Genomic DNA, 112,388 nt, shown 5'->3' on the forward strand with positions numbered 1-112,388 from the left:
TACAACGAATGGCCCTGTTGGGCATTCATACTTGACCGTGACGACGGGTGGTGTGTACACCGGGTTGAATGTGACGCCTTTGTACGCATTGAGCACCACGGATCGGGCAGTACAACTGTCGGCCAATTGCTGATTGCCTGAATTGCAACTCACAGCGCCAACAATTTCAAACGTCAGTCGATAGTTGGTGTCATCCAATGGTTGATTGCAATCGTAAGGCGCAATGACCCCCTTCAGTTGAATTTCCTGATTGCTGGATGGCGCCTGTAGGGTTTTGATGGTGCGACTGGGTACCAGGACATCGGGCAATCGAACGCCTTCTTGGCAGGTTAATGTGACACTGGGGTCGCCTGCAAAGTAGTTGAACAATGCCCACAACTCGTTGGGTGCACTGAGTAGGTGGTTCCCGTAACGCAAGCCGGATTGCATCAATTGATTGGACACTTCGATGTTGACTTTGTTGGGTGCATGGTAAGCATCCATGTTGGCGCGCGTCGTGCTCTGTACTGCCAAGAGCAACAGTCCAATACTCAACAGGCCACTGATCAGAATTCCTGCCATTCCGGTTTCAAAGGGGCGTTGTCGGCAGTGTGTTGGGATAACTTGCATGGCTGACTCGTCCTACAACGTGGTGACTCGGGTGGTATTGAACAGCTGAATAACCCGGGTCTGTTCCACGGGTGTGGCACCCACCTGGCGCGGCTGGGCTTTGATAATCGCCATCCAGAACATATTGCCGTCCGGGTTGTTGCTCAACACCGATGGGCAATTGTTCATATAATCCCGTTTGATATCGCCCAAGGTGTCTGCACTGAATCGACACAAAGTCCACTGCGTGATGGTGAATTCATCTGGACTGTGGAGGTTTTCCCAACCACTGGGTATCGTGCAGAATGAGGCAATGTTGAATGCGTCCATGTTCACGTTAGCCTGCACTTTCTGCTGAAAAACGCCGTTGATGAGACGAAATCCGCGAACTTCGATCGAAGCAAGGGCGCCATTGCCCAATTGAATCGGTAGTGTCAGACAGTAGTTGGCTGGTGAGCCGTTAAACTTGGAGCAATTGTTCGCCGCGCTGTTCAATGTGCATAGCTGAACTCCCTTGGCTTCACCAGCACTGTCCAGGTATCCACCACCGCGATTCACCCGAGTTGAAAACAGTTCGCTGATGCGGGCAATTTGGTTGAGCAGTTCATCGTTTCCTGCCTGGGTAGGACCAGTTCGCAAATAAGACATCAACTGAAGATGGCTTGCAAGAAGAAGGCTCAACAGCCCCAGGGCAATCATGGTACTCACCAATGTAAAGCCGCCCTGCAAGCAGGCTTTGTCGGGGTGGTGTCTAATTGACATAGCTCAACACCCCGTTGCCAATGCCATCCAATGTGATTTGCGCGGTGTATCCCCGGCTGCTCAGTTGAAAAGTGCTTGATGTGGTTGAATCAAGGCTGCCGGAAACCCCCTGAAAACTGAGGCTCAAATTGCGGTCCAGTGTGACTTGCGGAATTTGAGCGCTGCGCAGGGAAACCTGATTTTGATACGGCAGCCCGTTGGCTTCGAACCAGCGCGCGCAGCCCTTCCACTGGCTGTCCCGTGTCAGCATGACCTGTACATTCAAGGTTCCATTTGCATTCAGCAAGTCAACGGTGGACCGGCATTCTGTGCTGGCAGACATGCTGCGTGCACTTTGCAGGTGGGCGGTGATTTGAGAGGCAATTTGCTTGAGCTGTTGGCGTGCCACGTAGCCGTCCATGGAAGGCAACGCAAAACCAATTGCCACCGCAGAGATGGCGAGCACAATCAACAATTCAAGGACGGTAAAGCCCCGGTTTTGGCGTGTGTTATCCATTGGGCATACACTCCGCCGTGGTGTCTTGCTGCTGCTGGTTCAATGCGCTGAATTTCAGATAGCCTTGCTGGCTGTTGACCTGCACGGTCCAGCACTGGGTGGGACCTTGAATATTTCGTTTGCTGGGCGTGACTTTTGCGGTGAAGTCCCGGAAGTTGGCTTGGCTGATGGTGATTTGGTAGTCCACCCCTTCAGACAGCACCAAGACATTGGCCGACGGTGTGCCGGTGGTTTGCACAGTGGATGCGTATTGGCCGAACTCTTGTCGGTGCTGCTGTTGGACCAAGGCGACTTTCTCTGCCACATCGCGGGTCAAGCGGAAATTGGCGTTGCGCAGGCTGTCTTGGTAGCCGCCAAAAGCAAACGTGGACAGCACGGCAACAATGCCCAGTGCAACCATCAGTTCTATCAGGGTGAAGCCTTTTGAAAGTTTCATGCTTATCGACAAGTCGATCAACGATGAAACACAGTATGAAAGCGAACAAGCCCGAGGGATCCCCCCGGTCAAGGGGGATCAATGGGCTAACTCAGAGGGCGTAAGAGTTTGACTGACCTTAAATGCGACGGGCCAACTCAGCGGCTTTGCCGATGTAGCTGGCTGGCGTCATGGCCAGCAGGCGCTGCTTTTCGGCCGCAGGCAGGTCCAGCGTTGCAATAAAGCCTTGCAGGGCTTCCTGGGTAATGCCCTTGCCGCGTGTCAGTTCTTTCAACTGCTCGTACGGGTTGGGCAGGCCATAGCGGCGCATCACGGTTTGCACGGGCTCTGCCAGCAGTTCCCAGGCGTTGTTGATGTCGTCGGCAATGGCGGCTTCATTCACTTCCAACTTGCCCAGGCCGCGCAGGCAGCTTTCGTAAGCCAGCACCGAGTAGCCAATGCCCACACCGAGGTTGCGCAGCACGGTGGAGTCAGTCAGGTCACGCTGCCAGCGTGAAATGGGCAGTTTTTCTGCCAGGTGCTTCAGCACAGCATTGGCCATGCCCAGGTTGCCTTCGGCATTTTCAAAGTCGATGGGGTTGACCTTGTGCGGCATGGTGGACGAGCCCACTTCGCCAGCCTTCAGTTTTTGTTTGAAGTAGCCCAGCGAAATGTAACCCCAGATGTCGCGGGACAGGTCAATCACGATGGTGTTGGCCCGGGCAATGGCGTCCATCAAAGCCGCGATGCCATCGTGCGGTTCAATCTGGATGGTGTAGGGGTTGAAGGTGAGGCCCAGGCCTTCAATCAGCCGTCGGCTCAGGGCTTCCCAATCGTGGTTGGGGTAGGCGGACAAATGGGCATTGTAGTTGCCCACGGCACCGTTCATTTTGGCGGGCAGTTCAACTGCCTCAATGGCCGCTATCGCGCGTTCCAGGCGGTGCACCACGTTGGCAAATTCTTTTCCCAGGGTGGACGGGCTGGCGGGCTGGCCATGGGTGCGGCACATCAGCGGAATGTCTGCAAACTGGTGTGCATAGCCGCGCAGGCTGGCCACCACGTTGCGCAGGGTGGGCACCAACACTTGTTCGCGGGTGGCTTTCAGCATGAGCGCGTGGCTCATGTTGTTGATGTCTTCCGAGGTGCAGGCAAAGTGCACAAACTCGGCGGCTTTTTTCAGTTCGTCATCAGACTGGAACTTTTCTTTAATAAAGTATTCCACTGCTTTGACGTCGTGATTCGTGGTAGCCTCAAATTCCTTGATGCGCTGGGCATCGGCTTCTGAAAAACCGGTTTTCAGGGCCTCCAGTTTGGCAAGGGCTTGTGTGGAAAACGCGGGCAGCTCGGCAAACCCTGCTTGAGCCAAGGCTTTCAGCCACTCAATTTCCACAATCACACGGTGATGCATGAAACCCGCTTCAGACAGCAGGGGGCGCAAGCTGCCCACTTTGGATTGGTAACGGCCGTCCAGAGGGCTCAGGGCGGTTAGCGCGTTCAAGGATTCAGAAGAAATCATTCTGGGCAGTAAACCTGTGGATTTTCAAAGCGTTGTATTGTAACCCCGCCTCGCTTTGCTTGCCATGCATGGGTGCTTGTCGCCCGCCTATTTGTGGATTTACCGGGTATGCACCCGGCCAAAATACCGATACAAACCAGTATTAACAACAAACAGTCTGCATTTCAGGACTGTGGAACTAGGAGAGCAGTGATGAAACTCGTTGGATCTTTAACCAGCCCCTTTGTGCGCAAAATCCGTGTGCAATTGCTCGAGAAGGAAATCCCCTTTGAGTTTGTGTTGGAAGACGTGTGGAGCCCCGACACCAAAATCACCGAGCACAACCCCTTGGGCAAAGTGCCCGCGTTGATTTTGAATGGTGGGCAGGTGCTGTTCGATTCCACGGTCATTTCAGGCCAGGTGGAGTACCTCATGCCCACCATCCCCCTGTTGCCCACCAAACCCGAATTGCGTGCCAAGGTGCGCACGCTGGAAGTGTGCGGGCAGGGCATTAGCGACGCGGCCGTGGCCATTTTGCTGGAAAAGCGCTTTCACCCGGCCGAGCATGTGAGCACCGCTTGGGTGGATCGCCAAACCCAGAAAATCCACAACGGGCTGGCCTACTTTGCCCACCATGTGGAGCACATGCCCGGGCATTACCTGACTGACCAGTTCAGCATTGCGGACATTGCAGCCGGTTGCGCGCTGTTTTACCTGGACTTCCGCATGCCAGAAATTGATTGGCGCAAGCAGTACCCGGCTTTGGTGGACTATGCTGAGCGCCTGGCCTGCCGCCCCAGCTTTGAGGCCACACGGCCGGTGGTGTAAGTCTGGGCGTTGACCACATGGTTGACGATTAAGCCAGCCTGAAGCTCGCCGCTTGTGCGGCATCCCAATATTGTTCAAACAAGCTGCCGGGGCGCCCGCCCCGCAGCAATTCCCCCGGTTTTGCAAAGGTGTAGCAGTCGGCCAGCAGGCTGACCTGCTGACCATTGATGCGCCGTGACATGTGTTGGGGTTTCAGGTTTTGCGGGTGGTCCAGGCCCGCCGCACCCAGCAGTTCGCCCAAGGCTTTCAAGGTGTTTTTGTGGAAGTTGTACACCCGCTCTGACTTGTTCTCCGGGTCGAGTGCGCGCTGGCGTTTTTTGTCCTGTGTGGTCACGCCGGTGGGGCAGTGCCCGGTGTGGCAGGCCTGCGCCATGATGCAGCCCAGCGCAAACATGAAGCCGCGCGCGCTGTTGCACAGGTCGGCACCCAGCGCACACATTTTGGCAATGTCAAACGCAGAAATGATTTTTCCGCTGGCAATCAGTTTGATGTCCTGCCGAATGTCCAGGCCCACCAAGGTATTGTGTACCAACATCAGGCCTTCAATCAGCGGGAAGCCCATGTGATCCGCAAATTCCACGGGGGCAGCACCAGTGCCGCCCTCGCTGCCGTCAATCACGATGAAGTCGGGCCGGGTGCCTGTGCTTTGCATGGCCTTGGCCATGGCAAACCATTCCCAGGGGTGGCCCACACACAGTTTGATGCCCACCGGTTTTCCGCCGCTCAGGCCGCGCAGTTCGCTGATGAATTGCATCAATTCCAGCGGGGTTGAAAACGCGCTGTGCGCGGCTGGCGACACGCAATCCACGCCCACCATCACCCCCCTGGTTTGCGCAATTTCCTCGGTCACCTTGGGGCCCGGCAATACCCCGCCATGGCCGGGCTTGGCACCTTGCGACAGTTTGATTTCAATCATTTTGACCTGTGGGTCGCAGGCTTGCTCTGCAAAGCGTTGTGGGTCGAATAGACCATCGGCTGTGCGACAGCCGAAGTAGCCGCTGCCGATTTCCCAAATCAGGTCCCCGCCATGTTCGCGGTGGTAGGGTGAAATGGAGCCCTCGCCCGTGTCGTGCGCAAAGTTGCCCTGTTTGGCCCCTTTGTTCAGCGCCAATATGGCGTTGGCCGAGAGGGCGCCAAAGCTCATGGCGGAAATGTTGAAAATGGAGGCTTCATAGGGTTGTGTGCAGGCTGGGCCGCCAATGCGCACCCGGAAGTCTGGGTTGCGCAGGTGCAGGGGCGCTGTGGAATGGTTGATCCATTCGGTGCCTTGTTTGTACAAGTCGGCCTGCGTGCCAAAGGCTTGCTTGTCCATGACCGACTTCGCACGTTGGTACACCAGTGAGCGCTGGTTGCGCGAGAAAGGCGCTGCCTCGGTGTTGGATTCAAAAAAGTACTGCCGAATTTCAGGCCGAATGAATTCCAGAAAAAAACGCAAATGCCCGAGGATGGGGTAATTGCGGCGAATGGACTGGTTGGTTTGAGTCAGGTCCACCACGCCAATCACACCCAGAACAAGGCAGAGCAGGGCCACCGGCCAGAGCATGAAGTGCTCAAGCATGCTGAGCACCACACACGCCACAAAACCACCCCATGCAGCATACAAGGCAAACATGCGGGCATGGAACGACACGGGCCAGGCATTGAAGGCGTACAGGCGGCGTTTGGGCGTGGGGGAGTGCGTGTGCGACGGAACTTCGGGATGTTGGGTGGTCATCGCCTAAGCCATGCAAGAATGGTTAAGCGTTTACTGTACTGCGAACTGGCACAAGGCACCACCCCGCGTAATGGGTGTCTGCTTATCCGGCAATAATGCCGCCGCCCAGGCAGACCTCACCGTCGTACAGCACGGCGCTTTGGCCCGGGGTGACTGCAAACTGGCTGTGGTCAAAGTGCAGGGTGAAGCGGTCTGCGTCGGCCTCAAAGTTGCAATGGGCGTCTTCCTGGCGGTAGCGGGCCTTGCAGGCCAAGCGCTCCAGGTCAGGTGTGTAGCCTGCAATGTAATGCGCTTGCTCGGCCTGTAACACCGTTTGGTGCAGCCAAGGGTGGTCATGACCTTGCACCACGTACAGTGTGTTGTTCTGCAGATTTTTGCGGGCCACAAACCAGGGCTCGCCGTTGCCATCCTTTTGCCCGCCAATGCCGATGCCCTTTCGCTGGCCCAAGGTGTAAAAGCTCAGGCCCACGTGCTCGCCAATCACCTCGCCCTGGTCATTCAGAATGGGCCCGGGCGCGGTGGGCAGGTAGCGGTTCAGGAACTCGCGAAATGGTCGCTCACCAATAAAGCAAATGCCTGTGGAGTCTTTTTTGGCAGCATTGGACAGGCCCAATTCATGGGCAATTTTGCGCACCTCGGTTTTGGGGATTTCGCCCAGCGGAAAGAGGGTTTTGCTCAGCTGGGCCTGGTTCAAGCGGTGCAAAAAATAAGACTGGTCTTTGCTGTGGTCAACCGCCTTGAGCAGTTGGAACTCGCCGTTGACCTCGCGAACACGGGCATAGTGGCCGGTGGCAATGTAGTCGGCCCCCAGGCTGTAGGCATGGTCCAGAAAGGCTTTGAACTTGATTTCGCTGTTGCAGAGAATGTCCGGGTTGGGTGTGCGGCCTGCAGCGTATTCGCTGAGAAACACCGAGAACACCCGGTCTTTGTATTCAGCGGCAAAATTCACCGCTTCAATGTCCACGCCCACCACGTCGGCCACGCTGGCCGCATCCAGCCAGTCTTGCCGGCTGGAGCAGTATTCAGAATCGTCGTCGTCTTCCCAGTTTTTCATGAACAGGCCGATGACCTTGTAGCCTTGTTGCTTCAGCAACCAGGCGGACACGGAGGAATCAACCCCACCGGACATTCCAATGACAACGGTTTTGCTCATGGGTGTTACGACAAGCCGGGTGGCATGGGCCCTTTCAGCACGCTTTCATGGGTGTACACGTGGTCCAGCGGCATGAGGGGGCGTTTGCCTGCTTTCCAGTCGAGGAAGTCTTCGACACACCGCATCACCAAAGGGCTGCGGTGCTCGCTTTGGCTGGCCCGCAGTTCCTCCGGGCTCATCCACAGGGTGCGGATAATGCCGTCATCCAGCGCGCGGTCGGCATGGTGTTTCACCACTTTGCCCGCAAATGCAAAGCGCAGGTAGGTCACGTCTTCGCCGGTGCGGGAGCTGGTATAGCGACTGAGGTAAATGCCCAACAAGCCAACGGGCTCCACTTCCCAGGCGGATTCTTCCAGAGCTTCGCGGGCAGCACCATGCGCCGGGGTTTCTCCGGGGTCGAGGTGGCCAGCGGGCTGATTGAGTTTCACGCCATCGGTGGTGTGCTCTTCCACAATCAGGAATTTGCCATCGTGCTCCACAATGGCCGCGACCGTGACGCTGGGTTTCCAGATGTCTGCCATGTCTGCTCTGTAAGCGCTGCTGCGCAGGGTTGTCCGATTTTGTGGGCCTTGGGGGCCATCGGCATTTTTGAAAACACGTTAGAATAGCAGGGTTAAGGTGCTCGTGCCTCAGTTTTGAGCACGGTTAAACGGGAAGCAGGTTGAATGCCTGCGCTGCCCCCGCAACGGTAAGAGAGTGCGGGTGTGTCATTTTGCCACTGGTAGTACAGGCCGCCAGGCCGACTGGGAAGGCGACACATCAAGACTTTCAAGCCCGGATACCGGCCTTGACCGTTTTGCCTGCATTCCCACGCAGGCCAAGCGCTGGTGCTGCGGGGAGGCAGCATGCAGACGGCTTCAACCGCATGTTCCATTCGGTTTATTCACAGGCCTGTGCCCTTGTTTCGGGTGCTAAGGCATGACGTTCTGTTGATGTGCTCCCCGTGGTGTTGACCACAAGCCGCACGGTGGGTGCGGCGCTCAACCTGACTGTCATGAACAAAACCTTGATTGCGCTCGCATGCGCGGCAGCATGCAATTCCGCTTGGTCCGACCAGGCAACTCAACCCCTTGAACTGGCGGCGACCAACGGCCGTGATCTTCCTGCTGTGACGGTGGAGTCCAGCCGACTCATCGACAACAAGGCGGATGCACCGCCTTCGGCCACATTGATCACCCAGGAAGACATTCGAAACTCCGGCTACACATCGATTGCCGAAGTGGTTCAAAAACTGGGCTTTGTGAATACCCGTCCGGGTTTGGTCGGCAAGCGGGACGCCACATTTGACCTGCGCGGTTTTGGTGGTTCCGATGCCTACACCAACGTGGCCATCATCGTGGATGGCATTCGCTACAGTGAAAAGGAGCTCGCCACAGCCCGAATTTCCAGTATTCCGGTCAGTAGCATTGAAAAAATTGAAATTGTGCGCGGCGGCGCCTCTGTGGCTTATGGCGATGGTGCTTCTGGTGGGGTGATTCGCATCACGACCACCCAACCCAAAGGGGATATGCCCCTGTCGGGCAATGCGTCGGTGTCGCTTGGCTCCTACAGCACACTGGAAACCACCGTGGGCCTGCGGGGTGGAGCCAACGGGTTTGGCTTGTCGGTGGATGCAACGAAGTCGAACACCGACGGGTACCGCGCCCAAAGTGCGGAGGATTTTGGCAGTGCGGCCGCCACCCTCACCTGGAGTGGTCAGTCCATTTACACCGGCGTGCGCGTGGGTACCGAAGGCAGCGATGCTCAGTTGCCCGGTGCGCTCAGCCCTGCCGAGTTCAAACAAAACCCCCGGCAGGCTGTGCCCACGGTGAGCAACCGGGGTGACTATTCTTTTTTTAAACGCGATGTGCTGAGTGCATTTTTGCGGACCAAAGGGCTGACCATGGATTATGGCCTGGATGTGTCGCACCGCGAGCAGCGCCGCTCATTCAAGGACGGTAACCCCACTGGCCAGCGGGAGACAGCCCAAGACCAGATCACCGGTTTTGTCAGTGACTCTGCGTTGTTTTACGGCATGAACCACCTGTGGACTGTGGGTATCAGTTCGGAGCGTGCGGACCTTGATTCCAAGTCGCAGTTCAGTTTTGGAAATTTTGCTGCGCGGGGTTTGCAAAGCTCTTATGCGGCCTATGTGACGGATGACGTGACGGTGAGCGACACGCTGCGGGTGAATGCTGGCTACAGGCTTGAGCGGTTTAACCAGTACCGCTATGACACTGGCCCCTTTGCGCCCACCGAGCAAAGTACCCAACGCAACTTGAACCTGGAGGCTTTTGAACTGGGTTTTTCGAAAGTACTCACGGACGATTACACCGCTTTCGGAAAAATCAACCGGGGCTACCGGGTGCCCAATATTGATGAAAATGATCCATCCTCTCGTCCGCCTTCCAATACTTTTTTGAATCCCCAGCGTTCAAAAGAATTGGAGGTGGGTGCGCGTCGACGTGTCGGTCAGCAAGAGCAGGTGGTGCGCCTGTTCAAAATCTGGCTGAGTGACGAAATTGCCAACGTCAATTTCAGCAACATCAACCTGGACAAAACCCAGCGACAGGGCATTGAGCTGGAACACCAGGCACCTTTGTTCGACAAAACCAGCCTTCGCGCAGCCTACACTTACACCGACTCGGAATTTCGTTCGGGCAACTTGGCTGGCACACGTGTACCGTTGGTACCTGCGCACCGGGTGTTGTTGGCCGTCAATCAGGCCATTACGTCAAAGTTGAATGCTGAGGTGCTGTTGCAGGCTCAATCTGATCAACGTTTGGGTGGTGATGTCGGCGGTTCGCAAGAAAACGGGAAAGTGCCCGGTTACGCTGTGGCCGATTTCAATGTGCGATACCAGTTGGACAAGGTCAAGCTCGTGTTATCGGTCAACAACCTGTTCGATCGCGACTACTACAGCCAAGGCTACTACAACGCATTCGCTACAAATCCGGTCGGTGTGTATCCCGACTTCGGTCGGAATGTTCGTCTAACAGCCCAGTTTGACTTTTAACTCAAGGCCCGGGGTGCTGTGAACCGAAATCAATTGACTCGCTGGTACGGCTGCGGAAGGCTTCTCCTTGGGTTGCTGCTCAACGCGTACGCGCTGGAATCGGTTCATGCACAGCCCATCTGCGTCCCCGACGACACTCAATACCCGGTGTGTGTGGCTCAACCCGCTCGCCGGGTGTTGTCGCTGTCACCCCACCTCACCGAGTCGGTGGCGTTTGTGCAGGGCCTGAAGGCGGTGGTGGCGGTGGATGCCTCCAGCGACTACCCACCTGAAGCGAACCGGCTGCCCAAGCTGGGCGCGCCTTGGTTGTTGGGTACCGAGACACTGCTTGCCCAAAAGCCAGACCTGGTGCTGGTGTGGAATTCGGGCATCAGCCCGGCGGTGGTGGAGCGTCTTCGGGCGCTCAAGGTGCCGGTGTACGTCAGCGAGCCCAAAACCCTGGCGGAGGTGGCCTCCACCTTGCGCCGTTTGTCGCGCCTGTTGGGCACCGAAAGCCAGGCCGAAAACGCCGTGCGCGCGTGGGAACTGGGCATTCGGGAGCTGCGCCAGCAACACCAGGGCGCAGTGGTGGTTCCGGTGTTCTACCAAGTGTGGCCCAAGCCGTTGATGACATTGGGTGGCAGCCACGTGGTGTCCGAAATTCTCTCGGTCTGTGGAGGGCACAATGTGTTCACGGACCATTCAAGCCTTGCATTCCAGGTGAGTGCCGAGGCCGTGTTGGCGCGAAAACCAGCACTGATTCTGGCCAGCGGCGATGACACGCAAGAGCAGAACCTGACCCGTCAATGGTCAAGCTGGCAGCAACTGCCTGCGGTACAAGCTGGCTGGGTAAAAACCTTCCCCAAGGACATCCTGGTGCGCAATGGACCGCGCTTGCTCGAGGCTGCCCAACGCATGTGCGCATTGCTGGATGGTGTTCGGCAGGGGCCTGCGCGTCCAAAGCCTGTCCCTTGATTGCCGTTTGTGGTGTCAGAGTCCACTGTGCAGGTTGTGGTAATCCCTAAGTTTGGGGGATACTGCCATGCTATAGTGCGGACCAGCCATTGCGGTGGTTGAATGCGGCCTCTGGTGCCAGTTTGGGCCATGAAACAGGCCCCGTGGCAGGGCCAACGACAGAATACTTAATACAACAAAGCGCTTTCCCACAAGGAGAAGTTCCATGAAAATCGGAATCCCGGCCGAGACAAGGTCCGGAGAAACGCGTGTAGCTGCAACACCTGAAACGGTGAAGAAGCTCATTGCCCAAAAGCACGAGGTGTTTGTGCAGGCGGGTGCTGGTGTGGCCAGCTCCATCACCGACCAGGCCTATGCCGAGGTGGGTGCAAAAATTGTTGACCGCGCCATGGACGTGATTGCCCAGTGCGACATGATCCTCAAAGTGCGGGCACCAGCCGAAAACGAAATTTCAGCCTACCGCGCCGGCCAAGTGGTGGTGGGCATGTTGAACCCGTTCGACAATGCGGGCCTGGAAGCCATGAACAAGGCTGGTCTCACCGCCTTTGCACTGGAAGCCGCCCCACGGACCACCCGTGCGCAGAGCATGGACGTGTTGTCTTCCCAGGCCAACATCGCAGGCTACAAAGCCGTGATGATTGCTGCCAACGTGTATCAGCGCTTCATGCCCATGTTGATGACAGCGGCCGGTACGGTGAAAGCCGCCCGCGTGCTCATTCTGGGTGTGGGTGTCGCCGGTTTGCAGGCCATTGCCACAGCCAAGCGCTTGGGCGCGGTGATCGAGGCTTCTGATGTGCGCCCTGCCACCAAAGAGCAAGTGGAGTCGCTGGGTGCCAAGTTTGTGGATGTTCCGTTCGAGACCGACGAGGAGCGCGAAATCGCCAAAGGTGTGGGGGGCTATGCCCGCCCCATGCCCGAAAGCTGGATGAAGCGCCAAGCCGCGGCTGTGCATGAAAAGGCCATCAAGAGCGACATCGTCATCACCACCGCGCTGATTCCCGGCCGCAAGGCGCCCACGCTGCTGCACGAAGACACTGTGCGCGCCATGAAGCCCGGTTCAGTGGTCATCGACCTGGCGGTGGAGCAGGGCGGCAACTGCCCCCTGTCCAAGCTGAATGAAATTGTGGATGTGAATGGCGTGAAGATTGTGGGTTATGCCAACCTGGCCACCATGGTTGCTGCCGATGCATCAGCCCTGTATGCCCGCAACGTGATTGATTTCCTGAAACTGGTGTTCGACAAAGAAGGCCAGTTCAAGATTGATCTCGAAGACGACATTGTTGCCGCCTGCCTGATGTGCACCGGCGGTGAACTGAAACGCAAGAACGCCTGAAGGGAGCCCTGAACAATGGACATCATCAGTCACACCACGATCAACCTGATCATTTTCGTTCTGGCCATCTATGTGGGTTACCACGTGGTCTGGAACGTGACCCCAGCGCTGCACACACCATTGATGGCGGTTACAAACGCCATTTCGGCGATTGTGATTGTGGGGGCCATGTTGGCCGCTGCACTCACCGTCACCCCGGTGGGCAAGTTCATGGGCACGCTGGCGGTCGCATTGGCCGCAGTCAACGTGTTTGGCGGGTTTTTGGTGACGCGCCGCATGCTTGAAATGTTCAAGAAGAAAAAATAACCCCACAGCGAACTGGAGAACTCCATGCAATTGAGTATGAACACAGTGACGCTGTTGTACCTAGTGGCGTCAGTCTGCTTTATCCAGGCCTTGAAGGGCCTGTCCCACCCCACCACCTCGCGGTTGGGGAATACGTTTGGCATGGCCGGTATGACCATCGCCGTGCTGACCACCATCGCCCTCATTTCCAAATTGGCGGGCGAGTCCACTGCTGCAGGCATGGCCTATGTGCTGGCCGGTTTGGTGGTGGGTGGCGGTGCCGGTGCCATCATGGCCAAGCGCGTTGAAATGACCAAAATGCCCGAGCTGGTGGCCTTCATGCACAGCATGATTGGTTTGGCAGCGGTGGCGATTGCCGTGGCAGCGGTGGCCGAGCCTGCGGCGTTTGGCATTGTGGCGGCTGGCGAAACCAGCATCCCCTATGGCAACCGCATTGAACTCTTCATCGGAACCTTCGTGGGTGCCATCACCTTCTCGGGCTCGGTGATTGCGTTTGGCAAGCTGAGTGGCAAGTACAAGTTCCGCCTGTTCCAGGGCGCACCTGTGCGCTTCAAAGGCCAGCATGCACTGAATGCCATCCTGGGTATTGTGATGATCGGCGCGGGTATCAGCTTCTTCATTACCCAAAGCTGGACGCCCTTCATCGTGATGACGGCGGTGGCCTTTGTGTTGGGCGTCACGCTGATCATTCCGATTGGCGGTGCCGACATGCCGGTGGTGGTGTCCATGCTCAACAGCTACTCTGGCTGGGCCGCTGCGGGCATTGGCTTCTCGCTGAACAACAGCATGCTGATCATCGCCGGTTCGCTGGTGGGTTCGTCTGGTGCCATTCTGTCCTACATCATGTGCAAGGCGATGAATCGCTCGTTCTTCAACGTGATTCTGGGTGGGTTTGGTGGAGAAGCCGACACCGGTAGTGGTGGCTCACAGCAACAGCGCACGGTCAAAAGTGGTTCGTCCGATGACGTAGCCTTTCTGCTGACCAATGCCGAAACCGTGGTGATTGTGCCCGGCTATGGCTTGGCGGTTGCGCGTGCCCAGCACGCCTTGAAAGAACTGTCGGAAAAGCTGACCCACCTGGGCGTGAACGTGAAGTACGCCATTCACCCCGTGGCAGGCCGCATGCCTGGCCACATGAACGTGCTGTTGGCCGAAGCAGAAGTGCCCTATGACCAAGTGTTTGAGATGGAAGACATCAACAGCGAGTTTGGTCAGACCGACGTGGTGCTGGTGCTGGGTGCGAACGACGTGGTGAACCCCGCTGCAAAGAACGACCCCAAGAGCCCGATTGCTGGCATGCCGATTCTGGAGGCCTACAAGGCCAAAACCATTATTGTGAACAAGCGGTCCATGAACGCCGGTTACGCCGGTTTGGACAACGAATTGTTCTACATGGACAAAACCATGATGGTGTTTGGTGACGCCAAGAAAGTGATTGAAGACATGGTTAAAGCGGTGGAGTAAGCTCACCGAGTGAGCTTCTGCTGTGTGGAAACGCCTCGGCTTGCCGGGGCGTTTTGTTTTGGTGGTACCTCGTTGGTCGTCGTCAGGCTCGCTGATGTTTGCAGCTCTGCGCAGTTACATCGCCCTTGGCGACTTTTTAAATTGCGTCACTGCGCGTTTACGCCCCCTCGCGACGGTCCATTGGTCTTTCCCTCGCTGAGCCTCACGATCGCTGAGGTCGCCCCTCCAAACAGCGAGCCCCCAGCAATGCCGGTATGCCCGGGGCCGAACAGTCAGCACCCCGATCGGTTTGACCCGCACAGCATTCGAACACACGGACCGAGATGTTTGAGCCACGCAGTGGCGAGTTCTCGGGATGGTTCGCGATTTTGTCCAATGAGCGCGGGGCAACCTTGACCTTCGGGGGGCGTTCGGCACGGGCTGCCGGTGTTGCTGGGGGCTATAAACAGCACGGGCTACCGGCATTGCTTGGGGGCAAATAAACCGGCACGGGCAATTCACCCCACCGTGCGTTCCAACCACATCGCATCGCCATAGCTGAAAAACCGGTACTGCTGCGCCACCGCATGGGCATAGGCTTCAAAAATCCGGTCCTTGCCTGCAAAAGCCGACACCAGCATCAGCAAGGTGCTTTTGGGCAAATGGAAGTTGGTGATCAGGCAGTCGGCCGTGTGGAACACGTAACCTGGCTTGATGAAAATATCGGTGTCTCCGGCATGCCCGGTTTCTGCATAGCGCATTGCTTTGCCCAACCCGTCGTCCGTGTTCAAGTTGCAGCCAGTCTCGGTGCCCCAGGCTTCCAGCGCACGCAGGCTGGTGGTGCCCACGGCCACAATGCGGCCACCGTTTTGTTTGGTGCGCACCAATTCGGCAATCAGGTTGGCAGACAGGCTGTAACGCTCCCGGTGCATCACGTGTTCGTCCACGTTGTCGGTTTTCACCGGCAAAAACGTGCCAGCGCCCACGTGCAAGGTGAGGTCCATCACACGCGTGCCCTGCGCTTTCAAGCTGTCCAGCAACGCGTCTGTGAAGTGCAAGCCTGCGGTTGGGGCAGCCACGGCCCCCGGCTCTTTGGCAAACACCGTTTGGTAACGGTCTTCATCGGTCTGGTCGGCATCGTGGGTGATGTAAGGCGGCAAGGGCAGGGCACCATGTGCATCCAGAATGAGGTCAATCGAAGTCGAACCCTCGGCCAGTTGTACCTCGTACATCATGTCGTGCTTGCCCAGCACGGTGGCCTTGGCCACGCCGGCCAGCACAATCTCACTGCCAGGTTTGGGCGCTTTGCTGGCGCGAATCATGGCTGTGAAGCGGCGGTCGTCCAGAATGCGCTCCAGCATGACCTCGATTTTTCCGCCCGTGGCCTTTTCACCAAACAGCCGCGCTTTCAACACCTTGGTGTTGTTCAGCACCAGCACATCATTGGGGCGTATGCATTCAAGAATGTCAGCAAAAGCCTTGTCTTTCAGCGGTGCTTGGGCGGGGCAAACCAATAGCCGAGATGCACCGCGCACTTCAGGGGGGTGCTGCGCAATCAGTTCTTCGGGAAGGTCAAAATCGAATTCGGACAGTTTCATGGAAACCCACATGGTGTCCTGGGGGGCTGGTGCCGAGGGCGGGAATCGAACCCGCACGATATCACTACCACCGGATTTTGAGTCCGGCGCGTCTACCAATTCCGCCACCTCGGCAAGGAGGCGAATTATGACAAAAAACAAGGGGTGCGGCAATGCCGAATGCACAAATTGCTGAAATTTCTTGTTTTGTGCATCATTTCTGCCCCTCTCGCGGGATAGGTAACCCGTGAGCGCACGCGCATACTCGGTGCATCGCCTGTTGAGACCGGGTTTGTCATGTCATTCAAATGGAAATGGTTGCTGACCACTTTTGTCGCCCAGTTGTTCATGGGCGCATTGTTCGCGTCCATCCAATACATGCATTTGAGCAAGGTGGCCCTGCAGGACGTGGACCGTTTCAACTTTGAGTTGCGCCAAGAATTAAACCGGGTGCAAAACGGCCGAAACAGCTATTCCAGGGATGCACTGACCTCGGTGGTTCGCAATTTCCACAGCAAACATCGTCCAGCCGGGGTGTGGATTGAATACCAAGGCAAACGTTTGTTCGAGTTTGGCGACCTTTTTCAGACTGCGAATCCCGTTCCACAAGCGGAGTCCGCCCTGCAGGAGGCCTTTTCCCTGCCAACGCCTGGCCATGTGCTGTGGGTTCGTTACGACCCAGACGAGGTTTACCGGGCCCGCAACGACATGGTGGTGTTTGTGTTGGGTGTGTTCGCGCTGAGTGCCGTGGCGTGTGGCTTGATGCTGTTGAGCTTGAGTCGGGCTTTGTCAGCCCGCTTGGAAGACCTCCGCGTCAAAGCCCTTGAGCTCCAATCCGGGCTTATTCATTCCCGCATTGAAATCACCGGACGAGACGAAATATCCGATTTGGGGGTGGCGTTCAACCGCATGGCCCAGGCGATCGAAGAGCAAATGTTGGCGATGGAGGCCAGCCATGCCAAGTCCGAAGCCGAGCGCAACAGGCTGGACTTGTTGTTGTCGTCGCTGGGCAGTGGCGTGGCCTACCTGGATGAACATTTCAATGTGCTGTATGTCAACAAAGCACTGGCCCACATGCTGCGTTTGCCGTTTCCATACACCGAGACCCCCCGTCTTGAGACGCTGTTGTTGAAGGCAGGTTTGGAGAAGGACCAAGCGCCGCTGTTGAATGATTTGGTGACCGATTACTTTGGCCATCACAAAGTGCCCATCGAGCTGGATTTTGAAGAGGGGCGCGTGCTGCAATTCCGGTTTGTGATTTACAGCGACCAGGTACAAGGCCCGCAAGCGGTGCTGATTGTGGAAGACGTCAGCATTCAGAAAAACGTGGAGGATTTGCGCCACGAGGTTGAGCGAGACCCCTTGACGGATGTCCTCAACCGCCGTGGTTTCGACCTCAGCCTTCAGTCCCGCGTCAGCCGATTGCTGCCGGGCGAAACCTTTGGGTTGCTGTTTTTGGACCTGGATGGTTTTAAGGCGGTGAACGACACGCTGGGCCACAAGGCCGGCGACCAAGTGCTGAAAACCACAGCGCTGCTGCTGAAAGGCGCCACCCGCAATGTGGACCAGATTGCGCGGTTGGGTGGCGATGAGTTTGCGGTGATTGTGGCGCGCTGCAGCCCGCAGTTGCTGGTCAATATTGCCAACCGCATCATCGACTCGTTTGCAACCGACAAACACCTCAACCGCATTCGACAAAACCACGGCTTGTCCGTGTCGTGCAGCATTGGCGGGGCGTTGTACCCCACGCATTCAGATTCCATTCAAGGCATGTTGGACATGGCAGACAGCCTCATGTACCAAGCCAAAAAAGCCGGAAAGAATTGTCACCGGCTTGCGCAGGCTCAAGGTTTGAGCCTGCCGATGCCAGGTTGACGGCGGCTGTGCCCAAGGTCTTCAGGGCTTGATCCGTTTGTGCAAATGGATCAGGGCTTTTTCCAGTTTACCCCCGGCCTCCCGAACACTCTGCTGAGCAAGCGTGTTGGCTTTGTCGAAGCTGGCGTTGATTTCCTTCACCAGCACATCACGGCCTTTCAGGCTTTGCTTCAAGGCCTCTTTCGATGCACCGCGTACCACCGCTTTGGCACCCTCGGTTGCATCTTGGGTTACGCCTTTGATTTTTTGATACTGACCGTCCCGCTCCAAAGCCTTGTTGCCTGTCAGGGCACCCACCTTTTGCTTGGCCGTGCCCATCACCATATTGATTTTGCCTTCATATTTTTTAATCATCCGCAGTGTCTCCATGGGTTGTTTTCAGGCTGTGCCCCAGTGTAACCAAGGCTGCCCGGTTTTTGCATCTTCATGGAAAACACCACTGGCTGGAATGCACCGGTGCCGTTAGCCTAAGGCTCTTGATAAAACACGCACCAGTGCCGGAACACGCATGAACATTGTTTGGTTGGAGAAAGACAGCATGCGGGTGCCTTTGCCCCGCCCAAACCTGCCCCATCAGTGGGTGGAATATGCCTACACTGCGCCCCATGAGGTGCTGGAGCGGGTTCGGGATGCCGACATTTTGCTGATCAACAAGGTGAAGGTGGACGACGCCGTGATGGCAGCAGCCCCCCGCCTGAAAATGATCCAGCTCATGGCCACCGGCATGGACAATGTGGATGCCAAAGCGGCCGCAGCCCGGGGCATCACCGTGCGCAATGTGGTCAATTACGGTCCCGAGTCGGTGGCCGAGCATGTGTTGGCGTGCATTCTGCAACTGACCCGGCGTGTACCCGAGTGGCAAGGCCTGGTGAATGCGGGACAATGGAGCCAGTCCAAGTTTTTTTGCATGCACAACTTCCCGATGCGCAGCTTGAAAGTCATGACGCTGGGCATTTTGGGCAACGGGGCCATCGGTGACCATGTGGCCCATTTTGCCAAGGCGTTTGGCATGACGGTGGTGAAAGTGGAGCGCCGTGGTGTGACCGATGTTCGCCCGGGCTATGTGAGTTTTGATGAGGCCCTGGCCACTTGTGATGTCATCAGCTTGCATTGCCCCTTGAACGACCAGACCCGGGGCCTGATGGGCGAGGCGGAGTTTGCCCGCATGAAGCCGGGCGCCATTTTGGTGAACACAGCGCGGGGCGCATTGGTGCAGTTTGAGCCCTTAAAGAAAGCGCTGGACAGTGGCCACTTGGGTGGCGCAGCGCTGGACGTACTGGAGGTGGAGCCGCCACCCGCCAGCCACCCCATGCTGACCTGGCAGCACCCCTGTTGCATTGTGACGCCCCACATTGCCTGGGCCACTGAACAGGCCCAAACCAACCTGGCTAGCATTGCCATGCGACAGGTGAGCGAATTCATGGCGGGTTTGCCTCGCTGAACGTTGCGATAAAAGAACACCGGGTGCCCCAGCGGGGCGGGCGCTCGGTTTTTTTGTAGTCATGCCCAAAAAATAAGCACCGGATGGGTTTACAATGCGCGCATGACTCAAGAAACCCCCTCGAATACTCCTTTTGCGCCCACTGCAGAAGAAGACGCCGCACTGGCGCAAGTAACCTTCGCCGACTTCGGCCTTCACCCCGACATCCAGAAAGCAATCGATGCCCAGGGGTACACCCAGCCCACGCCCATTCAGGCCAAAGCCATCCCGGTGGTGCTGACAGGGGTTGATGTGATGGGTGCGGCGCAAACCGGTACTGGTAAAACGGCGGGTTTCTCCTTGCCCATTTTGAACCGGCTGATGCCGCTGGCCACGTCCAGCCCGTCACCGGCACGCCACCCGGTGCGTGCGCTGATGTTGGCGCCCACCCGCGAGTTGGCAGACCAAGTGGCCAACAACGTCGAGACCTACGCCAAATTCACGCCCATTCGCTCCACCGTCATTTACGGCGGGGTGGACATGAACCCGCAAACCCAGGCCCTTCGTCGGGGCGTTGAAATCGTGATTGCCACGCCAGGGCGCTTGCTGGACCATGTGCAGCAAAAAACCATCAACCTGAGCCAGGTGCAAGTGCTGGTGCTGGACGAAGCGGACCGCATGCTGGACATGGGCTTTTTGCCCGATTTGCAGCGCATCATCAACTTGTTGCCTGCCAATCGGCAAAACCTGTTGTTCTCGGCCACCTTCTCGCCGGAAATCCAGAAGCTTGCCAAAAGCTTCATGGTCAAGCCAACCTTGATTGAAGTGGCTCGTCGCAATGCAACCTCCGAGAACATCAAGCAGGTGATGTTCGCCTTGGACAGTGAGGAGGACAAGCGCGCCGCCGTGTGCCACCTCATTCGCAGCAAAAACCTGCAGCAGGTGATCGTGTTTTCCAACACCAAGCTGGGCACGGCCCGCTTGGCCCGCCATCTGGAAAAAGAGGGTGTGTCCGCCACAGCCATTCATGGTGACAAAAGCCAGATTGAGCGCATGAAGGCGCTGGACGCCTTCAAGGCTGGCGAGGTGGCTGTGCTGGTGGCCACCGATGTGGCCGCCCGCGGTTTGGACATTGCCGATTTGCCCTGCGTGATCAACTACGACCTGCCCACCACGCCGGAAGATTACGTGCACCGCATTGGTCGAACCGGCCGTGCAGGCGCCAAGGGCACCGCCTATTCGTTTGTGGTCAAGGCCAACGAACGGGCCTTGAAAGACATTGAAAAGCTGGTGAGCATCACCTTTGTTCGAGAAGAACTGGAAGGTTTTGTTCCCCACGCGCGTGAGTTTCATCACGGTGACCGTGACGGTAGCGCGCGCGAAGGTCGCGAGGCACGTCGGGGCCGCTCGGATGAAGGGCGCAATGAGGTCAGAGCGTCACGCCGCTCCCCACGGGAAGATCGACCCGCAGGCCGTGACCGTTCTTACCAGCAAGGTGCCCGTTACAACGACAATGCGCCCATCCACCGCGATGCCGAATATGAGCGTCTGCGTTCAAAACTGGCGTCCACCCGCATTCAGGATTCGCTGTTCAACAAGCCGTATGTTGAAAAGGCCGATGAAAAGTCGGCGTCCCCTTCGGCTTCGTCCACCGTTGCAGACGGTGTGCCAACAGCCGGCAACACCCGCGACAAATCCAAAAATGCCGCGCCGGTTGCCTTTTTGTTGGGTGGCCAGCGCCGCCCTGGTTAAAACCTTACGGGTCTGCGCACTGGTCTCATTTGTAGGCCAGGTGTTGCATCACGGCAGGCCATTGTTGGATGGCCTTTGCCAGCCAGTCTTTAACATCGTCTACGCCCTTCATCGGCTCTTGCCCAAAGTGCATCCATACCCTGTTCAGGTTCTCGATCGGGTTTGAACAATCCAGGGCTTGCGCCCCAGTCTGTTTGGACAGTTTTTGTCCGTCCTCAGCCAAAATCACCGGCAAATGCACATAACTGGGCGGTTGTGCACCCAGCGCCTTGTACATCGCGATTTGTCGGGCGGTGGTTTCAGCCAGGTCCTCACCCCGCACAATGTGGGTCACACCGCTGGCCAGGTCATCGACCACCACCACCAGGTGGTAGGCCCAATGCCCGTCCCCGCGCTTCAGCACAAAGTCACCACTGGTTTCGCAAAGCCTGTCTGTTTGAGGGCCCAAGCGCCAGTCTGTCCAGTGTGTGGCCTCCTCGGGAACGCAAAACCGTATGGCCCGGGGTGTTTTGCCGGGGGGCAGCCCATGCCGGCAAGTGCCCGGGTACACCCGGTTGGCACCAAAAGGGCGGTGGGCATTGGCCTCATCAATGTCGCGCCGCGTGCAGCCACAGGGGTAAACACGCCCCGCGCGTAGCAGTTGGTCCAACGCCCGCTGGTATTGTGCATGGCGAGTGCTCTGAATCCACACCTCGCCATCGGGCTGCAGCCCATGGGATTGCAGCGCATGCAAAATGGCGTGGGTGTGTTCGGGCTTGCAGCGCTCCGTGTCAATGTCTTCAATGCGAACCAGCCAGCGGCCCTTGTTCACCCGGGCATCCAGCCAACTGCCCAGTGCCGTGGCCAGCGACCCCAGGTGCAAGGGCCCTGTCGGCGAGGGTGCAAAGCGGCCAACGTAAGGTTCAGGCATGTCAGGCTGGCCCCAGCAATTGCGGGGGAGGGCTGTAATCCAGCTTCACGCGGGCCAGGTGTTCGGTCCACCAGGTGAGGGCATTGCCCGTGTTGCCCCGGTGCCAGGCGCAGCACAAGGTGCCCTGGCGTATGGGGTCCTCAGTGGGCTTGATCACCAGTTTCCCGGCTTCAACATGGTCTGCAATCAAATTCCAGGGCAACCAGCCGCAACCCAACCCTGCCAAATGGGCTTGTACCTTGGCTCGCAAGGTGGGCACGGTCAACACGGCTTGCCCGGTTTGAAGACCAAACGTCATGGGTTTGAAGGTGCGGGATGTGTCGCCCACGGCCACAGCGCGGTGCTGGGCAATGTCCTCACTGCACAAAGGGCCCTCCGCCTTGGCCAGCGGGTGGTGGGGTGCCACGGCAAACACAAACGTGGAATGTCCGATGTTCTGGATGTTGAGCCCTGTGGTGGTTGCAAACTGGCCTTGGTCCAGGCGGCTGCCAATCAGCAGGTCGGCCCGGCCGGAGTAAAGTGCCTCCCAGCTGCCCGACAGCACCTCGGTGGAAATGCGCAAACGGGTTGGGCTGTTCAATTGGTCGAAGGCCTCAATCCACGGGATGGCATCTTCAAACGGCACAATCGAATCCAGCACAATGCGCAGCTCGGCCTCCCAGCCCGTGGCCACTGCTTTCACCCGCTTCTCAACCGATTCACTCAGTTGCAGCAGCTTTCGCCCTTCTTCGAGCAAAGCGCGCCCTGCTGGGGTGAGTTTGGCCTTGTGCCCGGAGCGGTCGTAAATCAGCACATCGAGTTGCTCTTCCAGCTGGCGAAGTTGGTAGGTGATGGCCGACGGGGCTTTGTTCAAGGCGGTGGCGGCCGCCGCAAAGCTGCCGCGGGTCTCGATCAGTTCAATCAGGGCAAGGCTGTCCAGCGGTAGCGTCATAATTCAAATTTTTTGAACAAGAGCCTCAAATTCTACCCGTTGTTGGGGGTAAATCAAGCGCCTACACTGGCCTCATCGATTCACAAGGAGGTTCATCATGCTGCAAGTCAGACGGTCCAAAGAACGTGGTTATGCCCACCATGGTTGGCTCGAGAGCTATCACAGCTTCTCCTTTTCTGAATATTACGACCCCCGCTTCATGGGCTTTGGCCCCTTGCGGGTCATCAATGAAGACTGGGTGGACCCCCAGAATGGCTTTGGAACCCATGGTCACCGGGACATGGAAATCATCACCTACATGCTGGACGGTGAGCTGAGCCACCGCGACAGCTTGGGCGGCGGTTCAACCATCAAGCCCAACCAGATTCAGCGCATGAGCGCCGGCACCGGGATTCGTCACTCGGAAATCAACGCTCACAAAACAGAAGTGGCCCATTTGTTGCAAATCTGGATTGAGCCCGCTGTCATGGGTGTGGCCCCCGGTTACAAAGACCATGATCTGGATGTGGCCAGCGTGACCGGTCAATTGGGGCTGATTGTGACCGGCAATGCCGACGAAGCGGCGCAGCACAACATTGCCCACATTCACCAGGATGCCAAGGTGTATGCAGGCCGCTTGAAGGAACAGGTGGTGGTGAAGGCACTGAACCCTGCCCGCAAGGCCTACCTGCATGTGGCTCGTGGTGAGTTGGCCGTGGGCGACATCACCTTGGGCACTGGCGATGCGCTGATGATTGAAGGCGAAGAAGAGTTGAAGCTGACCGTGGCCACACAGGCCGAGGTGTTGTTGTTTGATTTGCCAGCCTAATTCCAACGGCGTGCAACTGAGCACACCTGTTTTTGGGTTGGTTAACAAGGAGAAGCAAAATGACGCAAGTTGCAGTGGTTTATCACAGTGGTTACGGCCACACCGCCCGCGTGGCCCAGTTTGTTCAGCAAGGCGCGCAAAGCGTTCACGGTGTTGAGGCACACCTCATTTCGGTAAACGACGTGAACGACGCCACTTGGGAATTGCTGGCCAAGGCCGATGCCATTATTTTTGGTTCGCCCACCTACATGGGCGGTGCTTCAGCCGACTTCAAAAAGTTTGCCGATGCCTCCAGCAAGGTGTGGTTTAGCCAAGGCTGGAAAAACAAGGTGGCCGGTGGCTTTACCAACTCCATGTCCATGAGCGGCGACAAGCTGAGCACACTTCAGTACTTTGTAACCTTTGCCATGCAACACGGCATGGTGTGGGTGGGCAGCGCCACCCCGGGTGCCCAAAAGCCGGGTGACCCCACGCAGTTAAACCGCGTGGGCTCGTGGGTGGGGGTGATGACGCAGGCCGACAATGCACCCGCTGAGGTAACCCCACCCCAAGCGGACCTGGACACTGCCAGCCTGTATGGCGCGCGTGTGGCAGAGTTTGCGAAAAAGCTCGGGAAGTAATGGCCAGAAGGGGGTTACACCCCTTTCCGGTGCACAACGTTAATGTAAAACCGGTGTTGCGCAAGAATCGAGCAACTGGTCCGGCGAGTAGATGCAGCGAAATTCTTTGGTGTGCGCATCCCATCGAAACACGGCAAGTAAGGGAGTCTGCCTCAGCACCACAGATGTTTTTTCATCGGTTTCATTCACAATGCCTGTGACCACAAATGTCGGTTGCTCAATCGGTAAAACATCCAAGTTCAGCAAGCCAGCATTGGCATACACCAAGCCATCATCATGAATATCCATGAGTCGAATGCTGAGTACACCAATCGTTAGTGTGCCGTTGCCTTGTGACGTTGTTTCAACGCGTGCAGGCATTTTGCCTAAGGTGGGCAGATCAATCTCTATATCAATCGGCGCATGGCCATTCATGGCCTGTTCAAATGCCCCAGACAAATCAATCCGCTGAGCAAAACTGCTGCCGGGCAAACATCCAGCGCACAGCAGAACAACAGTGATCAGATTTAAGCCGAGTATTTTTAATTTGATTTGCATCGGAAACCTTTCGAAATGCGAGACTTGTTTATGTTAGTCAGGAACAACCACCATGTGCTTAGGGCAGTTCGATGGGGACATGGTCATCCGTTGATTGACTTCTGAGGATGATCGTGTCTGAATAGTTTTGGCTGTAAGTTTTTCCGTTTTTACGCTGATCTGTCCGGCCGTTATAACGCTGCAGAGCGGTTGCCCAGCCATCGAATGTTCCATCAGGGCGGTTGCTTGGAGGCTGTCCTGATTTGCCAAAACCCTTGCGGCAAAGCAGTCCTATGCCAGCCTTCAGGTTCGTTTGTACATCGCCCTCGTTCCGAATCAGCGGTTTTTTCAGTCCGAGTTCCAGTTTTCTATCATCCCAGTCGCCAGGCACGTTCGCTTGCACTGGGTCCACTTCCCATGCTGCAAGAGATCGGGCATCCCCGCCGCCACTTTCTTGAATCATCCAGGCTTTCACCAATACATCTTCCAAAATGGGAATTTGTGCAGCTTGGTCCTCTGTGCAGCCGCACCGGGCTGCTTTGTTCTGGTTAAAGTCGAGCACAATATTTCGAATGATGGTGTCGTGCTTTTGATATCGACTATTCTCAAAGCCTTTCAATGTTTTCATGCATTACCGTTCATAAAGTACTAAGTGTTGTTTGTCATTTGAAAGGTTCGGTTTGAACGCAGTGTTTAATCGGTATTGCGCATTGGGGAATCCCCCCGCCCTTGGTAGTAAAATGCCCAGATGACCGAGCCCAACCACACCCTGCCTTCCACCTTTGTCCACCTGCGCATGCACACCGAGTTTTCGGTGATTGATGGCATGGTGCGCGTGGGTGATGCCGTCAAGGCCGCGGTGAAAGCCAACATGCCAGCGCTCGCCATGTCCGACCTGGCCAACCTGTTCGGGTTGGTCAAGTTCTATAAAAAAGCGCGGGGTGCGGGCGTTAAGCCGATTGCGGCAGTCGATGCCTGGGTTGAAAGCGAACGGGACGACGAAGCCCCAGCCCGCGTGCTGCTGTTGGTGATGAACCACCGGGGCTACTTGCAGTTGTGCGAAATTCTGTCCCGGGCGTTTTTACAGAACCAGGTACGGGGCAAGGCTGTCATTCGCCATGCGTGGTTCGATGAAGTGGGTTGTGATGGCCTCATCGCCATCTCGGGCTTTCAGCAAGGCGATATTGGCCAGTATTTGCTGGCCGGCCGTATGGAGCAAGCACAAGCCTGTGCACGCCAGTGGGCCCATCGCTTCCAGGGGCGTTTTTACCTCGAATTGCAGCGGGATGGCCGAGATGAAAGCGAAACCCTGACCCAACTCACCTGCCAGTTGGCCGCTCAGGTTCAGTTGCCCGTGGTGGCCACCCACCCCATCCAGTTTTTAAAACCAGAAGATTTCCGCGCGCATGAAGCGCGGGTGTGCATTGCGCAAGGCGAAATTCTGTCGAATCCGCGCAGGCCCCGGCACTTTACGCCAGAGCAATATTTTAAAAACACCGACGAGATGTTGGCCATGTTTGCCGACATTCCCAGTGCGGTGCGCAACACCCTCCGCATTGCACAGCGTTGCAACCTTGAACTGGAGTTGGGCAAGCCGAAGCTGCCCGACTTCCCCACGCCCGATGGCATGACGTTGGACGATTACCTGGTGCACTTGTCCAAAGAGGGCCTGGAAAAGCGCTTGGTGCATTTGTACCCCAACCCGGCCGAGCGGGAGAAGCAACGCCCCGAGTACGAAGCCCGCCTGAAAATTGAATGCGACACCATCATTTCGATGGGCTTTCCCGGTTACTTTCTCATTGTTCAGGACTTCATCAACTGGGGCAAAAACAATGGCGTACCCGTGGGGCCAGGCCGTGGGTCTGGAGCGGGTTCACTGGTGGCCTATGCCTTGGGCATTACCGACCTCGACCCGCTGCGTTACGACCTGCTGTTTGAGCGCTTCCTGAACCCGGAACGGGTGTCCATGCCCGACTTCGACATCGACTTCTGCCAGGACAACCGCGACCGCGTGATCGACTATGTGAAGCGCACCTATGGCCGCGACGCAGTGAGCCAAATTGCCACCTTCGGTACGCTGGGCGCCAAGGCGGTGATTCGGGATGCTGGCCGCGTGTTGGACATGCCATACAACTATTGCGATGGCTTGTCCAAGCTGATTCCCCAAACCCCCACCGACCCCTGGGACCTGGAGCGTGCGCTCAATGAAGAGCCCACCTTCAAGCAGCGCGTGGAAGAGGAAGACGAGGCCAAGGAAATCATCGCGGTGGCCCGTCCGCTGGAAGGCCTCACCCGAAACATCGGCATGCACGCGGGGGGTGTGTTGATCGCCCCGGGCAAACTCACCGATTTCTGCCCCTTGTATTGCGCCGAAGGCACCGATTCGGTGGTGTCACAGTACGACAAAGACGACGTCGAAGCCGTCGGCCTGGTGAAGTTCGACTTTTTGGGTTTGCGAAACCTAACCATTCTGGACTGGGCCGTGCGCTGGATTCGCGAGGGCTACGAAGACCAGAAAGACTTCCGCTTGGAAGACTTGCCGCTGGACGACCCCGCGGTGTACCACCTGTTCTCCGAGGGCAACACCACGGCGGTGTTCCAGTCTGAATCACGCTCTGCGAAAGACCTGGAAAAAAAGCTCAAGCCCGACAACTTCGAAGACATCATCGCGCTGATGGCGTTGAACCGTCCGGGCCCGCTGGGCTCCGGCATGGTGGACGACTTCATTGCGCGGAAAAAGGAACAAAGCAAAACAGGTCGTGGTCGCTCCGAATGGTATTTCCACCCCAACCTGGAAAACACGCTGAAGTCTACCTACGGCGTGATTGTGTACCAGGAGCAGGTGATGCTGGTGGCCCAGCTGCTGGCGGGCTACAGCCTGGGCGGCGCCGACCTGTTGCGGCGCGCCATGGGCAAAAAGAAGCCGGAAGAAATGGCCAAGCAGCGGGAAATTTTTACCACCGGCGCCACCGAGCGCGGCGTGGACCCCGCGCTGGCCAAGCAGTTGTTTGACTTGATGGAAAAGTTTGCGGAATACGGCTTCAACAAGTCGCACTCTGCTGCGTACGCGCTGGTGGCCTATCACACCGCGTGGTTGAAGGCGCATTACCCGGCCGAGTTCATGGCCGCGTCCATGAGTTCCGACATGGACGACACCGACAAGGTGAAGGTGTTTGTGGAAGACGCACTCACCATGTGCCAGGTACCGGGCAAAAAGCCTGGCACCTTGCTCACCATGCTGGGGCCCGATGTCAACGCCTCCAACTACCGCTTTGCAGCAGTGAAGCTGCCTGGCGACGTGAAGGCCAGCGCCATTCGCTATGGCCTGGGTGCCATCAAGGGAACTGGTCAAGCTGCTTGCGAAGCCATTGTGGCCGAGCGGCAGGCCAATGGTCCGTTCAAAGACTTGTTTGATTTCGTCAAGCGCGTGGACGGCAAACAAATCAACCGCCGCGTGATGGAAGCGCTGATTCGCGCGGGTGCATTTGATTCACTCAACCCAGACCGTGCCAAGTTATTGGCCAGTGCAGGCCAGGCCATGGAGTGGGCCGCACAGCAAGCGGCCACCGCCTCACAGGTCAGCCTGTTTGGTGAAGACCTCGGCGGCGATGCGCCGCCCCCGCTCGTGCAAGTGCCCACCTGGAGCGACCGCGAAAAACTGCAGCAGGAAAAAATTGCCCTGGGCTATTACTTCAGCGGGCATCTGTTCAAAGCCGATGAAGACAAGGTGCGCCAGTTCATCCGCTTGAAGCTCAAAGACCTGTCGCCCTCGCGCGAGCCGGTGTGGATGGCCGGTGTGATTGCGGGCCTGCGCACCATGATGACCCGCCGAGGCAAGATGGCGGTGGTACTGCTCGACGATGCAACTGCGCAAATTGAATTGTCGATTTTCAATGAGCAGTTTGAAGCCAACCGCAACCTGTTGAAAGAGGATTCGCTGCTGGTATTGCAGGGCCGGGTGTCCGAGGACAGCTACACCGGCGGATTGCGTGTATCGGCGGATAACCTGTACAGTCTCGGTGCAGCCCGGGCTCATTTTGTGAGCCGGCTGCGCTTGAAAATGAATGGCCAGTCCGATGTGCACAAATTGATGGGTATATTGGAACCGTACCGCGACCCCGAACAAGGTTGCCTGGTTGAAATTGATTACCACAATGGCGATGCTGCCTGCGTGGCCCAACTGGGCACCGACTGGAAAGTGCGGGCCGAAGAAGACCTGCTGGAGGAAATGAGCGGTTGGCTCGGGCAGGGCAACGCCAAATGGATCTTTTCATGACCGAACCGCAATACACACCAGCAGGCCTGTACAAACGACTGCTGGCGTACAGCCTGAAGCACTGGCCCCTGTTGGCCACTTCCATCGTCACCTTGTTGATTGCGGCATCCACCGAGCCTTTGTTTGCAGGGCTGATGAAGCCACTCATCGACGAAAATTTTTCACACCAAAAAACATCCACTGCGCAATGGTTGCCGCTCATGATCATGGGTCTGTTTTTGGTGCGTGGCCTGTCCACTTACATCAATGAGTATTGCAGTGCCAAGTTGTCTGGCCTGGTGGTGCAAAACCTGCGCGGCGACATGGTGAGCCGCATTCTGCGGTTTCCCAGTGCTTACTTTGTGGAGCAGCCTGCTGGTAAGGTGATTTCAACCGTGTCCACCAATGTGGATGCGGTGACCGAAGCGGGCTTCAACATCATCACGGTGGCGGTGCGCGACGGGGCTGTGGTCATCGGTTTGTTGGCCATGTTGCTATACACCAACTGGAAGCTGACCCTGATTTGTTTTGCCATCATCCCCTTGATTGCCCTGGGTGTGTCGGTCGCGGCCAAACGGCTCAACCGCTTTGCGCACAAATCGCAAAGCTCGCATGCCGACCTGGTGCAAAGCATTTCTGAAGTCATTCAGGCGCAAAAAATCATCAAGGTCTATGGGGCGCAACAGTCGGAAGAACAGCGATTCATGAACAGCGCCGATGAAATCCGTCAGTCCCGCGTCAAACTCATTTCCACCAGCGCCGCCAACTCGGCCATTGTGCAGTGGTTGCTGGCAGCTGCCGTGGCTTTTGTGGTGTATTTTGCGGGCCAAATGGCCGACGACAAAGCCATGACCGCGGGTGATTTTGCATCCTTCATGACCGCCATGATGATGCTGCTCACCCCGGTGAAACGCCTCACCGGCATCAACCAGCAATTGCAGCGCGGCCTGGCTGCCGCTGACAATGTGTTCCGCGTGATTGATCGCCCCATTGAACAGTCTTCAGGCAGCTACACCACCGAACGTGCAAAGGGCTTGGTGCAATTCGAGCAGGTGTGCCTCACCTACCCGGGTGCTGATACACCCACCCTGCACCAGGTGGATTTGCAGGTCAAACCCGGGCAAACCGTGGGCATTGTGGGCGTGTCGGGCGGTGGCAAGTCCACGCTCATTAACCTGATTCCGCGTTTTCTGGATGTGAGTTCCGGCGCAGTCAAAGTGGATGGTGTGGACGTGCGCGAATGGAATCTGGAAAGCCTGCGCCGCCAAATTGCGGTGGTGACACAGGAAAGCCATTTGCTGAACGACACCGTGCGCAACAACATTGCCTACGGCGAACTGCGCAGTGCAACCGACGACGCCATTCTGGAAGCCGCCCGCATGGCCAATGCGCTGCCGTTTATTGAAAAACTGGACCAAGGCTTGGACACGCAGTTGGGCGACAATGGCTTGCGCTTGTCGGGTGGCCAGCGCCAGCGCATTTCGATTGCACGGGCTTTTTTGAAAAATGCACCCATTCTGATTTTGGACGAGGCCACCTCGGCACTCGACTCGGAGGCCGAGCGCGAAGTGCAGGAAGACATGGAACGCCTGCGCCATGGACGGACCACCCTGGTGATTGCTCACCGCTTGTCAACCTTGGTGACGGCCGACTTTATTGTGGTGCTGGACAAAGGTGAAATGATTGAAAGCGGCACCCACAGCGACCTCATGGCGCTGCAGGGCAAATATCACTACTTGTATTCCATTCAGACGCAGACTGTGCCTGGGATGCAGTAGGCCAATAGGCTCAAGGCGCGTCGATGGCCCGCCACAGGCTGGTCGGGCTGGTGCGATGAAACCACATGCCGGTGTAGGTTCGGTAAGTGCCAGTCCGAATTTCGTCCACCATTTCTACCCACAACTTTTCCTGACCCGTCGGCGTTTTTACAAACAACACCGCGCTTAAATTGAAGTAAGTGTCTGAATCGTCATAAGTGCAGCTATTGATGTCTTTGCTCAGTTTGCCATCGGTCAAATCGTTCAACGTGACTTGATTGTCCAACAGTCTTGGGCGCAGGCTGTGCCTGAATGAGTGTAAATCCAGCGCAGAGCAAAGCGATTCGGCGATGCCCGGTAGAGTCATCAGTGTTTTGACCGGATACACCTTGTTCAGTCTCAGGGCTTCACAATCCATATACTCCGACCGCACCATGAAGTTAAAGGATGTCTCGAGAACATCGCTTTTTTGCTTTAGGTAATCGCGGCAATTGCTGACTGTTTCCCCATTCGTGAATTGCAGCGGTGTGCGTTGCTTGGTGTCGACGCCGTGTTCTTGAATGCGCTCCAAGCGTTCCGACGATAGCCAGGCGTAGTCGTCGGCCGTGTTGTGTGTTGAGCAAGCAGTGCAGAGGAGTAAAAGCCAGAATGGTGATTTCACAACGCTTGCTCCAGAAGGTTTGCCTCAATTTTTCTTCGTGGTGCGAATAAGTCTCCGAAGTCTCGAAGGATTTTGATGGCGCTCGTCCAATCTTGATCTGTTACAGCACGCCAGAATTGTGGGGTTGCTCGTGCCAAGTTCAGTCCATATTGAAAAGAGACCGAGGTGATCACTGTCTGCACTGCCGGGGGCAGGTTTTCAAATTCAGTTTTACCGGGTTGTAATGCAGCGTTGTAGCGCAATGCCAAAGCGGTGATGTAATGCGTTCGGACCAAGCCGTCGATTTGTATGCATTCTTGGGGGCTGATTTTGAGTGGTGATCGTTTCAATGCTTGTTCAGCATCCCTTTTTTTAAGCCCTAAATACGGTTTGAAACGTTTTACCAGGTCTTGGCTGAGCCCCAACTGATTGAGATCAGCCAAATTCCGTGCGCCCAAATCCAATCCTGATGCAATGGTTACGCCGCTGGGCGTTATCTCTGATTCCGGCACGTAGCCAAACTTACTACAACCACCCTCGAGCTTGGAAATGAACTCGAAATCCACTTGCAATGCCATGTGTATCCTCCGTTCAAACGCACGAGGCTAAATCCAGCGAGTCGAGGGCGCAAACTTGTACCTAAGAAGTAGTATCAGCGATCGGAGCGTCGGTGATGGTCATCATCCGATCTACCGCATCCACCACCACCTGCGTGGGAATGGCGGACAGCAGGCGAGTGGGATCATCGGTGTTGATGCTGTCGGGGTGGGGCAGGGGGCCGTAATCACCGGCCCAAATCACGGTGGCCACGTCACTCCAGGGCCGCCATTCATTCACCCACGACGGGCCAAACAGGGCCACTTGGGGCTTTTTCAAAGCGGCGGCCATGTGCATGGGGGCAGAGTCCACGCCCACATAGTAGGCTGCAAGCTTCAGCAAGGCCGCCAACAGGGGCAGGCTCATCTGTCCACCCCAATTCACCATCACGGTAGTTTCGTGCGTAATGCGGTCGCGGGCCAATTGCTCAATGTGCTGTGTCATGCGCAGTTCTACCGGGTCGGGGCTGCAGGTCAACACCACATGCACGCCCCGGTTCATCAGGTGGGCCACCACATCGGCAAATTTGTCATCGTCCCAGCACTTAAAAGGCCAGCGGGCAGCGGGGTGAATCAACACAAACCGTCCGCGTATGCCTGCGCTGTCCAGCAGGCTTTGGGCTTTTTGCAGCTCGGCGTGCCCGGGCACCAGCACCATCTCGCCGGCCACCTTGGCGGGGTCTACACCCAGTGCTTTCAAGCACAACAAGTTAAGCTCCACCGCATGGGCTTGCCCGCGCGGTGGGGGGGTAATGCGGTGGGTAAAGCAGGCGTGCCACAGGGCGTTGTCGCGCTTGGCATATTCCATTTCCACCCGCACTGGGGCGCGGCTAAACCCGGCAATCAGTGCGCCAATCCATTGGTCGGTGAGGTGAATCACCGCATCGTACTGTGCCTTGCGAACCCTGCGAACCAGTCCCAACTCCGCTTTCACTCGGGCCCAACCCTTGAGCCTGCGGTCGATGCACAGCACCGCATGCAGGTGTGGGTTGTTTTGCAGCAGCGGTGTGGTTTCTTTGTAAATGAGCGCATCCACCTGCACGCCGGGAAACTGCTCAACCAGCGCTTTGTACAACACGGTACTCAGCAGCACATCGCCGTGGTGGCGCAGTTTCATCACCAGAATTTTTTTCACAGAACCTATTCCTTGCTGGGGTGAGGGCCGATTACTTTGCAATGCCCAGAAATACAGCCAGGCAACGCTCCACTTCCACCAACGTGTTTGCGTCCAGGCGTCCAAATGTCGGGCCCACTTTATCGCGTTTTACGGTGATCGCCTTGTCCAGCATCACTTGCGATGGTTTTTCCAAACCATTCGACCGATCAGGTTGCACAGTGATTCGAAACAACGGGGCCGGGATGAGGGTGCTGGTCAACGGAAGAACGGTGACGGTGGCATTCGCGTCAAATTGATCGGACTGAATGATGAGTGCTGGTCTGGGTTTTCCAAAGTCCCCTTGTGTCGCAATCGACACAAAATCGCCCCGTTTCATTCTGTCCAGCCATCCAAATCTGTCAATACTTGGTTTAGAAGCGTTTCAAGTTCAGGGTCGTTTTGGTCCGCCGCTGCAGCCAACAATGACTGGCGACGGCACTCCTCTGCAAACTGCGGACGCCGTGTGTCAGGCACCCAAATTTGCACCGGCCGTAGGCCGGCCATGCGCAGGGCCTCGCGGTGTTTTTGAACGCGGGAGTTGACGTGTGCCATGCTGAGTTCTCGTGAGTGATGTTACATGCAACATCATGCCTTGCTTTTGTGTTACATGCAACACGCATTTGAGCCGATTAGAACCCTGGCTCAGCCAACAACCGGGGCCGAATGTCGTACAGTGCACGCTAATATCAAAGAACCTGCGCAAAACGTTTACAAACCTCCACATGCCTACTCTCTATATTGACGAATTCGTCGGAATTTCCAACCGCTTTGAAGCCCTACCCTTGGCCTTTGCCATTCAACATCGGTTTGGCCACCGCATTGTGCTGGACTGGGCTGAGCTGGATTCCTTCCGCGTTGAGGGCACCACCCGGGGCAAAGTGCGCCCGTGGACCAAACTGGGTGCCATCCGCGTTCGCAATTGCGACCTTGCGCTGTTCAATACCTTGGGCGACAAAAAGATCATCTGCCGCTCGCTGGACGGCCCCGATGAGTTTCTCGACCCCATTTACCTGGATGTGGCCCGCAAGGTGAAGGCGGCTGACTTTGTCATTGACGGCATTGAACGCGCGTTTGCTCCTTTTGCTGGCCGCCCGGTGGTGGCCGTTCACATTCGCCAGGGCGATTACCACATGGTCAGCACCGAGCGCTACGACATTGGCGCCGAATGGCCGGCCGTGCCGGTCTGGTGGTATGCCGCAGCCATGCGCAAAGTGTTGGCTCTTCAGCCCAATGCTGTGTTTTTTGTGGCCCACAATGGCGGGCGCGACACCCTGCAAGCCTTGTTTGACGAATTCCCCACATTTCAGCTGGATTTGAAGTCGCCCTACGACTACAAGGGGCCAGATCATCAATCGGCCGTCAACCCCGTGGCGGATTTGTTCGCGCTGGCTTGTTGCCCTGTGCTGCTGGCCACGCCGGTGTCGGGTTACTCGCATTGGGCCGCCAATGCCATGGGCGAGCCGTCGGTGTCGGTGGTGCCACTCCCGGGGTGTACTGAAAAAGAACCGGCTTTTGGCAAAGTAGACCTGTTCGGTTCCCGCATGCCACGTTGGCGCGCCGCTGGCCGCACCGGCAGCGACACCGTTCGGCTGGATGAGACATGGACCGGGGTTGAGCTCAGTCAGCCAGCCAGCTTGGCATGGTTGCGTACCTAAGGGGCTATCCTTCATGACCAGCATTTTTTTCGCAGAAAGCTCCAAGAACATCGGCGGGCAAGAATTGCAACTGCTGCAGCAAGCCGTTGGTCTGAAAGGCAAGGGCTACGAGCCCCGCATTTTGTGCCGCCCCGGCAGCCGCATTGCCGAAGAAGCCCGAAAACTGGGCCTGCCGGTGGAGCACATTGGCTTTCGCAATGCCCTGCACCCACCCAGCGTGGTGCAGGTGGCCCGGTTGTTGCGCCAACACAGGCCCGTGGCGGTGGTATGCCACAGCGGGCATGACTCCAACCTGTGCGCACTCACCGTGCATGCGCTGGCCAAAGTGGGGTTGCTCAACCCAAGGCCCAGCCTGATCCGCATGCGCACCTATCAGCCTGGGGCCGCCAAGGCGTTCACTTATAACCAGTTATTTGACCAAACTTTCACGCCCAGCCAGGCACTGAAAGACCAGTTGCTTCAAAACAGCGGCGTGCTGCCCCACAAAATTGGTGTGTTGTACCCCGGTGTGGACTTCGAGGCCATTCGTGCAGCGGCTGATGCCGATTTGCCACCCACGCTGACCGCCATACTGAATGACTTGAACCGCCGGCCTGTGATTGTGCACGCCGCCATGTTTCGCTTGGAAAAAGGGCACAGTTTCATGTTGCGGGTGGTGAAGGCCTTGCTGCCTCAATTCCCAACCCTCACTTACATTGCAGCCGGCGAAGGCGAACTGAGAGACGCCATTGCCACCGAAGCCCAGCGCCTGGGCATTGCCAGCCATGTGGTGTTTCCGGGTATGTTGAACCCCGTGGCACCCCTCATTCAGCGGGCTGATGTATTGGTCATGCCCTCCAGCTACGAACCCCTGGGCATGAGCCAGATTGAGGCCTTGGGCTTGGGTGTACCGGTGGTGGTGAGCCGTGTGGGTGGCTTGCCCGAAACCGTGCGGGATGGCATTACCGGCCATGTTTGCCCGCCCCCGCATGACAAAGCTGCGGAGGCCGCCTGGGTTGCTGCGCTTGCCAAGGTGTTGGCCGACCCCACCGCCGCCCGAAAACTGGCCACAGAAGGCCAGCGCGCCGTGCAAGCCCAGTTTGGTCGCAACACCAACATTGAAGGCCTGCTGGGGCAATTTACCCACGACCGGCTGGAAGGTCCCCGGTGAGTGACCTGGCCCAGCCTTGCATCGGATTGGCGTTTGGACCTTCGGTGCTTGAGGCCATGGATGCCCGGCATGCCGTCACCACGCTGAAAGCACAGCATCCACAGGCCGACCTGGTGCTGTTGAGTAGCCCTGCGAACAAAGCCTGGTTTGAGCTGGACACCCGGGTCGACGCTTACATTCCCCTGCTGGGGCTGCTGCACCGCCGAGCAGGCCAATCGCGCTTTGGCCACTGGTGGGCCAGCCGTGCACAACTGCGCAAGCTGCAAACCCTGCCGTTGACAGGTTTTTGTTGGCTGCCAGCTGCAGATCAATCCCGTTCGGCCGCTTTCTTGAAAACCTTGGCACGTCGCATGGCCCATGTACCGTACCTTGAACTGCCTCAGGATGGTGTTGACATTCACCCAGCCACCCCGTTACTGGATGCTGGCGCACAGGCATTGGCCCAAGCCAGTCGGTATTACCGCACGGTAAACCCCACCTTGCGCAAGCGGGTGGTGGTGTTGGGTACGGCGGACGAAGCCCCTGCCTTGTTGAAAGCTCGGTGGCTGGATAGCCACGCTGCCGCTGCACCGGCCACCCATTGCACCGGCGTTGTGGTGGTGGAGCAGGGCAGCCCCCAAGGTTTGCTGGCCCAGCGCCTGTGCCGCAGCCTGCCGGGCCAGGTGATGGCTCTGGATTGGTCGGCCACCCTGGGCATGCTGGCTTACGCCGATGAGGTGAGGGCTTGGTCTGCGGATGTCACTCGAATGTGCCAGGAAATGGGGCGGGAAGACCGGCTTTTGTTGGCATAAACCGACACTGTTAAATCCCTCGATGGAGGCAATGTAACCTGTTGCTCCCACGTTCGTACAATCGTTTGTTAAGCCCCTGAATTTCAAGCGCTTCCAGTATTCATGCGGGTTTTGGCGCAGTGTCATCAACCCGGGTTGCTGCCCAGCCCCCCAAAAGTCGTGTTGCACGACAGCGACAAATTCCCGTGTTTTTTAATCTTCACCTCATGATTTGGTTGGTTGCCCCAAGCCTCCCCGTGTACATTGTCTCTCGTGCCGCCCCACAAGGCGGCAAAGATTCAACCAACACTAATAAGGGTGAAATATGAACAAGAAGCTCGTAGCTGCTGCACTGGGTCTGGCCTTCGCCGCTCCAGTTTTCGCTGATGACTCTAACGTGACCGTGTACGGTCGTGTTCACCAAGCTTGGGAACACAACACAACCCGCTCTACCAATGTTCCCGAAGTTGGTAACACCACCAACATCGCCAACTACTCCAGCCGTCTGGGCGTACGTGGCCAGGAAGATCTCGGTGGTGGCCTGAAAGCCATTTTCGCTTACGAATTCGGTGTAGTGACTGACGCTGTTGCTGGTCAAACTTCCGCCACTGCCGCTGGTGCTTCTACTTCCCCATCCGTCAGCACACGTCACGCTTACGTGGGTATGAAAGGTGCATTCGGTACATTGGTTGTTGGTTCACAAGACGGTGGCAACGATTCCCAGGCTCCTCTGTACAACCAGGCTTCCAACTACCTGCTGAACGTGAACAACAACGCTGGTCAGCTGGCCGTTGTGGGTGGTAACGTTGCTCAAGGTACTGGCGTTGTAACCGGTTTCCAAGACGCAGCCATCAAGCGTGTGCAGCGCGTGGGTAACGCTGTTGGTTACGCAACCAACGTGGCCGGTGTAAGCATCACATCCCGCTTGGCTCTGACTGGCGCTGATGCAGGTGCTGGTAACACTGGTCCTTCCGTTGAAACTGCATCCCGCGAAGTTTCTGTCGCAGCTGACTACACATTGGGAGCTCTGACATTCGGTGCTGGTTACAGCCGCAATGACGGTACCAACAGCGATGCAGCTTTGAAGCTTGCAGGTGGTGTTAAATCACAGAGCCAGATTGGTGCCAAGTATGACTTCGGCGTAGCACAAGTGGCTGGTTTGATCGGCCGTAATACTTACTACGGTAACCGCGATAGCGGCACCGAGTATGCCGTTTCCGGCTTGATTCCTCTGGCTCCTAACTATGGTCTGCAAGCTCTGTACGCCCGTGCTGATAACGCTTCTGCGTTCAACACTGGCAACGCAAACGACTTCCAAGATACACAGTATCAGTTGTCCGCATACTATGACTTCAGCAAGCGCACTCGTACTTATGTTGGTTACAACCGCATCAAGAACGAAGCTACAACTGCTGCAAACGTAGAGCGTAAGGACTCCTCCTTGGTTCTGGGCCTGCGCCACAACTTCTAATTTGACTTTGGTCAAATTAAGTTGAGTAAAAAGCCACCTTCGGGTGGCTTTTTCTATTTCACGAGGCTTGATCGTTCACTGCTGCCCTACAATGGCCGCATCAAAATCCTTGTTGGGTTTTCAACGTGTCTTTTTCTCAAATCCTTCAGCAGGCCCAAGCCCTCTGCGCACAAGGTCGATTTGCCGAGGCCTTACCGCACTGGAATGCGCTGGTGGTTGCCAACGCGGGCATGCCTGAACTGTGGTTCAATCTGGCCGAATGTCAACTCAGCTTGGGCCAGCAAGCGGAGGCCCAAGTCGCCTTGGGTCGGGTACTGGAACTGAGCCCAAACAACCCGGATGCACTCAATGCCGTCGCCTATCATTACCTGACGTTGGGAAAGATTGAGGCAGCCAAGGACTTGCTGCTCAAGGCACTGCGTATCGCCCCAGAACATGCCTTGGTCTGGCTGAATTTGGGCCTGGCGCATGAACGGCATGTGCAACTGGATGAGGCTGAGGCAGCGTTCAGGACGGCTGCAAAGTATTTGCCGAACTTGGCCGAGGCACACGCGAACCTGGCCGGAGTGCTGAAGTTGTTGGGGCGTTTCGATGAAGCCCGCGATGCCTGTCAACGTGCGTTGACATTGAACCCCAAGCTGGCGGATGTGTGGTCCAACCTGGGTGCGATACTGCTGTTGCAAAAAAAATACCCCGCTGCACTGGATGCGTTGAATCAAGCCGTACAACTGAATCCAGATTCCGCCAAGGCATGGATGAACCTTGGATACCTCCAGGCCAAGCTGGGGCGCCACACCCTCGCAGGGCAGTGTTTCGAGCGGGCGATTGAACTGGATCCCAGCGATGTTGCAGAGATGGGGTCGGTCATTACATCGCGGTTGAGTGAATCCCGGTGGGACGATTTGACGGGTTGGCTGAATCGGGCCAAGGGCTTGCTCGACCAACAAGTGCTGTCGACCTCGCCGTTTCAGGGTTTGTCTTTTCTAGAGTGCATCAAGGATCAGCACACATCCGCAACGTTGTATTCTGCCAAGGCTTTTTCTGTTTACCAGCGTCGATGTTTACCGATTCGTTCTCCACAGATCGACTCGAAAATTCGAGTGGCGTATTGTTCGCCAGATTTTCGCAGTCACCCAGTGGCGTATTTGTTGACTGGGATATTGACAGCTCATGACAGGGCACTGTTTCACCTGGTTGGAATTGGGTTTGGTCCAACCGATAAATCCGGGGTTGAGCAGACATTGGCTGCTCAATTCGATGAATATCACGACATTCGGGATTTGTCCGATGATGAGGTATTCGCGCTGTGTGACCGACTGGGTATTGATATAGCGGTGGACTTGGCTGGCTATACCCAGGATTGCCGGATTGAGCTGTTTGCCAAACGCATTGCTCCGATTCAGATTAACTTTTTGGGGTACACCGGGACCATCGGCGCTCATGGTCATGACTACTTGATTGCCGATCGGGTGGCCATTCCAGCCAGTAATTTTTCCTATTTCTCGGAAAACATTGTTCATCTACCAGGCACTTACTTTCCTCCAAATGTCAGTCACCTGCCAGCCATGGGGGCAGTGTCGCGCGCGGAGCAAAACCTGCCTGCAGATGCCTTTGTGTTTGCATGCTTCAACAACACCTACAAATTCAATCCCGCTGTATTTGATGTGTGGATGCGGATTTTGCAGCAGGCCCCCAAGGCTGTACTCTGGCTGTCTTCAATGCCCACAGAAAACCAGCAGCGTTTGCGCTCAGAGGCGGTGAAACGCGGTGTGGATGCAGACCGTTTGTTATTCGCCATGCGCATGGAACGTCGAGAAGACCATCTGGCCCGATTGAAACTGGCAGATCTCTTTCTCGACACCTGGCCTTATGGCGCTCACACCACCGCGAGTGACGCACTGCTGGTAGGGCTGCCAGTGTTGACTTATCAGGGGGAGGCTTTTGCCAGCCGCGTGGCCAGCAGCTTATTGAGTGCTTTGGGGTTGCCTGAATTGGTGTGCACGTCCACCGTCGCTTATGAGCAACTCGCTTGCGAGTTGGCGCAAGATGCTGATCGGCTCAGTACCATTCGCGGGAAGTTGAAACGGGCTGTTGAGGAAACCGATGTATTTGACCCCAAGGCGTACACGGCCAAGCTGGAGAAGGCTTACATGTTGATGGTCAAAAGGGCTCGGCAAGGTTTGCCCCCGGCGCCATTCACCGTTTAATCGATAGAGATTAAGGGCACCGTCAGGTTTTATTGCAGTTTCTTTCAGTTCTCCTGCAGCACTGCCAGCCCATCCCGATTGTCGTCGATGATCTGATATCCGTAAGAACGAAGTCGCTTTGCGAGCGTTGTGTATTCTGCTTTTGGCATATGCACCTTTTCGAATTTGATCAAGCCAGGCTTGCAAATATCGAGGTCCAACTGTTTAAGAATTTCATGATCGAACCCCTCTGTATCCACCTGTAGGTAATTCAAGTCTTGCAGGTGATTCTCCAGAATCAGCTCCATGAGCGGTTGGCAGGCAACCTCGGTCGCTTCAATATCCCGTTCAGGAATGCGATGGGAAAGCAAGTGGCCCCTATTGAAGGATGCGATGCCACGCGCCCAATCGGGGTGGTTTTGTAATGCTTGTTTTGCAACCCTGTAAATGGCTGCCGCCCTTTCAGTGGGGTGGATTGCCACCCGTATTGGTTTGATCGCGGGGTAGTGTTGATAGTTGAGTGTTAGATGCTCGAACAAGTCAGGCAACGGCTCAACCACCACGCCGCGGCATCGGTTGGGCGTCACGTGTGCAGGCGATCCCTGTGCCTGAGGTTCTCGTCACCAGTCTGTTTTTCCTATATATTCAAGAAAAATGGTTAATTTATAGGAAAATCAATGAAATTCAACGGTTTGTCAGCACAGGAAGAGCGTGTTCTCATTGATTTGCGGCAGGCGTACCAAGCCTATCAAGACCACATGCAAGCCGAGGCGCGGTTTCGGGGTTCCATGGGTTGGAAAACCGTGTCGGGTGCTGAATATTTGGTTCGTCACTTGGACGGTCGCGGAAGCCAGAAGTCACTTGGACGGCGCTCCGAAGAGACCGAACGCATTCTTGCCACATTTGTTCACGGCAAGGCGGAGTTTTTAGAGCGAAAGGGCACATTGCAACGCAATCTGACGATGTTGTCGGCGATGGCCCGTTCCATCGGTTTGGGGCGTGTACCCCATGTCGTTGGCAAGCTTTTGCGCGCCTTACAAGCACAGGGGGTGTTGGGTGCTCAGGTGCTGATTGCAGGAACGCACGCCTTGTATGCCTATGAGGCGGCAGCGGCAGTTCGACTGGATGGCGAGATGTTGGCCACGGCCGATGTGGACATATTGATTGACGCCCGTCAGCGTTTGAAATTGATCAACTTGCGGCAAGATGGCACGGCCGAGCCCGGTTTAATGGATCTGCTGTTGAGTGTGGACAGCACATTCCGGCGAATGAACAACGTACCTTTTCGGGCGGTTAACCAGCATGGCTTCATGGTGGACTTCATCAAGTCGGCATTGCCCTTGAATCGAGCCAGTGATGCGTTGGGTGTGCTGGATCCAACGGATCTGCAGCCTGTGGAAGTGCACAAACTGGATTGGTTATTGTCCTCACCCAAGTTTGAGGCCACTGTCATTGATTCCGCAGGCAAGCCAGCACCGATGGTGGTGCCCGATCCTCGCGCATTTGCGCTTCACAAAAAGTGGTTGAGTGAGCAGCCAGACCGCGAACCGGAAAAGAGAGCCCGCGATGCCATGCAAGCCAGAGCGGTGGTGGAATTGCTGGTGAACCGGTTACAACATTTGCCGTTATCAAAGGCGGCGTTGCAGCAGTTTCCAGAGGTGTTGGTGGACAACAGCGATTTGGATTGGTCGTTGTGATCGCATTGCTCTGGCTTTGATGCCCGAGCTTTACTTCAAATTCACATCCAACCGCACGCCGCACATCTCGGTCGCATACAAGCTGTTTTTCTTGCGGTTGCTCATGCAGCCCAGTGAGGTGGATTGCAGGGCATCTTCGGACAAGCGCAGGCCAAAAAACAGGTCGTGCTGGTCATTCATGGCATCCTTGCTGAGTTTGAACACCCAGTCGCCTTGCCGCCAGTTGGCTGTTAGGGGAATGTGGCCGCGGTCTTGGTTCAGTTTCAAGCCCCAGCCCGGACCAGACTGGTCGATGTAGGTCCAGCGGCCCCATTGGCTCAGCGGGTTTTTGTCGTCCAGGTTCAGGGTGAGACCGGTGCCTGCTTGCGCATGGGCCAGTGCGCTGCACGCAAGGCTGGCCGCCAGCAAACCCGTGTTTAAACTGTGGCGAAACATCTGGGTTGTGTTCATGGTCTTTCTCCTGTCACTCGCATGCATTGTGTGCGGTGGGCTGACTCGATGATTCCATTATGGGCCAGTGTTTTGGAGACGAAAAGATCGAACAAATGGGTGACCCACCCCCCAACTCATTGATTTGAAAACGAATTTTACACATGTTTCTTTGTTTAAAATTCAATGGATTCAATGGGTAAGGTGGGCTACCTCATGTTCAACTTTCAAATCGTTTCAGGCCGAGCTTTTCAAACAGACGCGTGTCGCGGTCCAGCTCGGGGTTGTCGGTAACCAACAGTTTTTCGCCATAGAAAATGGAGTTGGCACCTGCCAGGAAACACAGCGCCTGCGTGCTTTCGCTCATTTGCTCGCGCCCGGCTGATAGGCGCACAAAACTGTTGGGCATGGTGATGCGGGCCACCGCAATGGTGCGCACAAAGTCCAGCGGGTCGATTTCGTCGTTGCCAGCCAGCGGCGTGCCTTCCACCTTCACCAGGTTGTTGATGGGTACCGACTCGGGCGGTTCGTCCATGTTCGCCAATTGGGCAATCAAACCGGCCCGTTGTTGCAGGTTTTCGCCCAAGCCCACAATGCCGCCGCAGCACACTTTGATGCCGGCTTCGCGCACATGGTCCAGGGTGTCCAGGCGGTCCTGGTAGGTGCGGGTGCTGATGATGTCGCCATAAAAGTCGGGCGAGGTGTCCAGGTTGTGGTTGTAGTAGTCCAGCCCAGCCTGTTGCAGGGCTTTGGCCTGGTGGTCTTTGAGCATGCCCAGGGTGACGCAGGTTTCCAGGCCCATGGCCTTCACCGCACTCACCATTTCGCCCACCGCGTCCACCTGGTGGTCTTTGGGGCTGCGCCAGGCGGCGCCCATACAAAAGCGGGTGGCGCCTTTGTCTTTGGCGGCTTGGGCGGCTTTCAGTACCTCGTCCAGCGGCATCAGTTTTTCAGTGTCCACGCCGGTGTCGTACTTGGCGGACTGGGGGCAATAGGCGCAGTCTTCCGGGCAGCCACCGGTTTTGATCGACAGCAGGGTCGACAATTGAACCGCATTGGCATCATGGTGGGCACGGTGCACTTGTTGCGCTTTGAACATCAAATCGTTGAAGGGCAGAGCAAACAGGGCTTCAATGTCGGCAACGCTCCAGCGTTGTGTGGCGTTGTTGTTTTGGCCTGTTGTGCAGGTGGTATTGGGCTTTTCCACCCAGGTAATCTGGCTTTCCATGTGCTTCCTTCAGAACAGTTCGCTGCCTGTGCCGGGTGGGCTTGTTGGCGCGTTTTTTTGTGGGGGTGCTGCCCATTCATCCAGCACGTTCATCAGGGTGTTGTAGGCACCGTGCAGTGTGCTGGGCGATGTGCAGTAGGGCGGTATCCAGTACAGGGTGTTGCCCAGGGGCCGCACCACAATGCCGCGTTCCATGAAGGTTTCGCGCAGCCATTGGCTGACGGATGAACCATACCCGTTCTGCGCCGATTGTATCTCAAAGGCTGCCACGGTGCCGCACACCCTGGGGTTTTGAATTTGAGGGTGGGTGGCCAGGCGGGGCAGCCATTCCGCGTGCACCGTCTGGATGTCCCGTAGGCTTTGTTGAACGGCTTCGCTGCGCAGCAATGCCAGGCTGGCCAGTGCCGCTGCGCACCCCAGTGGGTTGGCGGTGTACGAGTGGCCGTGGAGCAGGGCTTTGTTCACATCGGTGCTCAGGAAGGCATCGTAGATGGCTTGCGAAGCCAGCGTGGCGGCCATGGGCATGAAGCCGCCGGTGAGGCCTTTGGACAGGCAGAGGATGTCGGCCTGGCCGCCGTGCTCTGCCACGGCGTGGGCTGCAAACAGGGTGCCGGTGCGGCCAAAGCCGGTGAACACTTCATCGAAAATCACCAACACGCCAGCGGCGTGGCAGCGCTTGCACAACTCGGCCACAAAGGACGGGCGCATCATGCGCATGCCGGCGGCACCTTGAACCAACGGTTCCAGAATGAGGGCGGCGGTTTGTTCACCTTGCTGGGCCAACAGCGCATCCAGCTGGGCCAGGGCGGTTTCCTCGGTGCAGGCGCAGGTGCCGCATTCAATGAAGTCCACCGCAAACAGCCAGGGTTTGAACGGGTCGTAAAACCCGCTGGACTGGCCTGCGGCCATGGCGCCAAAGGTGTCGCCGTGGTAACCACCCTGCAGGGCGATGAGGCGCTTGCGCGGGCTATTGGGGCCATCCAGGTTTTGCCAGTACTGGAACACCATTTTCAGCGCGACCTCAATGGCGGTGGAGCCATTGTCGGAATAAAACACCTTGGCCATGGGGGCTGGCGCACAGTCAATCAACGCTTTGGCCAGTTCAATGGCAGGCGGGTGGGCAATGCCGGCAAACATCACATGCTCCAGTTGCCGGGCTTGTTCGGCCACGGCTTGGGCAATGGTGGGGTTGCAGTGGCCGTGAATATTCACCCACCAACTGGACACCGCATCAAAGTAGCGCTTGCCGTGTTCGTCCCACAAAAACTCGGCTTCGCCACGCACCATCACCACCGGTGCTTTGGCGGTGTGTGCTTGCGTGAATGGGTGCCAGCAAAACTGGGCGTCGTCAGCCTGCCATGCAGAGTGAGTGGCTGGGCTCACAAGGCCTCCAGCGCGTCATGCAGGGCTTTGGGCATGGTTTGGGCAGCCAGGTGCTGTCGGTCCAGGTTCGTCAACACGGGGAGTTCCGCCAGCACCGGCACCTGTCCAAAATATTCAATCGCCTTGCGGTTGGCTGGGTTGGGTTCGCCCACCATCACCACGCCCAGCACCGGCACTTGGGCGGCTTTCAGGGCGTGTAGGGACAACACCGTGTGGTTGATGGTCCCCAGGCCACTGCGGGCCACCAGCAGGGCTGGCAAGTGCAGGTGCTTCATGAGGTCCAGCATGGTGTGTTGCCAGTTCAGCGGCACTTGGCAGCCGCCTGCACCTTCCACCACCAAGCGCTCGGCCTTGGGCAATTCAAAATCATGCAGTTGGATGTTCACGCCATCCAGCTCAGCGGACTGGTGGGGCGACAGGGGGGCGTTCAGGCGGTGACGCTCTGGCAACGGTGTCACGCCACTCAGTTGAGCCACCCATTGGCTGTCAGTCCCACCATCCAGCCCGCTTTGCACGGGCTTCCAGTAATGGCTGGCCCAATGCAGGCACAGCCAAGCACTGACCACGGTTTTACCGATGCCGGTGTCGGTGCCTGTGACAAAAACCGATCGAGAGGTCGCTGAATTCATGCGCGTTCAAGACAATAAAAACCGAGATGATAATTCAGTGTGCAAGCACCGCCCAAGGCGCGAATCACCTTGCGAAGCTGCACCGGCTGGTGCGTTGCATGGGGTTGGTCCGCACCAATAAAGCGCAGGCTGCGCGCAAACGAAAGCCCATCCGTGTGGTGGTCCAGAAATTCTTTTTCGTGCAGGGCACTGCGAGCCACCAAGCCTTCATCCACCAGCTTGTGTATCAACTGCTCAAGTTGGGCCGCAGTGGGCAATGCCCGCAAGCCGCAGGTCTGCCCGGTTTCTTCATGGGCTGCTTTCCACACCTGAAACGACCCGTCCAGCAGCACACTGAAGGCCACCGTGTTGGAGACCGACAGCCAACGGCGTACGGCACCTTCCAGGTCGTCAAACCACTGGGCGCACATGCTCGACATGAGCAGCGAGTGGGGTGGAATCCACAAATGCTCCATCGACAGTGTTTCACCGTTCAGGCAATGGGTGTGCAGTTGATGGTTATCGGGGTGCTTGGACTGCAGTGCTGCCAGCATGCCCGGTGCCATGTCCACAGCGTGCACAGGCAGTTGGGGGTAATGCTTGAGCATGCGGTCTGTTAAAAACCCGGTGCCACAGCCCACGTCCACACAGGCCTGCGGTGCAAACGCCGATGAATCTCCCTGCAGCAGGCTGTGTGCCCAGTTCCATAGGTGAGCAGCCACATGCCGTTGCACGCGGGCATGGTGCTCATACTGTTGTGCGGCCAGCGAGAAGCGCTCGGTGTGGGCCAATGGAATGGTGAGGTGATTCAATGCAGTGCTCAATGGTTGGCTTGTGCAGCGGTGCGTGCCTGGTTCAACACCTCGACCACTGCGGACTCCGTTGAAGTATACCGGTGCGGCGCCACCATCAAGTCGCTGTGTGGGCCGGGCAGTGCGCTGGTTTCAGTGGCCGTTGAAAAGCAGCCAGCGGTCAGGTTGTGCGGCACAATGGCATCGTCTGTGTTGTAAACGCAGTGAATGTGTGTGCCCATGGCCTGTGCGCTGTGTAGTCTCATGCTGCAGTTCAGGGCAATCAGCTGTTCAAGGTCCTGCAGCAGGGCTTGGGTGTTCCAGTCCTGTAATTCAAGGCCACCGCTTCGGGTTTGAAAGTCCTCCACCACTGTGGGCAGGTCTTGTTGTGCACGGCGCAGCATGCGCTGCAACACGCGCAGTGGTGTTCCAGGCTGATCGGGGTGAGTCGATGCAAAATAGGTGAAACCATTCAGGCTCACCAAATGAGCCCAGGATTTTTCTTCAGGTAAGCAATGGTCCAGCAGCTTGGCAAAGCCCATGGAATGACCGATACCCACACAGATGCTTGAGTGCTGCAGGGCTTGTTGCAGCGTGTTGGACGGCAGGCAAGGTATGCGAATGTCACCAATCTGCACACTCGGTGTGGGCTTGGTGTTGTAACCCGAGTCGAGCACACACCAGTCCATGGAGGCAAACAGTTCTGGCTGTTCGGTGGCCAGCAGCGTGAGCCACGGCTTGAAAAATTGGGGGGTATAAGCCCAGCCGTGGGCCAACACCACCTGTGGCTTATCCAAGCGCATCATCAACGGAATGGAATACCTTGCGGCCTGGCCAATGCCGCAGGGCTTCCACCAAGGCTTGCACATGCAGGCCGTGGTGCCCGGTGTTCAAGGCCAGCCGGACCCGTGCTGTGTGCGGTGGCACTGTGGGCGGTCGAATGGCCGACGCCCGAATGCCCTGTTCCGCCAGGTGGGTTCGCAGCGCAATGGCCTGGCTGGACTCGCCCACCAGCACGGGCACAATGTGGGTGTTGGACAAGCCCGTGTTGAACCCCAGTTCATGCAGCATGTCGCGCAATGCCTGGGCATTGGTGTGCAGTATCTGCCGGTCGGGTTCCAGTGCCGGAATGAGTTCCAGGGCCTTGCCAATGGCGCCCACCACAAAAGGCGATGGGGCAGTGGAATACACAAAGCCGGTGCTGCGGTTGAGCAGGTACTGCTTGAGCACTGGGCTGCAGGCCAGGTAGGCGCCACTGACCCCCACGGCTTTGCTGAACGTGCCCATGACCACCCAATGACCCAGCGCTTTCAAGGCTGTGATGGCTTTGGTTTGCAGGGCACCCAGGCCTCGGCCCTCCGGGCCCCACACGCCAGTGGCATGCGCTTCATCCAGGTACACCACGGCGCCGTGTTCAAGGGCCAGTTCGGCCAGTTCTTCCACGGGCAGCAAATCACCCTCCATGCCAAACACCGTTTCGGTGACGATGATTTTGGCTTGCTCGCTGCCGCGGTGTTTGTTCAGCAGTTCGGTGAGGTGTTCAACATCGTTGTGTCGAAAACGCAATTGCTTCACGCCAGCCAACTGGCAGGCATGGTGCAGGCTGGCGTGGTTGAGACGGTCCGAGAAAACCAGCGGTTCTTGCCCGTTCCACAAGGCCTTGTCCAGCAGGGCCGCCAAGCCGCTGCTGTTGGCCTGGTACCCCGTGGCGTACAGCAGTGCCGCCTCGGCCTGTTTGAAGCGGGCGATTTGGGCCTCCAGTTGCTCAAAGCAATCCAGGTTGCCCGACAACAGGCGTGACCCTGTAGCACCTGCCCCGCAGCGCCGAGCCATGGCGGTGCCTGCTTCAATCACCTCGGGGTGGGTGGACAGGCAGAGGTAATCATTGCTGGAAAAGTCGAATGCGCGCCCCGACACCGGGCAGGGCATCAGCGCCCGTTTCAGGTGTTGGGCCTGAAGCTCGTCCAGGCGGGCAGCGGCGGCATCATTCAGGTTCATTCGATCCACATCAGGTCAGGATGATGTCGTAGTGTTCTTGAGAAAACAGATTGTCCACCTGCAGGGTGATCGGCTTGCCCACAAACTCTTCCAGCATGGCGAGGTGTTGGGCTTCTTCTTCCAGAAAAAGGTCCACCACAGCCGGGCACGCCAGAATGCGAAACTCGCGCGGGTTGAATTGGCGCGCTTCGCGAACAATTTCCCGCATGATGTCGTAGGCCACGGTTTGCGCGGTTTTCACCTGCCCTTTGCCCTGGCAAGCCGGGCAGGGTTCGCAGAGCAAGTGGGCCAGGCTTTCGCGAGTGCGTTTGCGGGTCATTTCAACCAGGCCCAGCGCCGAAAACTCAGTCACGCTGGTGCGCGCACGGTCACGGTCCAAGGCTTTGCGCAATTCGCTCAACACGGCCTGTTTGTGCGGTTCATCGTTCATGTCGATGAAGTCGATCACGATGATGCCGCCGAGGTTGCGCAGCCGAAGCTGGCGCGCAATGGCCTGCGCAGCTTCCAGGTTGGTTTTGAACACGGTTTCTTCAAAATTGCGTGCACCAATAAAGCCACCCGTGTTGACGTCAATCGTGGTCAGTGCCTCGGTTTGGTCAATGATGAGGTAACCGCCCGACTTCAGCTCCACGCGTCGGCCCAGGGCCTTTTGAAGTTCGTCTTCAATGTTGTACAGCTCGAACAAGGGGCGTTCGCCCTGGTGCAGGGTGATACGCCCCAGCACTTCAGCCGCATAGGTTTCTGCAAAGGTTTGCAGGTTGCGGAAGGTTTCTTTGGAGTCCACCAAGATGGCTTGCGTTTCATCGCTCACCAAATCACGCACCACGCGTTGGGCCATGGTGAGGTCTTCATAGATAAGGCTTGGTGCGGGCCTTTGCCGGGTCAGCTCCAGCATTTCAGCCCAGCGGCGGCGCAGGTAGTTCACATCCGCTGTCAATTCTTCATCGCTGGCTTCTTCCGCATGGGTGCGAATGATGAAACCACCCGTGTTTTGCGGCAGAAGGCGGGTTAGTTTGGCACGCAGCTCTTCCCGCTCGCCTTCGTTCTCAATGCGTTGTGACACGCCGATGTGCGGGTCCTGCGGCAGGTGGACCAGCATGCGGCCCGCCAGGCTGATTTGTGTGGTCAGCCGGGCACCTTTGGTGCCCAGTGGGTCTTTGCTCACCTGCACGATGATGGTTTGCCCCTCAAACACCATTTTTTCAATGGCCGGTGGGGGCGTACCGCCCTGCTTGGACTGGTGGTGGTTGAATGTGCGGTGCTCCCACAGGTCGGCCACGTGCAGAAAGGCGGCTCTTTCAAGGCCAATGTCCACAAAGGCGGACTGCATGCCCGGCAGTACCCGGACCACTTTGCCCAGATACACGTTGCCGACAATACCGCGGGTGGAAGTGCGCTCAATGTGCAGTTCTTGGACAGCACCATGCTGAACGACGGCCACCCGCGTTTCCTGGGGCGTGACGTTCACCAGAATTTGTTCGTTGATCATCCCGATACTTCTAAGGCAGTTTCTAATGGTTTTGGCGTTGTGTTTCCGCCGTTTGGAGTGCGCGCAGCAATTGGCTTGTTTCAAACAGCGGTAGCCCCATGATGCCAGAATGACTGCCGGAAATGTGCGCCACGTATTGACCAAACACACCCTGGATGCCGTAACCCCCCGCTTTGTCGAACGGCTCGCCGCTGGCGATGTAGGCCTCGATGAAGGCATGGGGCAATTCACAGACCGTGACCCTGGAAGATTGAACGGCACTGACACAGCCGAGGTTTTGCAGATTACCCACCGCAACGGCGGTGTGCACCTGGTGGGTTTGCCCCGACAGGGCTTTCAACATGCGCCGGGCCTCCTCGGCATCTGCGGGTTTCCCCAAGATGGCATCGCCCAGCGCCACCGTGGTGTCAGAGGCCAACACCACACCCCGCAGCCCCTGTAGTTGCATGGCTTGCAGAGCCGTCTGTAGTTTTAATTCGGCAATGCGCTGCACATAGGTCAGCGGCAGTTCGCCAGCATGGGGCTCTTCCAACGCTTCGGCCGCTTCGCCGGTTTGGGCCAGAAAAACCTCCACCCGCACGCCCAAGGTTTGAAGCAGCTCGCGTCGGCGCGGGCTTTTGGAAGCCAACCACACCTGGTTGGGCAAACCACTGGACTGTGCAAGGCTGGGCATGATGGTCGTTCCTTGTTTATTCCCGATGATAGGGGTGGCCAGCCTGAATGGACCATGCGCGGTACAGTGCCTCCACCAACAGGGCGCGAACCATGGCGTGGGGCAGGGTGAGGTCGGAAATTCGCCACAGGGCATGGCACTGTGCTTTCAGTTGGCTGTCCAGCCCATCCGCACTGCCAATCAACAGGGTGAGCTGTTCACTGGCGTTGTGCCATTTCAACAACTGGTCAGCCAATGCCTTGCTGGTCAGCCGTTCACCCCGTTCGTCCAGCGCGACCACTTTGCTGCCGTTTGGTATGGCGGCGCGAATGCGCTCGGCTTCTTTGGCGAGAATTTGATCCACCGGTTTGCCCGCGGCGCGGTCCTCCGGTTTCAGTTCCTTGATGGTTAGTTTCCAGTCTGCGGGGAAGCGTTTCTGAAACTGGTCCACCGCCTGCTGTGCCCACGGTTCAATCTTGTGGGACAGCGCAATCACCGTGATCTTCAAGAGGCCAGGCTGGGGTAAGCGTTGTTTTGCGGAAAGTAGTCGATGCCCGGCTGGGGTTTGCTCAGGCTGTGCGGGTTCAGTTTCACGCGCACCTTTTTTTCGCCCCAAATTTCTTCGAGGTGGTAATACTCGCGAATGGCGGGTTGCATCAGGTGAACGACCACGTCGCCCAAGTCCACCAGCACCCATTCACCCGTGTCTTCGCCTTCAATGCTCAACACGTCGAAACCCGCTTCTTTGGCTTTGTCGTGCACGTTTTTGGCCAAGGCGCGTGTTTGTCGGTTGGACGTCGCTGTGGCCATCACCACACGGTCAAACACATCGCTGATGTGAGCAGTGTCGAACACGGCAATGTCTTGTGCCTTGATGTCTTCGAGCGCGTCGACAACCACGCGCTGCAGTTTTCGCAAATCCATGCAAATCCAAAAGGGGGTAATGTTTGAGCCCGAAGTGTACCAAAACTAGACTGCATTCGGGCGGTAAATCGGCTTTGCCATCAGGTACTTGTAGACTTGGGTGGGCAAACCGGCCTCCAGGGTGCTGCGGGCCGTCTCCCGAATTTGGGCCTCTGGCGAGTCCAGCAATTCGAACTGCCGCCGCAGCAGGGTTGAGCTTAATTGGATGCTGGGCATGGGGATGCGAAACAGCCGGTCGTGCATGAGGTGTTTCTTCAAGGGCTCCGGTACGGTGAATTCCCCCCACTGGATGCGGTCCACCACGCCAATCCGGGCATAGTCAAACAGGCTTTCCCAATGTTGCCAAGTGGTGAGGTTGGCCAGTTGGTCAGCCCCGATCACGAACGAAAACCGGTGATTGGGGTGACGGTCAGACAGGGCTTCCAGTGTATCCACGGTGTAGCTGGGGCCGGTGTGGTCCACCTCCTGCCGCTCAACCCGCCAGGAGTGCACGCCCTCAATGGCCAATTCCACCATGCGAACCCGATCGGCAGCCGGGGCCAGCCCTGCGCTTTTTTTCTGCCAGGGTTGCCCGGCGGGCACAAACCACACCTCGTCTGCCATGCACTGGGCTTGGGCAGACCGGGCCATCTGCAAATGGCCCATGTGTATGGGGTTGAAACTGCCGCCAATCAGGCAGATTTGTTTACCGGGCTGGGACATGACCAAGAGTCGAGTGTGTTTCATGGCAGTGTAACCCAGAGCCGGTTTTTACAGCCATCTGCAATTTAGGCCCTATACAGTTCGCCCCTGCTGGCCACCACGCCAAGGTAATTGTGCAGGCCAGCCAAATGTCTGCAGGTTTTGCTGTCAGGTGGGGTCATTTGTCGAATGTATGGCTCGACGGCGTCAATGGCCCGCATCACGGCAACCATCACGGCCCGTTTGTCCCTCGCCTGTTCAATCGCTTTGATGTGACTCTGTATGCAGAACTGCAGTTCGGTGGTCTGCCCGGTCTGCATGCCGTTGAGTTCCCGAGTGAAGATGGATTTAACTGTTTCCAATGGCTTGTCCGGCGTGTTGCGGTTGTTTCGCATGGTGACCGCTTCGGGATACATCGACATGGCGGCCTTCAAGAATGGGCTGGCATTCATGCGCATGGGGTCGCCCGCGAGAATGTCGCATCCCGATCCATCGGGGTACAGCATGTGACCAAACATCAGAATATGACCTCGGTCCTCTTCCCATTCGAAATGCCCGCTGAGCAGGGCATTGGGGGTACGCTTCAGGCCAGATTGAATCAATTGGATGCCGCGTTGGGATTGTGCGGAGTGGTAGCCGGTGGACAGGTGTGACCAGGATTGGCTGTTGTTGGGCTGCAGATGAATAATCAAGCCGTGGTCCAGGAGGTTTTCCCCGGGCATGCCGTCGATAAATCCGCCTGCTGAGCAGAGTCCGTTTGGCTGGAGACGGACGCCTTCTGCCAAAAACAGTCCATCGCCCTTACCCGTCGAGAGGAACTCTCCCCGTTCAATGCTGCCGTTGGGCAGGGTGCGTTGCACAACCGGCATTCCCAGCGGGTGGTTGTTGCCCACCACATGCTGTGTGGAGTCGGCCAACATGCGCACGGACAAAAGGTGTGACGTCATTGAGATGGGTTTGCCTAATTTTCCGACCACCGACTCGGGAATGTGAATGGACAGACTGGATTGATGGGGGCGGATCGGGTCGAAGCGGTTTGAATGCAGGGTCATGGCTGAGCAGTCGAAGTAACAGACCCAGCTAGGTAACGGTGAGGCGATGGTTGTTCAGTTTTTTTGGGGTTGTTTCAACCAGTCTTTGTGGACCAGAAAGTCGCTATAAAGCCTGGCCTCAGGGCTGCCGGGAGCCGGGTGCCAGTCATACCGCCACTTCACCTGTGGCGGCATGCTCATCAAAATGGACTCGGTACGCCCGCCGCTCTGCAAGCCAAACAACGTCCCCCTGTCGAACACCAGGTTGAACTCCACGTAACGCCCACGGCGGTAGGCCTGAAAGTCGCGCTCACGCTCGCCGTAGGGCAGTTGCATGCGGCGTTCAACAATAGGCAGGTAGCCCTTCAGGAAAGCATCACCCACGCTCCGGGTGAGTGCAAAACTTTCTTCAAAACCCAACTCGGAAAAGTCGTCGAAAAACACACCGCCCACGCCCCGGGGCTCTTTGCGGTGCTTGAGGTAAAAATACTCGTCGCACCAGGTTTTGAACCTGGGGTGGTACTGTTCGCCGAAGGGGTCGAGCGCAGCCTTGCAGGTGCGGTGAAAATGCTGCGCATCTTCTTCAAAGCCGTAGTAGGGCGTCAGGTCCATGCCGCCACCAAACCACCACACCGATTCGCCAGCCGTGGTGGTGGCCGCAAACAGGCGCACATTCATGTGCACCGTGGGCACGTAAGGGTTGCGGGGGTGAAACACCAGCGACACACCCATGGCCTCGAAACGGGCGCCTGCAAGCTCTTTGCGGGCTGCAGTGGCCGAGCCGGGCAGTTGCGAGCCCATGACATGGCTGAAATTCACGCCGCCCCGTTCCAACAAAGTGCCTTCCTCGACCAGGCGGCTGCAACCGCCACCACCTTCGGCACGGTCCCAGCTGTCGGACACGAAGGTTTTTCCTTCAAACTGCCCAATGCCGTCGATGATGCTGCTTTGCAGGTTCTGCAAATAGGTTTTGACGCGGGTCAGGTGGTCTTGGGTGAGGTTCATGGCTGGTTTTACGACGTTACTTCCGGGCTACCGCGCGGTAGCCAATGTCAGTGCGGTATTGCATGCCATCAAACTGCACTGTTTTCACCAGTTCGTAAGCCTTCGTCTGGGCCTGTCGCACCGATTCACCCAAGGCTGTGGCGCACAGCACGCGCCCGCCCGAGGTCACGGCTTTGCCGTCTTTTTCCACCGTGCCAGCATGAAACACCACCGCCTCGGTGCTGGGCTTGGCGTGTAGTTCGATCACATCGCCCGTGCGGGGCGTGCCGGGGTAGTTGTGGGCAGCCAGCACCACGCCCAAGGCTGTGCGGCGGTCCCACTCGGCTTCCACTTGATCCAGCGTCCCGTCAATCGCATGGTCCAGCAGTTCAACAAAGTCGCTCTTCAAGCGCATCATGATGGGCTGTGTTTCAGGGTCACCCATGCGGCAGTTGAATTCCAGCACCTTCACATCGCCTTTGCCATCAATCATGAGGCCGGCGTACAAAAAGCCTGTGTACACCAACCCGTCTTTTTTCATGCCGGCGATGGTGGGGTATATCACCTCGCGCATCACGCGGGCATGCATCGTCGGGGTGACCACCGGGGCCGGGCTGTAAGCGCCCATGCCGCCCGTGTTGGGGCCCTGGTCGCCATCCAGCAGGCGTTTGTGGTCTTGGCTGGAGGCCATGGCCAGTGCGTTCACGCCGTCCACCATCACAATGAAACTGGCTTCCTCCCCGTCCAGAAATTCCTCAATGACCACGCGTGAGCCCGCCGAACCCATGGAGTTGCCCAGCAACATGTCGTCAATGGCCTGGTGGGCTTCCTCCAGCGTCATGGCGACCACCACCCCTTTGCCTGCAGCCAGGCCGTCAGCCTTGATCACAATGGGTGCACCACGCTGGTTGACGTAGGTGTGTGCCTTCGCAGCATCGGTAAAGGTTTCGTACTCGGCTGTTGGAATGCCATGGCGCTTCATGAAGGCCTTGGCGTAGTCCTTCGAGCTTTCCAGTTGTGCAGCCAGCTTGGCGGGGCCAAAAATGCGCAGACCACGCATGCGGAAAATGTCGACAATGCCAGCGGCCAGTGGTGCTTCGGGACCAACCACCGTCAGGTGAATTCCTTCCTTTTCCGCAAAGTCTGCCAGCTTCTGCAGGTCGGTGATGGGCAAGTTTTCCAGCTTGGGTTCCAGCGCTGTACCACCATTGCCAGGGGCTACGTACACTTTGTGCACCCGAGGGGCCTGCGCAATGCGCCAAGCCATGGCGTGCTCGCGACCGCCCGATCCAACCACCAGAATTTTCATTGAGTGCTCCGTTATTCGTCGTTGAATACAGCGTTGGTGTACACCTGCTGCACGTCATCCAGGTCTTCCAGCATGTCGATGATTTTCTGCATGCGGATGGCATCGTCGCCGGTCAGTTCGGTTTCGCTGGCGGGTTTCATCGTCAGTTCCGAGGCCTCTGCCTTCAGGCCAGCCCCGTCGAATGCTGTTTTCACGGTGTGGTATTCCGTCACGGGGCAGGTCACTTCGATCATGCCGTCTTCATGGGTAATCACATCGTCAGCTCCGTTTTCCAGCGCGATTTCCATCACGGTGTCCTCAGACGTTCCCGGTGCAAACATGAACTGGCCGCAATGTTTGAACATGAAGGCCACCGAGCCATCGGTGCCCAAATTGCCGCCATGTTTGGTCAGCGCATGGCGCACTTCCGCCACGGTGCGCACCTTGTTGTCGGTCATGCAGTCGATGATGACCGCAGCGCCGCCAATGCCGTACCCTTCGTAGCGGATTTCTTCGTAGTTCACGCCTTCGGCTTCGCCGGTGGCCTTGGCAATGGCCCGTTGCAGGTTGTCTTTGGGCATGTTGGCGTCGGCCGCCTTGTCCAATGCCAGGCGCAAGCGGGGGTTGGTGTTGGGGTCGCCCCCGCCAATGCGGGCGGCCACGCTCACCTCACGAATGATTTTGGTCCAGACCTTGCCGCGCTTTTCGTCTTGCCGATTTTTGCGGTGCTGAATATTGGCCCACTTGGAATGTCCTGCCATGGCGTGCTTTCAAGATGAAAATCAAAGAGGTGCAATTTTATCACCAGCCGGCTGACGGGGGCCGACACCCGGGGTGTAGACGGTGATAATCTGCGCGGGTTGGACCTTTTGCAGTATTTCACCTTTATTGTTCATTCATCAGGAGGCAACGTGAGCTTGCTCAAGGAATTTCGGGAATTTGCGGTCAAAGGCAATGTGGTTGATCTGGCGGTGGCGGTGATCATCGGTGGCGCTTTCAGCGGCATTGTGAAAAGCCTGGTTGAAGACGTCATCATGCCCATCGTCGGTCGTGTGGTCGGCAATCTGGACTTCTCCAACCTGTTTTTGGCGTTGGGCGATATTCCTCCGGGCACAGCAGCCACGCTGGAAGCGGTTCGCAAGGCCGGTGTGCCGGTGTTGGCCTATGGCAGTTTCATCACCGTGGTGATTAATTTCACGATTTTGGCTTTCATTATTTTTATGATGGTCCGTCAGGTGAAAAAACTGGCCGACATCGCCAAGAAGGAAGAGGCCGCAGCACCGGCAGAGCCAGCACCCACGCCGGAAGATGTCGTATTGTTGCGTGAAATTCGTGATGCGTTGAAAAGCCGCTGAGCAAAAATACGAATGAAAGCACTACCACATGGGTGCTGCGCTGCAGTACAATCACTGGGTTGAATCTGGAGAGTAGCTGGGCAACTGCTTGGCTCGCCGAAGGCGCAAACCCCATGAACGCTCAGGCCCATGTACAGGTTCAACCGATCAAACATCGATGAAATCTGGAGAGCGTTGGGCGCGGCCACTTGCTGCGTTGCCAACCGCCGAAGAGGCAAGCAACCCACCCGCGTTGCGAATCTTTCAGGCACAAGGACAGAGAGGGGCTGAACGGCACTATTGCCACTAGCCCACTCTTTGTTTTTGGAGCATTCCAATGAAAGCGATCGTTCTTGGCGCCGGCGTCACCGGCATTACTTCCGCATGGTTTCTGAATAAAGCTGGCTTTGACGTCACCGTGGTGGATCGTCAACCCGCAGCCGGCATGGAAACCTCATTTGCCAACGGCGGCCAAATTTCGGTGTCCCATGCCGAGCCTTGGGCCAACCCGGGCGCCCCCAAAAAGGTGCTCAAGTGGTTGATGAAGGAAGACGCCCCCCTGTTGTTCCGCCTGCGGGCCGATGCGCGCCAGTGGCGCTGGGGCATGCAGTTTTTGCGTGAATGCACCCCCGAGCGCACCCGCCACAACATCATTCAGATGGTGAACTTGGGCACCTTCAGCCGCAGCACCCTGCAAGAATTGCGGGCCGAAACCGGCATTGAATACAACTGCCTGACCAAGGGCATTTTGCACTTCTACACCAACCCGCAAGAGTTTGAAGATGCGCTGGAGCCCGCTGAAATCATGCGGGAATTTGGTTGTGACCGCAAAGTGATTGATGCCAATGAGGCTGTGCGCCTGGAGCCCGCACTGGCCACCGTGAAAGACAAAATTGCCGGTGCCACCTACACCGAGGCTGACGAAAGCGGTGACGCCCACCGCTTTACCCAAAACCTGGCCAAGTTGTGCGCCGACAAAGGCGTGCAGTTCAAGTACGACACGGCCATTTTGGGCTTGGACACTGAGGGTGGCCAAATCAGCGGCGTGCGTGTGCGCGGTGCAGACGGTCAAGTTCAGGTATTGAAAGCCGACAAATACCTGCTGTGCATGGGCAGCTACAGCCCCATGTTGGTGAAGGACCTCGGTGTTGACCTCTTGATTTACCCAGCCAAAGGCTATTCCGCCACCTTGCAGATTCAGGATGCCAGCAAGGCGCCATCCGTCAGCCTGACCGATGATGAGTACAAACTGGTGTTTTCCCGCCTGGGCGACAAACTGCGCATTGCCGGTACTGCCGAATTAAACGGTTACAGCACCAACCTCAACGACGTGCGTTGCAAGGCCATTACCCGCCGGGTGATGGAGCTGTTCCCCGGCATGGCCGACCCCGAGCAAGCGGTGTACTGGACTGGTTTGCGCCCCGCAACCCCGTCCAACGTGCCGTACATTGGCGTGTCCAAAATTGCCAACCTGTATTTGAACACCGGCCACGGCACGCTGGGATGGACGCACTCCTGCGGTTCAGGCCGGTCGATTGCAGACATCATGAGCGGCAAGCAGCCCGAGCTGGATTTTGCATTCACCGGAATTTCTTCCAAGAAGGGCGAAGCGCTCAGCGTTGCATAAGCCCTGATTTTGCTAACATCGGCGCATTCGTCACACAATGTGCCTACAAGGATGCGCTGATGTCCAGCAACCCAAGCCATACCCCCGGGGCAGACCATGCCCCGGCTTCCAATTTCCTGAAAAATATCATTGATCAGGACTTGCAGAAGCCTGAGTACCAAAGCCGCCCCTGGGCCCGCAAGCCCGGTGGTGCAGTGGTGCATGCTGGCGCACCGGCCGACCCGGCAACAATCCGTTTGCGTTTTCCGCCCGAGCCCAATGGTTACCTGCACGTGGGCCATGCCAAGGCCATTTGTGTGAACTTTGGCTTGGCCAAAGAGTATGCGGGTGCCTGCCACATGCGCTTTGACGACACCAACCCCGAAAAGGAAAGCGAGGAGTTTGCCAATTCCATTCTGGACGCGGTGCAATGGCTGGGCTTTGGCTGGAACGACTTTGGCGACACCAACCTGTACCACGCCAGTGATTATTTTGACTTCATGGTGGAAAGTGCAGAATTTCTCATCCGCGCGGGCTTGGCCTATGTGGATGAGCAAAGCGCGGAAGACATGCGCGCCAACCGGGGCACACTGACCCAGGCGGGTGTGAACAGCCCATTCCGCGACCGCAGCGTGGCCGACAACCTGGCCCGTTTTGCCGCCATGAAAAACGGCGAACTGCCCGATGGTGCTGCTGTGCTGCGCGCCAAAATCGACATGGCCAGCCCCAACATCAACATGCGGGACCCAGCGATTTACCGCATCAAGCATGCGCACCACCACCGCACGGGCGACCGTTGGTGCATCTACCCGATGTACACCTTCGCGCACCCCATTGAAGACGCGCTGGAACGCATCACCCATTCATTCTGCACATTGGAATTTGAAGACCAGCGCCCGTTTTATGACTGGCTGTTGGGCAACCTCGCCAAAGACCACACCCTGGACGATGGTTCGGTGTTGAAGGCCATACTGGCGCACCCCTTGCCCAAGCAGGTGGAGTTTGCGCGCCTCAACCTCAGCTATGTGGTCACCAGCAAACGCAAGCTGCAGCAGTTGGTGACTGAAAACAGGGTCAGCGGTTGGGACGACCCCCGCATGCCCACCATTGTGGGTTTGCGCCGTCGGGGTTTTACACCCGAGGGTATTCAACTGTTTTGCAGCCGCATTGGTGTGTCGAAGTCCGATTCGTGGATTGATTACAGCGTGCTGGAAGGTGCGCTGCGCGATGACCTGGACCCCAAGGCCCACCGGGCCGTGGCTGTGCTCGACCCATTGCCGCTGATTCTGGACAATGTGCCCGATGACTGGCGCGACGACTGTGTGGCCCCCGTCCACCCGCACCATGCCGAGTGGGGTCAGCGCGAGTTCAGCATTGGCAAGCGCCTGTGGATTGAGGCGGAAGACTTTCAGGAAGTGCCGGAGAAAAAATTCTTCCGCTTGTTTCCCGGTAACAAGGTTCGCCTTCGCTATGGCTATGTGATTGAGTGCACCGGCTGCGACAAAGACGAGAACGGCAACGTGATTGCTGTGCATGCCAATGTGTTTCTCGACAGCAAGTCGGGCACCGCAGGTGCGGACACCTACAAAGTGAAAGGCAACCTGCACTGGGTGAATGCGGCCACCGCTGTCACCGCCAAGGTGCGTTTGTACGACCGCTTGTTCACCGAAGAACATCCGGATGCGGGCGGTCGAAATTTCCTGGACGTGCTCAACCCGAACTCATTGACTGAAGTGACGGCTTACCTTGAGCCCTCAGTGAAAACCAGTACACCGGGAACCATCTACCAGTTTGAGCGTCATGGTTACTTCGTGGCCGACCTGAAAGACCACCGTGCCGATGCGCCCGTGTTCAATCGGACAGTCACCTTGAAGGACAGCTGGTCCAAATAAACTCTGCCCCCTGCACAGGTTCGGTGTTGGGGGGCCTCTTCTGCGGAGGCTGCATGCCGAACACCAGCAACGTGAATATTTTGCAGTCCCTGCGCACCATCCTGAGCGGAATGGTGGCCGAGCCCGGGCATGATGCGGCCATTCAGCCGCTGCATCACTTGGTGGTGTGGTTGCGTCATGACGCTTTGGGCTCACACTTTGAGCTCGATCGCCGCTGTACCCTGTTGCTGGACACCTTGACGGCGGACGTTGATTTGCGTCGGCAGGTGAAGGCGTACCTGGAGCAGTTTTTGACCGAACGCCGGTACCGCTACACGTTTGCCGAGTTGGGTATTCTGGGCAACGAAACCTTTGGGCAAGCCATGAAAAACAGGTTGTTCCAACGCCTGCTGCCCGCCACCGTGGAAGACAAAACCCTGCGTGAAACCTTGGGTTTGCTGTTTGACAAAACCACCGACCATGAATGGGTTGAACAAATCCGTCCTGAGCATTGGAAGCGATTGGTGTCGCTGATGAATTGGGATCAACCCGGTTTGCCAGTGTGGAGCGGGGTACAACGCGAAATGCTGGAAGCACTGGAGCTGTTGGCGGTCCGTGTGGCCTCGCTGGGTGTTGAGTCCGAGTTCACCCGGTGTCTGGATGCTGCGGACCGCACCACCACCCCCTTTGTCGAGCAGCACCTGGAGCTGCGACAGGTGGTGGCACAGGCCCACCAGGCCATGACCCACGGCCAGACCTTGGACCGTTTGGCAGACCACCTCGATGTGCTGCTGGACCAGTGTATGGATTACATCCGCAAAGCGCATGGACAGGCTCGCGTTCAGGGCACCTCGGTGACCTTGAGCCTTATTCTGATTCGTTTGGAACAATCGATTGGACGCATGCGCCAGTTGCTGAAGCTGGTGGGTGTGTTGCCGTGCGACAGCCGCTTAAACAAGTCCACTGAATTTTTTGCGACGCTGGTGCGCGAGGAAAACCGAAAGCATTCCCTGAGTGACTTGTGGACCAGTTTGACGGACAAACTGGCTGTGCGTGTGACGGAGCATGCCAGCAAAACCGGTGAAAAGTACGCCACAGAAACACCGGCAGAGTACTGGCAAATGGCCAAGGCTGCCATCGGTGCCGGTGTCATTGTGGGTGCGCTGTCGCTCATCAAGGCGCAGATGGCGTCCTGGCATGTGCCCCCACTGTGGGAGGCGGTGCTGTTCAGCCTCAACTACGGCCTTGGTTTTGTCATCATCCATTTGTTGCATTTCACGATTGCAACCAAGCAGCCCGCCATGACGGCAGCCCGCATTGCCGCTGCGCTCGACTCAACCAATGGCCGGCTGACCAGCATTGACCGCGTGGTGGAGTTGGTGGTGCAAGTGGCCCGCACGCAGTTTGTGGCGATATTGGGCAATATGCTGCTGGCGTTTTTATCGGCCTTGCTGATTGCGTTGGCCTGCACGGCGGTGTTGGGGCATTCGCCCATTTCTCTGGAAAAGAGCGAGACCATGCTGCTGGAGTTAAACCCGGTGATGTCCGGTGCCATTCCCCACGCTGCCATTGCTGGTGTATTCCTATTTTTGGCGGGCATCATCTCGGGCTATTACGACAACCTCAGCATGTACCACCGCATTCCAGACCGCTTGCGCAAGGTGCCCTGGTTGCGCCGCTTGCTTGGGGTGGCGCGCTTAAATCGCCTGGCCAATTATTTGGTGAACAACACGGGGGCACTGGCGGGTAATTTTTTGTTCGGTTGCATGCTGGGCTCGGCGGGCTTTGTGGGCTTTCTGTTGGGGTTGCCCATCGACATTCGGCACATCACTTTCTCATCGGCCAACCTGGCCTATGCCATGGAGGCGCAAGGCTTTGGCTTAAGCCCATGGGAAGTGGCGCTGTATGCGGGCACGGCTGTGGCCATTGGGCTCACCAACCTCGCGGTGAGTTTTAGCTTGGCCTTTTACACCGCTTTGAAAGCCCGTGGCGTGCGCCGTCGGGAGGTGATCAAGTTGGCCGGCGGTTTGGGCCGGCGTTTTTTAAAACGGCCCCGGGATTTTTTCTACCCGCCGCGCCCGCAGCCAGTGGTGGATGTGGCAACCAGCATCAAGCCTGAGAAGGCCGATTGAAGCCTTTTTTCCATTGCACGTCTTGCACGCCAGCCTGGTGGTGAATCCACCGGGCTGCCACAAACAGAAAGTCTGACAGGCGGTTGAGGTAGAGCAACAGTTCTTCCGGCACGTCTTCATGGCTTTTCAAGTCCACCACCACGCGCTCGGCCCGGCGACACACGGTGCGGGCAATGTGTGCGTAAGCCGCTGCCCTGCTGCCACCGGGCAGAATGAATTCTTCCAGCCGAGCCAGGGGTTTGTTGAATTCAGCGATCAGGGTGTCCAGCCGAGCCACGGCGGTGTCGGGAAACACATCAAAACCGGGCATGCACAGCGCAGCGCCCAGGTCGAACAGGTCATGCTGAATGCGGGTAATCTCGGTGCCCAGCGGCTCGGGCAAGGGCTCTGTGAGCAGCAGGCCCAGGTGCGAGTTCAACTCATCCACATCGCCCATGGCATGCACGCGCAGGTCTTTTTTGGAAAGCCGGCTGCCATCGGCCAGGCCAGTGGTGCCGTCGTCGCCGGTGCGGGTGGTGATGCTGGAAAGTCTGTTGCCCATGCTGTGTGTACTGCCTCGGTGTGGTGACCCAAATAAACGAACAAAAACAAGGGCGCTTGTGGACAACCCTGAGTCCATTGAGCGCACTTCAAGCCTATACTTTGAGTTTAACGCAGGGGTCCTGGCAAATCGGTTGCCGGGTGAGAAAAACCCTCACACCTGTGCAGGTAATGCTGTTCGCAGGAAGCGGTTCCAACAGGCTGGCGGTTGTTTTCGCCCACGCCTTGAGCACTCTTCTGGCACGCATGCCTTTGCAGTTGAACCTGCGTCCCGGTTTCTTCAGGAGTGCCCATGAACGCCAATCCCGATTTCCTCGCAGCCACGGCCAAGGTTGATGAGGCCGCCATCCAGCCCTTGCCAAATTCCCGCAAAGTGTATGTGCAGGGTTCTCGCCCCGACATTCAAGTGCCCATGCGCGAAATCACGCAGGACGACACGCCCACGGCGTTTGGTGGCGAGAAGAACCCGCCGATTTATGTGTACGACTGCTCTGGCCCATACACCGACCCCAATGTCCGCATCGACATTCGCTCTGGCCTGGCGCCCATTCGCGCCAACTGGATTGAAGAACGTGCCGACACAGAGGTGCTGAATGGCCCCACATCGCATTACGGCATTGAGCGCTTGAACGACCCCAAACTGGCCGAGCTGCGGTTTAACCTGACCCGCAAGCCCCGCCGTGCCAAAGCCGGCAAGAATGTGAGCCAGATGCACTATGCGCGCCAAGGCATCATCACGCCGGAAATGGAATACGTGGCCATTCGTGAAAACATGCGCCGTCAGGAATACATCGACAGCCTGAAAACCCAGGGCGGAAAAACGGGCGAGCGAATGGCCCAGTTGCTGTTGCAGCAGCACAAGGGTCAGTCCTTTGGCGCTGCCATTCCCGAGCAAATCACACCCGAATTTGTGCGTGATGAAATTGCCCGTGGCCGCGCCATCATTCCCGCCAACATCAACCACCCAGAGCTGGAGCCGATGATCATCGGCCGCAACTTCCTGGTGAAAATCAACGCCAACATCGGCAACTCGGCCGTGTCGTCGTCCATTGGCGAAGAGGTTGAAAAAATGACCTGGTCCATCCGCTGGGGTGGCGACACCGTGATGGATTTGTCCACCGGCAAGCACATTCACGAAACCCGCGAATGGATTTTGCGCAACAGCCCGGTGCCGATCGGCACTGTGCCCATTTACCAGGCACTGGAAAAAGTAAACGGCAAGGCCGAAGACCTGACCTGGGAAATTTTCCGCGACACCCTGATTGAACAAGCGGAGCAGGGCGTGGACTACTTCACCATCCATGCGGGCGTGCGTTTGCAGTATGTGCCACTCACCGCCAACCGCATGACGGGCATTGTGAGCCGTGGTGGTTCCATCATGGCGAAGTGGTGCCTGGCCCACCACAAAGAAAACTTCTTGTACACGCACTTTGAAGACATCTGCGAAATCATGAAGGCTTACGACGTGAGCTTCTCGCTGGGCGATGGCCTGCGCCCAGGTTCTATTTACGATGCCAACGATGAAGCCCAACTGGGCGAGTTGCGCACACTGGGCGAGCTGACCCAAATTGCCTGGAAGCACGATGTGCAGGTCATGATTGAAGGCCCCGGCCATGTGCCGATGCAGCTCATCAAAGAGAACATGGACATTCAGCTGAAGGAATGCCATGAAGCGCCGTTTTACACGCTTGGCCCGCTGACCACCGATATTGCACCCGGTTACGACCACATCACCAGTGGCATCGGCGCTGCGCAAATTGGCTGGTATGGGTGTGCCATGCTGTGCTACGTCACGCCGAAGGAACACCTGGGATTGCCCAACAAAAAGGACGTGAAGGACGGCATCATCACCTACAAAATTGCGGCGCATGCAGCCGACTTGGCCAAAGGCCATCCCGGTGCGCAAATTCGCGACAATGCCTTGTCCAAGGCCCGATTTGAGTTCCGGTGGGAAGACCAGTTCAACCTTGGCCTGGACCCAGACACAGCCCGCGCATTCCACGACGAAACCCTGCCCAAGCAGAGCATGAAAGTGGCGCACTTCTGTTCCATGTGCGGTCCGCATTTTTGCTCCATGAAAATCACGCAGGACGTGCGCGAATATGCGGAAAAACTGGGGGTGAGCGAGAAAGAGGCCTTGAACAAGGGCATGGAAGAAAAATCCATTGAGTTCATCAAAACCGGCGCCAAGGTGTATCACCAGCAGTAATTTCAGCCCTCAATCAACACTAAGTGCCGGTTTTTTCGGCACAAATTTGACACCGCCCGCATTGCTTTGTAGCATTGGGCGGTGTTTTTTTATCATCAGGAGTAATTCGGGTGTTTGTCTGATCATCGATCACGCCTTCCCGACCCTTTATGGACAGTCCCAGTTGTCGAAGTGACTCGCACTTCAACCCCCTGTTTTTTCTCGAATTCCCCACCCAAATACCGACGCGGACCCACACCGGAGACTGCACATGGACGTGCTGATTCTGCTGGGTTTGATTGTGCTCAATGGCGTGTTCGCCATGTCGGAAATTGCATTGGTCACCGCCCGCAAGGCCCGTTTGGCCAAACTGGCTGCCGATGGCGATTCTTCGGCCGAAGTGGCTTTGAAACTGGGTGAAGACCCCACCAAATTCCTCTCCACCATTCAGATTGGCATCACCTCGATCGGCGTGCTGAGCGGTATCGTGGGTGAAGCCGTGCTGGCCAAGCCCCTGTCGCAATGGATGCAAAGCCTGGGCGTTGAGGCCAGTGTGGCCTCGGTATCGTCCACCGCCATCGCCGTGGTGTTGGTCACCTACGTGGCCATTGTGGTGGGTGAGTTGGTGCCCAAGCGGTTGGGGCAGCTAAGCCCCGAGTCGATTGCACGCACGGCGGCTCGGCCCATGCAGGTGCTGGCCGTGGCAACCCGGCCCTTTGTGCTGTTGCTGACCTATTCCACACGCGGCCTGTTGCGTTTGATGGGCGTGAAAGAAAACACCGACAGTGGCGTGACCGAAGAAGAAATTCACGCCATGCTCGACGAGGGCAGTGTGTCGGGCGCCATTGAGCAAACCGAACACACCATGCTGCGCAACGTGTTTCGCTTGGATGACCGTCAGCTGGGCTCGTTGATGATCCCGCGTTCAGATGTGTTGTTTCTGGATGTGCGCTTGCCGCAGGAAGAAAACCTGAAGCGGGTGATTGAGTCGGAATATTCGCGCTTTCCGGTGTGTGATGGCTCACCCGACAAATTGCTGGGTGTGATTCATGCCAAGCAAGCGCTGGCCTATGCAGCGCAGGGCAAATTGCCAGACTTCGTGAACAACCTGCAGCCTTGTGTGTTTGTGCCGGAGACCCTGACTGGCATGGAATTGCTGGAGCAGTTCCGCAGCAACAGCATGGACATTGCCTTTGTGATTGATGAATACGGCGAACTTGAAGGCATTGTGACGCTGCACGATTTGATGGAAGCGCTCACGGGCGAATTCAAGCCGCGCAACGTGGAAGATGCGTGGGCCGTGCAACGTGAAGATGGTTCCTGGTTGCTGGACGGTGCCATTGCGATCCACGAGCTGAAAGACACGCTGGAAATGAAAGCAGTGCCCGAAGAAGAGAAGGGCCGATACCACACCTTGAGCGGCATGATCATGTTGCTGATGGGGCGCTTGCCCAACACTGGCGATGTGGCCGAGTGGGAAGGTTGGCGCTTTGAAGTGGTGGACATGGACGAAAAGCGGATCGACAAGATATTGGCCAGCCGTGTGCCGGAAGTCACTGAGGATGCTTCAGACACCACGGATGGTTGATGGGTGTCTACAAGCGCCTCGGTTCGCCGGGGCGTTTTTGTTTGTGGACTTTTCTCATGCGGACCTCCACGGTCACACCCCTTGGCGACGGCCAATCTGTTGTTCAAAACCTGAGCCTCGCGATCGCTGAGGTCGACCCTCCAAAAGAGACGGTCGGGAAATCGACCTCTGGGCCAGCTCGCTGAGCTTGGCCCACCGCGCCTGCTTGTCACGGTTTTGCAGATTGTCCTGACTGTCGCTGCAGGGGAGGTGAACCGCGCAGGCCGCCTGCACCGAGCCCCCGGCAATGCCGGTATGCCCGGCGCCGAACAGTTAGCCCCCCGATCGGTTTGACCCGCACGGCATTCGAACACACGGACCGAGATGTTTGAGCCACGCAGTGGCGAGTTCTCGGGACTGTTCGAAAGCGCGGGGCAACCTTTACATTTCGGGGGGCGTTCGGCACGGGCTGCCGGTGTTGCTTGAGGGCAATAAACAGACACGGGCTATCTGTGTAACCAAAAAGCAAACAACCCACCGAAGTGGGTTGCCGAATTAGCGCAATTCTGGTCGAGATCCGTACAACAACTTTTCCTGCATGGCTCGGTTGTTGTTGGCATTGGCTGCGTCGGAAGGCAAGCCGGGTGGTCCAAACAAACCGTTCAATTGTTTCACTTCCTGCCCAGCCGGTTCGCTGCTGACGGGCGCCGGGCGCGCAAGCTGCGTGCTGGGTATTGCGCCCAAGGGCACCACCTCGCCGGTTTGTGGGTCGATCATCACGCTTTCACGGCCGGTGTTGCCTACGCTGGTTGTGTTGTCCAGGTTGAGTGGTGCTGCAGCCTGTCGCGGCGCTGGCGCGGCGCTGGTGGTTGCCTTAACCGCTGAATTGGCGGGTGGCAGGTCAGCGGGGTTGAGCGAAGACAAACGGGCACATTGGCTTGCAGAAACGTTGTTGACTTGGGTCAACATATTGAACACGGCCTGTTCAATCACCATCCGGACGCCTTTCTGAATGGGTTCTTGCGTACGTTCTGCAGCGTTGATGTCCACCAAACCATCGCTGAAAAGGCGGAAATATCCCCCACTCAATTCAGTGCCGATGATTTGCTTTTGTAAGCTCTGTGTGTTGACGATTTCGAGGGTCTTGGTGTTGACCAAACGAAGGTCAACTGCCACGTCCATTACGAAGTAACGTGCACCCAAACCCAGAAACCGGATGGAAGAGTCGATACTGCCACTTTTGATGTTGTAGTTCACCTCGGTAATGCCACCCACAATGTGGTAGTCCGACCCGGGCAAGGAGCCCGAAAAGATGCGGCGATGCTCTTTGGTGTCTGGGTTGTCGGTAATCAACTTGTTGTCAGCGTACTTCAGTTCCATGTCGGCAATCGAAGTATCAAACCGTTCAACCATGGGAACGCCGGTTTTGCTCAATGCGGAAATCACCATCAGCGCCGCGCCTTGTGTTAAGCGTTTGCCATTGGTGAGGTCCTCTTTACCCGAGAAGTCGTTGACACGCCCCACTGCATACCGTTTGCTGGAGGCTGCTCTGGAGGCCAACAGGGGCTTGAGGCATTCCAGCGATTTGCTGTAACGGGTGCTGTTTTCAACCACGTTTGCGCCATCCAGCGGGTTGACATACTGAGAATTGCTGAATGAGGGCACCGTGGTACAGGCCGTGGCCGACACGGCGAAAAGGGCCAGCAAACAACGTTGGACGGGCAGTGGGCGGAGCATGATTAACCTATAAACTTGAAATGTATGTTGGTCAGTTGGCAAAGGCTCAGTTGCCTTCACCCAGCGAACTCAGGCTGGCGCGTTGTGAGCCGCTGTTAACCTGGGTGGCGTAAATGGTGATGGTGTTGTTGTTGCCCATGGCCTCTACATTGATCAGGTTGCCGATGGCGGTTGCTGCAAATCCGTAACCAGGAGATTGAACCTGCACGCGGTTGAAATTGGAATCTCGACGCGATGCGACGGTCGAGTCGATGTCGGTCACGCTGTTCATGCCCAGTGGTGTTTCAATGGCGCTGGGGTTACCCTCAAAGGTCACAGCGGCCATGGCCAGATTGGCCAAGGGCAGCAAGGCGAGGGTCAGTATTGTTTTTTTCATGGTGCTATCTCCAAAAGCGTTGGTTGCGTAATCCGCCACGAGGCCAACCAGACTGTGAGTTGACGAAGTGGCGGAAAAGTTCAATTCACTGAATCAGGGCTTTACGCCGCGAACAGAGATGTTGTTACCCACAGAGATGGCGCTGGCGGACAACTTGGATGGGTCGTAATTGAACATGACGCTGGCCAGGTTGTCGCCAACGTTGCACTGGGCCACGGACAACTCGGCCAAGCTTGTACCTGTGGCGGTGTAACCGAAGTTGTTGCCGATGGCCGATGCGCTCAGGGTGACTTCACCGGGCTTGGAACCACCCAGTTGGTTGGCTGTCACCAGGGCCACCTGGTCGCCGTAATTGCTTTGGCTTACATGACGCACAGGCACAGTCGCGCCAATGTTCACTTCCACGTTTACGTTGTTGCCAACGGAGGTGGAGTCGGCAGTCAGGGTGCCATTGTTGGTGATGACCACGTTGCGCAGATCAACATTGGACACGTTGCTGCCTGTGTTTTTCTGGATGATGATGCCGTTGTGGTTGGGGCTCAGGTAATAGCTGGCACCGAAGTCGACTTCAGCAGAAATGTCGCTGCTGCAGGTGGTGCCGGTGCAGGTTGCCGATGCGCCGGTGTGGATGGACAACAGCGCTGTCAACAACGATGCTGCGATGGCGGTTTTCTTCATAAAAGTTCTCCTGGGTTGGATCAATAGCCCCAATAAGGCCGTCTGGGAAGTCCGCTGTATGACAGCGGGAAAAATCGCAAGAATGCTTCGGTTGAGTGGACGCATTGTCTAAAAAGTTCGGAATATCCGTCCGGTCTGCAATCGCGGGACAATCCCCCATCAAGGGAGTAAACTGGAGGGCTTGTGAAAACCTCGCGAGCTGTTGTGGACACCATCGAAATCAAACCTGTGGAATTTGACCTGCCCACGCAGGGCAACCCGGCTGCCAGTTGCAAACCTTCTCAGGCATGGGCACGGGTACCCGCCCAACCTTCGGGCGAGGAAAAAGCAGCGTTGAAGGCTGAAATCAAAGCCTTGCTGAAGGCGCGTGATGCTGTCTTGGTTGCTCACTATTACGTGGATGCTGAGCTGCAGGACTTGGCTGAAGAGACCGGTGGCTGTGTGTCTGATTCCCTGGAAATGGCGCGTTTTGGCCGAGAAAGCGCTCATCAGAACCTGGTGGTGGCTGGCGTACGCTTCATGGGCGAGACCAGCAAAATACTGAACCCTGAAAAGCGGGTGTTCATGCCCGATCTGGATGCCACCTGCTCACTGGATTTGGGTTGCCCTGCCGAGGAGTTTGCGGCGTTTTGCGACCAGCACCCAGACCGGACTGTGGTGGTGTATGCCAACACCAGCGCGGCGGTAAAGGCCCGTGCAGACTGGATGGTGACCTCCAGCATTGCCTTGGACATTGTGGACCACTTGCATGCACAGGGGAAAAAAATACTGTGGGCGCCTGACCGTCACCTGGGGCAGTACATCCAGCGCCAAACCGGTGCGGACATGATGCTGTGGCAGGGCAGTTGCCTGGTACACGATGAGTTCAAAGCCGAAGAACTGAAAATGCTGAAGGCGCAGTATCCGAATGCTTTGGTACTGGTTCACCCGGAGTCACCCCAAGAGGTGGTGGCATTGGCCGATGTGGTGGGTTCGACCACGCAGTTGATTCGCGCCACGCAAACCCCTGGCGTTGATACCTACATTGTGGCCACCGACAACGGCATTTTGCACAAAATGCGCCAGTTTGCGCCCGACAAAACCCTGATTGAAGCCCCCACAGCAGGCAATTCTGCCACCTGCAAAAGCTGCGCGCATTGCCCATGGATGGCCATGAATGGCTTGGCGAACCTGCGCGATGTGTTGAAAACCGGCTTTGACACGGGCGTTGGTGAGGTGCATGTGGAGCCCGCATTGGGGCAGCAAGCCTACCGCTGCATAGACCGCATGCTGGACTTTGCAAAAACCCACGGCATCTCCGGTCCGCGAGGACAGGGGCGCCTGGAGCAGGCGCACCAAGGGGTGGGGCCAGCATGATGGATGCTTCGACAACACGCTCTGAGCTGTTCCGCTCGTTTGGCCCAGCCCTTGAATTGGCGCTGATGAAGAATGTGCACGACGCCATCGCGGAGGATTTGGGCAACACCGATTGGACCGGTCTGTTGGTGCCGGAAGGCAAGCGCTGCACAGCGCGCCTGTTGTGCCGTGACCAGGCCATTGTGTGTGGACAGGATTGGTTTACTGAAGTGTTTCGGGCTTTGTGTCCCGATGCGCAGATTCATTGGACGGTGACTGAGGGTGCCGAGGTGGCCGCCAACACGGTGGTGTGCGAGATTGAGGCCATGGCGCGGCCATTACTAACCGCTGAGCGCCCTGCCATGAATTACCTGCAGTTGCTGAGTGCAGTGGCCACCCGTACTCGGCATTTTGTGAAGTTGGTGGAGGGCACAAACGCTGCCATTCTGGACACCCGCAAAACCTTGCCCGGCATGCGCCTTGCGCAAAAGTATGCAGTTCGTGTGGGCGGCGGTGAAAACCAGCGCTTGGCCCTGTATGACGGCATTTTGATCAAGGAAAACCACATTGCCGCAGCTGGCGGCATTGCTGCGGTGCTGAAGCAGGCGCACAGCATTGCCTCGTCGCAGGTGAGTGTTCAGATCGAGGTGGAGAGCCTGGCCGAGTTGCAGGAAGCCCTGAATGGCGGAGCCAAGTCGGTGTTGCTGGACAACTTCGATTTGCAGATGATGCGGGATGCTGTTGCCATGACAGCAGGCAGCGCCATTCTGGAAGCCTCGGGTGGCGTGAATGAGACCACCGTGCGTGCCATTGCCGAGACGGGTGTGGACCGCATCTCGATTGGTTCATTGACGAAGGACATTCAGGCGGTGGATTTCTCCCTGCGTGTGCAGGATTGATCGCACCGCTGATGCGGGTGTCAAGCAGCTTAGTTTGACTTCTTCTTGGGCCGTTGCAGCACGGTTGGAAACGCGCGGGGCAGGGTGCCTGGGTAGTCTGCACTGAAATGCAAGCCGCGGCTTTCCTTCCGGTTCAGGGCGCTGGTCACAATCAAGTCGGCCACATCCACCAGGTTGCGCAATTCCAGCAAGTCACGGCTGACGCGGAAGTGGCTGTAGAACTCGGTGATTTCGTCCCGCAGCAGTTTGATGCGATGCTGGGCACGCTCCAGGCGCTTGTCGGTTCGGACAATGCCCACATAGTTCCACATGGTTTGGCGCAACTCGGCCCAGTTGTGCGAAATCACCACTTCTTCATCGGGGTCGGTAACGCGACTTTCATCCCACTCGGGCAATTCCATGGTTTCGCGGTTGGGTTTGCTCAAGATGTGGGCTGAAGCCGCTTGCCCCATGACCACGCATTCCAGCAGACTGTTGCTGGCCAGGCGGTTGGCACCGTGCAGGCCGGTGTAGGCGGTTTCGCCAACGGCATACAGGCCGGGAATGTCCGTGCGCGCATTGAAGTCGGTGACAACGCCGCCGCAGGTGTAGTGGGCGGCGGGCACCACGGGGATGCCTTGTTGGGTGATGTCGATACCCAGCTCAAGGCAGCGCTTGTAAATGGTGGGGAAGTGCTTTTTCAGTTTCTCGGCGGGCTCGTGGCTGATGTCGAGATACACACAGTCCAGACCGCGCTTTTTCATTTCAAAGTCGATGGCGCGGGCCACCACGTCTCGGGGTGCCAACTCGGCACGCTCGTCGTGTTCAGGCATGAAGCGGGTGCCGTCTGGCAGCTTCAATACCCCGCCTTCACCCCGCACTGCTTCGGTAATCAGGAAGCTTTTTGCGTAAGGGTGGTACAGGCAGGTGGGGTGGAACTGGATGAACTCCATGTTGGCGATGCGGCAACCCGCCCGCCATGCCATGGCAATGCCGTCGCCCGTGGCGGTGTCGGGGTTGGTGGTGTAGTTGTACACTTTGCCCGCGCCACCGCAGGCCAACACAATGTAGGGGCAGGTGAGGGTGAGCACGCGCTGCGTGTTTTCGTCCAGCACGTAGGCACCCAGAATGCCCGCCTTTTTTTCATTGAGCCGATCGCCAGTGATGAGGTCGATCACCATGTGGTGTTCGAACAGCTGGATGTTGGGGTGCTTGCGCACTTGGGCTTCCAGCGTGGTCTGAACGGCGTCGCCGGTGGCATCCGCCACATGCAATATGCGTCGGCGGCTGTGGCCACCTTCACGGGTCAGGTGAAAGCCGTTGGGCTCCGAATAGGTGCCGTCGTTGTCGTCTTCCCGGGAGAAAGGCACACCTTGCGCCACCAGCCAGTCGATGGCGGATGATGCATTTTCCAGAATGTATTGAACCGAGTCCCGCTCGCACAGACCACCACCAGCCACCAGGGTGTCTTGCACGTGCTCGGCCACGCTGTCGGCCGGGTCACGCACGGCTGCAATGCCGCCCTGCGCCCAGCGGCTGGCGGTCTCAGAGACGGAGCGTTTGCAAATGATGGCGACTTTCAGTTTGTCGGCCAACTGCAGGGCGGTGGTCAGGCCAGCCAGGCCACTGCCGATGATGGCGACGTCGAATTGTTTCATGACGGGGGTGCTGCTTTCAATGAACGGTCATGCTGCCATCATATCGAAGCGCGGCGCTGATATGATGCGGGGGCTCTCAATTCGGGAAGGGATTTCAACATGTGGGATTGGCTGTTGCTGGGCAAGGCTGCGGTGATGGGTGTGGTCGAAGGTTTGACCGAGTTTGTGCCCGTGTCGTCGACCGGGCATTTGATTTTGACTGCCGATGTGATTGGTTTTAACCCGGCCACTGCCTCGGTTTTTGAGGTCGTGATTCAGCTGGCAGCCATTTTGGCGGTGGTGTTGGAGTACAAGCAGCGCGTGCTGTCCACGCTGAAGGGCTTGGGGCGTGACCCGGTGGCCAACCGTTTTACCATCAACATGATTTTGGCTTTCTTGCCGGCAGCAGTCATTGGTTTGCTGTTTGGTAAACACATCAAAGCGGCTTTGTTCACGCCCACCGTGGTGGCCACCAGTTTTATTGTGGGTGGCGTGGTGATTTTGGTGGTGGAGCGCTGGGTGCGTCGGCCAGGCCACAGCCCCAAGGTGCTGGAAGTGGATGCGATTTCACCGCTGTTGGCGCTGAAGGTCGGGTTTCTTCAGGCCCTGGCCTTGATTCCGGGTACGTCGCGTTCGGGGGCGACCATCATTGGGAGTTTGTGGCTGGGCATGAGTCGCATGGCGGCCACACAGTTTTCGTTTTTGCTGGCCATGCCCGTGATGTTGGCGGCTTCACTTTACGAGTTGTGGGGCGCCCGTCACATTTTGAGTGCCGCCGATTTGCCGCTGTTTGTGGTGGGTTCGGTGACCAGTTTCATCAGCGCGTATGTGTGTGTGCGTTGGCTGTTGCAGTATGTGTCGCGCCATGACTTCAAGCCTTTCGCCTGGTATCGGATTGCATTTGGCATCCTGATTTTGGCCACGGCTCACATGGGTTGGGTCAACTGGTCGTGATTCCCGACGAGGTGTTTCAAGCGAAACTCCTCGTAAGGCATGGGGCGTGACAGCCAGAAACCTTGCACATAGTCTACGCCAAGTTTGCGGACGACTTCAAATTCGGCGTCGTGCTCCACGCCCTCGGTGGTGACCACCAAGCCCATGGTGTGTCCCATCTGGATGGTGGACTCCAGAATGATCTGGCTGTCGCTGTCGAGGTCAGCACCTTGAACCAGTGAACGGTCAATCTTGAGTTCGGTGACCGGGAAGCGCCGCAGGTAGGCCAGCGACGAGTAGCCCGTGCCGTAATCATCAATCGCAATCTGAAAACCCAGTTCAGCCAACCCGGTCAACAACTCCAGGGCCTGATCGGGGTTTTTCATGGCGGCACTTTCAGTAATTTCCAATGTGATGTGTCGTGCGCCCTCAGGCCGGCTGCTGTGTAGGCCTTTGCAGAATTCCAGCAAGCCTGGGTCTTCCAGGTCAACAGCCGATAAATTCATGGAGAGTTTGAGGTTTTGCCGCAAGCACAGTGGTGTCAAGCGATAGACCTCGTGAAGCACCCAGCGGGTGATGTCCCGGATGAGTCCGGTTTGCTCGGCCAGCTCGATGAAGCCGCCTGGGGCGATCAAGCCGCGCTCCGGGTGGTTCCAGCGGATGAGCACTTCCGCCTGGTTGATGTTGTTGGTGCGCAGGTTGAGCTTGGGCTGAAAGTGCAGACAAAATTGTTCGCCCTGGATGGCGGCCTTCAATTCTCCAATCAGGGCAACGCGTGCTGCAGACCTTGCGGCCATGCGTTGGTCAAATTCGATGACACGGCGGCGGGCTTTCTGGGCGAATTGTCGTGCAATCTCGGCATCGCGCAGCAGGTCTTCGGCATGCTGACCATGGGTGGGGTAATGGGCCACGCCTGCACGGGCCTCTACCGCCAATGCATGTTCCCGAATGCGAACAGTGGACTGCAGCATGCGCTCCAAAGCATTGTTTGTGGGGTAAACCGATGTTGGCACCAGGGCACCAAACAACGGCCCCTCGAGTTTGGCCAGCACAATGTGGTCGGTACAGAGAAGGCGTGCTTTGCGGGCTGCTTTTTTGATCAACTGTTGGGCAAGTTCATAGCCCAACACTTCCTGTATGCCATCGAAATTGTCGATGCTCCAGGTCACGACGGTGACGGGCTCTCGGGCTTGTTCAATGCGCTCTCGCAGGGCTAGCAACAAATAGGCCCGATTGGCCAAACCCGTCCACGGGTCGTGGTAAGCAGTCTGGCGAATTTGCTGCTCACGCTCCTGCAGTTCGAGGCCCAAGCGGATGAAGCTATTCTGCAGCTCCACAATTTCACGCACCGGGCTGGGCATGGGTTGCCAGTGGGCCGGGTTTTGGATCACAGCGTGGGCTTGCTCGTTTAATTGTTGAAGCGGTTGCACCACCACCCGGTTAATCCAGCGGGAGGTGAATATGCTGAGCAAGGCCACGAAGGCACACAGCGCAAGCATTTCCAGCCAATGCGTGGAACTTCGGTTAACCGACAGGCCTGGGTCAGAGTCCATCACCCCAGTGACCAGCCATTGAAAGGCCATCCAATAGGCGGCGCCCATGCCCAACATCAGGGGTAGCAGGCAATACACCAGGGTTCGTCGAGTGCCGAGCGCTGGAGGGGCAACTTGATCGGGCGGCTTGTGCATGGGTGAGGACAGGGAAACGACCTCACCGATTAGACCAAACCCACCGGATGCCTTGCATCCCGCAAGCGGGTCAGGCTGTGCGTCGGCTGTAGAGCAGGTCCCAAACGCCATGGCCCAGTTTCAGGCCGCGGTTTTCAAATTTGGTCAGTGGGCGGTCGTCGGGCCGTGGGGAATAGCCTGTGCCGTTCATGTTTTGCCAGTCGGGCGCATTTTCCAACACCTCGAGCATGTGCTGGGCGTAGTTTTCCCAGTCGGTCGCGCAATGCAACACACCACCCGGTTTCATTTTGAGCGCCAGTTTGGCCACAAACTCGGGTTGAATCAATCGGCGCTTATGGTGCTTCTTTTTGCGCCAGGGGTCGGGAAAGTAGAGCAGCACTTTGTCCAGGCTGCCATCGGGAATCATGTCGGCCAACACCTCCACCACATCATGAGAAATGATGCGGATATTCTGCAGGCCTTGTTCCTCGATTTTTTTCAAGAGCGAACCCACACCAGCCGTGTAAATTTCGACACCGAGGTAATTCACGTGGGGGTGCGCTGCCGCGATGGTGGCGGTGGTTTCGCCCATGCCAAAACCAATTTCAAGCCAGTTGGGTGCGCCGCTGCGGCCCCACACCTGCTCGAATGCGATGGGTGTTTTGCCGTAGACCAGGCCCCATTTGGGCATGCCCTCTTCAACAGCGCGTTCCTGTGCCCTGGAAATGTGGCCCCGCCGTTTGACGAAACTGCGGATGTGCTTGTTGCGAAACGGGTTGTCGTCGTCGGGCGTGGTGGCTTCTGGGTTCATTTGGCGCTGGATTGAATCACCCCTTCCACGGGGGAGGAGGGGCTGGCGGTGTAAAACTTTTTCGGCATTCTACCCGCCAGGAAGGCTTGCCGACCGGCTTCGGTGGCCAAGCGCATGGCATTGGCCATGGCCACGGGGTTTTGGGCCTTCGCAATGGCCGTGTTCATGAGCACGCCCGCGCAGCCCATTTCCATGGCGATGGCTGCATCGGATGCGGTGCCCACACCCGCGTCCACAATCACCGGCACTTGTGCTTTTTCCAGAATGAGGTGGATGTTCCAGGGGTTGAGTATGCCCATGCCCGAGCCGATGAGTGATGCCAGCGGCATGATGGCTTTGCAACCCACGTCTTCCAGCTTGCGGGCGTAGATGGGGTCGTCTGAACAATAAACCATGACATCAAAACCATCGGCCACCAGGGTTTTGGCGGCCACGAGGGTTTCTTCCATGTCGGGGTAGAGGTTGGTGGGGTCGCCCAACACCTCCAGTTTGCAGAGGTTGTGACCGTCCAGCAGTTCCCGGCCCAGGCGCAGCGTGCGGACCGCATCGGCGGCGGTGTAGCAGCCGGCGGAGTTGGGCAGGTAGGTGAACTGACTGGGCGGCAGGTAGTCCAGCAGGCTGGGCTCGCCAGCGGTTTGGCCGATGTTGGTGCGGCGAATGGCCACCGTCACAATTTGGGCACCACTGGCGGTGATGGCCTCGCGGGTTTGTTCCAGGCTGGCGTATTTGCCGGTGCCCACCAGCAAACGACTGGTGAATGTGCGGTCACCAACCTGCCAGGTGTCGGGTGCGGATGTGTTCATGGGTACTGCTCCTGAGGTCAAAGGCGGGCGTGTGAACAGCGTATTAGCCGCCACCCACAGCCACCACAATTTCAAGTTGTGCACCAGCCAATAGCACGGTGTGCGCATGTTGGCTTTTGGGCACGATGTCGCCATTCATTTCCACTGCAATGCGTTTGCCCTGTAACTCTAGGCGCTCCAGCAGCGAACTGATGGTGAACCCTTCCGGTACTTCCTGTGTTTGACCATTGACGGCGATTGAAATCAAGCTTGAAGGCATGGCAGGCAAGGGCTGGAATTTTGCTAAGATGGTTATCGCGATGAATATTTCAACACAGTTTGGCAACAGCACCGGGTGTGCTGAAGCCACCGTTGAAATTATCTCACCGCGCAACCGCATTCCGGAGCACCCATGCATTCAGTTGTTCATTTGTTGAAGTCCACCCAATTTCCCGCAGTCAAACGTTTGAATCTGGAAACCCTGCAGGTCAACCTGGGTTACCTGTGCAACCAAAGCTGTACCCATTGCCATGTGGATGCAGGCCCCAAGCGAACCGAGTTGATGCAGGACGAGCAGATTGACCAACTGATAGCACTGATGCAACAGGGTTGGGTCAAAAACCTCGACTTGACCGGCGGCGCACCTGAAATGAACCCGCGCTTCAAACGGTTGGTCCGTGCGGCAAGACAAGCGGGCGTGCATGTGATTGACCGGTGCAACCTCACGATTTTGTGCGAGCCCGGTTATGAAGACTTGGCCCGGTTTTTGGCAGACCACGGCGTTGAGGTTTATGCCTCACTGCCGTGTTACCTCGAAGACAATGTGGACCGCCAGCGGGGCAAAGGGGTGTTTGATGCCAGCATTCGCGGTTTGTTGCAATTGAATGCCTTGGGCTATGGCGATGCGTTGCCTTTGAATTTGGTGTTCAACCCGCAGGGCCCGGTGCTGCCGCCGCCCCAGCAAAGCCTGGAGGCCGACTACAAGCGTGTGTTGTTTGAGAAATTTGGTGTGGTGTTCAACCGCTTGGTGACCATCACCAACATGCCGATTGCCCGCTTTGGCAGCACCTTGGTGAGCAAAGGCACGTTCGATACCTACCTTAACACCCTCAAGGGTGCTTATCGGGAAGACAATCTGGCCGCTGTGATGTGCCGCAGCCTTGTGTCGGTGGACTATGAGGGGGTGTTGTACGACTGCGATTTCAACCAGCAGCTGCGCTGGCCTGTTCGCGATGCCCAAGGCCGGGCACTCACGCTGGCGTCTTTAAGCCAGCATGCACTGGACGACATTAAGGTGATTGTGGGTGAGCATTGCTACGGTTGTACGGCTGGTCAGGGCAGCAGTTGCGGTGGTGCCTTGGCCGCTTGACTGCTTTGAATCAGCCGTTTGGCCAGTTGCAGCGCCTGTTCGGAGTCTTTGGAGGCGGCCTCTGTGTACTGCTCGATTTGACCCAGCAAATTCGTCCAGGCCGTTTGGTTCAGGGCCATGAATTCCGCCAGTTTGTGGCTTTCAATCTGACCCATGTTGATTTTCTGGCTGGCCAGCACCAGGCCTTCAATGGCCTCTTTCAGGGCCAGTTGACTTTGTTCAACCAGTTGCTGAAGTTGCTGGCTGCGATCAGGCTCTGACAGGCTGAGCTCCAGCTGACTGCCGTCCAGACGCCCCAGCAATTGCCGACTCACTTCACCCGCTTTTCGCAGGCCTTGGGCCGCTGTGCGGATGTCGTTCCGCAGGCCTTCCAACTGGCTTTGCATCATGTCGACGTGGCTTTCAGCACGGGTGTTGCGCTGCTCGCTGGTCAAGGCGGTTTTGGCCACTTGGGTGCCTTGTGTGGAAAGCTGATGAAAAGCCTTGGCGAACTCAAGTACCGCATGGCCACTGTGTTTTAACTCGGCCAATTGCTGTCCGATTTGCAGCAGGGTTTCGCGGTGTTCCAGTTGCTGGTTTTTGTTGAGCGCAGCCAACACGCCGTCCAGTGCGGCGTGTGCACCGTCCAGTCGCGCTTCTTGGTTTGCCTGGGTCTTGAGTGCCCTGCCCAGCATGTGGATGCGTTGTTGAAGGGCATGCACGGTGCGCAGGCTCCACCATTTCAACAGCAGTGCGGTTGCCCCCGCACCACACAGTCCAGCCAACACCCACAGCATGGTCAGCAGGCCGTTGTCTGAATGTTCAATGTGCTGTTCAAGGGCGGTGATTTTCGGCAGGGTTTCTAGCCGCAGTTGTTGCTCTTGCCGCGCTTGTGCCAGGCTGCTGGAGTTAATGCCAGAGACAGGCCGGGACAGGGTTTCGATGGCTTGTGTGGTCAGGTTTTGAAGGTTTTGAAGGTAGAGCGTGCCCATGCCCGTGGGCATGGCATCGGGTTTAATCTGTTGGGCAAACTGCAGCAGTGCTTTCAGTGCAAGGGGTGGAACATCATTGCCGTTGTCTGTGCCGCTGTCGGGCAATAAACGTGCATTCCATTGGTTGAGTTCCACGTTCAACCGAGCCTCGATCGCTCGAAGCTGTTGGCTTTGCGCCAACTGGTGGTTGCGGGTTTGGAATTGGATGGCGACAGCCCCGATGGCAATCAACAGGGCTGTGGCCAACAGGGCCAGGCCAAAATGACCAAGCCTGCGGATGAAAGCAGATTGAACCAGCGTGGGAGCGTGTTCGGCGAACTCGTCAGGAACAGGGGCTTTGGCCGGTTCGGTCATTGATCCGTCTTAGATTTGGGTCATCTCGAAATCTTCTTTGCGGGCGCCGCATTCTGGGCAGACCCAGTTGGGCGGCACGTCATCCCACTTGGTGCCCGGTGCAATGCCTTCTTCTGGCAAGCCTTTGGCTTCATCGTATACCCATCCGCAAATCAAGCAAATCCATGTGTTCATTTGTGTGCTCCAGGGCCCCCATGCAAGGAATGCAGCGAATGCAAACCCGGAAGGCCAAAAAAATTTTTCAACCGGTGGATAATACTGAGTTTGGCGGGCCTGTACCGCACTTGCAGTCCATTTTTGAGTTTTCGATGTCTCCTCAAACGCCCAGCGTATTCACCTTTTCCGCCTCAGACCCCACCAGCGGTGCAGGACTGCAAGCCGATGCCTTGACACTGGCTGCCCTGGGGGCACACCCCATCACGGTGTTGACCGGTTTGACGGCGCAGAACACGGTAGGCGTGTTGCGCATGGAGCCTGTGTCACCCGACTGGCTGCATGCTCAGTTGGACACGCTGCTGGCCGATGGCGTGGTACCCCATGCCATCAAAACCGGGGTGCTGGGCAGCGTGGCTGCTGTTGAGGCGGTGGTGGCTTTGAAGACAGCGCATCCCGATGTTCCGCTGGTGGTGGACCCCGTGCGCGCATCGGGTCGGGGCGACGCACTGGCCAGCGCGGCCCTGTGGGAATGCATGATGCAAAGCCTGCTGCCCGTGACCGATCTGCTGACACCCAACTGGCCCGAGGCGGTTGCGCTCACCGGGGCCGACACGGCGGACGCAGCAGCCCAGGCTTTGCTGGGCATGGGCGTGAAAGCCGTGCTGTTGAAAGGTGAGCACATGGCGGGTGAGCAGGTGGTCAACCGCTTGTACACAGCTGAGGGTGTGCAGGCTTATCCCTGTGAGCGCTTGCCCCACCAATACCACGGTTCGGGTTGTACGCTGGCCAGCGCCTGCGCGGCAGGCCTTGCACAGGGCGTGCCCCTCGTCGATGCCGTGGCCCTGGCCTTGGACTACACCTGGCAGGCGCTGAAGTACGGATTTGCCATTGGCCAAGGGCAACGCATTCCCGACCGCATGCACCTGCTGCAGCAATGGGCCGAAGCCATCGACAAGCTGGAGGCCGATGAATGAACATGACTGCGCGACGGGTCATTCGGGGTGTGTATGCCATCACGCCCGAGGTTCAAGGGTTGTGGACCCGACAAGCCGTGCTGGATGCCGTTCAAGCCGCGCTGGAGGGTGGTGTTCGCTTGTTTCAGTGCCGCCAAAAGCACTGGGAAGAAGAGGCTTTGGTGGAGTTTGTGGCCGACCTTGCCGACCTGTGCATGCCCTATTCTGCGCACTTGATTGTGAACGATGCGAGCGCCGAAGCCTTGTCGCTGTGGCCGGTGCATGGCGTGGATGGTATTCACTTGGGCAAGGATGACGAGCCGGTGGATTCAGCCCGCCAACACCTGCCTGCTGGCCTGCTGATTGGTGCGTCTTGTTACAATCGATTCGATTTGGCTGAGCAGGCCGTGAAAAAGGGTGCGGATTATGTGGCTTTTGGTGCGGTGTATGCCAGTGGTACCAAGCCTTTTGCCGTGCACGCCCCACTAAATCTTTTTGAACAGGCGGCCGCCCTGCATGTGCCCCGCGTGGCCATTGGTGGCATCAACTTGGACCGCATCGCCGAGTTGCGCAGTGCGGGTGCCGATGCGGTTGCCGTGGTGGGTGGGCTGTTTGGCAGTGCCGATGCCATGCCCAAGCCGCTGGATGTATTAAACAACGCCCGCAACTGGGTGAATGAATTTGAAGATTGGAGCAGTACACGATGAATCGCAATGAAGCCCTGTTTGAGCGCGCCCAAAAAACCATCCCGGGCGGTGTGAATTCGCCCGTGCGGGCCTTCCGGTCTGTGGGCGGTACGCCCCGCTTTTTCCAGCGCGCCAGCGGCCCGTATGTATGGGATGCCGATGACAAACAGTACATCGACTACATTGGCTCGTGGGGGCCTGCTGTGTTGGGCCACGCCCACCCGGACGTGATCAAGGCAGTGCAAGACGCTGCGGTGAACGGACTGAGTTTTGGTGCGCCAACCGAGGCGGAAATCATCATGGCCGAAACCCTGTGCAGCATGTTGCCCTCGCTGGAGCAGGTTCGTTTGGTGAGCTCGGGCACCGAGGCCACCATGAGTGCCATTCGCCTGGCGCGGGGCTTCACCGGCCGACCCACCATTGTGAAATTTGAAGGCTGCTACCACGGCCATGCGGACAGCCTTCTGGTGAAAGCGGGCTCGGGTTTGCTCACCTTTGGCAACCCCACGTCTGCCGGTGTGCCGGAGGATTTTGCAAAGCACACCCGCGTGCTGAGCTACAACAACATTGAGCAATTGCATGAATTGTTCAAGGCCAGTGGTGACCAGCTGGCCTGCGTGATTGTGGAGCCGGTGGCGGGCAATATGAATTTGGTGAAGCCTACCCGCGAGTTTTTGCAAACCCTGCGCGACCTGTGTACGCAACACGGTACCGTGCTGATTTTTGACGAGGTGATGACCGGTTTTCGCGTGGGGCCACAAGGTGTGCAAGGGTACTTTGGCATCACGCCCGACCTGACCACGCTGGGCAAAATCATTGGCGGCGGCATGCCCGTGGGTGCATTTGGCGGCCGCAAAGACATCATGGGCCACATTGCCCCATTGGGCCCCGTGTACCAGGCGGGTACCTTGAGTGGCAACCCGGTGGCGGTGGCGGCGGGCCTCACCACCCTGTGCCTGCTGCAACAGCCCGGCTTTTACAACACACTGGAAACGCAAACCCGCAAGCTGGTGGAGGCATTCAGCAGCGCGGCCAAAGCCCACGGCGAAACCTTCAGTGCCGACAGCATTGGTGGCATGTTTGGCATTTACTTCAGCGATACCGTGCCTGCCACCTTTGCAGAAGTGGGCCAAGGCAACATTGCCCGCTTCAACACCTTTTTCCACGCCATGTTGAATGAGGGTGTGTACCTGGCCCCCTCGGCTTACGAAGCAGGCTTTGTATCGGTGACCCACACCGATGCGGTGATTGAGGCCACGCGGCAAGCGGCGGACAGGGCGTTTGCGTCGATGAACAATTAAACTGGGCGAATGCTGAGTTGTTGAAGAAATTTCGCTTTACCCAATTCGTTGTGATCTGCACCATGGTTTGCACAAGCCCAGTGTTTGCAGATTCAAACCAGACGGATGCTTGGGTGTCCCAGCTTTCTGAACGCAGTGGTCTACCTGCGGAGGCGATCAGTGACATGCTTTCAAATTGTGACGCTACTCAGCAAAGCATGTATTTCTGCGCCTGGCGTGATTTGCTTGAAGCCGAACAGAAGTTGGACGCCCTCGAGGCCAACCCCGAAAACGCCTCCGTGCACTGTCAAAAAGCCATCAAAAATGGGCTGTCCAAATGGCGGAAACAACGCGATGCGCATTGCAAAGCGCAAGCCCTTCAAGAATTTGGCGAAGGCAGCATGGGGCCGACTGCGGACCTTATGTGTAGAGCCCAAGCAACGCAAGACAAGTATCTTCACACGAAGGCCCGCGCTGGCAGGCCCTGCACAAAGCCCTAAGGCTTAGGCAGCTTCTCCATCGTCCGCAGTTGCGGATTTTTTCACCACCGCATACCGCTCCAATGTTTTTTTGCGGGCCAGGTCGTGTTCCACCACGGGGCGAGGGTAAGTCTCACCCAACACCACGCCCGCTGCCTGCAACTCCAGCGGTGGGCATGCCGACGGCTCGTGGATGAATTTGTTGGGCAGCTTGGCCAGTTCCGGGCAGTATTTGCGAATGAACTTGCCCTCAGCATCAAATTTTTCCGACTGGCTCACCGGGTTGAAAATCCGGAAGTAGGGCTGTGCATCGCAGCCGCTGCTGGCGGCCCACTGCCACCCGCCGTTGTTGGCGGACAAATCAAAGTCGTTCAGGTGTTCGGCAAAATAGCGCTCACCCCAGCGCCAGTCGATGCCCAAGTCTTTGGTCAAAAAGCTGGCGGTGACCATGCGCAGGCGGTTGTGTTGGTAGCCAGTTTGGTTGAGTTGCCGCTGCGCCGCGTCCACCAGTGGGTAGCCGGTTTTGCCCTCGCACCAGGCCTTGAATAGGCGCTTGGCCTTGTCATCGGTGTCCCACTGAATGAGGTCGTATTCCGCTTTGAAGGCTTTCTCGGCCGCGTCGGGTCGGTGGAAGATGATTTGAAAATAGAAGTCGCGCCAAATGAGCTCATTCAACCAGCCCATGGCGCCTTCGCTGCCGGTCACCACAAACTGTTCATGCGCAGCCCGTGCACATCGCCGGATGGAAATGGTGCCAAAACGCATGTGCACCGACAAATAACTCACGCCTTTGACCCAAGGAAAATCCCTTTGCGTTTTATAGCGGTCCATGCGGTTTCGAAAGTCATCGAATGCATCCAGCGCGCCGTCTTCGCCGGGCTTCACCAATTCCAGAATGTTGGTGGTTTGAAAGCCCATGGCCTGTAGGGATGGCAGCGGAAGGGCTGTGGCGTGTTTTGCCAGGCGGCCCGAGCTTAGCCGTTGCGCACTGGGGTAGGCCGTGAGGTGGAATGGGTCCAGCTTTTTCAGGCAGGCGTTTTTGTAGGGCGTAAACACCGTGAAAAATTTGCCCGCTTGGGTCAACACCTCGTCTTCTTCAAAAATGCATTGGTCTTTGAACGCATAAAAGGCGCAGCCCTGTTTCGCCAGGTCAGCCTGCACGGCGCTGTCCCGCTGGCGTGCGGCGGGTTCGTAGTCTTTGTTGGTAAACACGGCTTGGGCACCCAGTTCACGGGCCAGGGTGGGTATGGCGGTGGCGGCATGGTCGTGCAGCACATGCAGGTCGCCACCCGCTGCTTGCAGGCGCTGTTTAAGGGCAGCAATGCTGTGCCAAATAAATTCCACCCGCCGGTCCTGCGGGTTGGGCAGCGCATCCAGAATGGTTTTGTCAAACACAAACACACAATGCAGTGTGTCGCTGTGCTTCAGGGCATAAAACAGCGCGGCATTGTCGTCCACCCGCAGGTCGCGTCGAAACCACATCAGGCCAATGGGCACGTTGGAAGGGCGTGGCTGGGTGGACAGGGGGTGGTTGGCCAGAACGGATGTTGGGGGTGCGACGGCGGTCATGGGGTGCTGCGTAGTGGTTGAGGGCAAGCCCTTGCATGGGAATGGGGCGAACAGGAGGCCTGCGCCCGTTGATGCCCTGCAAAAGGCATTACAATTTTGGCATGACTTCAGCCCAAAATACCACGCCCGATGAATTCAGCCTGAGCGGCCAGTTTCTGGTGGCCATGCCCAACATGCTCGACCCCAGTTTTGCAGGGTCGGTGGTGTATTTGTGTGAACACTCCAGCAAAGGGGCCATGGGCTTGGTGATCAACCGGGCCACCGACCTTAGCATTCGCAGCCTGCTGGAAAAGGTGGACCTTGAGGTGGAAGCCACCTTGCCTGAGCAGTTTCCGGTGATGTTTGGCGGCCCTGTGGCCGGCGAACGCGGCTTTGTGTTGCACACCGGCCAGCGCAACTGGAAGTCTTCCCTGAAAGTAACGGACGACATTCGCCTGACCACCTCCAAAGACATTCTTGAGGCTGTGGCCCGCGGCCATGCGCCCGACCAATGGTTTATCACGCTGGGTTATGCCGGGTGGAGCGAAGGCCAACTGGAAGAAGAACTGGCTCAAAACGCCTGGCTCACTGTGCCCGCCAACCAGGACATTTTGTTCAACATGCCGCTGGAAGAGCGGTTTGCCAGCGCATACGGCCTGCTGGGCATCGACCCGACGCTGCTGTCGGGTTCTGCGGGGCACGCCTAGCATGCACACCTCCAAGCCCACGCTCCTGCTGGCATTTGACTTTGGCCTGAAGCGGATCGGCGTGGCATTTGGCAATACCCTCACCAAAACCACCACGGGTGTGGGCCTGGTGGAGGCAGAAGACGAAGCCACCCGGTTTAAAAAAATTGAAGCCTTGATCCGTGAATGGCAACCCGAAGGCCTGGTGGTGGGCGTGCCCCGCCACGACGACGGACAGGACAATGACATGACCGCCCGCTGCGAACGGTTTGCCCGCCAGCTTGAGGGGCGCTTTGGCCTGCCGTGTGCCACAGTCGATGAGCGCTACACCAGCGTGATTATCGAAAGCTGCATGGGTGGCGCCAAGGCCCGCGAGTTTAAAGGACGGGTGGATGTGGGCAGTGCCTGCCTCATTCTGGACCAATATTTTCTGGAGGGTCGATGAACCTGCCCAACCCCGAGAGCCTGTATGCCCGCCTGCGCGACCAGGTGGCCAAGGCCTTCCCTGACCGAAGCGAGCTTGGCCTGATTGGTGTGCACAGTGGCGGCGCCTGGATTGCCGAACGCCTGCATGCCGATTTGGGCTTCACCTTGCCCTGCGGTTTTTTGGACAGCGCTTTTTATCGGGATGATTTTTCCGAGCGTGGCCTGAAAGCCGACCCCAAGCCTGCTGAAGTGCCGTTCGACGTGGACGGCCGCAACATTTTGTTGGTGGACGATGTGCTGTACACCGGCCGCACCACCCGGGCCATTGTGAACCATTTGTTCGACTACGGACGCCCCGCCAAAATTGAACTGGCTGTGCTGCTGGACCGTGGTGGCCGCCAACTGCCCATCGACGCCCAATACGTGGGCATGCACATTCCCTTAAAACCCCATGAAAGTTTTGTTCTCACCCGCGATGAGTCGGGTGCCTTTCACCTGGATCTGGAGGTGAATTAATTGCACAACCCCCAACTGAACGCAGCCGGAGAGCTGATTCACCTGCTGAGCATCGAGGGCTTGCCCAAGGCGATGATTCACCGCATTCTGGACACAGCAGAATCGTTTTTGTCGGTGACCGACCGGGAAATCAAGTCGGTGCCGCTGTTGCGCGGCAAGTCGGTGTTCAACGTATTTTTCGAAAACTCGACCCGCACACGCACCACCTTTGAAATTGCGGCCAAGCGGTTGTCGGCCGATGTGGTCAACCTCAACATTGGTTCGTCGTCCACCGCCAAAGGCGAGTCCTTGATTGACACCATCGACAACCTGTCGGCCATGTCGGCCGACATGTTTGTGATGCGCCATTCCGAAAGTGGTGCGCCCACCTTTTTGGCCCAGCACCTGAACCGCACCAGTGGCGGCAGTATTCATGTCATTAACGCCGGGGACGGTCGCCATGCACACCCCACGCAAGCGCTGCTGGACATGTACACCATCCGGCACTTCAAGAAAGATTTCACCAAGCTGCGCGTGGCCATTGTGGGCGACATTGTGCACAGCCGCGTGGCGCGTTCAGACATTCACGCGCTGACCACCCTGGGTTGCCCTGAGGTTCGTGCAGTGGGCCCGCGCACCCTGGTGCCACAAAACCTCGAAAACATGGGCGTGCGGGTGTACAACGACCTGCGCGAAGGCATCAAGGATGTGGATGTGATCATCATGCTGCGCTTGCAGAAGGAGCGCATGAGTGGGGCATTTATTCCCTCTGCACAGGAATACTTCAAACACTTTGGCCTGACGGAAGACAAGCTGAAAGCGGCCAAGCCCGATGCGATTGTGATGCACCCAGGCCCCATGAACCGCGGCGTTGAAATTGACTCCGCAGTGGCCGATGGACCTCAGAGTGTGATTTTGAACCAGGTCACTTTTGGCATTGCCGTGCGCATGGCTGTGATGAGTATCTTGGCGTCCAGCAAGGGCGCTGCTGCTTGATGATTTGACCCGCTGTAAAACCTGCTAAACCAACAAGGATTGAACCGAAACCATGCGTGTACTGATTTCCGGTGGACGAGTGATTGACCCGAGCATCGAAGCCGATGGCCCGATGGACGTGGCCGTGGCGGCAGGGCGGGTGGTGGCAGTGGCGCCCAAAAACCAATTGCCCAGTGACTTTGCGCCCAGCCGCGTGATTGATGCCACTGGCTTGTGGGTATTTCCGGGCTTGGTGGATTTGTCCGCCCGGCTGCGCGAACCGGGCTATGAATACCGGGCCACGCTGGAAAGCGAAATGGAAGCGGCCATGGCCGGTGGTGTGACATCCCTGGTGTGCCCGCCCGACACCGAGCCGGTGCTGGATGAACCGGGCCTGGTGGAAATGCTGAAGTTCAAAGCCCGCCAATTGAACCTCGCCAAGGTGTACCCGCTGGGTGCACTCACCACGGGCCTGAAAGGTGAAACACTGACTGAAATGGCGGAGCTGACCGAGGCCGGTTGTGTGGGGTTTTCTCAGGCTGAGGAACCCATCATGGACTTGCGCGTGATGGCGCAAGCCATGCGCTATGCCCGCAACTTCAATTGCACCGTGTTTTTGCGCCCGAATGAACCCAACCTGAGCCGAGGTGGTGTGGCCCATGCCGGTGCGTATGCCGCGCGCATGGGCTTGAGTGGCATTCCCGTCATGAGCGAAACCATTGCCCTGCAAACCTATTTTGAATTGATGCGCAACACCGGTGTGGCCTTGCACGTGTGCCGGGTCAGCTCGGCCAAAGGGGTGGACCTGATTCGCCAAGCCAAAGCCGAAGGCTTGCCCGTGACCTGCGATGTGGCCATTCACCATGTGCACCTCACCGACATGGACATCGGCTTTTTTGACCCGCATGCCCACCTGATTCCGCCCCTGCGCGAACAACGCGACCGCGATGCCATTCGCGAAGGTTTGCTGGACGGCACGATTGACGCGATTTGCTCGGACCACACGCCGGTGGACGATGACGCCAAATTGTTGCCGTTTGCGGAAAGTGAAGCGGGTGCGACTGGGCTCGAGCTTTTGTTGACACTCACCATCAAGTGGATGCGTGAGCAACAGGTGCCCATGCACCGTGTGGTGGAGTTGTTGTGCAGTGGCCCGGCCAGCGTCATCAAGGTGCAAGCGGGCAGCTTGCGCACCGGCATGCCAGCCGACCTGTGCGTGTTCAACCCCGACCATGACTGGGTGGTGGGCAGCCAAACGCTGATTAGCCAAGGCAAACACACGCCGTTCAATGGCTTCCCCATGCAGGGCAAGGTGGTGGCCACCATGGTGAATGGCAACCTGGTGTACAGCACGCTCGACAAAGCCCGCAACAAGGTGACGGCAGACTGACATGGCCGTACTACGTTTATTGCGCCTGTTTGCGCACATGCTCTTGGGTTTTGTGCTGGTCATGACCGTGTGGCCTGTGCTGTCCGAAGCCCGAAAAGCCCGTGTGGAGCATTGGTTTGCCGCCCGCTTGATGTGCATACTGCGCGTAAAAGTACAGCCCCGCTTTGAGCAGGCGGAGTCGGACTATCGGCACCATGGTCCCATGCTGATTTACAGCAACCACGTGAGCTGGATCGACATTTTTGCGTTCAATGCCGTGGCCCCACTCACGTTTATTGCCAAAAGCGAAATTTCCGATTGGCCGATTGCCGGCACGTTGGCCGCACGCAGTGGCACCCTGTTTATTGAACGGGGCAAGCGCCATGCGGTGCGCGATGTGATTGCTGCGGCGGTCAAGGTGTTGCAGGTTGGACGCACCGTGGCGGTGTTTCCGGAAGGCACCACAGGCTCAGGCGATGAGCCTCTGCCCTTTCACAGCAATTTTGTTCAACCCGCCATTCAGGCCGGTGTGCCGCTGTTGCCGGTTACGCTGCAGTACTTCACGCCCGATGGTCGATTTACCCCCGAGCCCGCGTTTATTGGGGAGCAAACCCTGGTGCAAAACCTGTGGGTGTTGGCCAAGGCCCCGGCGGGCTTTGTGTGCAGTCTCACCTTTCATGCACCGTTGGCAACCGAAGGGCAAACCCGCCACGTGTTAAGCGACAAGGCACGCGAGGTGATTGCAGCGGCGTGTATTCAGGGTCAACGTCAGGGCCAGAGTCAGGGTCAGGGTATGGTGGGCACGGGCGGCTCAACCGCGTCCACCTGAAACAGGGCATTGTCTTCCAGACGCAGGGCGGTGAGTTTGCCGCCCCATACGCAGCCGGTGTCCAGGCAGTAGCCCACGGTGTTTTCAATGCCGGGCAGTGTGGACCAATGCCCAAACACAATGCGGCCTTGGGCATTGTGTTGCCGGGGTATGTCAAACCAGGCTTTCAGGTTGGGTGGTGCATCGGCCGGCTCCAGTTTGAACTTGAAGTCGACCGACCCATCCACGTCGAGCATGCGCATGCGGGTGCACACATTGACCACCAGGCGCAAGCGGTCATGGCCGGTCAAGGCGTTGTCCCAACGTTTGGGTTTGTTGCCGTACAGCACCGCCATGAAATCGGTCCAGTCATCCGCAGACAAGGCCTGTTGAACTTCCATCGACAAGGCCAAGGCTTGTTCAAAACTCCATTGCGGCAAAATACCTGCATGCACCAGCAGTGTCGGTGTTGGGGCGGGCAATGGCAGCGCCAGCGGTTGTTGGCGCAGCCAGTTCAACAACTCGCCTGCATCGGGCGCGTTAACCACCTCGGCGATGGTGTCGCTGCTGTGCTGTCGGCCATGGCCAGCCCACAATGCCAGCAGGTGGAGGTCGTGGTTGCCCAGCACAGTGTGGGCTTGGGTGCCCAGGCCTTTGACAAAGCGCAGGGTGGCCAGTGATTTGGGGCCGCGGTTAACCAGGTCGCCAGCGAACCACAGCGTGTCGTGTGCGGGGTTGAACGAGCAGGCGTGCAGCAAGGCTTGAAGCGAATCAAAACAGCCTTGCACGTCGCCGATGACATAGTTGGCCATAACTGCAGGGAATGCGAAACATCAAAGCGTTATTATGCACGGGTGAACCATTCTTATCCCCGCTATTACCCAGGCTACGTTGCCATTTCCGCGAGTACCGACCATGACTTCTTCTGCCCCCATTGCAGCATCCATTTTTAAAGCCTATGACATCCGCGGCATTGTGGACGACACCCTGACCGAAGAGGCCTGTTACGCCGTTGGGCGTGCATTGGGCCAATTGGCACTGAGCCGTGGCAAAAACGAGGCCGTGGTGGGTCGAGATGGACGCCTTTCCGGCCCACGCCTGTGCGCAGCCCTGGCCGATGGCTTTCGCGACGCTGGCGTGAGCGTGGTGGATGTGGGCATGGTGGCCACGCCCTTGGTGTACTTCGCCACATTTTTGTTGGGCAATGGCACGGGTGTTCAAGTCACCGGTAGCCACAACCCACCCCAATACAACGGCTTGAAGATGATGGTGGCTGGGGAAACCTTGTACGGTGACACCATTCAAGGCCTGTTGCAGTGGATTCAAACCGAGAAGCCTGTGCGGGGTTTGGTGGCTGGTTCGGTTCGCGGTGGCTACCGTGAACTCAATGTGTGGCCAGACTATTTGAAGAACATTCTGGGCCACATCAAGCTGGCCCGCCCCATGAAAATTGCAGTGGATTGCGGCAACGGCGTGGCCGGTGCATTTGCCAAAACATTGTACGAAGCCTTGGGCTGCGAGGTGACAGAGCTGTTTTGTGAAGTGGATGGCAATTTCCCCAACCACCACCCAGACCCGGCGCACCCCGAAAATTTGCAGGACTTGATTGCCTGCGTGAAAGCAGGCGATGCCGAAATTGGTTTGGCCTTTGATGGCGATGGCGACCGCTTGGGAGTGGTGACCAAAGACGGTGAAATTATTTACCCCGACCGCCAACTGATTTTGTTTGCCCGCGATGTGATTGCCCGCAACCCCGGTGCCATGGTGATTTACGACGTGAAATGCACACGCCACGTGGCCAACGCGGTGAAGGCGGCTGGTGGTGAGCCGTTGATGTGGCGCACGGGGCACTCGCTCATCAAGGCCAAGTTGAAAGAAACCGGCGCGCCCCTGGCGGGCGAAATGAGTGGGCATGTGTTTTTCAAAGAACGCTGGTTTGGTTTTGACGATGGCCTGTATGCGGGTGTGCGCTTGCTGGAAATTTTGTCGCGCAGTGCCAACCCCAGTGCCGTGCTGAATGACCTGCCCAACTCCAGCAGCACCCCTGAGTTGCAATTGAAAACAGCCGAAGGTGACAACTTCAAACTGGTTACAGAATTGCAGGCCAAGGGCCAGTTTCCAAGCGCTGAGCGGGTGGTGACGATTGATGGCGTTCGCGCTGAGTATGCCGATGGTTTTGGTTTGGCCCGGCCTTCCAATACAACACCGGTGGTGGTCATGCGGTTTGAGGCCGATAATCCGGAGGCGCTGGCGCGTATTCAGGGTGAATTCAAGGCCGCGATTTTGGCGGTCGCACCGGGGGTTGTATTGCCGTTTTGATTGCCTCCCGGCAACTCCGGCAGCCCGTGCCTTTGTAACCCCCCAGCAACATCGGTAGCCCGTGCCGAACGCCCCCCGAATGTAAAGGTTGCCCCGCGCCTTCGAACCGTCCCGATAACTCGCCACTGCGTGGCTCAAACATCTCGGTCCGTGTGTTCGAATGCTGTGCGGGTCAAGCCGATCGGGGGGCTGACTGTACGGCTCCGGGCTCACCGGCATTGCTGGAGGCAAAACGACTCGGTGCAATTTAGTGGCACCGTCACTGCGGCATGCGCGGTTCACCTCCCCTGCAGCGAGGGAAATACCAATGGACCGTCGCCAAGGGCGAGGTAGAGCGCAGTGCCGCATTCTTACTCTCGGCAAAGGTCAATCTAACCCTGGTTCAAACCAACGAAGTGACCCAAAAGTAACTTGTTTGTTTTTCCCAACAAGCGCCATTCAAAACCCCCGCCCAAGCGCTCAATCTGAGTACTTGCGCATTCAATCGGGCCGAAAGCAAAGCCCCGTCTTGAGTGCTTCCAAATCGAGTGTTTTCTCTAGTTTTTAAAAGTGGATGTAACTCTGGAGTTTCGAGGAAAGCCTCGAAAAATCTAGTTGAAAGCCGGGGAGGGTGGTTGCAAACTAAGGGCTCACATCCCTCCTCCTTTGCTTCTGAGGTTTGCCCGGTTAACCATACCGGGCATTTTTTTTGCCCTGTTTTTGCCGCGTCGTGCTGGTTTCGGATAGCATGGCGCCTGTTCCCGTTTTACTTCCTGCCCCCACATCGTGGCCACCTATTCCGTCAAAGAGTTGTTTTTTACCTTGCAGGGCGAGGGTGCACAGGCCGGGCGGGCGGCCGTGTTTTGCCGTTTTGCGGGTTGCAATTTGTGGAGTGGCCGTGAAGAAGACCGGGCCACGGCCGTTTGCCAGTTTTGCGACACCGATTTTGTCGGTACCGACGGCACTGGTGGTGGAAAATTCAAGACAGCGCACAGTTTGGCCCAAGCCATTTCCAACGCTTATGTGGGCGCTCGCAGCGGTCAAAAGCCCTATGTGGTATTCACCGGCGGCGAGCCTGCCTTGCAACTGGACACAGCCCTGGTGGATGCGTTGCATGCCGAGGGTTTTGAAGTGGCCATTGAAACCAATGGCACGCTGCCCGTGCCGGCTGGGGTGGACTGGATTTGTGTCAGCCCCAAGTTTGGCAGTGAGTTGGTGCAAACACAGGGCCAAGAGTTGAAGGTGGTGGTGCCGCAGTTGGGTCAAAACCTCGATGCTTTATCGACTCTGAATTTCCAGCATTTTTTTGTGCAGGCCATGGACGATGCCAACCCTGCTAAAAAAGCGGCCAATTTGCAAAAAGCCATCGCCGTGTGCCTTCAAAACCCCCGTTGGCGTTTGAGTGTTCAAACCCACAAAGTGATTGGAATGCCATGAAAGTATTCAAACAGTTCACCTTCGATGTGGCGCACCAGTTGCCCGACTGGCCCGGTTTGCATGGCCACAGCTACACGGCGGAGGTTTGGTTTGAAGGCCCCGCCACGGACGGTTATGTGGTGCCTGAAAGCCTGCTGACCGATCAAGTGGAGGCCGTGCGCAAGCAACTGGATCATTCCTACCTGAATGCATTCATCGAACTGCCAACGTCTGAGAATATTGCGCGCTGGATCTGGAACCAATTGCGCCCTGAAGGCCCGTTGGTGAAGGTGCGCGTGTTCCGCGGGTCCATCGGGTTTGGGGTGGAATACGATCTGCAGGATGCCTTGGCTGAGGGCAAGGCATGATCGGTCATGCGCGGCCATCCAGTCAGTTCAACCTCAGTGTTGGTCAGCCTTGTGCGCGTTCTGTAGCGGTTTGTTGACCCAGCGCAGGGCTGTTTCCGGCAACTCTTGGGCCAGCACAAATTGCCGGGCCTCTTGCGCATTCATGGGCTTGGCCAAGCCAAAACCTTGCAGTTCTGCAACGCCCGACTCAACCAGGAAATCCCGTTGATCGTCGGTTTCAACCCCTTCGGCCACCACGCCCAGGCCAAGCGCCTTGGCCATGGCCAACACAGTGCGCGAGATGATGACGCTGTCGGGTTTGTTGGGCAACTCATTGACGAATGAGCGGTCCAGCTTGATGGTCTGGACCGGCATTTTGTGCAGCATCGCCAAAGAGGAATAGCCGGTGCCAAAATCATCGATGGACAAGTTGATGCCCAGTGCATGCAGGCGCATCAAATCGTCTTGAACCGCCGCGTGGTTTTGCATCAACACGGTTTCAGTCAGCTCGATCTCCAGCAAAGCGGGCGACAACCCAGTTTCGCTGAGTACATCGGCCACCGTGTTGCACAATTTTCCATCCAGCAATTGAATGCCGGACACATTCACCGACAGCCCCACCGGGTGACCGAGTTGCTGATTCAGTTGGCTCACCCACTGGCAGGCCTTCCGCAAAATCTGTTCACCCATGGGCACAATCAGACCTGTTTCCTCGGCAATCGGAATGAATTCAACCGGTGGAACCAGCTCCCCTTGTTCATTGCGCATGCGGGCCAAGGCCTCTACGGAGCAAATGCGGCCCTGGGGGCTGAAGCGGGGCTGGAAGTGAACTTCCATGCGGTCGTTCACAATGGCATCGTGCAACTGGTTTTCCAGGTTGACTTTGGTTTGCAGCACTTCGCTCATGTTGCTGTGGAACATGCGCACGGTGTTTTTTCCGGCCTGTTTGGCCTGGTACATGGCAATGTCGGCGTGTTTGAGCAAGCCTTCGGCATCGGTGGCGTCATCCGGATACAGCGCCACACCCACTGAGGCACCCACGTAGATGGATTTGTCGGCCAATTCAAAAGGCCGTTTGCTCACCGCATCCACCACTTTGCGGCCCACGTTGAATGCAGATTCCGGGTCAGGAATGTAGGGCAGGGTGATCACAAATTCGTCACCCGACAGGCGCGCCACAATGTCGGAATTCCGGACCACAGCGCGCAAGCGCCGGGATACGGCGATCAACAATTCGTCGCCCTTGTCATGCCCCAGTGTGTCGTTGACCGCCTTGAACCCATCCAGATCAATAAACAGCAAACCCAGTTTCAGGTTCGAAATCTGTTTGTTGCTCAGCAACTCGTCCAGCGACTGGGCCAAGAGCAGCCTGTTGGGAAGCCCCGTGAGCGAGTCGTGCGTGGCTTGGTGCCGCATGTCGTTTTCGGTGCGTTTGATGGAGCTGATGTCCGTGAAGAAAATGGATATCAACTCGGCGCTTGGGTAAGCCTTGACCTGATACCACACCTCGTTGGCGGGGTCTTGCCACTGGAAAGTTTCCGGTTGCAGATTGCCCTTGGCCTGGTTCACGGTTTGAAACAAAGGGGTGTTTTTGAGGTGGGGCGCTCGGTCCCACAGGGGGCGCCCCAACAGCAATTGGGGCGACTTCCCCAGCAGTTCTGCACCCTTGGCATTCAGGTAGGAAATATAACCGTTCAAGTCGATGGCAAAGAATGCATCATTCATGGATTCCAGAATGCTGTTGATGCGTTCCTCGCTCTGAATCAGCGCTGTTTCCAGGTGATGATGGCTCGATTCGCCGATGAGCAATACATCGCTGCCGTTGCCCACTGCAGTCCAGTCAAAAAACACCACCTCGTTGTTTGCGTTGCGCAGTCGAAATGAACCCCGCGCACTGGCGGTCTTGAATTTCACCTGGTCGATGAGCCGCTTGAATTGACCGACATCGCTGCGGAACACCAGGTTGCTGGCATCCAGCCCTCGAAACTGGTCGCTGTCCTGATTGAAAAACTCACCAGTGGGTTCACTCACCGAGCGCAATATGCCCGTCTCGCTCATTTGAAGCACCACGGTGGTGGGTGCGGCCTGCTGTACTTTGTCGGGCTCTGCTTTCAGCAGGCCAGGCGACGCATGGCTGCTGGCGGCAGGTTCTTCCTCCACAATGCCAAACCGGCCATGGGCCCACATGCGCACCAGGCGCCACTCTCCGTCCAGCCAGACATGGCCCATCCAGCCCTGCTGAAGTCGAAGTGCATCGGACAAGGCCCGGTAAATCGGCATGCCGTAACGCGCGGCAATCAAGTCGCTGCCCGACTTGAAGCCGACCTCACGGCGAAAGTGTTTGCTGGCCGCAATCAAACTGAGTTCGTGATCCACGTGGGCGACCACGCTGGCGATTCTGGACTTGCTGTCCAGAAGTTCGGCAATCAGTGGGTCATCCAGCAGTTTTGACAGGCTCATGGCGTGCGCTCCTCACACGCTGAACTTGGCCAGTCGACGCTCCATTTCGCGCATCAGGTCATCTGCACGCAAAATGGTCTCGATGGTGTTGTTCAATGTCGTGAATACGCGCTCTGCCCGGGTTTGAACCTGCTCCAGAGAGCCCAGCACTTCCCAGCCCTGGCGCTGGTTGTGATGCCCGTTTTCAACCCACTGGTGGGTGGCACGGTCCACAGACACCGCTTGGTTTTCAATCGCACTCAGACCACTCTTGAGCAGCTCCATGCTCACCAGGAACCCCTGGGTGCGTTCATTCACACTGTCCAACCCGGCGCGAAGCACATGCAGCGATTCGGGCGAAACGGGCGTATTGCCAGTGCTGTCCTCATCGGCCTGCCGCAGCAGTTGTGTCAGTTGTTGCCGGCATTCAAAGGCTTGTGCACCCATGCGCTGCAGTTGTTCAAACGATTGGTTCAGGTCATTGACCAGGTCAAAACAGTCGTTGGTGACTTTTTTGGACAGTTCAGCGGTGGATTGTGCCAAGCGGGTTTGTTGACTGAGTTGCTGAACAAACGCATTGAGTTGTCGGGATGCCTGTTGGCTGTCTTCCAGGTGCATCTGGTTGCCATTGCCCAGTTCCCGGGCAATGTCGGCCAATTCGCGCACATCGGTTCTCAGCATCTTGAATGCTGCAATCACAAAGCTCATGTGGTTGGCATAGTCATTGAACATGCGGCCGACAGCCGATAGTTCGCCCAGTTCATTGGCTTGGGCCCGGGCGCGCAAATTCACACCTTGATCGGTGTTGAGGTGTGCCAGCAGTTGGGCGCTTTCTTCGGCCGCCAGGGCATGTTCACGCAAGGTGCGGGCGATCACGCTCAACAGGCCGACTTCCACCAGCACGTAAAAGGCATGCAGGGAGATGGCAGACCAACCTGCAAAAGGGCCGCGGAATACGTAGCAGTCAAAGCCGGCCCGCTGTAGCCAGTCAAACAGAATGTGGTGGATCAGAATGCCTGTGCCCATGGTGACCAGCGGGCGTACGTCCCGGTAGGCCAGCATGATGGGCAACAACATGAAAAAGCTGAAGTGGTATTCAATCAACCCCCGGCCCAGGTGAACATGCAGTGCAGCCTGGCCCACCAGCAGGGCAGCGTTCAGGTGCATGGTTAGGGGTTGGCCAGCCTGAACACGTGTCAGCAGGGCAGCCACCAGAAACAGCGGAAAGCCCCACACCACCGCTTGATATACATTGTGATAGGCCACACCCAACGCCAGTGCAAAGGCCAGACAGGCGCCATTGGCGGCCAAGGCCAACCAGTCGGCATGGGCACGAATACCGTCGATGGAGGTGGGGTTGGCCCCTGTTGCGCGGTCTGGGGTCGCTGGCCGTGGAGACACGGCGGGTTGTGAACCCGTGTTGATGGAAGATGTTGCCAGCATGGCGTTGGACCTTGTGCGCAGTTGTTCGATATTGATGCACAAGGTTAACCCGTCAGCCCCCGGCCCAATTGGGTGAACAGACGCTGTTTTTTGGCCCTTAGAAGCGTTCTTCCGGGCTGAGCAGGCGCCACTGGCCCACTGGCAGTTCGCCCAGCATGACCCGGCCAATGCGGACCCGCTTCAGGCCCACCACTTTGAGACCGACAATTTCACACATGCGGCGGATTTGGCGTTTGCGACCTTCCACCAACACGAAGCGCAACTGGTTTTCGTTTTGCCAACTCACGCTGGCGGGTTTCAGTTCATGGCCATCCAGGCTGATGCCATGGCGCAGCATGGCCAGGCCCCGGTCGCTCAGTTCGCCTTCCACCCGCACCAGGTACTCCTTGTCCACGGTGGAATTGGCGTCGATCAGTTGTTTGGCGATTCGGCCGTCTTGTGTCAACACCAGCAGGCCGGTCGAGTCGATGTCCAGGCGCCCGGCCGGTGCCAGCCCCTTGAGCATGCCGGGCTGGAAGGGGGTGGAGGTTTTGCGGTCCCATTGGTTGTCGGCGCCAATGCATTCCATGGCGGCCTTGTATTTGCCCTCCGGTTGGCCAGACACCACGCCAATGGGCTTGTGGTACAAAATGGTGACCTGCTTGCCCAGCACGTTTTTGGCGCGGGCATCCAAGTCAATCTTGACGGTGGGCAACACCTTGGTGCCCAGCTCTTTCACCACCTGACCATTGACCCGCACCCAGCCGTTTTCAATCAGAAAGTCGGCTTCGCGGCGTGAGCAAACGCCCTTGGCGGCCATCACCTTGCTGAGGCGCTGGGGTTCAAAGGGGTCCATCATGTCCAGTGTGCTGGTGCCGGTTACGCGGCTGCGGCGTGGGCGTGGCGCATCACCGGTGGCTTTGGACATCGGCTTCGGGCCTGTGCGTGGTGCTCCGGCAGGGGAGGGCTTGCTGCCGACCGGTTTGCCGGTCGACCTGCCAACAGGTTTGCCCCCGGGCGCTGCAAAGCCCGTGGTGGCTTTGTCGCGGGTGCTGGGGCGTTTGGGTGGACCACCCCGTCCAGCGGTACCGGTGCGTGAAGAGGAGCTGGAGCCTGCGCGGCCTGCGGGTTTTTTGTTCATGAAAATCAGTGCCTTCCCAATGACTGGGTAACGAGCCCGCAGGGTACCACATTGCATCAACCGGGTTGCGAGTCTTCCTTCCAGTCCTCACGCTTCAGTTCAGGCGGCAGCAGCTTGTACAGCACCGGTGTCACCAAACGACCAATCAGGGTGGACGAAATCAGCCCGCCGATGATGACCCAGGCCATGGGTGCATACAGCCCGCTGCCTTGCAGCGCGAGCGGCAACAGGCCACCCACAGCGGTGGCACTGGTCAGTAAAATCGGCAGGAAGCGAATGCGCCCGGCTTCTTCAATGGCATCGTCCAGCGACTTGCCCTGTTCGCGCAACTGGTTGGTGAAGTCCACCAGCAGAATGGAGTTTTTGATTTCAATCCCGATGAGTGCGATAAAGCCCAGCATGGCCGTGAAGGACAGGGAGTTGCCACTCAGGAATAGGGTGACCATGCCACCGGTGACCCCCAGGGGGATCACGAACAGCACAATCAAGGTGCTGCGGAAGCTGCCAAACTCCAGCACCAGAATCGCGAGAATGCCAAACACGGTGATGAGGATGGCCGAACCAAACCCGGCAAAGCTTTCTTTGCGGCTTTTCGCTTCGCCAGCCAACTGGTATTTGTAGCCGCGTTTCCAGTCCAGCTTGTCGAGTTTGTTCGAAATCTCGTTGGTGACTTTTTCCGTGTTGTAGCCTGTCTTGGTGTACGCCGTCAGTAACACCGCCCGTTCGCGGTTGTAGCGGTAGATGCTGTTCAGGTTGCTGTCCAGTTCCAGGGTGGTGAGCTGGTTCAGTGGAATGGCTTGCCCGGTTCGGGAGATGATGTTGAAGTCATCCAGTGCCTTCAGTGAGGTTTGGCGTTCAGCAGGCCCGCGCACACTGATGGTGTAGGCGTCGCCATCGCTTTGGCGAATTTCACCAGCAGGTGCGCCGGCAATGGCCAGGCGCACGGCCTGGTCCAGGTCCACCGAATTCACACCCAGCAAACCAGCCTTGTCGAAATTCACTTTGAGGCGAAGGTCGCTGCGCCCGGTGCGTTGCGGGTTGTCGATGTTTTGGGTGCCCGGGTGTTCGGTCAGCACCTGTTCAATCTGTGCGGCATAGTCGCGCAGTGTGTCCAGGTCGGGTCCTGTCAGCCGAATACCCACTGGTGCGTCGATGGGCGGGCCATTTTCAAACTCACGCACCACGATGTTGGCACCGGGGATGGTTTTGAAACGTGCCCGCAGGGCGTCAAACAACTTGGGGGTTTTGGCGTTGTATTCCTTGAGTTGCACAAACAGCTCGCCCACATTGGACTGTTTGTCCTGTTGGAAGACGTTGTAATAAATTTGCGGGTTACCTTCGCCCACGGTGCTCATCACATCCACCACTTCCGGGAAGGCTTTCAGCTCGGTTTCAATCTGCCGAATCACCGCGTCGGTGGCCGTGAGGCTGGAGCCCGCTGGCAGGCTGACCTCAATCACGAATTGCGGCGTATTGGCTTTGGGGAAGAGCGAGAAACCCATGAGCGGCACCAGCGCCAAGCTGGCTGCAAACAGCACCAGCGATCCAGCCACCACGGTTTTGGGGGTTTGAAGTGCGCGGTGCAACAGCGGGGTGTACACCCGTTCAATGCCACTGTTGAGTTTGCGCAGCAGCCAGTTGCCGTGCTCATCGTCTTCTTTCTTCAGCAGGCGGCTGGCCAAAAACGGAATGATGGTGAGTGCCACAAACAGCGAGGCCATCACGGTGAATACCACGGCCACCGGCAGTGAGCGGACAAACTTTCCGGCATTGTCGGGCAACATCAGCAGTGGCAAAAACGCAAACAGCAAGGTGGCTGTACAGCCAAGCACGGCCAGCGAAATTTGCTGGGTGGCAAACCGGGCGGCATTCACGCGGCTGTGGCCCATGCGCAAATATCGCGCAATGTTTTCAATCACCACAATCGAATCATCCACCAGCAAGCCCAAGGCAACCACCAAACCGGCAATGCTCAACTGGTTGAGCGAAAAACCAGCGAAGTACAAGCAGGCCAAACCGGTGAGCAGCGACAGTGGCACCGAGATCATGACGATACCGGCCGCCCGCAAACCCAGGGGCAACAGGGTGAGCAGCACCAGCAATACCGCCAGCCCAAAGTCAAAGTTCAAACGGTTTAAACGCTTCTCCACGTTTTTGTATTGTTCAAAGCCGTGCTGCAATTGAATGTTGGGTGGCAGGGTTTTGGCGAAGTCGTTGACCACCTCATCCAGGGCTTTTTGCGTCACGAAAATATTGCGGGCTTTTTTCTGGTTGGCGGTCACAAACACAGCGCGTTCACCGTTGTAGCGCGCCATCACGTCCTGGTTTTCATAGTCCCATTGCACATCGGCCACATCGCCCACTCGCACCAAACGACCACCCAAGGCGCCACCGGTGCCCGTGCCAAAAATCACGGTGTTGCGGATTTCCTCCACCGTGCGGTATTGGCCCGAGGTTTGCACATTCAGTCGACGCCCGCCTTCTTCAACCGGCCCGCCGGGAATGTTGAGCGACTCGCCTTGAATCACGCGCGCCACATCGGCCGCTTGTATTTTCAGTTCAGCCAGTTTTTTGAAGTTCAGGGTGACGCGCACCTGTTGTTTGGGGTAGGACCAGGTCTCGCTCTCCCGAACGGCGTCAATCCGTTCCAGTGCTTCGGACAAATCCTCCGCATAGTCGGCCAGCTCGGCATAACTGGCGGAGTTGGATACCAAGGCGTATTGCACAATGTTGGTGAAGCCCGGGTTGATCCGCTTGATTTCCAGGGAGCGAACACCCGCTGGCAGCTTGGGACGAATCTGGGCGATTTCCCGGTTCACTTCATCAAACTTTTTGTCAACATCCACTTCCGCCTTGAAGCGAACAAACACCACCCCACCGCTGTTGCGCGAGGTCGAAAACATCTCTTTCAAATCATCCAGGCCCCGCAGCGCATCCTCAATGGGTTTGGCCACCTGCTGTTCCATTTCGATGGGGTCGGCCCCTGGGTACACCACATTGATCCGGAATGCGCTGATGTCAAAGTAGGGGTCTTCAGTGCGGGGTATGTCTTTAAAAGCGGTCAAGCCAATGGCCGTCAGCAGGAAAAAAATCACCAGCGTGAACTGGTAATTCTTGATGGAAAAGTCCGACAGTTTCATGGCGCTTACTCCGCGATCTGGACGGTTTCGCCGTCTTGCAGGTAGGCCGCGCCCACGCTCACCACCCGGGTGCCTTCCGGCAATGGTTCAGCCAAGGCCAGGCGATTGCCCTGCACAAAAGCCACCTTCACCGCGCGGCGTTTCACGCTGTTGTTGGCCTCTACAGTGAACAGCCAGGCTGCCTTGTTGTCACCCTCGATCACGGCTTCCAGCGGGACATAGCTGCGTTGCTCGGTGTTATCCGCCGGTTGGATGCGCAACTGCCCCTGCATGCCCGACAGCACATTGAGTGCAGGGTTGGCCTGCGTGTCGATGAGCACTTGCACGCCATAGGTGCCGGTGGCGGGGTCGGCCGCCTGGGCCAGTTCAATCACCTTGGCGGGCCATTGAACGCCGGGCACTGCATCAAACTGCGCCGTGGCGGCTTGCCCCACCTGGACGTGGATGGCCTGTTTGTCGGACAGGCTGGCCTTCATGACAAACCCACTGGCCCGGCTGCCCAGCAACAACACCGGTTGGCCGGGGGCAACCACTTCGCCCACTTGTGCAAACCGCTTCAGCACCACGCCGGGTGCGCGGGCAGAAACTTCTGCCGTTTGTCGTGCAAAGCTGGCTTGGCTTGCCTGGGCTTGTGCCACTTGCAAGGCTGTTTTGAGGTTGTCCAGTTGAACCGACGAAATCACTTCCTCGCTGCGCAGTTGCTCGCCCCGCTTGAGGTCTCGCTGGGCTTTGTCCAAACCGGCAGCGGCCTGGCTGACGGCAGCATTCACTTCCTGCTGATTCAGCCAAGCGAGTTTTTGCCCGGGCTTGACGCTGTCGCCCTCGCGCACGGTGATTTGCTCAATCACGCCGCCCACCTTGAAGCTGAGTTTGGTCTCATCGCGAAACGCGCCCACGCCGGCAACCTCAATGGCCGCCTGGCCGGGGCCCAGGCTCACCGTTTGAACCTTCACCACCCGCGCTGCGTTGGCGGTGGCAGCCTCGGCCTCTGGCTTGGCGGGCCCACAGGCTGACAGCAACAGGCTGGCAACCAATGCAGTGGCAATCAATGACAGGGGAGCGGAGCGGTTCATGGTTGAACTCCTTGAGGCAATGCGTAATCGGGGATGTCGCGGTTGTTGTACTGCCAGATGGCATGGTCGATTCGGGCTTGGTGAACGGCTGCAATCAAGCCCAGGCGTGCCCGCGTGGCGGCTTGTTCACTGCTTAAAAATTCAATCTGCGTGGCCTCACCGGCGTCGCGTTTTTTGCTGACAATTCGAAGGCTTTCATCGGCCGCTTTGCGTTGGGCCATGCGTGCAGCAATCGAGTCCAGCGACACCAGCAGGTTCTCGGTTGCTTGTGTTTTGGCCAATTGCAGTTGGCGGCTGACTTGCGCTGCCCGTACTTGCAGTGCATCCGCCTGCGCTTTGGCACGCGCCACCTCACTGCTTCGCACGCCACCATCGGCCAGTGTCCAGCTCAACACCACCGAGGCTGTGGCAAAACCGGTGTTGGGGCCGGTTTGGTAATCACGCCCTTGGTACCCACCTTCAATCTGATAACCCAGCGTTGGTTTGTAGGTGGCGCGTGCGGCTTCCATCGCCGCTTGCTGCGCAGCGAGGCTGCGCTCCAGCCGCGTGAGCGCCGGGGCCGCCGCATTGCCAGCCTCGCGGGGTTGAAGTACCTCGGTCAGTTGTTCAATGGCGGCATCGTTGTCTTCTTGCGGTGCCATGTCCACTGCGCTGGCGGCTGGTGCAAAGCGCAGCAGGTTGAAATATTCCCGCGCCAGCCGCGCTTGCTTCTCGGCGTCTTTCAATTGGACTTGCACGTCGAGCACCTCGGCCTCGGCCCTGCGGGGCGCATCCAGTGTGGTTTCCCCGGCCTTGTAGAGTTGCTGGTTGACCCGCCGGTTTTCTTCCAGCGTGGCCAGGCTTTTGCGTAGCACCTCAATGCGAGCATGCGCTTGTGCCAACTGCCAATAGCTCACTTGAAGGTCGCGCACCAGTTCTTCTTTCACTTGTAGTTGCGCTGCCTGTTGTGCATTCAAGACTTCGGTTTGTGCTTTCACCTGTCCATTGAGTACAGGCTCATAAATCGGGCCGCGCAATTGCAAACGGGTGTCCTGTTCGGTGGGGCGCAGCAGGGGAATGGATTGGTTTTGCACGGTTGGGAAACGCGGTGGCTGACCATTCATCACCAACTGTGCGTTCAATGCCTGATACACCGGGTTCAGCAAATCACCAGCCGGGAAGTCAATCGTGCGCCCTCCCTCCGACACGCTGGCCCGCGCTTGAAGACTGAGGCTGGGGTAGTAACGTGCCCGCAAATTTTCCAGACGCTGGCGCTCGGCTTCCACATCCAGGTTTGCGGACACCAGCCCCGGGTTGTTCAAGAGGGCTTCGCTGACATAGCGTTGCAAGGTGGGGTCTATCGCATTGGGTTGAGCAGTTTGCGCGGTCGCCAACGAGGTTTGTGTGAGTAAACTCAACACTGTAATAATGACTAGACGTCTGTCTAACGAAGGCTTAAAAAAAAGGCGAGCAAGTCGCCGTTTGACGGAAAGGGTCGATGGGTTCATGCCTGGCCTCCAGTGCCGGGTGTGCACAATGCTTGCATGGTCAATTCCAGTGCGTCGCTCATGAATTGTTCTTTGGAAAAGCCCATGGCCTCCATGAACTTGAACTTGGTTTGCGCCAGTTGGATAGTGCCGTGGGTGTAGCCCCACAAGGTGATGGAAATCTGGATGAGGTTTTTCAAATCACTGCGCAAACTGCCATCGGCCATGCCTTGGGCCAGGGCGAGCACGGTTTGTTCGTGCACCTTTTGGCCGGCCTGCATCATCTCCAGCGTTTCGCAGCACGGGTCGTCTGCGTTAAAGTCGTGTTCCTGGGCCTCAAACCGCGACAGCGCAGCAAAGTAGGTGGGGTGCTGCTCGGAAAAATTCATGTAAGCCCGGCCAATGGCCCGCACCTGATCAGCCCCTGTTTTGGCATTTTCACGGGCCTGCTGGAATAATTCGCGCAGCAGTTGAAGCCCCCGAAGACACACGGCCAAATGCAGGGCATCCTTGTCTTTGAAATACACGTACACCAAGGCGCGCGACACCCGGGCTTGTCGGGCCACTTGGTCCATGGTGGCTGTGTCAAAGCCTTTTTCGGAAAAAACAACCTCGGCCGCGTCCAGGATTTCCTCCCGGCGGCGTTCCTTTTCTTCTTCGCGTCGTTCAGTGATGTAACTCATGATGTGGATGGTAGTTTAAGCGTTGACAAAGTGTCAATGAAATTCTGAATTTTGAATCAAATGAGCGATCTGGGACCCTTTTGAGGGGTCTTTTTGGCAGACCGACTGATGGCCATTCTTTTTACAGTGGAGTCATCCAATATCGCTTTTGCGCGGGAGTTGCCGTGGGCCATTTGAATGAACGTATCGATCTGCCCCAGGTGTTTGTCATCGATGACCATCCGATTGTGAGTTTCGGTTTGTTGGCTTTGGTCAAAGACCTGGCCCCGGGTGTCCGCACGCGGCAATTCTCCAATCTGAAAGAGGCAGCCCAGGCAGCTGTTCGTGATTTTCCAGCATTGGTGATCACCGACTTCTATTTGAATGATGTGCGGCCAGAGTCGTTCGTCGGTTTGTTCGACACCCTGTTTCCCAACATTCCAGTGTTGATCAGCGCCAACGATGCGCCGGTGATGACGCAATTGAAGCGTCAGGATTCTCAGCGTTTCTCAGTGTTTTCCAAACTCACACCGTTCCCCAAGTTGATGGAACATGTGCGACATGCACTGGACCAGGCCGGCTTGTACACAGCGCCCGTTCATTCTTTGCCAGCCAAGCAGCTCACCCACAAACAAACCCAGGTGCTGGAGTTGATTGGTGCGGGCTTGACCAACAAGGACATCGCGGTGACGTTGAACATCAGCCTGGAAACCGTGAAAGGGCATGTGAAAGACATTCTGGAACGCCTGAACGCGAAAAACCGGATGGAAGCCACGGTGATTTACAAACATGCCCAAGTGCACCAGGTGCACGATGGTGTGCACCACAACGCTTGAAGTGAGTCGCTTGCCTAAACTTTAATCGGTGCCTGGAAACAACCATGGAATGAGGTGCTTGCAGCACTTGTCCACACGCTATCCAAGCACTTGTGCCCATCGAATGGGGATATCTTTCCACCAGGTTTGATAGCATAGCCATCACCTTTTGTTGATGAGCCAAGCCCCATGAATGTTCTGATTGTTCACGCACACCCCGAACCCCAATCGTTTTGCACGGCCATGAAAGATCGCATGGTGCACCTGTTCGAATCCATGGGTCACACGGTGGCAGTGTCCGATCTGTATGCCAAATCGTTCAACCCGGTGGCCAGCGCCAGTGACTTTTCTGATCGCTCAAACCGGGATTACCTGGTGTATGCGCTTGAACAGCGACACGCTACAAAAACCGGTACCCTGTCCGACGACATTGCCGCCGAGTTGGACTTGCTCAAACAAGCCGATCTGCTCATTCTGAATTTCCCGATTTATTGGTTCTCTCTGCCAGCCATTCTCAAGGGCTGGATTGACCGGGTGTTTCTGTCCGGCGTGGTGTACGGTGGTCGCAATTTTTATGACCGTGGCTTGATGCGTGGCAAGCGCGCCATGCTCACCTTCACCTTGGGTGGTCGTGAGCACATGTTTGGTCCAGGCTCAGTGCATGGACCACTGAACGACCTGTTGAAGCCCGTTTTGCAGGGCAGCCTGGGTTATGCAGGTTTTGAGGTACTGGAGCCCTTTGCTGCGTACCATGTTCCTTACATCAGCGATGAGGCGCGACAGCAAACAATGCTCGATCTGGACGTCTGCATTCGTGGGTTGGATCACCGTGTGAGCCTGCCCATGCCGAGCCTGGACCACTTTGATGCCCAGATGAACCCGATTGCGGGCAAGCCCACGGCGTGAGCCTCAAAACAAAAACCCGCGGCAAGCGCGGGTTTGGATGTTTACTGCAGTTTTGGAGGACAGCGGGCCCAGCAAGCAGGGCCTTGCCACCCAATCTTTTTATTGTTCCAGGCTGAATTACTTCAAGCCGAGTTGTTTCTTGATCTTGGAGATCACGTCGTTCTGGACGGACTTCACGAGATCTTTCACTTTCTTTTCGAGATCGCGAATCTCTTTCTGCACTTCGCTCAACAACTTCTTGCGGTCGGAAGCACCCATCACGGCAGCTTTGGCCTTGGTGGCTGTTTTCTTGGCAGTGGTTTTGGCGGTGGTTGCAGTTTTCTTGGCGGCAGCCACTTTCTTGGTGGCTTTGGCTTTTGCGCCAGCGGCTTTGGCCTTGGCGTCGCCCAGTGCCTTGGCTGCTGCTGAAGCTACACCGGCTTTTTTGGCGGCTGGCTTCTTGGCTGCTGCAGGCTTTTTCGCGGCGGCTGGTTTTTTCGCAGCTGCAGGCTTCTTGGCAGCGGCTGGTTTTTTCGCTGCAGCAGGTTTTGCAGCAGCGGGTTTTTTAGCAGCAGGTTTTTTTGCTGCGGGTTTTTTTGCAGCAGCGGGGGCTGCCTTCGTTGCTTCAGAGTCTACAGGCTTTTGATCCATGTTTTATAACCTTCCTATTAGGGTGTGGTGACTACTGTTTACATCAAAAATTATTTTCTGAAAAGCTTTTTTCATCAATTGATTCACAACAACCCGTTTGGATTGTTTTTTCAGAAAATTTTGTGGTTTTTTTTTCGCACAATTCTTGTGCGATTTCATCGTCGAAATCAAAAAAATTTCAGGCATCGCTTTTGCTTTTTTGAGTGCAGGTTTCATCAACAGGCACTGCGATGTTCAAACACCTTTCCAATCTCTCTCACCATGCTGCGTGGCGTCGACAGCTAGAGCTGCTGCTGGACTCCACAGGCGAGGGTATTTACGGCATCGACTTGAAAGGGCGCTGTGTGTTCATCAACAAAGCGGGTGCGAGCTTACTCGGTTACACGCCTGATGAAGTGCTGGGACGAAACATGCACTACCTGATGCACCATTCCTATGCAAACCGGGATTTGATGCCCGTGTGCGATTGCCAGATTTTCAAAGCCTTTCAGCAAAACGAAGGGTGTCGTGTGGACAGTGAAGTGCTTTGGCGTCGGGACGGCACCAGCTTTCCAGCCGAGTACGCCTCTTACCCCATCTTCGAAGGCACCGATGTGGTTGGCGCTGTCGTGACGTTCAACGACATCAGCGCCCGCATGGAAGCACAAAACCTGCGGGCCGCGGTGCAGGTTGAACTGGAGCGCCGCGTGCTGGAGCGCACAGCCGAGTTGCAGCAGGCGCATGACCGGCTGCGCCGCTTGTCTGCGCACATGAACACCACTCGGGAACGTGAGCGCGCCCGCATTGCGCGCGAAATGCACGATGACCTAGGTGCCAAGCTCACCGCGTTCGACCTGGAGCTCAAGGCCCTGGCTTACCGGGTGAGTGAGGTGCCTGAACTGGCCCTGCGGATTGGTGCCATGATGAAATTGTCGGAGGGCGCCATGGACAGCTTGCGGAGAATTTTGTCGGATCTTCGGCCGGGTTTGCTCGATCACCTCGGGCTGTGGTCGGCCATTGAACATTTGTTGGGTGAGTTCATGACACGCTCAGGCATTCAAACCATTCTGGATGTACAACCCGATCTGGAAATGGTTCGCTTGGGGCGCGATGCTGAAATTGCGGTGTACCGGATTGTTCAGGAAGCCCTGACCAATGTGCACAAACATGCGCAGGCCCGGCGGGTCGAGGTGAGTGTTCAGCGGGAGGACCGTGCCTTGGTCATCCGTGTGCAGGATGATGGTCGTGGCTTGCCACGACAGAGCGCAGCGCAGGGGTTTGGCTTGATGGGCATTGAGGAACGGGCGTGGGACTTGGGTGCGAAATGTTTCATCGGCAATGTGCCCGATGGGGGCACCTGCATCGCCATCACACTGCCGAATGTCATGGCGATGCAATCCTCCACTTCCGGGGACACCGCATGAGCCGCATCTTGATCGTGGATGACCACACCATCATCCGAAAAGGACTGATCCAGATTCTTCGGGAGCTGGATGCCGCCCATGTTTGCATGGAGGCGGCCGATGGCGTGGAGGCGCTCCGGTTGCTGCGCGAGCAATGCACCGATGTGGTGCTGCTGGACGTGGCCCTGGGTGAGCGGGATGGGTTTGATGTGCTGCGCAGCATTCGCAGCGAGTTTCCAAAACTGGGTGTGATCGTGTTGTCGGTGTATCCCGAAAGCCAGTTTGCCACCCGTGCCATTCGCAGCGGTGCCAACGCCTATTTGAACAAAGGCTGCTCGCCGCAGGAGCTGGGTCAGGCCGTGAGCCTGGCCGCGCAGGGGCAGGTGTATCTCACCCCGCTAGCCGCGGGGTTGTTGGCGCACACCCTGCGACAACCCGCCGACCAGCCGCCCCATGCGCTGCTGTCGAACCGGGAAATGCAGGTGTTGCGCATGTTGTCCCAGGGCGAGACGGTGCAGCACATTGCGCACAGTCTTTGTCTGTCTTCCAACACGGTGTCGACCTATCGGGCCCGGGTGTTTGACAAGCTTCAGCTCAAGAACCTGGTGGAGTTGGTGAATTACACCAAGCAACACGGTCTGGATTGAACGCCCATGTTTGACGCTCATGTAGGGCCAGCACTACACCACAATCACACACAACGCGATACCCGTCATCGCCGCTTGTCCTCACACTGAATCCAACACAAACGATTCGGAAACAGGTGGCAAAGCATGGCCAGGGCACAAGGCTTTCGCTTGGGCATTTACGTGTTCAAGGATGCAGAGGTGATGGATTACGCGGCTCCCTACAGCGTGTTTTCGGTCGCCCGCCGGTTTGACCCAGAGCTGGACGTATTCCTGATTTCAGAAAGCATGCGCCCGGTGCAAACCCAGGCAGGCCTCACGGTGTTGCCCAACTACAGTTTCAATGATCAACCTGACCTGCACGCATTCTTGATCCCCGGTGGTTTTGGCACCCGGCAAGAAATGCACAACCGCAATTTGCACCGCTACATCCATGCGTTGCCGCAGGACTGTTTGTTGACCAGCGTGTGCACAGGCTCCTGGATTTATGCCCGCATGGGTTTGCTCGATGGCTTGCCCGCCACCAATCGCAAAGAGCCTGACCGATTGGAGGCATCCCATTTGGGCAAAACACCCATCGACCGATTGGCCGAGATCGCACCGGCCTGCCGAGTCAGCCGTGCCCGTGTGGTGGATGCAGGCCGATTGGTGACGGGCGGTGGGATTGCCAGCGGCATGGAGTTGGGTTTCCACCTGCTGCGCCGTGCGGGGTATGACGAACCATTTATCACTGATGTGGCGCGGGTGATGGAGTACGGCAAAGCCTATGAGCAGTATCGCCACGATGTGGATTACTACCGGCCTGCAGCCCTGCAGGCCAGCGCGTGATGTTTGACCCAGGAGTTTGACATGTCATTGTTTAAAGACCCCTTCGACCACTACACCCGGCTGGGCGCAGGTTGCGCCTGTGGCCAGCATGCCTCACAGGCTGAACACGATGTGGCCCTGGCGGCTATGCACGACCGCGCAGTGGAGTCAGCCGTGATGCAGGCCGTGTTTCCGGATGATCAATTGCGCCGCAATTTTCTGCGGGTGGTGGGTGCAGGCACGGCCATGGCGGCACTGTCCAGCTTCTTCCCCTTGGGTGCGGCCAAAGAAGCGTTTGCTGCACCGGCAGGTGCGCTGGAAAAGCAGAAGCTGAAGGTGGGTTTCATTCCCATCACCTGTGCAACGCCCATCATCATGGGGCAGCCCATGGGCTTTTACGCCAAGCAAGGGTTGGATGTGGAGGTGGTGAAAACCGCTGGCTGGGCGGTGATACGCGACAAAACACTGGCCAAGGAATACGATGCGGCGCACATGCTGAGCCCCATGCCGTTGGCGATTACCTTGGGTGTGGGTTCCAATCCCATTCCCTACACCATTCCCGCCATTGAAAATATCAACGGGCAGGCCATCACTTTGTCGATGAAGCACAAGGACAAGCGCGACCCGAAGGACTGGAAGGGTTTCAAGTTTGCAGTGCCGTTTGACTATTCCATGCACAACTACCTGTTGCGCTACTACCTGGCCGAACACGGGCTCGACCCCGACCGTGATGTACAGATTCGCGCTGTGCCACCGCCCGAAATGGTGGCCAATATGCGCGCCGACAACATCGACGGCTTTTTGGCGCCTGACCCCGTCAACCAGCGTGCCGTGTACGACGGTGTGGGTTTCATTCACATTCTGTCCAAGGAAATCTGGAACGGGCACCCCTGCTGCGCCTTTGCAGCCAGCAAGGAGTTTGTGACCTCGGCACCCAACTCGTACAAGGCTTTGTTGAAGGCGATTCTGGAAGCCACAGCCTATGCCCGCAAACCGGAAAACAGAAAAGAGATTGCGGCGGCCATTGCCCCAACCAACTATTTGAACCAACCGCTGACGGTGGTGGAACAGGTGTTGACCGGCACCTATGCCGATGGATTGGGCAACATCAAGAAAGACCCCAGCCGAATCGACTTCGATCCATTCCCCTACCAAAGTTTTGCGCTGTGGATTTTGAGCCAGATGAAGCGCTGGGGACAGATCAAGGGTGAGGTGGATTACGCGCAAGTGGCCAAGCAGGTGTTTTTGGCCACCGATGCCACCCGCCTCATGAAGGAAGCGGGATTGCCAGTGCCTGCCAGCACCGACAAACCCATCACCGTGATGGGCAAGGTGTTTGATCCGAAAAAGCCGCAGGCCTATGCCGAAAGCTTCGCGATTTCACGCTTGAAGGGGTGACAGCATGCGTGGCTTTAAACAATCCCGTTGGGCATCCTGGGCCTTGAGCGCGTTGCTGTTGGCCGTACTCATTGGCGTGTGGG

At 57.4% G+C, this 112,388-nt stretch carries 107 protein-coding genes, 1 tRNA gene and 3 riboswitches (2 of these 111 only partly in view); of the genes, 50 read left to right on the plus strand and 58 right to left on the minus strand.

What is annotated here, in order from left to right; genetic code table 11:
- The 5 genes from VGE55_RS11420 to purB all read right to left on the minus strand — a co-directional run.
- Window positions 1-561: the 5' portion of a hypothetical protein gene (locus tag VGE55_RS11420; RefSeq protein WP_331131810.1), read on the minus strand. Its footprint begins 186 nt before the window's first position; 561 of the gene's 747 nt are visible here — the first part of the coding sequence; the start codon lies at window positions 559-561; the stop codon falls past the left edge of the window.
- A gap of 60 nt (window positions 562-621) precedes the next feature.
- Window positions 622-1,350 (minus strand): hypothetical protein, encoded by a 729-nt coding sequence (locus VGE55_RS11425; RefSeq protein ID WP_331131811.1) that lies wholly within the window; start codon window positions 1,348-1,350, stop codon window positions 622-624.
- On the minus strand, window positions 1,340-1,846 hold the full coding sequence (locus tag VGE55_RS11430) for a pilus assembly FimT family protein (protein ID WP_331131812.1): 507 nt from the start codon (window positions 1,844-1,846) through the stop codon (window positions 1,340-1,342). The genes VGE55_RS11425 and VGE55_RS11430 overlap by 11 nt, the downstream gene beginning before the upstream one ends.
- Complete coding sequence (locus tag VGE55_RS11435) at window positions 1,839-2,282, minus strand: type IV pilin protein (protein WP_331131813.1); 444 nt, start codon at window positions 2,280-2,282, stop codon at window positions 1,839-1,841. Before VGE55_RS11435 ends, VGE55_RS11430 begins: the two co-directional genes overlap by 8 nt.
- Before the next feature lie 118 nt (window positions 2,283-2,400).
- A complete protein-coding gene (gene purB / locus VGE55_RS11440; protein WP_331131814.1) occupies window positions 2,401-3,777 on the minus strand; it encodes an adenylosuccinate lyase in 1,377 nt (458 codons plus the stop codon).
- A 192-nt stretch (window positions 3,778-3,969) separates the two neighbouring features.
- On the opposite strand from purB, the gene VGE55_RS11445 reads away from it, so the two are divergent.
- Window positions 3,970-4,584, plus strand: coding sequence for a glutathione S-transferase C-terminal domain-containing protein (locus VGE55_RS11445; protein ID WP_331131815.1), 615 nt, complete (start codon window positions 3,970-3,972; stop codon window positions 4,582-4,584).
- A 28-nt stretch (window positions 4,585-4,612) separates the two neighbouring features.
- Here VGE55_RS11445 and VGE55_RS11450 read toward each other — a convergent pair whose 3' ends face one another.
- The 3 genes from VGE55_RS11450 to VGE55_RS11460 all read right to left on the minus strand — a co-directional run bounded on the left by VGE55_RS11450 (window position 4,613) and on the right by VGE55_RS11460 (window position 7,972).
- The gene (locus tag VGE55_RS11450) at window positions 4,613-6,196 is read right to left on the minus strand and encodes an FMN-binding glutamate synthase family protein (RefSeq protein WP_331132294.1); all 1,584 of its coding nucleotides are present in this window, start codon (window positions 6,194-6,196) and stop codon (window positions 4,613-4,615) included.
- 184 nt (window positions 6,197-6,380) lie between these two features.
- The gene (mnmA, locus tag VGE55_RS11455) at window positions 6,381-7,451 is read right to left on the minus strand and encodes a tRNA 2-thiouridine(34) synthase MnmA (RefSeq protein WP_331131816.1); all 1,071 of its coding nucleotides are present in this window, start codon (window positions 7,449-7,451) and stop codon (window positions 6,381-6,383) included.
- A 5-nt stretch (window positions 7,452-7,456) separates the two neighbouring features.
- Window positions 7,457-7,972 carry an NUDIX hydrolase gene (locus VGE55_RS11460; protein ID WP_331131817.1) on the minus strand — a complete coding sequence of 172 codons (516 nt, stop codon included), beginning with the start codon at window positions 7,970-7,972 and terminating at the stop codon, window positions 7,457-7,459.
- 78 nt (window positions 7,973-8,050) lie between these two features.
- A riboswitch (cobalamin riboswitch) is annotated at window positions 8,051-8,255 on the plus strand.
- 139 nt (window positions 8,256-8,394) lie between these two features.
- On the opposite strand from VGE55_RS11460, the gene VGE55_RS11465 reads away from it, so the two are divergent.
- The 5 genes from VGE55_RS11465 (at window position 8,395) to VGE55_RS11485 (ending at window position 14,503) form a co-directional block, all read left to right on the plus strand.
- A complete protein-coding gene (locus VGE55_RS11465; RefSeq protein ID WP_331131818.1) occupies window positions 8,395-10,446 on the plus strand; it encodes a TonB-dependent receptor in 2,052 nt (683 codons plus the stop codon).
- 72 nt (window positions 10,447-10,518) lie between these two features.
- Window positions 10,519-11,400 (plus strand): cobalamin-binding protein, encoded by an 882-nt coding sequence (locus VGE55_RS11470; RefSeq protein ID WP_331131819.1) that lies wholly within the window; start codon window positions 10,519-10,521, stop codon window positions 11,398-11,400.
- 205 nt (window positions 11,401-11,605) lie between these two features.
- Window positions 11,606-12,733: a Re/Si-specific NAD(P)(+) transhydrogenase subunit alpha gene (locus VGE55_RS11475; protein ID WP_331131820.1), complete on the plus strand. Its 1,128-nt coding sequence runs from the start codon at window positions 11,606-11,608 to the stop codon at window positions 12,731-12,733.
- Window positions 12,734-12,748: 15 nt separating this feature from the next.
- The gene (locus VGE55_RS11480; protein ID WP_331131821.1) at window positions 12,749-13,039 is read left to right on the plus strand and encodes an NAD(P) transhydrogenase subunit alpha; all 291 of its coding nucleotides are present in this window, start codon (window positions 12,749-12,751) and stop codon (window positions 13,037-13,039) included.
- 30 nt (window positions 13,040-13,069) lie between these two features.
- Entirely contained in the window at window positions 13,070-14,503 is a 1,434-nt protein-coding gene (locus VGE55_RS11485) for an NAD(P)(+) transhydrogenase (Re/Si-specific) subunit beta (RefSeq protein WP_331132295.1), read from the plus strand.
- Between the two features lie 497 nt (window positions 14,504-15,000).
- On the opposite strand, the gene queA is transcribed toward VGE55_RS11485, so the two are convergent.
- Together queA and VGE55_RS11495 are read right to left on the minus strand one after the other, a co-directional pair.
- Window positions 15,001-16,080, minus strand: coding sequence for a tRNA preQ1(34) S-adenosylmethionine ribosyltransferase-isomerase QueA (gene queA / locus VGE55_RS11490; RefSeq protein ID WP_331131822.1), 1,080 nt, complete (start codon window positions 16,078-16,080; stop codon window positions 15,001-15,003).
- A 27-nt stretch (window positions 16,081-16,107) separates the two neighbouring features.
- Window positions 16,108-16,194 (minus strand) — tRNA-Leu (locus VGE55_RS11495).
- Between the two features lie 162 nt (window positions 16,195-16,356).
- Between VGE55_RS11495 and VGE55_RS11500 the strand changes: the two genes are divergently transcribed.
- Entirely contained in the window at window positions 16,357-17,934 is a 1,578-nt protein-coding gene (locus VGE55_RS11500) for a GGDEF domain-containing protein (RefSeq protein ID WP_331131823.1), read from the plus strand.
- 21 nt (window positions 17,935-17,955) lie between these two features.
- Here VGE55_RS11500 and VGE55_RS11505 read toward each other — a convergent pair whose 3' ends face one another.
- Complete coding sequence (locus VGE55_RS11505) at window positions 17,956-18,288, minus strand: hypothetical protein (protein ID WP_331131824.1); 333 nt, start codon at window positions 18,286-18,288, stop codon at window positions 17,956-17,958.
- 154 nt (window positions 18,289-18,442) lie between these two features.
- Between VGE55_RS11505 and VGE55_RS11510 the strand changes: the two genes are divergently transcribed.
- Both VGE55_RS11510 and VGE55_RS11515 read left to right on the plus strand, forming a co-directional pair.
- Entirely contained in the window at window positions 18,443-19,375 is a 933-nt protein-coding gene (locus VGE55_RS11510; protein WP_331131825.1) for a D-2-hydroxyacid dehydrogenase, read from the plus strand.
- 102 nt (window positions 19,376-19,477) lie between these two features.
- Window positions 19,478-21,106 carry a DEAD/DEAH box helicase gene (locus VGE55_RS11515; RefSeq protein WP_331131826.1) on the plus strand — a complete coding sequence of 543 codons (1,629 nt, stop codon included), beginning with the start codon at window positions 19,478-19,480 and terminating at the stop codon, window positions 21,104-21,106.
- A 25-nt stretch (window positions 21,107-21,131) separates the two neighbouring features.
- Here VGE55_RS11515 and gluQRS read toward each other — a convergent pair whose 3' ends face one another.
- Entirely contained in the window at window positions 21,132-22,016 is an 885-nt protein-coding gene (gluQRS, locus tag VGE55_RS11520) for a tRNA glutamyl-Q(34) synthetase GluQRS (protein ID WP_331131827.1), read from the minus strand.
- A 1-nt stretch (window position 22,017) separates the two neighbouring features.
- Window positions 22,018-22,947 carry a LysR substrate-binding domain-containing protein gene (locus VGE55_RS11525; protein WP_331131828.1) on the minus strand — a complete coding sequence of 310 codons (930 nt, stop codon included), beginning with the start codon at window positions 22,945-22,947 and terminating at the stop codon, window positions 22,018-22,020.
- A gap of 97 nt (window positions 22,948-23,044) precedes the next feature.
- Between VGE55_RS11525 and VGE55_RS11530 the strand changes: the two genes are divergently transcribed.
- The gene (locus VGE55_RS11530) at window positions 23,045-23,755 is read left to right on the plus strand and encodes a pirin family protein (RefSeq protein WP_331131829.1); all 711 of its coding nucleotides are present in this window, start codon (window positions 23,045-23,047) and stop codon (window positions 23,753-23,755) included.
- 59 nt (window positions 23,756-23,814) lie between these two features.
- The gene (locus VGE55_RS11535) at window positions 23,815-24,375 is read left to right on the plus strand and encodes a flavodoxin family protein (RefSeq protein ID WP_331131830.1); all 561 of its coding nucleotides are present in this window, start codon (window positions 23,815-23,817) and stop codon (window positions 24,373-24,375) included.
- 39 nt (window positions 24,376-24,414) lie between these two features.
- Here VGE55_RS11535 and VGE55_RS11540 read toward each other — a convergent pair whose 3' ends face one another.
- Both VGE55_RS11540 and VGE55_RS11545 read right to left on the minus strand, forming a co-directional pair.
- Window positions 24,415-24,912 (minus strand): hypothetical protein, encoded by a 498-nt coding sequence (locus VGE55_RS11540; protein ID WP_331131831.1) that lies wholly within the window; start codon window positions 24,910-24,912, stop codon window positions 24,415-24,417.
- Between the two features lie 58 nt (window positions 24,913-24,970).
- Window positions 24,971-25,519, minus strand: coding sequence for a hypothetical protein (locus VGE55_RS11545; RefSeq protein ID WP_331131832.1), 549 nt, complete (start codon window positions 25,517-25,519; stop codon window positions 24,971-24,973).
- 120 nt (window positions 25,520-25,639) lie between these two features.
- Here VGE55_RS11545 and dnaE point away from each other — a divergent pair, with 120 nt between their 5' ends.
- Both dnaE and msbA read left to right on the plus strand, forming a co-directional pair.
- Window positions 25,640-29,167: a DNA polymerase III subunit alpha gene (gene dnaE / locus VGE55_RS11550; RefSeq protein ID WP_331131833.1), complete on the plus strand. Its 3,528-nt coding sequence runs from the start codon at window positions 25,640-25,642 to the stop codon at window positions 29,165-29,167.
- Window positions 29,164-30,924 carry a lipid A export permease/ATP-binding protein MsbA gene (gene msbA / locus VGE55_RS11555; protein ID WP_331131834.1) on the plus strand — a complete coding sequence of 587 codons (1,761 nt, stop codon included), beginning with the start codon at window positions 29,164-29,166 and terminating at the stop codon, window positions 30,922-30,924. Before dnaE ends, msbA begins: the two co-directional genes overlap by 4 nt.
- Before the next feature lie 10 nt (window positions 30,925-30,934).
- Here msbA and VGE55_RS11560 read toward each other — a convergent pair whose 3' ends face one another.
- From VGE55_RS11560 to VGE55_RS11580, 5 genes are all read right to left on the minus strand, one after another.
- Window positions 30,935-31,564, minus strand: a complete 630-nt coding sequence (locus tag VGE55_RS11560; protein WP_331131835.1) for a hypothetical protein — start codon at window positions 31,562-31,564, stop codon at window positions 30,935-30,937.
- Window positions 31,561-32,121 carry a pesticin C-terminus-like muramidase gene (locus VGE55_RS11565; protein WP_331131836.1) on the minus strand — a complete coding sequence of 187 codons (561 nt, stop codon included), beginning with the start codon at window positions 32,119-32,121 and terminating at the stop codon, window positions 31,561-31,563. The genes VGE55_RS11560 and VGE55_RS11565 overlap by 4 nt, the downstream gene beginning before the upstream one ends.
- A gap of 61 nt (window positions 32,122-32,182) precedes the next feature.
- Complete coding sequence (rfaQ, locus tag VGE55_RS11570; RefSeq protein WP_331131837.1) at window positions 32,183-33,274, minus strand: putative lipopolysaccharide heptosyltransferase III; 1,092 nt, start codon at window positions 33,272-33,274, stop codon at window positions 32,183-32,185.
- A 31-nt stretch (window positions 33,275-33,305) separates the two neighbouring features.
- Window positions 33,306-33,632, minus strand: a complete 327-nt coding sequence (locus tag VGE55_RS11575) for a type II toxin-antitoxin system PemK/MazF family toxin (RefSeq protein ID WP_331131838.1) — start codon at window positions 33,630-33,632, stop codon at window positions 33,306-33,308.
- Window positions 33,629-33,847, minus strand: a complete 219-nt coding sequence (locus tag VGE55_RS11580) for an antitoxin MazE family protein (protein ID WP_331131839.1) — start codon at window positions 33,845-33,847, stop codon at window positions 33,629-33,631. Before VGE55_RS11580 ends, VGE55_RS11575 begins: the two co-directional genes overlap by 4 nt.
- 170 nt (window positions 33,848-34,017) lie before the next feature.
- On the opposite strand from VGE55_RS11580, the gene VGE55_RS11585 reads away from it, so the two are divergent.
- The 5 genes from VGE55_RS11585 to VGE55_RS11605 all read left to right on the plus strand — a co-directional run bounded on the left by VGE55_RS11585 (window position 34,018) and on the right by VGE55_RS11605 (window position 40,548).
- Window positions 34,018-34,950 carry a hypothetical protein gene (locus VGE55_RS11585; RefSeq protein WP_331131840.1) on the plus strand — a complete coding sequence of 311 codons (933 nt, stop codon included), beginning with the start codon at window positions 34,018-34,020 and terminating at the stop codon, window positions 34,948-34,950.
- 13 nt (window positions 34,951-34,963) lie between these two features.
- Window positions 34,964-36,100 (plus strand): glycosyltransferase, encoded by a 1,137-nt coding sequence (locus tag VGE55_RS11590; RefSeq protein WP_331131841.1) that lies wholly within the window; start codon window positions 34,964-34,966, stop codon window positions 36,098-36,100.
- Window positions 36,097-36,891, plus strand: coding sequence for a hypothetical protein (locus VGE55_RS11595; protein ID WP_331131842.1), 795 nt, complete (start codon window positions 36,097-36,099; stop codon window positions 36,889-36,891). The genes VGE55_RS11590 and VGE55_RS11595 overlap by 4 nt, the downstream gene beginning before the upstream one ends.
- A 304-nt stretch (window positions 36,892-37,195) precedes the next feature.
- Window positions 37,196-38,341 carry a porin gene (locus tag VGE55_RS11600; protein ID WP_331131843.1) on the plus strand — a complete coding sequence of 382 codons (1,146 nt, stop codon included), beginning with the start codon at window positions 37,196-37,198 and terminating at the stop codon, window positions 38,339-38,341.
- 125 nt (window positions 38,342-38,466) lie between these two features.
- Complete coding sequence (locus tag VGE55_RS11605) at window positions 38,467-40,548, plus strand: tetratricopeptide repeat protein (RefSeq protein ID WP_331131844.1); 2,082 nt, start codon at window positions 38,467-38,469, stop codon at window positions 40,546-40,548.
- A 44-nt stretch (window positions 40,549-40,592) separates the two neighbouring features.
- Here VGE55_RS11605 and VGE55_RS11610 read toward each other — a convergent pair whose 3' ends face one another.
- A complete protein-coding gene (locus VGE55_RS11610; RefSeq protein WP_331131845.1) occupies window positions 40,593-41,114 on the minus strand; it encodes an FkbM family methyltransferase in 522 nt (173 codons plus the stop codon).
- Window positions 41,115-41,204: 90 nt separating this feature from the next.
- On the opposite strand from VGE55_RS11610, the gene VGE55_RS11615 reads away from it, so the two are divergent.
- A complete protein-coding gene (locus VGE55_RS11615) occupies window positions 41,205-42,224 on the plus strand; it encodes a nucleotidyltransferase domain-containing protein (RefSeq protein ID WP_331131846.1) in 1,020 nt (339 codons plus the stop codon).
- Window positions 42,225-42,254: 30 nt separating this feature from the next.
- Here VGE55_RS11615 and VGE55_RS11620 read toward each other — a convergent pair whose 3' ends face one another.
- The 16 genes from VGE55_RS11620 to VGE55_RS11695 form a co-directional block, all read right to left on the minus strand.
- On the minus strand, window positions 42,255-42,674 hold the full coding sequence (locus tag VGE55_RS11620) for a hypothetical protein (protein ID WP_331131847.1): 420 nt from the start codon (window positions 42,672-42,674) through the stop codon (window positions 42,255-42,257).
- 199 nt (window positions 42,675-42,873) lie between these two features.
- Complete coding sequence (gene bioB / locus VGE55_RS11625) at window positions 42,874-43,881, minus strand: biotin synthase BioB (RefSeq protein WP_331131848.1); 1,008 nt, start codon at window positions 43,879-43,881, stop codon at window positions 42,874-42,876.
- Window positions 43,882-43,890: 9 nt separating this feature from the next.
- Entirely contained in the window at window positions 43,891-45,264 is a 1,374-nt protein-coding gene (gene bioA / locus VGE55_RS11630) for an adenosylmethionine--8-amino-7-oxononanoate transaminase (protein WP_331131849.1), read from the minus strand.
- On the minus strand, window positions 45,261-45,893 hold the full coding sequence (gene bioD / locus VGE55_RS11635) for a dethiobiotin synthase (protein ID WP_331131850.1): 633 nt from the start codon (window positions 45,891-45,893) through the stop codon (window positions 45,261-45,263). Before bioD ends, bioA begins: the two co-directional genes overlap by 4 nt.
- Window positions 45,890-46,696 carry a methyltransferase gene (locus VGE55_RS11640; RefSeq protein WP_331131851.1) on the minus strand — a complete coding sequence of 269 codons (807 nt, stop codon included), beginning with the start codon at window positions 46,694-46,696 and terminating at the stop codon, window positions 45,890-45,892. The genes bioD and VGE55_RS11640 overlap by 4 nt, the downstream gene beginning before the upstream one ends.
- Complete coding sequence (locus VGE55_RS11645) at window positions 46,693-47,469, minus strand: hypothetical protein (protein WP_331131852.1); 777 nt, start codon at window positions 47,467-47,469, stop codon at window positions 46,693-46,695. Before VGE55_RS11645 ends, VGE55_RS11640 begins: the two co-directional genes overlap by 4 nt.
- A complete protein-coding gene (locus VGE55_RS11650) occupies window positions 47,453-48,661 on the minus strand; it encodes an 8-amino-7-oxononanoate synthase (RefSeq protein WP_331131853.1) in 1,209 nt (402 codons plus the stop codon). Before VGE55_RS11650 ends, VGE55_RS11645 begins: the two co-directional genes overlap by 17 nt.
- A 10-nt stretch (window positions 48,662-48,671) precedes the next feature.
- Window positions 48,672-50,147 carry a ribonuclease G gene (gene rng / locus VGE55_RS11655; RefSeq protein WP_331132296.1) on the minus strand — a complete coding sequence of 492 codons (1,476 nt, stop codon included), beginning with the start codon at window positions 50,145-50,147 and terminating at the stop codon, window positions 48,672-48,674.
- Window positions 50,148-50,172: 25 nt separating this feature from the next.
- Window positions 50,173-50,823 carry a Maf family protein gene (locus VGE55_RS11660; RefSeq protein WP_331131854.1) on the minus strand — a complete coding sequence of 217 codons (651 nt, stop codon included), beginning with the start codon at window positions 50,821-50,823 and terminating at the stop codon, window positions 50,173-50,175.
- A 16-nt stretch (window positions 50,824-50,839) separates the two neighbouring features.
- Window positions 50,840-51,310, minus strand: coding sequence for a 23S rRNA (pseudouridine(1915)-N(3))-methyltransferase RlmH (gene rlmH, locus VGE55_RS11665; RefSeq protein ID WP_331131855.1), 471 nt, complete (start codon window positions 51,308-51,310; stop codon window positions 50,840-50,842).
- Complete coding sequence (gene rsfS, locus VGE55_RS11670; RefSeq protein WP_331131856.1) at window positions 51,307-51,726, minus strand: ribosome silencing factor; 420 nt, start codon at window positions 51,724-51,726, stop codon at window positions 51,307-51,309. Before rsfS ends, rlmH begins: the two co-directional genes overlap by 4 nt.
- 45 nt (window positions 51,727-51,771) lie before the next feature.
- Window positions 51,772-52,452, minus strand: a complete 681-nt coding sequence (gene nadD, locus VGE55_RS11675) for a nicotinate (nicotinamide) nucleotide adenylyltransferase (RefSeq protein WP_331131857.1) — start codon at window positions 52,450-52,452, stop codon at window positions 51,772-51,774.
- A gap of 41 nt (window positions 52,453-52,493) precedes the next feature.
- Complete coding sequence (locus VGE55_RS11680; RefSeq protein WP_331131858.1) at window positions 52,494-53,459, minus strand: hypothetical protein; 966 nt, start codon at window positions 53,457-53,459, stop codon at window positions 52,494-52,496.
- Window positions 53,460-53,513: 54 nt separating this feature from the next.
- Window positions 53,514-54,443, minus strand: coding sequence for an oxygen-dependent coproporphyrinogen oxidase (gene hemF, locus VGE55_RS11685; RefSeq protein ID WP_331131859.1), 930 nt, complete (start codon window positions 54,441-54,443; stop codon window positions 53,514-53,516).
- Window positions 54,444-54,459: 16 nt separating this feature from the next.
- On the minus strand, window positions 54,460-55,731 hold the full coding sequence (gene purD, locus VGE55_RS11690; protein ID WP_331131860.1) for a phosphoribosylamine--glycine ligase: 1,272 nt from the start codon (window positions 55,729-55,731) through the stop codon (window positions 54,460-54,462).
- A gap of 11 nt (window positions 55,732-55,742) precedes the next feature.
- Entirely contained in the window at window positions 55,743-56,471 is a 729-nt protein-coding gene (locus VGE55_RS11695; protein WP_331131861.1) for a YebC/PmpR family DNA-binding transcriptional regulator, read from the minus strand.
- A 150-nt stretch (window positions 56,472-56,621) separates the two neighbouring features.
- On the opposite strand from VGE55_RS11695, the gene mscL reads away from it, so the two are divergent.
- The 4 genes from mscL to VGE55_RS11715 all read left to right on the plus strand — a co-directional run bounded on the left by mscL (window position 56,622) and on the right by VGE55_RS11715 (window position 62,653).
- Window positions 56,622-57,065 carry a large conductance mechanosensitive channel protein MscL gene (gene mscL / locus VGE55_RS11700; protein ID WP_331131862.1) on the plus strand — a complete coding sequence of 148 codons (444 nt, stop codon included), beginning with the start codon at window positions 56,622-56,624 and terminating at the stop codon, window positions 57,063-57,065.
- A gap of 55 nt (window positions 57,066-57,120) precedes the next feature.
- A riboswitch (glycine riboswitch) is annotated at window positions 57,121-57,212 on the plus strand.
- A gap of 7 nt (window positions 57,213-57,219) precedes the next feature.
- Window positions 57,220-57,334: riboswitch (glycine riboswitch) on the plus strand.
- Window positions 57,335-57,381: 47 nt separating this feature from the next.
- Window positions 57,382-58,671, plus strand: a complete 1,290-nt coding sequence (locus VGE55_RS11705) for a D-amino acid dehydrogenase (protein ID WP_331131863.1) — start codon at window positions 57,382-57,384, stop codon at window positions 58,669-58,671.
- Window positions 58,672-58,730: 59 nt separating this feature from the next.
- Window positions 58,731-60,542 (plus strand): glutamine--tRNA ligase/YqeY domain fusion protein, encoded by a 1,812-nt coding sequence (locus VGE55_RS11710; RefSeq protein ID WP_331131864.1) that lies wholly within the window; start codon window positions 58,731-58,733, stop codon window positions 60,540-60,542.
- A gap of 53 nt (window positions 60,543-60,595) precedes the next feature.
- Window positions 60,596-62,653 (plus strand): recombinase, encoded by a 2,058-nt coding sequence (locus tag VGE55_RS11715; protein ID WP_331131865.1) that lies wholly within the window; start codon window positions 60,596-60,598, stop codon window positions 62,651-62,653.
- On the opposite strand, the gene VGE55_RS11720 is transcribed toward VGE55_RS11715, so the two are convergent.
- Window positions 62,631-63,194, minus strand: a complete 564-nt coding sequence (locus tag VGE55_RS11720) for a cob(I)yrinic acid a,c-diamide adenosyltransferase (protein ID WP_331131866.1) — start codon at window positions 63,192-63,194, stop codon at window positions 62,631-62,633. The genes VGE55_RS11715 and VGE55_RS11720 overlap by 23 nt on opposite strands.
- Before the next feature lie 291 nt (window positions 63,195-63,485).
- Between VGE55_RS11720 and thiC the strand changes: the two genes are divergently transcribed.
- Together thiC and VGE55_RS11730 are read left to right on the plus strand one after the other, a co-directional pair.
- Complete coding sequence (gene thiC, locus VGE55_RS11725) at window positions 63,486-65,402, plus strand: phosphomethylpyrimidine synthase ThiC (RefSeq protein ID WP_331131867.1); 1,917 nt, start codon at window positions 63,486-63,488, stop codon at window positions 65,400-65,402.
- A gap of 250 nt (window positions 65,403-65,652) precedes the next feature.
- Complete coding sequence (locus tag VGE55_RS11730; RefSeq protein ID WP_331131868.1) at window positions 65,653-66,969, plus strand: hemolysin family protein; 1,317 nt, start codon at window positions 65,653-65,655, stop codon at window positions 66,967-66,969.
- A gap of 534 nt (window positions 66,970-67,503) precedes the next feature.
- On the opposite strand, the gene VGE55_RS11735 is transcribed toward VGE55_RS11730, so the two are convergent.
- The 3 genes from VGE55_RS11735 to VGE55_RS11745 form a co-directional block, all read right to left on the minus strand.
- Entirely contained in the window at window positions 67,504-68,685 is a 1,182-nt protein-coding gene (locus VGE55_RS11735) for a CsgG/HfaB family protein (RefSeq protein WP_331131869.1), read from the minus strand.
- A 46-nt stretch (window positions 68,686-68,731) separates the two neighbouring features.
- On the minus strand, window positions 68,732-69,061 hold the full coding sequence (locus VGE55_RS11740; RefSeq protein ID WP_331131870.1) for a hypothetical protein: 330 nt from the start codon (window positions 69,059-69,061) through the stop codon (window positions 68,732-68,734).
- Between the two features lie 93 nt (window positions 69,062-69,154).
- Window positions 69,155-69,739: a hypothetical protein gene (locus VGE55_RS11745; protein ID WP_331131871.1), complete on the minus strand. Its 585-nt coding sequence runs from the start codon at window positions 69,737-69,739 to the stop codon at window positions 69,155-69,157.
- Window positions 69,740-69,943: 204 nt separating this feature from the next.
- On the opposite strand from VGE55_RS11745, the gene nadA reads away from it, so the two are divergent.
- Both nadA and nadC read left to right on the plus strand, forming a co-directional pair.
- Window positions 69,944-71,095, plus strand: a complete 1,152-nt coding sequence (gene nadA / locus VGE55_RS11750) for a quinolinate synthase NadA (RefSeq protein ID WP_414675039.1) — start codon at window positions 69,944-69,946, stop codon at window positions 71,093-71,095.
- Window positions 71,095-71,973, plus strand: coding sequence for a carboxylating nicotinate-nucleotide diphosphorylase (nadC, locus tag VGE55_RS11755; RefSeq protein WP_414675040.1), 879 nt, complete (start codon window positions 71,095-71,097; stop codon window positions 71,971-71,973). The genes nadA and nadC overlap by 1 nt, the downstream gene beginning before the upstream one ends.
- A 29-nt stretch (window positions 71,974-72,002) precedes the next feature.
- On the opposite strand, the gene nadB is transcribed toward nadC, so the two are convergent.
- Entirely contained in the window at window positions 72,003-73,610 is a 1,608-nt protein-coding gene (gene nadB, locus VGE55_RS11760) for an L-aspartate oxidase (protein ID WP_331131873.1), read from the minus strand.
- A 99-nt stretch (window positions 73,611-73,709) separates the two neighbouring features.
- Here nadB and VGE55_RS11765 point away from each other — a divergent pair, with 99 nt between their 5' ends.
- Window positions 73,710-74,543 (plus strand): undecaprenyl-diphosphate phosphatase, encoded by an 834-nt coding sequence (locus tag VGE55_RS11765; RefSeq protein WP_331131874.1) that lies wholly within the window; start codon window positions 73,710-73,712, stop codon window positions 74,541-74,543.
- On the opposite strand, the gene VGE55_RS11770 is transcribed toward VGE55_RS11765, so the two are convergent.
- The 4 genes from VGE55_RS11770 to thiS all read right to left on the minus strand — a co-directional run bounded on the left by VGE55_RS11770 (window position 74,516) and on the right by thiS (window position 78,062).
- Window positions 74,516-76,210, minus strand: coding sequence for a putative bifunctional diguanylate cyclase/phosphodiesterase (locus VGE55_RS11770; protein WP_331131875.1), 1,695 nt, complete (start codon window positions 76,208-76,210; stop codon window positions 74,516-74,518). The genes VGE55_RS11765 and VGE55_RS11770 overlap by 28 nt on opposite strands.
- Window positions 76,211-76,280: 70 nt before the next feature.
- Window positions 76,281-77,000 (minus strand): tRNA (guanosine(46)-N7)-methyltransferase TrmB, encoded by a 720-nt coding sequence (trmB, locus tag VGE55_RS11775; protein ID WP_331131876.1) that lies wholly within the window; start codon window positions 76,998-77,000, stop codon window positions 76,281-76,283.
- Window positions 76,997-77,803 (minus strand): thiazole synthase, encoded by an 807-nt coding sequence (locus VGE55_RS11780; RefSeq protein ID WP_331131877.1) that lies wholly within the window; start codon window positions 77,801-77,803, stop codon window positions 76,997-76,999. Before VGE55_RS11780 ends, trmB begins: the two co-directional genes overlap by 4 nt.
- 43 nt (window positions 77,804-77,846) lie before the next feature.
- A complete protein-coding gene (thiS, locus tag VGE55_RS11785; protein ID WP_414675018.1) occupies window positions 77,847-78,062 on the minus strand; it encodes a sulfur carrier protein ThiS in 216 nt (71 codons plus the stop codon).
- A gap of 132 nt (window positions 78,063-78,194) precedes the next feature.
- Here thiS and arsS point away from each other — a divergent pair, with 132 nt between their 5' ends.
- Complete coding sequence (arsS, locus tag VGE55_RS11790; protein ID WP_331131878.1) at window positions 78,195-79,151, plus strand: arsenosugar biosynthesis radical SAM (seleno)protein ArsS; 957 nt, start codon at window positions 78,195-78,197, stop codon at window positions 79,149-79,151.
- Here the strand turns inward: arsS and VGE55_RS11795 are convergent.
- Both VGE55_RS11795 and VGE55_RS11800 read right to left on the minus strand, forming a co-directional pair.
- Window positions 79,115-80,476 carry a hypothetical protein gene (locus tag VGE55_RS11795; protein ID WP_331131879.1) on the minus strand — a complete coding sequence of 454 codons (1,362 nt, stop codon included), beginning with the start codon at window positions 80,474-80,476 and terminating at the stop codon, window positions 79,115-79,117. The two genes, arsS and VGE55_RS11795, sit on opposite strands and share 37 nt — an antisense overlap.
- Window positions 80,477-80,485: 9 nt before the next feature.
- Complete coding sequence (locus tag VGE55_RS11800) at window positions 80,486-80,650, minus strand: rubredoxin (RefSeq protein ID WP_256762774.1); 165 nt, start codon at window positions 80,648-80,650, stop codon at window positions 80,486-80,488.
- Between the two features lie 38 nt (window positions 80,651-80,688).
- On the opposite strand from VGE55_RS11800, the gene VGE55_RS11805 reads away from it, so the two are divergent.
- The 4 genes from VGE55_RS11805 (at window position 80,689) to VGE55_RS15035 (ending at window position 84,051) form a co-directional block, all read left to right on the plus strand.
- The gene (locus tag VGE55_RS11805) at window positions 80,689-81,606 is read left to right on the plus strand and encodes a hydroxymethylpyrimidine/phosphomethylpyrimidine kinase (protein WP_331131880.1); all 918 of its coding nucleotides are present in this window, start codon (window positions 80,689-80,691) and stop codon (window positions 81,604-81,606) included.
- Window positions 81,603-82,292: a thiamine phosphate synthase gene (gene thiE / locus VGE55_RS11810; protein ID WP_331131881.1), complete on the plus strand. Its 690-nt coding sequence runs from the start codon at window positions 81,603-81,605 to the stop codon at window positions 82,290-82,292. Before VGE55_RS11805 ends, thiE begins: the two co-directional genes overlap by 4 nt.
- On the plus strand, window positions 82,289-83,572 hold the full coding sequence (gene hemL, locus VGE55_RS11815; RefSeq protein WP_331131882.1) for a glutamate-1-semialdehyde 2,1-aminomutase: 1,284 nt from the start codon (window positions 82,289-82,291) through the stop codon (window positions 83,570-83,572). Before thiE ends, hemL begins: the two co-directional genes overlap by 4 nt.
- A 164-nt stretch (window positions 83,573-83,736) precedes the next feature.
- A complete protein-coding gene (locus VGE55_RS15035) occupies window positions 83,737-84,051 on the plus strand; it encodes a lysozyme inhibitor LprI family protein (protein WP_414675019.1) in 315 nt (104 codons plus the stop codon).
- Between the two features lie 3 nt (window positions 84,052-84,054).
- Here VGE55_RS15035 and VGE55_RS11820 read toward each other — a convergent pair whose 3' ends face one another.
- Window positions 84,055-85,599, minus strand: coding sequence for a deoxyribodipyrimidine photo-lyase (locus tag VGE55_RS11820; protein ID WP_331131883.1), 1,545 nt, complete (start codon window positions 85,597-85,599; stop codon window positions 84,055-84,057).
- A 101-nt stretch (window positions 85,600-85,700) separates the two neighbouring features.
- Here VGE55_RS11820 and VGE55_RS11825 point away from each other — a divergent pair, with 101 nt between their 5' ends.
- The 6 genes from VGE55_RS11825 to VGE55_RS11850 are packed head-to-tail and all read left to right on the plus strand — an operon-like array spanning window position 85,701 to window position 90,358.
- Window positions 85,701-86,285 (plus strand): YqgE/AlgH family protein, encoded by a 585-nt coding sequence (locus tag VGE55_RS11825; RefSeq protein WP_331131884.1) that lies wholly within the window; start codon window positions 85,701-85,703, stop codon window positions 86,283-86,285.
- Window position 86,286: 1 nt separating this feature from the next.
- The gene (gene ruvX, locus VGE55_RS11830) at window positions 86,287-86,709 is read left to right on the plus strand and encodes a Holliday junction resolvase RuvX (RefSeq protein ID WP_331131885.1); all 423 of its coding nucleotides are present in this window, start codon (window positions 86,287-86,289) and stop codon (window positions 86,707-86,709) included.
- On the plus strand, window positions 86,706-87,206 hold the full coding sequence (gene pyrR, locus VGE55_RS11835; protein WP_331131886.1) for a bifunctional pyr operon transcriptional regulator/uracil phosphoribosyltransferase PyrR: 501 nt from the start codon (window positions 86,706-86,708) through the stop codon (window positions 87,204-87,206). Before ruvX ends, pyrR begins: the two co-directional genes overlap by 4 nt.
- On the plus strand, window positions 87,207-88,181 hold the full coding sequence (locus VGE55_RS11840; protein WP_331131887.1) for an aspartate carbamoyltransferase catalytic subunit: 975 nt from the start codon (window positions 87,207-87,209) through the stop codon (window positions 88,179-88,181).
- Window positions 88,182-88,233: 52 nt separating this feature from the next.
- Window positions 88,234-89,550: a dihydroorotase gene (locus VGE55_RS11845; protein WP_331131888.1), complete on the plus strand. Its 1,317-nt coding sequence runs from the start codon at window positions 88,234-88,236 to the stop codon at window positions 89,548-89,550.
- A gap of 1 nt (window position 89,551) precedes the next feature.
- The gene (locus VGE55_RS11850) at window positions 89,552-90,358 is read left to right on the plus strand and encodes a lysophospholipid acyltransferase family protein (protein WP_331131889.1); all 807 of its coding nucleotides are present in this window, start codon (window positions 89,552-89,554) and stop codon (window positions 90,356-90,358) included.
- Here the strand turns inward: VGE55_RS11850 and VGE55_RS11855 are convergent.
- Window positions 90,316-91,149, minus strand: a complete 834-nt coding sequence (locus VGE55_RS11855; RefSeq protein ID WP_331131890.1) for a symmetrical bis(5'-nucleosyl)-tetraphosphatase — start codon at window positions 91,147-91,149, stop codon at window positions 90,316-90,318. The genes VGE55_RS11850 and VGE55_RS11855 overlap by 43 nt on opposite strands.
- Window positions 91,150-91,252: 103 nt before the next feature.
- On the opposite strand from VGE55_RS11855, the gene VGE55_RS11860 reads away from it, so the two are divergent.
- The 3 genes from VGE55_RS11860 (at window position 91,253) to VGE55_RS11870 (ending at window position 94,419) form a co-directional block, all read left to right on the plus strand.
- Complete coding sequence (locus VGE55_RS11860) at window positions 91,253-92,656, plus strand: phosphomannomutase/phosphoglucomutase (RefSeq protein ID WP_331131891.1); 1,404 nt, start codon at window positions 91,253-91,255, stop codon at window positions 92,654-92,656.
- 765 nt (window positions 92,657-93,421) lie between these two features.
- Complete coding sequence (queE, locus tag VGE55_RS11865) at window positions 93,422-94,072, plus strand: 7-carboxy-7-deazaguanine synthase (RefSeq protein WP_331131892.1); 651 nt, start codon at window positions 93,422-93,424, stop codon at window positions 94,070-94,072.
- Window positions 94,069-94,419: a 6-carboxytetrahydropterin synthase gene (locus VGE55_RS11870; RefSeq protein WP_331131893.1), complete on the plus strand. Its 351-nt coding sequence runs from the start codon at window positions 94,069-94,071 to the stop codon at window positions 94,417-94,419. Before queE ends, VGE55_RS11870 begins: the two co-directional genes overlap by 4 nt.
- Window positions 94,420-94,452: 33 nt before the next feature.
- Here VGE55_RS11870 and VGE55_RS11875 read toward each other — a convergent pair whose 3' ends face one another.
- The 3 genes from VGE55_RS11875 to VGE55_RS11885 all read right to left on the minus strand — a co-directional run bounded on the left by VGE55_RS11875 (window position 94,453) and on the right by VGE55_RS11885 (window position 99,118).
- Window positions 94,453-96,858, minus strand: a complete 2,406-nt coding sequence (locus VGE55_RS11875; RefSeq protein WP_331131894.1) for a putative bifunctional diguanylate cyclase/phosphodiesterase — start codon at window positions 96,856-96,858, stop codon at window positions 94,453-94,455.
- Window positions 96,859-96,870: 12 nt separating this feature from the next.
- The gene (locus VGE55_RS11880; RefSeq protein ID WP_331131895.1) at window positions 96,871-98,280 is read right to left on the minus strand and encodes a hypothetical protein; all 1,410 of its coding nucleotides are present in this window, start codon (window positions 98,278-98,280) and stop codon (window positions 96,871-96,873) included.
- A 97-nt stretch (window positions 98,281-98,377) separates the two neighbouring features.
- On the minus strand, window positions 98,378-99,118 hold the full coding sequence (locus VGE55_RS11885) for a pseudouridine synthase (RefSeq protein WP_331131896.1): 741 nt from the start codon (window positions 99,116-99,118) through the stop codon (window positions 98,378-98,380).
- On the opposite strand from VGE55_RS11885, the gene VGE55_RS11890 reads away from it, so the two are divergent.
- The gene (locus tag VGE55_RS11890) at window positions 99,117-99,431 is read left to right on the plus strand and encodes a hypothetical protein (protein WP_331131897.1); all 315 of its coding nucleotides are present in this window, start codon (window positions 99,117-99,119) and stop codon (window positions 99,429-99,431) included. The two genes, VGE55_RS11885 and VGE55_RS11890, sit on opposite strands and share 2 nt — an antisense overlap.
- Before the next feature lie 25 nt (window positions 99,432-99,456).
- Here the strand turns inward: VGE55_RS11890 and VGE55_RS11895 are convergent, their stop codons facing one another.
- The 4 genes from VGE55_RS11895 to VGE55_RS11910 all read right to left on the minus strand — a co-directional run bounded on the left by VGE55_RS11895 (window position 99,457) and on the right by VGE55_RS11910 (window position 105,762).
- On the minus strand, window positions 99,457-102,540 hold the full coding sequence (locus tag VGE55_RS11895; RefSeq protein ID WP_331131898.1) for an efflux RND transporter permease subunit: 3,084 nt from the start codon (window positions 102,538-102,540) through the stop codon (window positions 99,457-99,459).
- Between the two features lie 5 nt (window positions 102,541-102,545).
- The gene (locus tag VGE55_RS11900) at window positions 102,546-103,613 is read right to left on the minus strand and encodes an efflux RND transporter periplasmic adaptor subunit (RefSeq protein ID WP_331131899.1); all 1,068 of its coding nucleotides are present in this window, start codon (window positions 103,611-103,613) and stop codon (window positions 102,546-102,548) included.
- Complete coding sequence (locus VGE55_RS11905) at window positions 103,610-105,010, minus strand: TolC family protein (protein ID WP_331131900.1); 1,401 nt, start codon at window positions 105,008-105,010, stop codon at window positions 103,610-103,612. The genes VGE55_RS11900 and VGE55_RS11905 overlap by 4 nt, the downstream gene beginning before the upstream one ends.
- A gap of 86 nt (window positions 105,011-105,096) precedes the next feature.
- Window positions 105,097-105,762 (minus strand): TetR/AcrR family transcriptional regulator, encoded by a 666-nt coding sequence (locus VGE55_RS11910; RefSeq protein WP_331131901.1) that lies wholly within the window; start codon window positions 105,760-105,762, stop codon window positions 105,097-105,099.
- A gap of 164 nt (window positions 105,763-105,926) precedes the next feature.
- On the opposite strand from VGE55_RS11910, the gene VGE55_RS11915 reads away from it, so the two are divergent.
- Together VGE55_RS11915 and VGE55_RS11920 are read left to right on the plus strand one after the other, a co-directional pair.
- The gene (locus VGE55_RS11915) at window positions 105,927-106,577 is read left to right on the plus strand and encodes a response regulator transcription factor (RefSeq protein WP_331131902.1); all 651 of its coding nucleotides are present in this window, start codon (window positions 105,927-105,929) and stop codon (window positions 106,575-106,577) included.
- Between the two features lie 168 nt (window positions 106,578-106,745).
- A complete protein-coding gene (locus VGE55_RS11920; RefSeq protein WP_331131903.1) occupies window positions 106,746-107,462 on the plus strand; it encodes an NAD(P)H-dependent oxidoreductase in 717 nt (238 codons plus the stop codon).
- Between the two features lie 117 nt (window positions 107,463-107,579).
- On the opposite strand, the gene VGE55_RS11925 is transcribed toward VGE55_RS11920, so the two are convergent.
- Window positions 107,580-108,092, minus strand: a complete 513-nt coding sequence (locus tag VGE55_RS11925) for a hypothetical protein (RefSeq protein WP_331131904.1) — start codon at window positions 108,090-108,092, stop codon at window positions 107,580-107,582.
- Window positions 108,093-108,322: 230 nt separating this feature from the next.
- Between VGE55_RS11925 and VGE55_RS11930 the strand changes: the two genes are divergently transcribed.
- The 5 genes from VGE55_RS11930 to ntrB form a co-directional block, all read left to right on the plus strand.
- Window positions 108,323-109,495, plus strand: coding sequence for a PAS domain-containing sensor histidine kinase (locus VGE55_RS11930; RefSeq protein WP_331131905.1), 1,173 nt, complete (start codon window positions 108,323-108,325; stop codon window positions 109,493-109,495).
- Window positions 109,492-110,121: a response regulator transcription factor gene (locus VGE55_RS11935; RefSeq protein WP_331131906.1), complete on the plus strand. Its 630-nt coding sequence runs from the start codon at window positions 109,492-109,494 to the stop codon at window positions 110,119-110,121. The genes VGE55_RS11930 and VGE55_RS11935 overlap by 4 nt, the downstream gene beginning before the upstream one ends.
- A 126-nt stretch (window positions 110,122-110,247) precedes the next feature.
- The gene (locus VGE55_RS11940; RefSeq protein WP_331131907.1) at window positions 110,248-110,928 is read left to right on the plus strand and encodes a DJ-1/PfpI family protein; all 681 of its coding nucleotides are present in this window, start codon (window positions 110,248-110,250) and stop codon (window positions 110,926-110,928) included.
- Between the two features lie 21 nt (window positions 110,929-110,949).
- A complete protein-coding gene (locus VGE55_RS11945) occupies window positions 110,950-112,305 on the plus strand; it encodes a CmpA/NrtA family ABC transporter substrate-binding protein (RefSeq protein WP_331131908.1) in 1,356 nt (451 codons plus the stop codon).
- A 4-nt stretch (window positions 112,306-112,309) separates the two neighbouring features.
- Window positions 112,310-112,388, plus strand: the 5' end (the start) of a protein-coding gene (gene ntrB / locus VGE55_RS11950; RefSeq protein WP_331131909.1) for a nitrate ABC transporter permease. 770 nt of this gene lie beyond the right edge of the window; only the first 79 of its 849 coding nucleotides appear in the window; its start codon is at window positions 112,310-112,312; its stop codon lies beyond the right edge, outside the window.

It is taken from the genome of Limnobacter sp. (assembly GCF_036405155.1).
Classification (GTDB): domain Bacteria; phylum Pseudomonadota; class Gammaproteobacteria; order Burkholderiales; family Burkholderiaceae_B; genus Limnobacter.

Excerpts from the sequence above, each read along its gene's own strand:
- VGE55_RS11425 (WP_331131811.1), bottom strand. The coding sequence starts at position 1,350 with ATGTCAATTAGACACCACCCCGACAAAGCCTGCTTGCAGGGCGGCTTT.
- VGE55_RS11430 (WP_331131812.1), bottom strand. The coding sequence starts at position 1,846 with ATGGATAACACACGCCAAAACCGGGGCTTTACCGTCCTTGAATTGTTG.
- VGE55_RS11435 (WP_331131813.1), bottom strand. The coding sequence starts at position 2,282 with ATGAAACTTTCAAAAGGCTTCACCCTGATAGAACTGATGGTTGCACTG.
- purB (WP_331131814.1), bottom strand. The coding sequence starts at position 3,777 with ATGATTTCTTCTGAATCCTTGAACGCGCTAACCGCCCTGAGCCCTCTG.
- VGE55_RS11445 (WP_331131815.1), top strand. The coding sequence starts at position 3,970 with ATGAAACTCGTTGGATCTTTAACCAGCCCCTTTGTGCGCAAAATCCGT.
- VGE55_RS11450 (WP_331132294.1), bottom strand. The coding sequence starts at position 6,196 with ATGTTTGCCTTGTATGCTGCATGGGGTGGTTTTGTGGCGTGTGTGGTG.
- mnmA (WP_331131816.1), bottom strand. The coding sequence starts at position 7,451 with ATGAGCAAAACCGTTGTCATTGGAATGTCCGGTGGGGTTGATTCCTCC.
- VGE55_RS11460 (WP_331131817.1), bottom strand. The coding sequence starts at position 7,972 with ATGGCAGACATCTGGAAACCCAGCGTCACGGTCGCGGCCATTGTGGAG.
- VGE55_RS11475 (WP_331131820.1), top strand. The coding sequence starts at position 11,606 with ATGAAAATCGGAATCCCGGCCGAGACAAGGTCCGGAGAAACGCGTGTA.
- VGE55_RS11480 (WP_331131821.1), top strand. The coding sequence starts at position 12,749 with ATGGACATCATCAGTCACACCACGATCAACCTGATCATTTTCGTTCTG.
- queA (WP_331131822.1), bottom strand. The coding sequence starts at position 16,080 with ATGAAACTGTCCGAATTCGATTTTGACCTTCCCGAAGAACTGATTGCG.
- VGE55_RS11500 (WP_331131823.1), top strand. The coding sequence starts at position 16,357 with ATGTCATTCAAATGGAAATGGTTGCTGACCACTTTTGTCGCCCAGTTG.
- VGE55_RS11505 (WP_331131824.1), bottom strand. The coding sequence starts at position 18,288 with ATGATTAAAAAATATGAAGGCAAAATCAATATGGTGATGGGCACGGCC.
- VGE55_RS11510 (WP_331131825.1), top strand. The coding sequence starts at position 18,443 with ATGAACATTGTTTGGTTGGAGAAAGACAGCATGCGGGTGCCTTTGCCC.
- VGE55_RS11515 (WP_331131826.1), top strand. The coding sequence starts at position 19,478 with ATGACTCAAGAAACCCCCTCGAATACTCCTTTTGCGCCCACTGCAGAA.
- gluQRS (WP_331131827.1), bottom strand. The coding sequence starts at position 22,016 with ATGCCTGAACCTTACGTTGGCCGCTTTGCACCCTCGCCGACAGGGCCC.
- VGE55_RS11525 (WP_331131828.1), bottom strand. The coding sequence starts at position 22,947 with ATGACGCTACCGCTGGACAGCCTTGCCCTGATTGAACTGATCGAGACC.
- VGE55_RS11530 (WP_331131829.1), top strand. The coding sequence starts at position 23,045 with ATGCTGCAAGTCAGACGGTCCAAAGAACGTGGTTATGCCCACCATGGT.
- VGE55_RS11535 (WP_331131830.1), top strand. The coding sequence starts at position 23,815 with ATGACGCAAGTTGCAGTGGTTTATCACAGTGGTTACGGCCACACCGCC.
- VGE55_RS11540 (WP_331131831.1), bottom strand. The coding sequence starts at position 24,912 with ATGCAAATCAAATTAAAAATACTCGGCTTAAATCTGATCACTGTTGTT.
- VGE55_RS11545 (WP_331131832.1), bottom strand. The coding sequence starts at position 25,519 with ATGAAAACATTGAAAGGCTTTGAGAATAGTCGATATCAAAAGCACGAC.
- dnaE (WP_331131833.1), top strand. The coding sequence starts at position 25,640 with ATGACCGAGCCCAACCACACCCTGCCTTCCACCTTTGTCCACCTGCGC.
- msbA (WP_331131834.1), top strand. The coding sequence starts at position 29,164 with ATGACCGAACCGCAATACACACCAGCAGGCCTGTACAAACGACTGCTG.
- VGE55_RS11565 (WP_331131836.1), bottom strand. The coding sequence starts at position 32,121 with ATGGCATTGCAAGTGGATTTCGAGTTCATTTCCAAGCTCGAGGGTGGT.
- VGE55_RS11575 (WP_331131838.1), bottom strand. The coding sequence starts at position 33,632 with ATGAAACGGGGCGATTTTGTGTCGATTGCGACACAAGGGGACTTTGGA.
- VGE55_RS11580 (WP_331131839.1), bottom strand. The coding sequence starts at position 33,847 with ATGGCACACGTCAACTCCCGCGTTCAAAAACACCGCGAGGCCCTGCGC.
- VGE55_RS11585 (WP_331131840.1), top strand. The coding sequence starts at position 34,018 with ATGCCTACTCTCTATATTGACGAATTCGTCGGAATTTCCAACCGCTTT.
- VGE55_RS11590 (WP_331131841.1), top strand. The coding sequence starts at position 34,964 with ATGACCAGCATTTTTTTCGCAGAAAGCTCCAAGAACATCGGCGGGCAA.
- VGE55_RS11600 (WP_331131843.1), top strand. The coding sequence starts at position 37,196 with ATGAACAAGAAGCTCGTAGCTGCTGCACTGGGTCTGGCCTTCGCCGCT.
- VGE55_RS11615 (WP_331131846.1), top strand. The coding sequence starts at position 41,205 with ATGAAATTCAACGGTTTGTCAGCACAGGAAGAGCGTGTTCTCATTGAT.
- VGE55_RS11620 (WP_331131847.1), bottom strand. The coding sequence starts at position 42,674 with ATGAACACAACCCAGATGTTTCGCCACAGTTTAAACACGGGTTTGCTG.
- bioB (WP_331131848.1), bottom strand. The coding sequence starts at position 43,881 with ATGGAAAGCCAGATTACCTGGGTGGAAAAGCCCAATACCACCTGCACA.
- bioD (WP_331131850.1), bottom strand. The coding sequence starts at position 45,893 with ATGAATTCAGCGACCTCTCGATCGGTTTTTGTCACAGGCACCGACACC.
- VGE55_RS11645 (WP_331131852.1), bottom strand. The coding sequence starts at position 47,469 with ATGATGCGCTTGGATAAGCCACAGGTGGTGTTGGCCCACGGCTGGGCT.
- VGE55_RS11650 (WP_331131853.1), bottom strand. The coding sequence starts at position 48,661 with ATGAACCTGAATGATGCCGCCGCTGCCCGCCTGGACGAGCTTCAGGCC.
- VGE55_RS11660 (WP_331131854.1), bottom strand. The coding sequence starts at position 50,823 with ATGCCCAGCCTTGCACAGTCCAGTGGTTTGCCCAACCAGGTGTGGTTG.
- rsfS (WP_331131856.1), bottom strand. The coding sequence starts at position 51,726 with ATGGATTTGCGAAAACTGCAGCGCGTGGTTGTCGACGCGCTCGAAGAC.
- nadD (WP_331131857.1), bottom strand. The coding sequence starts at position 52,452 with ATGAAACACACTCGACTCTTGGTCATGTCCCAGCCCGGTAAACAAATC.
- VGE55_RS11680 (WP_331131858.1), bottom strand. The coding sequence starts at position 53,459 with ATGACCCTGCATTCAAACCGCTTCGACCCGATCCGCCCCCATCAATCC.
- hemF (WP_331131859.1), bottom strand. The coding sequence starts at position 54,443 with ATGAACCTCACCCAAGACCACCTGACCCGCGTCAAAACCTATTTGCAG.
- purD (WP_331131860.1), bottom strand. The coding sequence starts at position 55,731 with ATGAAAATTCTGGTGGTTGGATCGGGCGGTCGCGAGCACGCCATGGCT.
- VGE55_RS11695 (WP_331131861.1), bottom strand. The coding sequence starts at position 56,471 with ATGGCAGGACATTCCAAGTGGGCCAATATTCAGCACCGCAAAAATCGG.
- VGE55_RS11705 (WP_331131863.1), top strand. The coding sequence starts at position 57,382 with ATGAAAGCGATCGTTCTTGGCGCCGGCGTCACCGGCATTACTTCCGCA.
- VGE55_RS11710 (WP_331131864.1), top strand. The coding sequence starts at position 58,731 with ATGTCCAGCAACCCAAGCCATACCCCCGGGGCAGACCATGCCCCGGCT.
- VGE55_RS11715 (WP_331131865.1), top strand. The coding sequence starts at position 60,596 with ATGCCGAACACCAGCAACGTGAATATTTTGCAGTCCCTGCGCACCATC.
- VGE55_RS11720 (WP_331131866.1), bottom strand. The coding sequence starts at position 63,194 with ATGGGCAACAGACTTTCCAGCATCACCACCCGCACCGGCGACGACGGC.
- thiC (WP_331131867.1), top strand. The coding sequence starts at position 63,486 with ATGAACGCCAATCCCGATTTCCTCGCAGCCACGGCCAAGGTTGATGAG.
- VGE55_RS11730 (WP_331131868.1), top strand. The coding sequence starts at position 65,653 with ATGGACGTGCTGATTCTGCTGGGTTTGATTGTGCTCAATGGCGTGTTC.
- VGE55_RS11735 (WP_331131869.1), bottom strand. The coding sequence starts at position 68,685 with ATGCTCCGCCCACTGCCCGTCCAACGTTGTTTGCTGGCCCTTTTCGCC.
- VGE55_RS11740 (WP_331131870.1), bottom strand. The coding sequence starts at position 69,061 with ATGAAAAAAACAATACTGACCCTCGCCTTGCTGCCCTTGGCCAATCTG.
- VGE55_RS11745 (WP_331131871.1), bottom strand. The coding sequence starts at position 69,739 with ATGAAGAAAACCGCCATCGCAGCATCGTTGTTGACAGCGCTGTTGTCC.
- nadC (WP_414675040.1), top strand. The coding sequence starts at position 71,095 with ATGGATGCTTCGACAACACGCTCTGAGCTGTTCCGCTCGTTTGGCCCA.
- nadB (WP_331131873.1), bottom strand. The coding sequence starts at position 73,610 with ATGAAACAATTCGACGTCGCCATCATCGGCAGTGGCCTGGCTGGCCTG.
- VGE55_RS11765 (WP_331131874.1), top strand. The coding sequence starts at position 73,710 with ATGTGGGATTGGCTGTTGCTGGGCAAGGCTGCGGTGATGGGTGTGGTC.
- VGE55_RS11770 (WP_331131875.1), bottom strand. The coding sequence starts at position 76,210 with ATGCACAAGCCGCCCGATCAAGTTGCCCCTCCAGCGCTCGGCACTCGA.
- trmB (WP_331131876.1), bottom strand. The coding sequence starts at position 77,000 with ATGAACCCAGAAGCCACCACGCCCGACGACGACAACCCGTTTCGCAAC.
- VGE55_RS11780 (WP_331131877.1), bottom strand. The coding sequence starts at position 77,803 with ATGAACACATCCGCACCCGACACCTGGCAGGTTGGTGACCGCACATTC.
- thiS (WP_414675018.1), bottom strand. The coding sequence starts at position 78,062 with ATGCCTTCAAGCTTGATTTCAATCGCCGTCAATGGTCAAACACAGGAA.
- arsS (WP_331131878.1), top strand. The coding sequence starts at position 78,195 with ATGCATTCAGTTGTTCATTTGTTGAAGTCCACCCAATTTCCCGCAGTC.
- VGE55_RS11795 (WP_331131879.1), bottom strand. The coding sequence starts at position 80,476 with ATGACCGAACCGGCCAAAGCCCCTGTTCCTGACGAGTTCGCCGAACAC.
- VGE55_RS11800 (WP_256762774.1), bottom strand. The coding sequence starts at position 80,650 with ATGAACACATGGATTTGCTTGATTTGCGGATGGGTATACGATGAAGCC.
- VGE55_RS11805 (WP_331131880.1), top strand. The coding sequence starts at position 80,689 with ATGCAAACCCGGAAGGCCAAAAAAATTTTTCAACCGGTGGATAATACT.
- thiE (WP_331131881.1), top strand. The coding sequence starts at position 81,603 with ATGAACATGACTGCGCGACGGGTCATTCGGGGTGTGTATGCCATCACG.
- hemL (WP_331131882.1), top strand. The coding sequence starts at position 82,289 with ATGAATCGCAATGAAGCCCTGTTTGAGCGCGCCCAAAAAACCATCCCG.
- VGE55_RS15035 (WP_414675019.1), top strand. The coding sequence starts at position 83,737 with ATGCTTTCAAATTGTGACGCTACTCAGCAAAGCATGTATTTCTGCGCC.
- VGE55_RS11820 (WP_331131883.1), bottom strand. The coding sequence starts at position 85,599 with ATGACCGCCGTCGCACCCCCAACATCCGTTCTGGCCAACCACCCCCTG.
- VGE55_RS11825 (WP_331131884.1), top strand. The coding sequence starts at position 85,701 with ATGACTTCAGCCCAAAATACCACGCCCGATGAATTCAGCCTGAGCGGC.
- ruvX (WP_331131885.1), top strand. The coding sequence starts at position 86,287 with ATGCACACCTCCAAGCCCACGCTCCTGCTGGCATTTGACTTTGGCCTG.
- pyrR (WP_331131886.1), top strand. The coding sequence starts at position 86,706 with ATGAACCTGCCCAACCCCGAGAGCCTGTATGCCCGCCTGCGCGACCAG.
- VGE55_RS11845 (WP_331131888.1), top strand. The coding sequence starts at position 88,234 with ATGCGTGTACTGATTTCCGGTGGACGAGTGATTGACCCGAGCATCGAA.
- VGE55_RS11850 (WP_331131889.1), top strand. The coding sequence starts at position 89,552 with ATGGCCGTACTACGTTTATTGCGCCTGTTTGCGCACATGCTCTTGGGT.
- VGE55_RS11855 (WP_331131890.1), bottom strand. The coding sequence starts at position 91,149 with ATGGCCAACTATGTCATCGGCGACGTGCAAGGCTGTTTTGATTCGCTT.
- VGE55_RS11860 (WP_331131891.1), top strand. The coding sequence starts at position 91,253 with ATGACTTCTTCTGCCCCCATTGCAGCATCCATTTTTAAAGCCTATGAC.
- VGE55_RS11870 (WP_331131893.1), top strand. The coding sequence starts at position 94,069 with ATGAAAGTATTCAAACAGTTCACCTTCGATGTGGCGCACCAGTTGCCC.
- VGE55_RS11875 (WP_331131894.1), bottom strand. The coding sequence starts at position 96,858 with ATGAGCCTGTCAAAACTGCTGGATGACCCACTGATTGCCGAACTTCTG.
- VGE55_RS11880 (WP_331131895.1), bottom strand. The coding sequence starts at position 98,280 with ATGCTGGCAACATCTTCCATCAACACGGGTTCACAACCCGCCGTGTCT.
- VGE55_RS11890 (WP_331131897.1), top strand. The coding sequence starts at position 99,117 with ATGTCCAGTGTGCTGGTGCCGGTTACGCGGCTGCGGCGTGGGCGTGGC.
- VGE55_RS11885 (WP_331131896.1), bottom strand. The coding sequence starts at position 99,118 with ATGATGGACCCCTTTGAACCCCAGCGCCTCAGCAAGGTGATGGCCGCC.
- VGE55_RS11895 (WP_331131898.1), bottom strand. The coding sequence starts at position 102,540 with ATGAAACTGTCGGACTTTTCCATCAAGAATTACCAGTTCACGCTGGTG.
- VGE55_RS11900 (WP_331131899.1), bottom strand. The coding sequence starts at position 103,613 with ATGAACCGCTCCGCTCCCCTGTCATTGATTGCCACTGCATTGGTTGCC.
- VGE55_RS11910 (WP_331131901.1), bottom strand. The coding sequence starts at position 105,762 with ATGAGTTACATCACTGAACGACGCGAAGAAGAAAAGGAACGCCGCCGG.
- VGE55_RS11920 (WP_331131903.1), top strand. The coding sequence starts at position 106,746 with ATGAATGTTCTGATTGTTCACGCACACCCCGAACCCCAATCGTTTTGC.
- VGE55_RS11925 (WP_331131904.1), bottom strand. The coding sequence starts at position 108,092 with ATGGATCAAAAGCCTGTAGACTCTGAAGCAACGAAGGCAGCCCCCGCT.
- VGE55_RS11930 (WP_331131905.1), top strand. The coding sequence starts at position 108,323 with ATGTTCAAACACCTTTCCAATCTCTCTCACCATGCTGCGTGGCGTCGA.
- VGE55_RS11935 (WP_331131906.1), top strand. The coding sequence starts at position 109,492 with ATGAGCCGCATCTTGATCGTGGATGACCACACCATCATCCGAAAAGGA.
- VGE55_RS11940 (WP_331131907.1), top strand. The coding sequence starts at position 110,248 with ATGGCCAGGGCACAAGGCTTTCGCTTGGGCATTTACGTGTTCAAGGAT.
- VGE55_RS11945 (WP_331131908.1), top strand. The coding sequence starts at position 110,950 with ATGTCATTGTTTAAAGACCCCTTCGACCACTACACCCGGCTGGGCGCA.